77 protein-coding genes and 1 pseudogene (1 of these 78 running past the window's edge) are annotated in these 87,455 nt (G+C 47.5%); 52 read left to right on the forward strand and 26 right to left on the reverse strand.

All coding sequences use genetic code 11. The features are described from left to right. The 5 genes in view from bioA to MKZ04_RS21055 are tightly spaced (at most 17 nt apart) and all read left to right on the forward strand, a layout consistent with a single transcriptional unit that may run on beyond the window. On the forward strand, window positions 1–675 hold the 3' portion of the coding sequence (gene bioA / locus MKZ04_RS21035) for an adenosylmethionine--8-amino-7-oxononanoate transaminase (RefSeq protein ID WP_341046966.1). Its footprint begins 672 nt before the window's first position; the window shows 675 of its 1,347 coding nt (coding positions 673–1,347); its start codon lies off the left edge, out of view; it ends in the stop codon at window positions 673–675. Then, on the forward strand, window positions 665–1,816 hold the full coding sequence (gene bioF, locus MKZ04_RS21040; RefSeq protein ID WP_341046967.1) for an 8-amino-7-oxononanoate synthase: 1,152 nt from the start codon (window positions 665–667) through the stop codon (window positions 1,814–1,816). Before bioA ends, bioF begins: the two co-directional genes overlap by 11 nt. Then, window positions 1,813–2,520 (forward strand): dethiobiotin synthase, encoded by a 708-nt coding sequence (gene bioD / locus MKZ04_RS21045; protein ID WP_039073287.1) that lies wholly within the window; start codon window positions 1,813–1,815, stop codon window positions 2,518–2,520. The genes bioF and bioD overlap by 4 nt, the downstream gene beginning before the upstream one ends. Further along, window positions 2,517–3,518, forward strand: coding sequence for a biotin synthase BioB (gene bioB, locus MKZ04_RS21050; RefSeq protein ID WP_039073286.1), 1,002 nt, complete (start codon window positions 2,517–2,519; stop codon window positions 3,516–3,518). Before bioD ends, bioB begins: the two co-directional genes overlap by 4 nt. A 17-nt stretch (window positions 3,519–3,535) precedes the next feature. Beyond that, window positions 3,536–4,732 carry a cytochrome P450 gene (locus tag MKZ04_RS21055; RefSeq protein WP_341046969.1) on the forward strand — a complete coding sequence of 399 codons (1,197 nt, stop codon included), beginning with the start codon at window positions 3,536–3,538 and terminating at the stop codon, window positions 4,730–4,732. Window positions 4,733–4,769: 37 nt separating this feature from the next. On the opposite strand, the gene MKZ04_RS21060 is transcribed toward MKZ04_RS21055, so the two are convergent. Beyond that, window positions 4,770–5,600: an ion transporter gene (locus MKZ04_RS21060; protein ID WP_035336980.1), complete on the reverse strand. Its 831-nt coding sequence runs from the start codon at window positions 5,598–5,600 to the stop codon at window positions 4,770–4,772. A 164-nt stretch (window positions 5,601–5,764) separates the two neighbouring features. On the opposite strand from MKZ04_RS21060, the gene MKZ04_RS21065 reads away from it, so the two are divergent. Continuing rightward, window positions 5,765–6,187, forward strand: a complete 423-nt coding sequence (locus tag MKZ04_RS21065; protein ID WP_003179703.1) for a MerR family transcriptional regulator — start codon at window positions 5,765–5,767, stop codon at window positions 6,185–6,187. A 59-nt stretch (window positions 6,188–6,246) separates the two neighbouring features. Continuing rightward, window positions 6,247–7,431: an MFS transporter gene (locus MKZ04_RS21070; protein ID WP_145929718.1), complete on the forward strand. Its 1,185-nt coding sequence runs from the start codon at window positions 6,247–6,249 to the stop codon at window positions 7,429–7,431. A 43-nt stretch (window positions 7,432–7,474) separates the two neighbouring features. Here MKZ04_RS21070 and MKZ04_RS21075 read toward each other — a convergent pair whose 3' ends face one another. Next, window positions 7,475–9,031, reverse strand: coding sequence for an ABC-F family ATP-binding cassette domain-containing protein (locus tag MKZ04_RS21075; RefSeq protein WP_161513118.1), 1,557 nt, complete (start codon window positions 9,029–9,031; stop codon window positions 7,475–7,477). A 137-nt stretch (window positions 9,032–9,168) separates the two neighbouring features. Between MKZ04_RS21075 and MKZ04_RS21080 the strand changes: the two genes are divergently transcribed. Then, the gene (locus MKZ04_RS21080; protein WP_023855766.1) at window positions 9,169–10,299 is read left to right on the forward strand and encodes a DEAD/DEAH box helicase; all 1,131 of its coding nucleotides are present in this window, start codon (window positions 9,169–9,171) and stop codon (window positions 10,297–10,299) included. 43 nt (window positions 10,300–10,342) lie between these two features. Here MKZ04_RS21080 and MKZ04_RS21085 read toward each other — a convergent pair whose 3' ends face one another. Continuing rightward, window positions 10,343–11,371, reverse strand: a complete 1,029-nt coding sequence (locus MKZ04_RS21085) for an NADP-dependent oxidoreductase (protein WP_105980804.1) — start codon at window positions 11,369–11,371, stop codon at window positions 10,343–10,345. A gap of 50 nt (window positions 11,372–11,421) precedes the next feature. Next, on the reverse strand, window positions 11,422–11,805 hold the full coding sequence (locus MKZ04_RS21090) for a YfmB family protein (protein WP_020450523.1): 384 nt from the start codon (window positions 11,803–11,805) through the stop codon (window positions 11,422–11,424). A gap of 195 nt (window positions 11,806–12,000) precedes the next feature. Between MKZ04_RS21090 and MKZ04_RS21095 the strand changes: the two genes are divergently transcribed. From MKZ04_RS21095 to MKZ04_RS21120, 6 genes are all read left to right on the forward strand, one after another. Then, window positions 12,001–12,348: a general stress protein gene (locus MKZ04_RS21095; protein WP_026578903.1), complete on the forward strand. Its 348-nt coding sequence runs from the start codon at window positions 12,001–12,003 to the stop codon at window positions 12,346–12,348. 110 nt (window positions 12,349–12,458) lie between these two features. Then, window positions 12,459–13,895: an anion permease gene (locus MKZ04_RS21100; protein ID WP_039073282.1), complete on the forward strand. Its 1,437-nt coding sequence runs from the start codon at window positions 12,459–12,461 to the stop codon at window positions 13,893–13,895. A 288-nt stretch (window positions 13,896–14,183) separates the two neighbouring features. Continuing rightward, the gene (locus MKZ04_RS21105; protein ID WP_026578901.1) at window positions 14,184–14,603 is read left to right on the forward strand and encodes a hypothetical protein; all 420 of its coding nucleotides are present in this window, start codon (window positions 14,184–14,186) and stop codon (window positions 14,601–14,603) included. After that, complete coding sequence (locus MKZ04_RS21110; RefSeq protein ID WP_341046976.1) at window positions 14,581–15,294, forward strand: ABC transporter ATP-binding protein; 714 nt, start codon at window positions 14,581–14,583, stop codon at window positions 15,292–15,294. The genes MKZ04_RS21105 and MKZ04_RS21110 overlap by 23 nt, the downstream gene beginning before the upstream one ends. A gap of 12 nt (window positions 15,295–15,306) precedes the next feature. Beyond that, on the forward strand, window positions 15,307–17,865 hold the full coding sequence (locus MKZ04_RS21115; protein WP_026578899.1) for an ABC transporter permease: 2,559 nt from the start codon (window positions 15,307–15,309) through the stop codon (window positions 17,863–17,865). Between the two features lie 83 nt (window positions 17,866–17,948). Then, a complete protein-coding gene (locus MKZ04_RS21120; protein ID WP_341046979.1) occupies window positions 17,949–18,527 on the forward strand; it encodes a VanZ family protein in 579 nt (192 codons plus the stop codon). 46 nt (window positions 18,528–18,573) lie between these two features. Here MKZ04_RS21120 and MKZ04_RS21125 read toward each other — a convergent pair whose 3' ends face one another. Continuing rightward, complete coding sequence (locus MKZ04_RS21125; RefSeq protein ID WP_050820891.1) at window positions 18,574–19,356, reverse strand: MBL fold metallo-hydrolase; 783 nt, start codon at window positions 19,354–19,356, stop codon at window positions 18,574–18,576. Between the two features lie 104 nt (window positions 19,357–19,460). Here MKZ04_RS21125 and MKZ04_RS21130 point away from each other — a divergent pair, with 104 nt between their 5' ends. The 4 genes and pseudogenes from MKZ04_RS21130 (at window position 19,461) to MKZ04_RS21145 (ending at window position 24,380) form a co-directional block, all read left to right on the forward strand. Further along, window positions 19,461–20,255: an MBL fold metallo-hydrolase gene (locus MKZ04_RS21130; protein WP_050820890.1), complete on the forward strand. Its 795-nt coding sequence runs from the start codon at window positions 19,461–19,463 to the stop codon at window positions 20,253–20,255. Between the two features lie 207 nt (window positions 20,256–20,462). Then, a complete protein-coding gene (locus MKZ04_RS21135) occupies window positions 20,463–22,106 on the forward strand; it encodes a M14 family metallopeptidase (RefSeq protein ID WP_050820889.1) in 1,644 nt (547 codons plus the stop codon). Window positions 22,107–22,234: 128 nt separating this feature from the next. Further along, a complete protein-coding gene (locus MKZ04_RS21140) occupies window positions 22,235–23,332 on the forward strand; it encodes a nitric oxide synthase oxygenase (protein WP_341046984.1) in 1,098 nt (365 codons plus the stop codon). 15 nt (window positions 23,333–23,347) lie between these two features. Then, window positions 23,348–24,380 (forward strand): annotated as a pseudogene (locus MKZ04_RS21145) (glycosyl hydrolase family 18 protein). Between the two features lie 40 nt (window positions 24,381–24,420). Here MKZ04_RS21145 and MKZ04_RS21150 read toward each other — a convergent pair. The 3 genes from MKZ04_RS21150 to MKZ04_RS21160 form a co-directional block, all read right to left on the reverse strand. Continuing rightward, window positions 24,421–25,059: an SdpI family protein gene (locus MKZ04_RS21150; protein WP_020450535.1), complete on the reverse strand. Its 639-nt coding sequence runs from the start codon at window positions 25,057–25,059 to the stop codon at window positions 24,421–24,423. After that, window positions 25,056–25,340 (reverse strand): autorepressor SdpR family transcription factor, encoded by a 285-nt coding sequence (locus MKZ04_RS21155; RefSeq protein WP_020450536.1) that lies wholly within the window; start codon window positions 25,338–25,340, stop codon window positions 25,056–25,058. Before MKZ04_RS21155 ends, MKZ04_RS21150 begins: the two co-directional genes overlap by 4 nt. A 107-nt stretch (window positions 25,341–25,447) precedes the next feature. Beyond that, a complete protein-coding gene (locus MKZ04_RS21160; protein WP_020450537.1) occupies window positions 25,448–25,720 on the reverse strand; it encodes an acylphosphatase in 273 nt (90 codons plus the stop codon). A 111-nt stretch (window positions 25,721–25,831) separates the two neighbouring features. Between MKZ04_RS21160 and MKZ04_RS21165 the strand changes: the two genes are divergently transcribed. Further along, entirely contained in the window at window positions 25,832–26,482 is a 651-nt protein-coding gene (locus MKZ04_RS21165; RefSeq protein WP_023855759.1) for an MOSC domain-containing protein, read from the forward strand. Window positions 26,483–26,522: 40 nt separating this feature from the next. Here MKZ04_RS21165 and MKZ04_RS21170 read toward each other — a convergent pair whose 3' ends face one another. From MKZ04_RS21170 to MKZ04_RS21185, 4 genes are all read right to left on the reverse strand, one after another. Continuing rightward, window positions 26,523–26,654 carry a DUF2639 domain-containing protein gene (locus tag MKZ04_RS21170; RefSeq protein ID WP_003179731.1) on the reverse strand — a complete coding sequence of 44 codons (132 nt, stop codon included), beginning with the start codon at window positions 26,652–26,654 and terminating at the stop codon, window positions 26,523–26,525. Between the two features lie 130 nt (window positions 26,655–26,784). Further along, complete coding sequence (locus MKZ04_RS21175; RefSeq protein ID WP_020450539.1) at window positions 26,785–26,940, reverse strand: hypothetical protein; 156 nt, start codon at window positions 26,938–26,940, stop codon at window positions 26,785–26,787. Between the two features lie 83 nt (window positions 26,941–27,023). Then, a complete protein-coding gene (gene map / locus MKZ04_RS21180; RefSeq protein WP_020450540.1) occupies window positions 27,024–27,776 on the reverse strand; it encodes a type I methionyl aminopeptidase in 753 nt (250 codons plus the stop codon). Between the two features lie 124 nt (window positions 27,777–27,900). Beyond that, window positions 27,901–29,862 (reverse strand): LTA synthase family protein, encoded by a 1,962-nt coding sequence (locus MKZ04_RS21185; RefSeq protein ID WP_050820887.1) that lies wholly within the window; start codon window positions 29,860–29,862, stop codon window positions 27,901–27,903. 262 nt (window positions 29,863–30,124) lie between these two features. Between MKZ04_RS21185 and MKZ04_RS21190 the strand changes: the two genes are divergently transcribed. The 9 genes from MKZ04_RS21190 (at window position 30,125) to MKZ04_RS21230 (ending at window position 47,084) form a co-directional block, all read left to right on the forward strand. Further along, on the forward strand, window positions 30,125–30,502 hold the full coding sequence (locus MKZ04_RS21190) for a DnaJ family domain-containing protein (protein ID WP_020450542.1): 378 nt from the start codon (window positions 30,125–30,127) through the stop codon (window positions 30,500–30,502). Between the two features lie 70 nt (window positions 30,503–30,572). Further along, complete coding sequence (locus MKZ04_RS21195; protein ID WP_020450543.1) at window positions 30,573–31,985, forward strand: alanine/glycine:cation symporter family protein; 1,413 nt, start codon at window positions 30,573–30,575, stop codon at window positions 31,983–31,985. A gap of 188 nt (window positions 31,986–32,173) precedes the next feature. Continuing rightward, a complete protein-coding gene (gene treP / locus MKZ04_RS21200; RefSeq protein WP_341046991.1) occupies window positions 32,174–33,586 on the forward strand; it encodes a PTS system trehalose-specific EIIBC component in 1,413 nt (470 codons plus the stop codon). A gap of 72 nt (window positions 33,587–33,658) precedes the next feature. Beyond that, window positions 33,659–35,347, forward strand: coding sequence for an alpha,alpha-phosphotrehalase (treC, locus tag MKZ04_RS21205; RefSeq protein ID WP_145645321.1), 1,689 nt, complete (start codon window positions 33,659–33,661; stop codon window positions 35,345–35,347). A gap of 21 nt (window positions 35,348–35,368) precedes the next feature. Next, window positions 35,369–36,085, forward strand: coding sequence for a trehalose operon repressor (gene treR / locus MKZ04_RS21210; RefSeq protein WP_020450546.1), 717 nt, complete (start codon window positions 35,369–35,371; stop codon window positions 36,083–36,085). Between the two features lie 106 nt (window positions 36,086–36,191). Beyond that, window positions 36,192–36,884, forward strand: a complete 693-nt coding sequence (locus MKZ04_RS21215; RefSeq protein WP_025810396.1) for an N-acetyltransferase — start codon at window positions 36,192–36,194, stop codon at window positions 36,882–36,884. Window positions 36,885–37,010: 126 nt separating this feature from the next. Then, complete coding sequence (locus MKZ04_RS21220) at window positions 37,011–38,831, forward strand: NTTRR-F1 domain (RefSeq protein ID WP_341046994.1); 1,821 nt, start codon at window positions 37,011–37,013, stop codon at window positions 38,829–38,831. A gap of 219 nt (window positions 38,832–39,050) precedes the next feature. After that, window positions 39,051–44,447, forward strand: coding sequence for an NTTRR-F1 domain (locus tag MKZ04_RS21225; RefSeq protein ID WP_341046995.1), 5,397 nt, complete (start codon window positions 39,051–39,053; stop codon window positions 44,445–44,447). A 234-nt stretch (window positions 44,448–44,681) separates the two neighbouring features. Continuing rightward, a complete protein-coding gene (locus tag MKZ04_RS21230; protein WP_341046998.1) occupies window positions 44,682–47,084 on the forward strand; it encodes an NTTRR-F1 domain in 2,403 nt (800 codons plus the stop codon). Between the two features lie 177 nt (window positions 47,085–47,261). On the opposite strand, the gene MKZ04_RS21235 is transcribed toward MKZ04_RS21230, so the two are convergent. The 5 genes from MKZ04_RS21235 to MKZ04_RS21255 all read right to left on the reverse strand — a co-directional run bounded on the left by MKZ04_RS21235 (window position 47,262) and on the right by MKZ04_RS21255 (window position 53,721). After that, entirely contained in the window at window positions 47,262–48,353 is a 1,092-nt protein-coding gene (locus MKZ04_RS21235) for a DegT/DnrJ/EryC1/StrS family aminotransferase (RefSeq protein ID WP_075212799.1), read from the reverse strand. Next, window positions 48,350–48,892, reverse strand: coding sequence for an acyltransferase (locus tag MKZ04_RS21240; RefSeq protein WP_023855855.1), 543 nt, complete (start codon window positions 48,890–48,892; stop codon window positions 48,350–48,352). The genes MKZ04_RS21235 and MKZ04_RS21240 overlap by 4 nt, the downstream gene beginning before the upstream one ends. Window positions 48,893–48,909: 17 nt before the next feature. Next, window positions 48,910–49,884: an NAD-dependent epimerase/dehydratase family protein gene (locus MKZ04_RS21245; RefSeq protein WP_144497554.1), complete on the reverse strand. Its 975-nt coding sequence runs from the start codon at window positions 49,882–49,884 to the stop codon at window positions 48,910–48,912. A 66-nt stretch (window positions 49,885–49,950) separates the two neighbouring features. Further along, window positions 49,951–51,324 carry a glycosyltransferase gene (locus tag MKZ04_RS21250; protein ID WP_341047006.1) on the reverse strand — a complete coding sequence of 458 codons (1,374 nt, stop codon included), beginning with the start codon at window positions 51,322–51,324 and terminating at the stop codon, window positions 49,951–49,953. Between the two features lie 153 nt (window positions 51,325–51,477). After that, a complete protein-coding gene (locus tag MKZ04_RS21255; protein WP_341047007.1) occupies window positions 51,478–53,721 on the reverse strand; it encodes a glycosyltransferase in 2,244 nt (747 codons plus the stop codon). A gap of 193 nt (window positions 53,722–53,914) precedes the next feature. Between MKZ04_RS21255 and MKZ04_RS21260 the strand changes: the two genes are divergently transcribed. The 5 genes from MKZ04_RS21260 (at window position 53,915) to MKZ04_RS21280 (ending at window position 59,661) form a co-directional block, all read left to right on the forward strand. Next, window positions 53,915–54,997 carry a glycosyltransferase gene (locus tag MKZ04_RS21260; RefSeq protein ID WP_214485189.1) on the forward strand — a complete coding sequence of 361 codons (1,083 nt, stop codon included), beginning with the start codon at window positions 53,915–53,917 and terminating at the stop codon, window positions 54,995–54,997. 120 nt (window positions 54,998–55,117) lie between these two features. Then, a complete protein-coding gene (locus tag MKZ04_RS21265) occupies window positions 55,118–56,227 on the forward strand; it encodes a DegT/DnrJ/EryC1/StrS family aminotransferase (protein WP_026580660.1) in 1,110 nt (369 codons plus the stop codon). Beyond that, entirely contained in the window at window positions 56,224–57,288 is a 1,065-nt protein-coding gene (locus MKZ04_RS21270; protein WP_023855861.1) for a Gfo/Idh/MocA family protein, read from the forward strand. The genes MKZ04_RS21265 and MKZ04_RS21270 overlap by 4 nt, the downstream gene beginning before the upstream one ends. 85 nt (window positions 57,289–57,373) lie before the next feature. Continuing rightward, on the forward strand, window positions 57,374–58,669 hold the full coding sequence (locus MKZ04_RS21275; protein WP_341047014.1) for a nucleotide sugar dehydrogenase: 1,296 nt from the start codon (window positions 57,374–57,376) through the stop codon (window positions 58,667–58,669). 80 nt (window positions 58,670–58,749) lie between these two features. Then, on the forward strand, window positions 58,750–59,661 hold the full coding sequence (locus tag MKZ04_RS21280) for an alpha/beta hydrolase (RefSeq protein WP_075755089.1): 912 nt from the start codon (window positions 58,750–58,752) through the stop codon (window positions 59,659–59,661). On the opposite strand, the gene MKZ04_RS21285 is transcribed toward MKZ04_RS21280, so the two are convergent. Next, window positions 59,658–60,050 (reverse strand): winged helix-turn-helix transcriptional regulator, encoded by a 393-nt coding sequence (locus MKZ04_RS21285; protein ID WP_341047018.1) that lies wholly within the window; start codon window positions 60,048–60,050, stop codon window positions 59,658–59,660. The genes MKZ04_RS21280 and MKZ04_RS21285 overlap by 4 nt on opposite strands. A gap of 130 nt (window positions 60,051–60,180) precedes the next feature. On the opposite strand from MKZ04_RS21285, the gene MKZ04_RS21290 reads away from it, so the two are divergent. After that, a complete protein-coding gene (locus MKZ04_RS21290) occupies window positions 60,181–60,864 on the forward strand; it encodes an NAD(P)H-dependent oxidoreductase (protein ID WP_020450562.1) in 684 nt (227 codons plus the stop codon). 42 nt (window positions 60,865–60,906) lie between these two features. Here the strand turns inward: MKZ04_RS21290 and MKZ04_RS21295 are convergent, their stop codons facing one another. Beyond that, window positions 60,907–65,244, reverse strand: coding sequence for a multifunctional 2',3'-cyclic-nucleotide 2'-phosphodiesterase/3'-nucleotidase/5'-nucleotidase (locus MKZ04_RS21295; protein WP_341047020.1), 4,338 nt, complete (start codon window positions 65,242–65,244; stop codon window positions 60,907–60,909). A gap of 229 nt (window positions 65,245–65,473) precedes the next feature. Between MKZ04_RS21295 and MKZ04_RS21300 the strand changes: the two genes are divergently transcribed. Then, on the forward strand, window positions 65,474–65,989 hold the full coding sequence (locus MKZ04_RS21300; protein ID WP_328067067.1) for a type 1 glutamine amidotransferase domain-containing protein: 516 nt from the start codon (window positions 65,474–65,476) through the stop codon (window positions 65,987–65,989). A 38-nt stretch (window positions 65,990–66,027) separates the two neighbouring features. Here MKZ04_RS21300 and MKZ04_RS21305 read toward each other — a convergent pair whose 3' ends face one another. Beyond that, the gene (locus tag MKZ04_RS21305) at window positions 66,028–66,243 is read right to left on the reverse strand and encodes a DUF1128 domain-containing protein (RefSeq protein WP_020450565.1); all 216 of its coding nucleotides are present in this window, start codon (window positions 66,241–66,243) and stop codon (window positions 66,028–66,030) included. Window positions 66,244–66,334: 91 nt separating this feature from the next. Next, entirely contained in the window at window positions 66,335–67,693 is a 1,359-nt protein-coding gene (locus MKZ04_RS21310; protein WP_020450566.1) for an alanine/glycine:cation symporter family protein, read from the reverse strand. Window positions 67,694–67,876: 183 nt separating this feature from the next. Between MKZ04_RS21310 and MKZ04_RS21315 the strand changes: the two genes are divergently transcribed. The 3 genes from MKZ04_RS21315 to MKZ04_RS21325 are packed head-to-tail and all read left to right on the forward strand — an operon-like array spanning window position 67,877 to window position 69,532. After that, a complete protein-coding gene (locus MKZ04_RS21315; protein ID WP_341047024.1) occupies window positions 67,877–68,347 on the forward strand; it encodes a low molecular weight protein-tyrosine-phosphatase in 471 nt (156 codons plus the stop codon). A gap of 22 nt (window positions 68,348–68,369) precedes the next feature. After that, window positions 68,370–68,720 carry a hypothetical protein gene (locus MKZ04_RS21320; RefSeq protein WP_020450568.1) on the forward strand — a complete coding sequence of 117 codons (351 nt, stop codon included), beginning with the start codon at window positions 68,370–68,372 and terminating at the stop codon, window positions 68,718–68,720. After that, the gene (locus MKZ04_RS21325; RefSeq protein ID WP_020450569.1) at window positions 68,717–69,532 is read left to right on the forward strand and encodes a YihY/virulence factor BrkB family protein; all 816 of its coding nucleotides are present in this window, start codon (window positions 68,717–68,719) and stop codon (window positions 69,530–69,532) included. Before MKZ04_RS21320 ends, MKZ04_RS21325 begins: the two co-directional genes overlap by 4 nt. A 211-nt stretch (window positions 69,533–69,743) precedes the next feature. Here MKZ04_RS21325 and MKZ04_RS21330 read toward each other — a convergent pair whose 3' ends face one another. Next, window positions 69,744–70,922: an MFS transporter gene (locus MKZ04_RS21330; protein ID WP_023855869.1), complete on the reverse strand. Its 1,179-nt coding sequence runs from the start codon at window positions 70,920–70,922 to the stop codon at window positions 69,744–69,746. Window positions 70,923–71,022: 100 nt separating this feature from the next. Here MKZ04_RS21330 and MKZ04_RS21335 point away from each other — a divergent pair, with 100 nt between their 5' ends. The 4 genes from MKZ04_RS21335 to MKZ04_RS21350 all read left to right on the forward strand — a co-directional run bounded on the left by MKZ04_RS21335 (window position 71,023) and on the right by MKZ04_RS21350 (window position 75,151). After that, window positions 71,023–71,403 carry an OsmC family protein gene (locus tag MKZ04_RS21335; RefSeq protein ID WP_341047027.1) on the forward strand — a complete coding sequence of 127 codons (381 nt, stop codon included), beginning with the start codon at window positions 71,023–71,025 and terminating at the stop codon, window positions 71,401–71,403. Between the two features lie 104 nt (window positions 71,404–71,507). Continuing rightward, window positions 71,508–72,563 (forward strand): calcium/proton exchanger, encoded by a 1,056-nt coding sequence (gene cax / locus MKZ04_RS21340; protein ID WP_020450572.1) that lies wholly within the window; start codon window positions 71,508–71,510, stop codon window positions 72,561–72,563. Between the two features lie 66 nt (window positions 72,564–72,629). After that, window positions 72,630–73,421: a YfkD famly protein gene (locus MKZ04_RS21345; protein ID WP_020450573.1), complete on the forward strand. Its 792-nt coding sequence runs from the start codon at window positions 72,630–72,632 to the stop codon at window positions 73,419–73,421. 299 nt (window positions 73,422–73,720) lie between these two features. Beyond that, window positions 73,721–75,151 carry an IS1182 family transposase gene (locus MKZ04_RS21350; RefSeq protein ID WP_149208594.1) on the forward strand — a complete coding sequence of 477 codons (1,431 nt, stop codon included), beginning with the start codon at window positions 73,721–73,723 and terminating at the stop codon, window positions 75,149–75,151. 26 nt (window positions 75,152–75,177) lie between these two features. Here the strand turns inward: MKZ04_RS21350 and yfkAB are convergent, their stop codons facing one another. Next, on the reverse strand, window positions 75,178–76,299 hold the full coding sequence (gene yfkAB, locus MKZ04_RS21355; protein ID WP_020450574.1) for a radical SAM/CxCxxxxC motif protein YfkAB: 1,122 nt from the start codon (window positions 76,297–76,299) through the stop codon (window positions 75,178–75,180). A gap of 143 nt (window positions 76,300–76,442) precedes the next feature. On the opposite strand from yfkAB, the gene MKZ04_RS21360 reads away from it, so the two are divergent. From MKZ04_RS21360 to MKZ04_RS21370, 3 genes are all read left to right on the forward strand, one after another. Continuing rightward, complete coding sequence (locus tag MKZ04_RS21360; RefSeq protein WP_003179806.1) at window positions 76,443–76,628, forward strand: SE1561 family protein; 186 nt, start codon at window positions 76,443–76,445, stop codon at window positions 76,626–76,628. 109 nt (window positions 76,629–76,737) lie between these two features. Then, window positions 76,738–77,529, forward strand: coding sequence for a delta-lactam-biosynthetic de-N-acetylase (pdaA, locus tag MKZ04_RS21365; protein ID WP_145646145.1), 792 nt, complete (start codon window positions 76,738–76,740; stop codon window positions 77,527–77,529). Window positions 77,530–77,703: 174 nt separating this feature from the next. After that, on the forward strand, window positions 77,704–78,807 hold the full coding sequence (locus MKZ04_RS21370) for a glycerol dehydrogenase (RefSeq protein ID WP_341047033.1): 1,104 nt from the start codon (window positions 77,704–77,706) through the stop codon (window positions 78,805–78,807). 177 nt (window positions 78,808–78,984) lie between these two features. Here the strand turns inward: MKZ04_RS21370 and MKZ04_RS21375 are convergent, their stop codons facing one another. Together MKZ04_RS21375 and corA are read right to left on the reverse strand one after the other, a co-directional pair. Continuing rightward, the gene (locus tag MKZ04_RS21375) at window positions 78,985–79,581 is read right to left on the reverse strand and encodes a hypothetical protein (protein ID WP_149169176.1); all 597 of its coding nucleotides are present in this window, start codon (window positions 79,579–79,581) and stop codon (window positions 78,985–78,987) included. Between the two features lie 57 nt (window positions 79,582–79,638). Further along, window positions 79,639–80,601 (reverse strand): magnesium/cobalt transporter CorA, encoded by a 963-nt coding sequence (corA, locus tag MKZ04_RS21380; RefSeq protein WP_341047035.1) that lies wholly within the window; start codon window positions 80,599–80,601, stop codon window positions 79,639–79,641. A 134-nt stretch (window positions 80,602–80,735) separates the two neighbouring features. Here corA and MKZ04_RS21385 point away from each other — a divergent pair, with 134 nt between their 5' ends. The 6 genes from MKZ04_RS21385 to MKZ04_RS21410 all read left to right on the forward strand — a co-directional run bounded on the left by MKZ04_RS21385 (window position 80,736) and on the right by MKZ04_RS21410 (window position 85,520). After that, window positions 80,736–81,599: a DNA-3-methyladenine glycosylase family protein gene (locus tag MKZ04_RS21385; RefSeq protein ID WP_026580648.1), complete on the forward strand. Its 864-nt coding sequence runs from the start codon at window positions 80,736–80,738 to the stop codon at window positions 81,597–81,599. Between the two features lie 2 nt (window positions 81,600–81,601). After that, window positions 81,602–83,008, forward strand: coding sequence for a 23S rRNA (uracil(1939)-C(5))-methyltransferase RlmD (gene rlmD, locus MKZ04_RS21390; protein WP_445662246.1), 1,407 nt, complete (start codon window positions 81,602–81,604; stop codon window positions 83,006–83,008). 50 nt (window positions 83,009–83,058) lie between these two features. Next, window positions 83,059–83,529, forward strand: a complete 471-nt coding sequence (locus tag MKZ04_RS21395; protein WP_230368346.1) for a DUF6884 domain-containing protein — start codon at window positions 83,059–83,061, stop codon at window positions 83,527–83,529. A 216-nt stretch (window positions 83,530–83,745) separates the two neighbouring features. Next, on the forward strand, window positions 83,746–84,240 hold the full coding sequence (locus MKZ04_RS21400; protein WP_035339189.1) for an RNA polymerase sigma factor: 495 nt from the start codon (window positions 83,746–83,748) through the stop codon (window positions 84,238–84,240). Further along, entirely contained in the window at window positions 84,230–84,793 is a 564-nt protein-coding gene (locus MKZ04_RS21405; protein ID WP_023855880.1) for a hypothetical protein, read from the forward strand. Before MKZ04_RS21400 ends, MKZ04_RS21405 begins: the two co-directional genes overlap by 11 nt. Window position 84,794: 1 nt before the next feature. Beyond that, window positions 84,795–85,520 (forward strand): YfjL-like protein, encoded by a 726-nt coding sequence (locus MKZ04_RS21410; protein WP_025810228.1) that lies wholly within the window; start codon window positions 84,795–84,797, stop codon window positions 85,518–85,520. 29 nt (window positions 85,521–85,549) lie between these two features. Here the strand turns inward: MKZ04_RS21410 and MKZ04_RS21415 are convergent, their stop codons facing one another. After that, on the reverse strand, window positions 85,550–86,125 hold the full coding sequence (locus MKZ04_RS21415) for a TetR/AcrR family transcriptional regulator (protein ID WP_025810226.1): 576 nt from the start codon (window positions 86,123–86,125) through the stop codon (window positions 85,550–85,552). A 107-nt stretch (window positions 86,126–86,232) separates the two neighbouring features. Between MKZ04_RS21415 and MKZ04_RS21420 the strand changes: the two genes are divergently transcribed. Next, window positions 86,233–87,426: a macrolide family glycosyltransferase gene (locus tag MKZ04_RS21420; RefSeq protein ID WP_341047041.1), complete on the forward strand. Its 1,194-nt coding sequence runs from the start codon at window positions 86,233–86,235 to the stop codon at window positions 87,424–87,426. Window positions 87,427–87,455: the final 29 nt, after the last annotated feature.

Consider the following 87,455-nt stretch of genomic DNA (forward strand, 5'->3'; position numbering starts at 1 on the left):
GGGATGATCGTGATGCCTGAAGGATATTTGGCAGGGGTCCGGGAGCTTTGTACGAAATATGACGTTTTAATGATTGTCGATGAAGTGGCAACAGGATTTGGCCGAACCGGGAAAATGTTTGCCTGTGAGCATGAACGTGTTCAGCCTGACTTGATGGCGGCTGGAAAGGCCATTACCGGAGGCTATTTGCCGATCGCCGTAACGTTTGCGACAGAGGAAATTTATCAGGCATTTTATGATGACTATGACAAACTGAAAACGTTTTTCCACGGCCATTCGTACACGGGGAACCAGCTTGGATGTGCCGTTGCTCTGGAAAATTTGCGCCTGTTCGAATCGGAAAAAATCGTCGCTCAAGTTGCGGAAAAGTCGAAAATAGTGGAATCGCTTTTTCATGATCTGGCAGCGCTCCCTCATGTCGGCGACATCCGCCAGCTCGGTTTAATGAGCGGGATCGAACTCGTTCAGTCGAAAGAAACGAGGCAGCCTTATCCGCCTGAAGAGCGAATCGGATACCGGGTGTCTTTGAAAATGAGGGAGCTTGGCATGCTGACGAGGCCGCTCGGGGATGTTATCGCATTTCTTCCTCCGCTCGCTAGCACCGCCGATGACCTGCGCGCCATGGTGTCCATTATGAAAGAAGCGATTCAAGAGGTTACAGGCTGTGCACATTGACGAATGGCTCAGCAGTCGGCTCGCTAGGACGAAGGCAGCCGGGCTTTACCGCTCGCTTAAACCGCCTCAAGCTGTCGCGGAAGCGAAACGTACGAATTGGGCGTCAAACGATTATTTGAGCCTGGCGAACGACAAACGGCTGGTTCACGCCGCAGAAACGGCGCTTCGCCGCTTTGGAGCCGGGAGCACAGGGTCAAGGCTGACGTCCGGCAATACCGAATGGCATGAAAAACTTGAGCGGAAAATCGCCGGTTTTAAGCAGACAGAAGCCGCTCTCTTGTTTTCAAGCGGATATTTGGCCAATATCGGCGTGCTTTCGTCTTTGCCTGAAAAAGGAGACGTCATATTGAGCGATCAATTGAACCATGCGAGCATCATCGACGGCTGCCGCCTTTCAAAAGCTGATACGGTTGTTTACCGCCACACGGATATGAATGATCTTGAAGAAAAACTCCGCGCCGCACAGAGCCGTGCTCGCCGCTTTATTGTGACAGACGGCGTGTTCAGCATGGACGGCACAATTGCGCCGCTTGACGAAATCATGCTCCTTGCCAAGCGGTACCGGGCCTGTGTTGTCGTTGATGATGCCCACGCAACAGGGGTTTTGGGAGATGCCGGCAGGGGAACGGGCGAGTATTTCGGCGTCTCCCCAGATGTTGTGATCGGCACGTTAAGTAAAGCTGTAGGCGCGGAAGGCGGCTTCGTCGCGGGCTCTAAAGCATTGATCGATTTTTTGCTGAATCATGCGAGAACGTTTATCTTTCAAACGGCTGTCCCGCCCGCAAGCTGTGCGGCGGCATGCAGAGCTTTAGACATCATTAAAGACAGCCGGGATAAACGCCGGCTTTTGCAATCATCGGTGACCACGATCAAACGGGGTCTCGAGGATATCGGGTTTACGGTCAAGGGAGAAGATACGCCGATCATACCCGTTATGATTGGAGACCCTCAAAAAGCCGTTCGATTTGCAAACGGCCTCAAGGAGAAAGGGATTGAGACCCCGGCCATCCGCCCGCCGACTGTTGCGGAAGGAGAGAGTCGGATCAGGCTGACCGTCACCGCAGACCGCAAGTTAAGAGATATTGAAGCTCTATTAGAGGGGTTTAAATTAGTGGGAAGAGAGTTGAACTTGGTGAAATGAAGGGTTTTTTTGTAACGGGAACTGATACGGGAGTAGGGAAGACGTTTATCGCTTGCGGCCTTGCCGCTTTGTTGAAAGAGCAGCATGTTGATGTCGGCGTGTTCAAGCCGTTTTTGAGCGGAGAGCTTAGCAGCGATCCGCAGAGTGATACAGCACTTTTGAAGAACAGCTCTGAAACATCTCTCGCTGATGAGGAGATCACGCCTTTCGTGTTTAAAGAGCCGCTTGCACCTTACACAGCAGGGAAGCTCGAAGGGAGGACCGTCGGGCTGGAAGATGCCGTGAACCATTGGAAAAAGATTAAGGATCGGCACGATTGCTACATCGTCGAAGGGGCAGGCGGGATTGCGGTGCCGCTCGGAGAGGATTATTTCGTCAGCGACTTGATCAAAGCGCTCGATTTGCCGGCTGTCATTGTGGCCCGTCCCAATCTTGGAACGATCAACCATACGTATTTAACCGTCCAATACGCGAAACAAATGGGGATACGCGTGATCGGCATCGTGATCAACGGCATCAGCAGCCGGCCCGGACTTGACGAACAGACGAATCCGGACATGATTGAAAGATTTTGCGGTGTGCCGCTCCTCGGCGTTACGCCGAAGCTTGAAGACGTTTCACCAACACAAATTCACCACATGATCAAGGAGCATGTCGATGTTTCCTTGATTATGAATCAAATGCAAATGGGGGCAGAAATATGAATCAGTGGATGGAACTTGCAGAACGGGTCCTGGATGGCGGAGAAGTAACTGAAAAAGAGGCGCTTTCCATCTTGGAATGTCCGGATGACGACGTTCTCCTGCTTATGCATGCTGCATTTCAAATCAGAAAACGCTACTTTGGAAAAAAAGTAAAGCTCAATATGATTATGAATGCAAAATCCGGACTTTGTCCGGAAAACTGCGGCTACTGCTCGCAGTCTTCGATATCAAAAGCGCCGATCGACAGCTACAGGATGGTCGACAAAACGACCCTGCTTGAAGGTGCAAAGCGTGCGCACGATTTAAATATCGGAACGTACTGCATCGTGGCGAGCGGCAGAGGCCCGTCCAACAGAGATGTCGATCAAGTGGTCGGCGCCGTTAAAGAAATTAAAGAAACGTACGGCTTAAAAGTCTGTGCATGCCTCGGACTGCTAAAGCCCGAACAGGCCGAGCGGCTGAAGGAAGCCGGAGTAGACCGGTACAATCACAACATCAATACATCAAAAAGCAACCATTCAAACATTACAACGTCCCACACGTATGATGACAGAGTAAACACTGTGGAAACAGCCAAAAAATCCGGCATGTCCCCATGCTCGGGCGTCATTGTCGGGATGAAAGAGACGAAGCAGGATGTCGTCGATATGGCGAATAGCTTAAAGGCGCTTGATGCAGACTCAATTCCGGTTAATTTTTTACATGCGATCGACGGAACTCCGCTGGAAGGGGTCAATGAATTAAATCCGCTTTATTGTTTAAAGGTTTTGGCTTTGTTCCGCTTTATCAACCCGACAAAGGAAATCCGTATTTCAGGGGGGCGCGAAGTCAACCTCCGCTCCTTGCAGCCGCTGGGGCTGTATGCCGCCAATTCGATCTTCGTCGGAGACTATTTAACAACGGCAGGGCAGAATGAAACAGAGGACCATAAGATGCTCCATGATTTAGGATTTGAAGTCGAATCGGTGGAAGAAATGAAAGCCAGTTTACAGCAGTAACACGGGGGAGATATAACATGACGACAGAACTGCACGAGGCAGGGCCGCGTCTGAAATCGGACTCGGATTTTTGGAGAGATCCATATCTGTTTTACGATAAACTGCGGTCCGTTCATCCTGTATATAAAGGAACCGTTTTAAAGCATCCGGGATGGTATGTCACCGGATATGAAGAAGCGGCGGCGATTTTGAGAGACGCGGTATTTAAAAACCGCGTTCCTCTCCCTGAAGCCTCTACAAAATATGAACAACTTCACGAATTGCAGCGGAATATGATGCTGTTTCAAAATGAGTCCGGCCATAAGCGGATGCGGACGATTGTCGGCAAAGAATTCATGCCGCAGAAGACGGCATCTTTCCGTCCTGTTATAGAAGAAATCGTCCATGAATTGCTCGATCAGCTTGAAAACAAGAAGATGGCTGACATGGTATCCGAATTCGCCTTTCCTTTGGCAAGCCTTATCATTGCCGACATGCTCGGCGTCCCCGCAGAGGAGAGATATCAATTCAGGCAATGGACGGCGGATCTCATTCAAACGATCGATTTGACCCGCACACGAAAGGTGCTGGCAAAAGGCGGGGATACCGTTGCCAAGCTGACGGCGTATTTTAAAGATTTGATTGAAAAGCGAAAAGCTCATCCTTCTCAAGACCTGATCAGCACATTCGCCGGTCATGAGCAGCTCGCCGAAGATGAAGTGCTTGCGACGTGCATTCTGCTTGTGATTGCCGGGCACGAGACGACGGTCAACCTTTTGACGAACGGATTGTTTTTGCTCATGAACCATCCCGGCCAGCTCAGCGCACTGAAAGAAAATCCGCTGCTGATTGAGTCAGCCGTTGAAGAATGCCTGCGCTATGAAAGTCCGACACAGCTGACAGCGCGCACCGCGTCAGAGGACTGTGAAATCAACGGGAAGATCATCGAAAAAGGAGAGCGCATATACATCCTTTTAGGCGCCGCCAACCGCGATCCGAAGATATTTCAAAATCCGCATGTATTTGACATCACGAGAAAACCGAATCCGCACCTTGCCTTTGGAGCCGGTGCACACGTATGTTTAGGCTCGGCATTGGCGCGGCTCGAAGCGCAAATTGCCATTCCCGCATTGTTGGAGCGGCTGCCTAAGTTGAAGCTTGCTTCAACAGACATTCCATTTCGCAGGTTAATCGGCTTTAGATCGCTGGCCGAGCTGCCTGTCATCCTCAATTAAAGACAAAAAAGGGCTGGCTTACAGGTGCCGGCCCTTTTTAATCTTTCTTTTCATTTTGCGTGATATAGGTTTCCAGAAGCGTTTTTAATTCTTTAACCTCCGCGCGCAGTTCTTTGATTTCTTTTGTATCCTCTTTCAGCTCGCCTGTCTCATCTTCTATTTCCTGAGAAATTTTTTGTGCATTATTCACGATTTCCCCGACGATCAAGTTGATCATAATGAAAGTCGCAATGATGATAAATGAAACGAAATAGAGCCATGACCAGCCGCTCTCGGCAAAAATCGGCCTGAATATGCCGCTTGCCCACGATTCGAGCGTAAAGGTTTGGAACAGTGTCAGAAGGCTGAGCTGCAGGTTGCCGAAGTATTCCGGCGCGATAGCAGAAAAGAACATCGTACCGATGACGGCGTACACATAAAAAATGATGCTCATCAGAATAATGACGCTGCTGATAGTCGGAATCGCCATAAACAGCGCATTGACGATCCTTCTTAATGAGGGAACGGAAGTGATCGTCCGCAGCACCCGCAGCACCCGGAAGATACGGAGAACGCTGACGAAATTCGTATTGTAAAGAATCAAACTGCCGGCGACGATTACGAAGTCAAAAACGTTCCAGTTGTTTTTAAAAAAGTGCTGTTTTTGAACGAATAGTTTAAGAGATAGTTCGATGACAAATATCGTTAAAAACAAACAATCCACAATAAAAAATACTTTTTGATAAGGTTTAAAGAAAGCGTAAGTTTCCAAACCGATCGAGATGGCATTCAACACAATGACCGTCGTTATGAATGACTGAAACAGCCGGCTTTCAATCAATGCCGAAACTTTACTTTGAACTGAAAATCGATTTTGATGAGTGTTCACTCTGATTATTTGTCCTCCTGTTTATTTGTCCATTTCTATGATACGTTACAGCAGCAGGATGATGTCAAGTCAGTTCTTTTTTTTGTATCGAAAAACTTAACGTTTACGTAAAAGTATAATAGTAGTATAATAGAAAAGAAGAAAAATCTCGGGGGGATATGGACGTGGAGTGGATGAAGATTGATCAAATGGCCAAGCGAAGCGGCCTGACGAAAAGAACGATCCGCTTTTACGAAGAAATCGGTCTGCTTTCTTCACCGAAGCGGACGGAAGGCGGTGTCCGTCTTTACTCTGAAGACGATCTTGAAGAGCTTGAAAGAGTGATCAGCGCGAAGGAAGTGCTGGGATTCTCGCTGCAGGAGCTCCAGCAGTTCATGGAAACGGGCAAGCACTTGGAGATGAATAAAGAAGGATACCTTTTATCGCTGGACAAACGGGAACGAAAAGAAAAGCTCGAAGACATTCAGAGGATGCTGAATGAACAGATGAGAATGATTGATGAAAAAATTGAGAAATTTCAATCATTCAAGAAGCGCTTGGAGGGTATGCAGGCAAAAGCTGAGAATGCGCTTCAATCAATTGATTAAACAAGAAAAACGCTATTTTTATAGCGTTTCTTTATTTGCAAAGAAAGGTTTGATAGATCATGAATGAACAACCACCTGAGAACTCAAGTATGTTTAAACAGCCAAAAGCGGTCTGGGCCGTGGCCTTTGCCTGCGTGATCTCGTTTATGGGGATCGGGCTTGTCGATCCGATTCTGCCGGCGATTGCGCGGCAGCTGCATGCTTCCCCCAGCCAAGTTTCGCTTTTATTTACAAGCTATCTGCTAGTCACAGGTTTCGCCATGCTTTTATCAGGCGCCGTATCGAGCCGGATTGGGGCAAAGCTGACGTTAATCAGCGGCTTGATCCTGATCATCGTTTTTGCAGGCTTGGGCGGGCTTTCGCATTCCATTTCTCAGCTCGTCGGCTTTCGCGGCGGCTGGGGACTCGGAAACGCCATGTTTATCTCAACTGCGCTTGCCGTCATTGTCAGCGTGGCATCTGGCGGAAGCGCAAAAGCCATTATTTTGTATGAGGCGGCTTTGGGATTGGGCATTTCGGTTGGACCGCTTGCCGGTGGAGAGCTTGGCACAATATCGTGGAGAGCGCCGTTTTTCGGCGTATCGGTTTTAATGGCGGCTGCTCTTTTGGCCATCTTTTTTCTTTTGCCGCCTGTCCAAAAGCCGCGGAAGAAAATTTCCGTCAGCGCGCCGATCAAAGCGCTTCGTTATAAAGGTCTATTGACGCTTTCAGGGGCCGCATTCTTATATAACTTCGGTTTCTTCACCCTGCTTGCATATTCGCCGTTTGTTCTTGACTTAAATGAACGGGGCCTCGGCTACGTCTTTTTCGGCTGGGGGCTGTTTCTTGCGATCACTTCCGTTTTCATCGCTCCGGCCGTACAGCGGATCTTTGGAACCGTCCGCTCGCTGATCTTTCTGTTTATGCTGTTTGCAGCTGATTTGCTCGCGATCGGGATTTGGACGGAGCACATGGCGCTCGTCATCGGGGCGATCATCATAGCCGGAGGGATTCTGGGCATGATCAATACGATTTTGACAACAGCGGTGATGGAAGCTGCGCCTGTCGAACGGTCTGTCGCTTCATCTGCCTACAGCTCCATCCGGTTCATCGGCGGGGCCATTGCGCCTTGGATCGCCGGTGTGTTAGCCGATCATTTTAATGCGCATACTCCCTATTTTGCAGGATGCATCGCCGTGCTTGCCGGCATGGCTGTTTTGACTGGAGGCCGCCGTTATTTGGCAGGCATCAAAGCCGGTCATTAATGAAAAAAGCTTGTTTCCCTAAAAGGAAACAAGCTTTTTTTGTTTATAAAACTTTCGTTGTCCATGACTCGCAATTCCATGTTTCTGTCGCGATGTCCATATAGAATTCAGGTTCGTGAGAGATGAGCAGGACGGAGCCTTTATATTCTTTCAAAGCTCTTTTTAATTCTTCTTTTGCTTCAACATCAAGGTGGTTTGTCGGTTCATCGAGTACAAGCAGGTTCGTTTCCGAATTGATAAGCTTGCATAGTCTGACTTTTGCTTTTTCCCCGCCGCTTAATACGGATACCCTGCTTTCGATATGCTTTGTCGTCAGTCCGCACTTCGCCAGAGCCGCGCGGATTTCGTACTGTGTAAAGGACGGAAAGTCGTTCCACACTTCTTCTATGCATGTGTTGTTGTTGGTCTCTTTGACTTCCTGCTCGAAATAGCCGATATGAAGGTGTTCGCCGCGTTCGACTTCTCCCGACAGCGGTGAAATTTCACCCAGAAGGCTTTTCAGCAATGTCGTTTTTCCGATGCCGTTGGCTCCGTACAGAGCGATCTTTTGGCCCCGCTCCATTCTCAAGTTCAGCGGACGGGACAGCGGCTCATCATAGCCGATGACGAGCTCTTTCGTTTCAAAAATCAGCTTTCCGGATGTTCTTGCTTGTTTAAAATGAAATTCAGGCTTCGGTTTTTCCGAAGGGAGCTCGATCATATCCATTTTATCGAGCTTTTTTTGCCGGGACATCGCCATATTTCTTGTGCTGACGCGCGCTTTGTTGCGGGCGACGAAATCTTTCAGCTCCGAAATCTCCAGCTGCTGTTTCTTGTAGGCTGCTTCAAGCTGCTGTTTTTTCACTTCGTATACTTCGCGGAATTGGTTGTAGTCGCCGACATAGCGGGTCAGCTCCTGGTTTTCCACATGGTAGATCAAATTAATGACGCTGTTTAAAAACGGAATGTCGTGAGAAATCAAAATAAAGGCGTTCTCGTACTCCTGCAAATAGCGTTTCAGCCATTCGATATGCTGTTCGTCCAGATAGTTTGTCGGCTCATCGAGCAGCAGGATGTCGGGCTTTTCCAAGAGTAGTTTGGCAAGCAGCACCTTTGTCCGCTGGCCGCCGCTCAAATCCGCGACATCCCTGTCAAGGCCGAGATCGTTAAGCCCGAGGCCGCGGGCGATTTCTTCGACTTTTGCGTCAATCGCGTAAAAGTCGTTGTTGGTCAGGGCGTCCTGGATCGTTCCGACTTCTTCGAGAAGCTTTTCAAGCTCATCGGGGTCAGCCTCGCCCATTTTTGTGTAGATGGCATTCATTTCTTCTTCCATCGCAAATAAATAATGGAAAGCGTTTCTGAGCACGTCGCGGATTGTTTGTCCGCGCTCAAGTGATGTATGCTGGTCAAGATAGCCGACCCGGACCTTTTTGGACCATTCGACTTTTCCTTCGTCAGGCTCAAGTTTGCCTGTAATGATATTCATGAAGGTCGATTTTCCCTCGCCGTTTGCTCCGATGAGACCGACATGTTCGCCTTTCAGCAATCGAAAGGATATATCATGAAAGATCGCCCGGTCGCCAAAACCGTGGCTCAGCTTTGTGACTGTAAGTAAACTCATGTTTTGCACCTCAAAAAATATAATCTGTATTCTATAAGATTATATCGAACTCAGAGGGAACAATAAAAGAAAAATTGCGCAGCCGCTTTTGTTTTGAGATACTAGGAGCAGAATCAACCTGATAAAAGGAGAAAAACATGACAGAAAGATGGCCATTTTTAAATAAAGCAAAACCGTTTATTCAAGAAAACTGGAAGGCATCGGGCTTTCAAGAGCCGACGAGTGTCCAAAAAAATGCAGTCGATCTGATTTTGGACGGGCGTGACGTGATCGCCGAGTCGCCGACTGGAACGGGCAAAACGCTCGCTTACGTCCTGCCGATTCTGGAAAAGCTGGAGGCGGATCAAAAGAACGTGCAAGCTGTGATTTTGGCTCCGTCCCGCGAGCTTGTCATGCAGATTTTTGATGTGATCGTCGAATGGAAAAAAGGCTCGGATATCAGAGCCGCTTCCCTGATCGGCGGCGCCAATGTCAAAAAGCAGCAGGAAAAGCTGAAAAAACACCCGCACATCATTGCGGGCACACCTGGACGCGTATTTGAGCTGATTAAAATGAAAAAACTGAAAATGCATGAAGTGAAAACGATCGTCCTTGACGAAACCGATCATCTGCTTACACCGGAGCATCGCGGGACGATACAAAGCATCATCAAATCGACGCTCCGCGACAGGCAGCTCCTCTGTTTTTCGGCGACTTTAAAAGACGACGCCGAACGCGAGCTCCGCGACATGACGACAGAAGCGGAAGTTCTCAGGATCAAGAGGTCGAAAGAAGAATCTGCAAAAATCAAACACCAATTTCTCGTATGCGACCAGCGGGATAAGGTGAAGATCCTGCAAAAATTCTCGCGGCTTCCAGGCATGCAGGCGCTCGTCTTTGTCAAAGACATCGGCAACTTAAACGTGTATGCCGAAAAGCTCAAATTTCATCATGTCGACATCGGCGTCCTTCACAGCGAGGCAAAAAAAATCGAGCGCGCCAAAATATTGCAGGCATTTGAAGCAGGCGAATTCACGCTGCTTCTCGCGACCGATATCGCAGCGCGCGGAATCGACATCGAAGATCTCCCTTATGTCATCCACGCCGATTTGCCAAACATTGAAGGCTATATCCACCGGTCGGGAAGGACGGGAAGAGCGGGGAATGAAGGAACCGTGATCAGCCTTGTCAACCGCATTGAAGAGGAAAGGCTGAAAAAGCTGGCGAAGAAGCTTGAAATCCCGCTTCAGCGGATCGTGTATGAAAGAGGACGGATTATTGAAAGATAAAAAAGAGGCCTGCTGCCGGCAGGCCTCTTTTTTATATGAATGCTCAGGCATTGTCGGAATCGGCGACTTTGATCAGCTGTTTGCCGAGGTTTTTTCCTTCAAACAAGCCTAAAAATGCCTCAGGTATCCGCTCGAAACCTTCTGTTATCGTTTCCTCATATTGAAGCTGCCCGCTTTTGACCCATTCGGCGAGCTGTTTGGTTCCTTCAGGAAAGCGGTCCCTGTAATCGTTGACGACAAATCCTTTCATCAGGGCGCTTGTTTTAATTAAGGCCGTTTGTACACGCGGCCCCATATCATCTTCTGCGCTTTTGACGTTATAAGAAGAAATCGCCCCGCAAACCGGAATTCGTGCAAACTTATTGAGCAGGGGGAAGACAGCATCTGAAATCGTGCCTCCGACGTTGTCAAAGTAAACATCGACACCGTCCGGACAAGCTTGTTCAAGCGCGGAGGCCATATTTTCCGTTGTTTTATAATTGATTGCTTCATCAAAACCGAGCTTTTCTTTTAAGTATGCCGTTTTTTCGTCAGAGCCTGCAATACCGACGACTCTCGCCCCTTTGATTTTGGCAATTTGTCCGACGGCGGAGCCGACTGCTCCGGCGGCACCGGAGACAACAACCGTTTCACCGGCTTTTGGCTGTCCGATGTCCAAAAGTCCGAAATAAGCCGTCAAACCGGTCATGCCGAGAATCCCAAGAAAAGCGGTAACAGGCGCGAGGGACGGATCGATTTTCTGCAGATTGTCTTCGCGAACCGCTGAATACTCCTGCCAGCCCAAGCGGCCCAAAACAATGTCCCCTTTTTTGAGCTTGTCTCCTTTTGCAGATATCACTTCGCCGATCACGCCTCCGGTGATTACTTTATCAAGCGGAAATGGCTCGACATAGGATTTCGTGTCCTGCATTCTTCCCCTCATATAAGGGTCCACTGAGACATAAAGCGTTTTTACAAGCACTTCACCGTTTTTTGCTTCCGGAATTTCCGTTTCTTTTATGCGAAAATCGCCCATAACAGGTATGCCCTGCGGACGTCTTGCGAGTTCAATTTGTTTTTGCGACATAATGATTCCTCCTTTTACTTATAACTTACCACGTAAAAAAGAGGTTTAGCAAAAGATCAGCGGGTTGCATGAAAGGTTTTTTTCAGCACAGAATCGGGCAGAAAAAGATGAAAAACATCAGCATTTCTTTCATTTAAAAGATATTGATTGGCATTTTCTCTCGAAAATTGAAACATGTCTTTTGTGATAAAAGGAAGCAATGACAGGAGATATGAAGAGAGGAGGTCTTCGGTGCTGCTTGCCGTTCTCCTTTCTTCCGGATCGCCGATGTTCATGATGATTGAAAAGACGTAATCGATATTGATGCCGAATCGTCTGGCGGCAAAAGATTCAAATCGATGAGTATCAACTTCTTGATGACCTTCCCTTGAAAAAATCTGCTTGACCAAATCGCTAATGATCCATGCGTTATATTGCTGTTCCGGTGAAAAATAATACACGCTTCAATCACCCCATCTCAAAGCCTTGTCTATTTGTAATGTACCTGAATTGGCAATCCTTTCAAACGTTTTGTCTGAAAATTTATAACAATTGTAACATTGAAATGAAAATGTCATGACAGAGCATTCATCCGTTTAGCCGCGTAAACAAAGGGTAAGTGTTAAATACAACATGAAAAAAGGGAGGAGATTCATATGAAACCAGTAGTAAGACAATATACTAATGATGAAAAACTGATGAAGGATGTTGAGGAACTCAGGGAAATCGGAGTTGCAAGAGAAGATATTTACGTTCTGTCACATGATGACGACCGTACTGAAAGACTTGCGGACAACGCGGATGCCAATACGATCGGAGCCGAAGAGACAGGCCTTAAAAATGCCGTGGGTAATATCTTCAACAAAAAAGGGGACGAACTCCGCAATAAAATTCATGAGATCGGCTTTTCAAAACAGGAAGCAGAACAATTCGAGAAGCAGCTTGATGAAGGAAAAGTCCTCCTCTTTGTCACGGATCATGAAAAAGTGAAATCTTGGGTATAAATTGAGACTGCCGACAAGGTCGGCAGTTTTTTTAATAAAATAAAATTTGAATGATAGCAGGAAAGGAGTAGAATAATAAACGAAAACGATATGAATAGGAGGAAAAGGTTTTGGCTAAAGAAAAAGATGCAGAACAAAAATCGGCATTGAACATCATTCCTCTTGCGGTCACGATTTTAGTCGGAGCGGTGATTTGGTTTATTCCGTCGCCCGCCGGATTGGACCCGAAAGCATGGCACTTATTTGCAATCTTTGTGGCAACGATTATCGGCTTTATTTCAAAACCGCTGCCGATGGGGGCAATCGCCGTATTCGCATTGGCGGTCACGGCGCTGACCGGAACGCTGTCGATTGAAGAAACGCTCAGCGGTTTTGGAAACAAGACGATTTGGCTGATCGTCATTGCCTTTTTTATTTCACGGGGATTCATTAAAACCGGTTTAGGTGCGCGAATCGCCTATTTATTTGTGCGGATGTTTGGCAAAAAAACACTCGGACTCTCGTATTCACTTCTTGTCAGCGATTTGATTTTGTCGCCGGCGATCCCGAGTAATACCGCACGGGCCGGGGGAATTATTTTTCCGATTATCCGTTCGTTATCCGAAACTTTTCAGTCAACGCCCAAGGACGGCACGGAACGGCGCATTGGCGCTTTCTTGCTGAAGGTGGGCTTTCAGGGGAACTTGATCACTTCAGCGATGTTCTTAACGGCTATGGCGGCAAACCCGCTGATTGCCAAACTTGCCCATGATGTGGCAGGTGTGAATCTGACCTGGACAAGCTGGGCTGTGGCGGCCATCGTCCCGGGACTTGTCAGCTTGATCATCACCCCGCTTGTCATTTATAAACTGTATCCGCCTGAGGTGAAAGAAACACCTGATGCGGCGAAAATCGCAACAGAGAAGCTGAAAGAAATGGGCCCGTTCAAAAAATCGGAACTCTCGATGGTCGCGGTCTTTTTGCTCGTCCTTTTTTTATGGATTTTCGGCGGAAACCTGAAAATTGACGCAACGACAACGGCATTGATCGGTTTAGCCGTCCTGCTTTTGACACAGGTTCTGACGTGGGACGATATTAAGAAAGAGCAAGGCGCATGGGATACGCTGACATGGTTTGCCGCGCTCGTCATGCTGGCGAGCTTTTTGAATGAACTCGGCATGGTCGGCTGGTTCAGCGATGCGATGAAATCGTATGTTTCAGGATTCTCCTGGGTCAGCGCATTTCTCATTTTAATTGCGGTTTACTATTATTCGCATTATTTCTTTGCGAGTGCAACCGCTCATATCAGCGCGATGTATTCGGCCTTTCTCGCCGTGATTATCGCTGCAGGCGCTCCGCCGCTCCTCGCAGCATTAAGCCTTGCGTTTTTCAGCAACCTTTTTGCTTCGACGACACACTACGGAGCTGGAGCGGCACCCGTCTTTTTCGGGGCCGGCTATATTCCACAAAGCAAATGGTGGTCAATCGGCTTTATCCTGTCGATTGTTCATATTGTGACATGGCTTGTTGTCGGAGGGCTATGGTGGAAATTGTTGGGTATATGGTAAAATGAGGGGCAGGAGAGATCCTGTCCTTTCTTTTATGTCCATTTCGATGCTGTTGATTTGAAATTCCACACTTGCGGTTAAAAGTCGTAATAAATTAAAAGCTTTGGAATTAGCCTATCTATCATCATATATCCGTTTTATATTAGTTATTTCTTTGAAACAAATGATGGATATAGAAATCTAATTTATGCATTGACTTACATTATTTTTCATATTAACCTAATATATGACAGATCTGTTTCTGATTGGACAATCAAAAAGAAGATAAAAAGGAAGAGGGGATTATTTATGAAAAGATTATTAAAGAGAAAGAAAATATTTGGTACTTTCTCTGTGGTAGCTTTGGTCTTTATTTTCGGCTTTAGTACGGTGAGTTTAGCTTATAATGAGCCATATTCTTTCAATATCCGATCAGCAGTAACTGGAGAAGCTAAACATAAACTAAGCAATAAATCTACCACTATAACTGCTAGTGCAAGAACTATTAAGGCTGAAACTGGTGAAACTCTGTCACAAACTCATAAATATACTGTCACAATTAGCAAAGGAGTATTTACTAGCTACAGTACCGGTAGATTAACCACCGGAAAAAGTTATAGCAAAAATGTAGGAAAAGTGGCTAAAGGAACTTACAGAGTTAATGTTACGAAACACACATATTCAGATTACGGAATTAATATAAAAGGTGGAGGAAGGATTAAACAATAAGAATATTATGAGACAAGATAATAAAATTATAATATCGACAAATCAAGTAACAAAAACATATGGGGAGGGTGCTTCATTATTTAATGCGTTGCACCCTACTACTCTTTCTATAAGCAAGGGTTCAATTAATGTAATCTTAGGGAAAAGTGGATCAGGTAAAACAACTTTGCTGAGTCTTCTTGGTGGCATGGAGGAACCTACCAACGGCCATGTGTGGTTTGAACAGCAAAATTTTTACAAATTAAAGGATCCTGAACAAGCTAATATTAGAGGCAATAATTTCGGTTTCATTTTTCAAAATTATCATTTAATACCTGAAATTTCAGTGTTTGATAATATTATCCTACCACTAATGATTAATAAAAAGGAAAAAGACATTTCGGACATTAAGAAACTGACAAATATTTTAGGGATTGGGCACAAGTTGAAATCTTTTCCTTTCCAACTGTCAGGTGGTCAGCAACAAAGAGTTGCTATTGCAAGAGCAATGGCAAATGATCCAGAAATCATTTTTGCGGACGAGCCTACTGGTAATTTAGATCAAAAAAATGCGGAAAAAGTTATTGAACTTTTAGTTTCTTTATGCAAAGAATTTGATAAAACATTAGTGATTGTTACACACGAAGAGAACTTGATAGAGAGGCCAGATCAGCTTTTTTTAATTGAAGATGGACGAGTCAAAACTTTATAAAGGTGTTGAAATATGTTTTGGGTTAAATTAGCTTTTAAGTCGTTGTTCCAAAGAAGAAAAATATCTTATTTAATGGTTTTAATAATCTCTATCTCAATGGTCTTTCTTATTATGGTGAACAGCGCTACAGAAGAAATTCTGAAATACACAAAAGAAAAGGCCTATGAAAAATATGGTGAGCATCATGCTATAATTAACAATCTTAGTGAAAAGGAGTTCAAAGAGTTAAAAGGAATACATAGTGTAAAAAAAGGAGGAGGAATTTTTTTAGTTGGTTACACTGAAGATTTTAATGAATCTTCAGTCGGAGCTTCTATTGGATGGTTTGACAAAAGTGCTTTAGAATTAGGGCATATACATATTTTACATGGGAGGATGCCTGTACACAAAAATGAGATTGCCATTGAATCATTTTTAACTGACTCTTTTAAAACAAATGACGTTATTGGAGCGGATGTTAAATTAAAAATAGGTGCTGTTGAGGAAGTTTATCAAATAGTAGGTATTGTGAATAACTATTCCTCAAATTGGTCTACTCCAATAAATATAGAAAAAGGAAAGAATACATATCCAAATGTTTTTATAAGTCCGACAAAATTTAATGCAGATAAGCACATTGATATACAAAAAAGTTTTATCTTTTCACTTCAAAATGAAAATGTAGAAAAGATCGAACAAGAAATAAATGAAAATTTTGAGCAACATTTGTCTAGCCCTGAACAATTATATGAAAATGAGAATCTTTTTAATGAAGGATATAAAAACTATAATAGGATTTTCTATATATGTTTATTTTTTTCGATCATTCTAATATTTGGTTCGTTGTGTTGCTGTTTTCGAATATTTGAGGTGTTCTATCAGAATTACCGGCAAAAAATTGCGATACTGAGATCCCACGGAGCAAAAAAAAATCATATAAGGCTTCTTGTTTTTTTTCAGAGTACCATTATTGTTTTAGTGAGTTTCTTAATATCTTTTCCTGTTGGGGTGTACTTGAAAAAGATATTAAATCATCAAACATATCGTACTGAAAACTACAGTTCTTCACCTCTGTTGGAATCTACTCTGTTCGTCACGATTTGGCTCACCTTATTATTTTTTTCATTATGTATAACAGCACTAATTGTAACGGAAAAAATAAGCAAAGAAACAATTCATACTAATTTAAAAGGGAATCCGCTTATAGCAAAAGGATACCGTGTTTATCAATTTATAGAAAAGTTTCCTTTTAAATTGAAGTCTTTGGTGATTCAACTTACGTTTCGATGGAAATCTTCTATATTATTTATTGTTATACTGTCTTTCTCGATCATGATTTTTTTCTTCACCCAGTTAATAGCCGATGAAACAATTGAAAAATCCGAAGAAACAACACCGGATTTTATACTTTCATCTAAGCAACTGACTGCTGAGGAACATGTAAATGGCTATATTATCGAAACCAATCAATCTGTTTCTTTTGATTATAAAAGTGTAGAAGATCTTCAACGCTTGCCAGGAGTTGTTTATATTGATAAAGTTCCAAACTCCCTAGGGAGCACCTTGCTCCTAACCAAACAACAACTTTCACCCAATATTAAATCTTGGATAAATACCTATAAGCTGGAGAATATAAATGTTGAAATATCTGAGGACACAATAGATAATTTAGTACCAAATAATCTTATACCTATTCCTAACGTGAATTTTGTATTAGTGAATGACAGTGAACTTAAACATCTCCAACGCATGTATAGTTTTGATGAAAGTTCCGTAAGGAAAGTGAAAAAATCAAGATCAGCCTTTATTTTCTTTCCTGAAATAAATCAAAAAGAAATGAATAATAAAATTATAAATGGAGACGAAGTGAAAATCGGCAGGATTGCATATTCTGATGAAAAAAAACCAAAATTTGAAAATTGGGATTTGAAGGTAGAACGGATTATCTTGTCTCCTTACTTGATGAAACAAAATCAGATTTCTCAAGAACGTGAGGGAATTACAGTTTTAATTTATGAAGAAGTGGCTAAAAAAATTGGGGTTTTTGATGGCTATAAAGAATTGACAATATATACTGACCATTCAATTTCTAAACAAAAAAAGAAGGGGATTATTAATAAGACGAAACAAATGGTTTCATCAATTCCTGGAAGTCTGTATTATTCAGAAACAGAAGATAATAAGAGACTTGAGTCAATTTCTAATTATCTATCCATACTTGGGACTGTGTTATTTGCGGTTACTGCATTTTACTCTGTTTTAACATTAGCTGCAACAATGTATTCTAGAATCATTCAAAGAAAAGCTGAAATTGCAATTAATCGAGCTTTTGGAAAAAGCGTCACAGCCGTCTTGAAAGACCTGATAATTGAAATGACTATTTATTTAATATTAGCTTTTCTTTTAAGCGGAACGATCATTCTTTTTCTTACATTATCAATGCCTGAAAACTATAATAATTATAATTATTTCAAATATTATTTTTATTCAGTTGCTTTCACAAGTACTTTATCTTTGATTTCACTGTCTATCTTATTTTTTGTATTGAAAAAAATAAGTATTTCTGACGCTTTAAAAACTAAGGAAGAATAGTTTGGTAATTAGTGTTTATGAGCTATGGTGAAAATCCACAAAACTTGTTAGTATAGTGACTAAAAATAAAGGTGTGAATTTTAATGTTTTGGTCAGTTGATTTAATGCTGCTCGGTTTCATGTGCGCAATCGTCTACTTTTTGTACGACATTGTGAAAAACCGAAAAAAAACAAGTTTTTTTAGAAAAATGGTGTTTGCCAGTTTTATTGTTTATTTGAGCGTCGTTTATCACTATACGATAGGCGGAATCAACATTCCGCCGCAGCCGGCATACGCTCAAATGAACATTCAGCTCATTCCGTTTTATTTTGTTGCTGAATGGGTGCAAATGCATCAGCAGAGCGGGTTTGATTGGTTTTTTTGGAATTCTGTCAAGCTTACATTTTTTAATGTTTTATTGCTCATTCCTTTAGGTGTGTATCTTTCCATTCTATGGAGGAAAATTCCGCTGAAAAAAGCGGCGGTTTTTGTTTTTTTGACAAGCTTTTTGATTGAGAGTCTCCAGCTTGTGCTATCTGTGACTGGATTCATAATGGCGAGAACCTTTAATGTGGATGATTTAATTTTAAATACGGCCGGCGGTGTAATGGGTTTCTGCCTGACGTCTTTCATGTTCGGAGCTAAAGGATCAGGTTACCGCAGGAAAGGTCTGCATTTTTGAGGAAAGCGCGAAAGATGATTCCCGGCTGGGCAATCATCTTTTTTAGTTAAAACTGAAAACTAAGGCTATTGAATCGGTGCGTGCCTGTGCCGTGTTTTGCCAGCCCGTGTTTCTTTAAGTGCAGTGCCGCATGCCCGGCTTCCTGCAAAATGTCAGGAGCAAGACCGAGCTGATGATGCCCGCCGAAAACTTTTTTCACGCGCCCGATAGCCGAGATTTTTTCAAGTGACTGAATCAATTGGACCGGATCAGTCGTCGGGTAGAATGCATAGATGGGGGCTCCGGTATACAGCAGGTCGCCGGTAAACAAGTAGCCTGACGCCGGATCAAAGATACAGATATGCCCCGGGGAGTGTCCGGGCGTATGATAAATAACGAGCGGCCTTGAATCGCAGCCGACTGTGTCGCCGTCTTGCAGCGTTCCCGACGGTTCACCTCTGAACGGGGTGTATGTTTCAGCGGAAAAGCCGGCCGGTACAGGTTTAGTGATATCTCGAGAGACATCGCGGCGAATGTGCTCGATCGGAAGCCCTTTGATTCCGTCCGTCAGCCAGTCTTTCTCGGCTTCATGAACGTAAATGCGCTGATATTCACCGTGGCTTCCGATGTGATCCCAATGGACATGGGTTGTGATGACGCTGACCGGCAGATCGGTCAGACTATCCGTTACCGTCTTCATGCTGCCGATACCAAGACCTGTATCAATTAAAACGGCTTCCTTCGCCCCAATCAGCAAGTAAGAGTGCACATTTTCCCAATGCCCGTATTCGCTGATCGCATATGTGGATTCATCAAGCTCTGTTACAGTAAACCATTGACCATCTCCCATTGGTTTGTCCCTCCTTCATTTTTTCAAAGGTGCTTATCCATGCATATCCTCAAGTCAAATGTGCAAAGTAATAAAATATATGATAAGTGAGTGTGGTGAACATAATGAGTGATCCTTACATGCCTTTGACATCCATCAACAGCGGGGTCCTGGAAGAGTATGCCGAAGGTGTATTCGGTTTGACGGTGCAAATCGTCAATGTGTATTTTATTTTCGATCCCGATTCGCGGGAAGCCGTTTTAATCGATGCCGGAATGCCCAAGTCCGCTCCATTTATTTTAAGAGAGGCAAAGGAGCGGTTCGGCGATTTTAGCCTAAAAGCAATCGTTTTGACGCACGGACATTTCGACCATGTCGGCGCTTTGGAAGGTCTTCTCGAAACATGGCCGGTTCCGATTTACGCCCATGAGAAAGAAATGCCTTATTTAACGGGAAAAGCCGATTATCCGCCTGCCAAACCGCAAGTGAAAAGCGGGCTGGTTGCAAAGATGTCTCCGTTGTTTCCGAGGCACTCAATCAACATTTCGTCCCATGTAAAGCAGCTTTCTGAAGATGGTTCGCTTCCGTTTCTTAAAGGGTGGAAATGGATTGAGACGCCGGGACATACACCGGGTCATGTTTCGCTTTTCCGGCAGTCGGACAGAACCTTGATCGCAGGCGACGCCGTTACAACTGTAGAGCAGGAATCTCTGTTTGAAGTGGCGATTCAAAAGCAGGAGCTGAACGGACCCCCGGCTTATTTCACAATGGACTGGACAAAAGCGGCGGACTCAGTTCGGAAGCTGTCAGAATTAAAACCGGCTGCATTGTTGACGGGACACGGTGTACCGATGAAAGGAAGCGATTTTTCCAAAGAGCTCCTTGATCTGTCAGGCCGCCTTCCCGCTTCTGATTCGTAAAATGCCATATGCTGCCCTTAAAACATTCAGCCAGGCTGAATGTTTTTTTATAGGGAAAAACTAACCATTTACATGTGATGATGGCCATCCATCGTTCTATATTTCGGATGTTGTTGTATACCAAAGGAATCATTTTCTGAAATTTTAGATAAAATAAGCTGATATTTCATTTATAATGCAGGTATGCCTGAAAGGAGCTGAGAAAAGATGAACATTCAAAAAAGGGTCCAAGCTTTGCTGGCAGCTGCGGCAATGTTTGCAGGACTGATGGTGTCTGATGCGGTTCACGCTGCGGAAACCCCTTACTATGGAAAGAACTATACTCAGCCAGAGCAAGTGTCATCATTATATCCGGAGCCGGAAGAAACTTTCTCGACCCCTGCTTTTGTGAAAGAAGGGGAAGCCTTTACGACACAAGAAGAAATGATGAAGTTTATAACCAGTCTGACAAAGAAAAGCCCGAATGTCAAAATCGGGAATATCGGTTTTTCAATTGAAAAAAGAAATATTCCCGTGCTTTATTTCACAAAGGATAAGCAAATACGTTCCATATCAAAAAAACCGACCGTCTGGCTGCAAGGACAGATACACGGAAATGAGCCGGCAGCGGGAGAATCGGTCCTGGCGATGGCTGAAAAACTGGCCGGGCCGTACGGCGACAAAGTGTTGGACAAGATCAATGTCATCGTCGTTCCGCGGGTCAATCCTGACGGCTCGTATCAGTTTAACAGACGGCTGGCGAGCGGAATCGACGGAAACAGGGATCATGTTAAGCTTGAATCTCCGGAAGTCCGCGCCATTCACCAGGAGTTCATTCAATATTCGCCTGAAGTCGTTATTGATGCCCATGAATACGGTGTCGGCCAAAACGAATTTCAAAGCGTAGGCGAAAAAGGGTCATTAAAATACCATGATATTTTAATTTTATCAGGAAAAAACTTAAACATTCCCGAATCGATCAGGTATGCGTCTGACAGCCTTTATGTGAACGGCGTCAGAGCTAAACTTGATGAAAAAGGTTTTTCTAATGATGCATATTATACGACAGGAAAAAGCAAGGACGGAAAAATCGAAATCTATGAAGGCGGTACTGAAGCGAGAATCGGACGTAATGCATTCGGCCTCCAGCCTGCTCTTTCCTTCCTAGTGGAAAGCAGGGGAATAGACATCGGACGCGAAAATTTTGCAAGAAGAGTCGCGGCTCAGGTTGCTACGCATGAGACGATCATCGACACGACAGTGAAGCATGCAGCCGAGATCAAGCGCCTTGTCGCCAAAGAAAAATTAAAGCTGATAAAAAATGGTGCAAAAGTGAGCGATAAAGACCAAGTGATCATCAACAGTGAGTTTGCAGGGCCGTATAAAGAAACGCTGAAAGTCGCTGATATCGCTTCAGGACAAGCAGTTGACGTTCCTGTCCAATATTACAGCGCTTCGGAAGCCGTCCCTGTGCTGTCAAGAACACGTCCGACCGCTTACCTTGTCCTTCCGGGCCATCAAGATATTGAGCAGAAGCTGAAGGATCAGGGATTAAAAAGCGTGACACTTCCTTTCAAACAAAAGCTCACCGCTGAAGCGTATGAGGTTTTATCGAAAGAAACATCGGGAGAATCTGAGGGCCGGCCTGTGATCAAGGTGGAAACGAAGCTTAAAAAACAGAAAAAAGAGTTTCCAAAAGGAACAAAAATCTATTTTACAGCACAGCCGCAAAGCAATCTGCTGTCGATTGCGCTTGAGCCGGAATCGGTTGACAGTTATGTAAGCACGGGTTACATCCCTTCTCAAACAGGCAAACAGCTGCCGGTTTACCGCTTCATGCTGAACACCAAAACGCTTAACATTAAGGAATAATCATCAGGCATCCGTCTTTGACGGATGCTTTTTAGCGGTTTTTTGTCTTTTCATACATAATGGTTTTAAACTAAGATTGAAACCTATACAATAAATATCAGTCTGAAATCTGGAAGGAGAGAATCCGGTTGGAATCATATGAAGAATTATGGAGGGAAGCCAAGACCTTCATCGAGCTCTGCTACGGGGAACTGTCGAAGTCCGAAGAAGAAACAAGGATGCGCTTACATAAAATAGACGAAGAAATCAGAGAAACCGGAAGCTATAAACATACATTAGAAGAAATCGAACATGGCGCGAAAATGGCGTGGAGAAACAGCAGCCGCTGCATCGGCCGGCTGTTTTGGCACTCTCTTACTGTCATCGATCAAAGAGGCGTTCAAACCGAGGCAGAGGTGCGGGATGCGCTTTTTCACCATATAGAGCTTGCGACAAACGGAGGGAAAATCAGACCGTTCATTACGATTTTTCCCCCGGAACAAAGCGGGCAAAAAAAAGTGTCCATTTGGAACCATCAGCTGATCAGGTATGCGGGGTATGAAACGGAGCAAGGTGTCATCGGCGATCCGGCATCATTGGAACTGACAAAAGCGTGTGAAGCGCTCGGCTGGAAAGGCGAAGGTACGCCTTTTGACGTTTTGCCGCTTGTTTTTCAAATAGATGGCCATCCCCCTGTGTGGTATGAGCTGCCTCGTGAAATCGTCAAAGAGGTCAGGATTGAACATCCGGAGATTGAAGCCTTTAAAAGTCTGGGGCTGAAGTGGTACGGTGTGCCGATTATAGCCGATATGAAGCTGGAGGTCGGAGGAATTCATTATAATGCCGCCCCGTTTAACGGCTGGTATATGGGAACGGAAATCGGAGCGCGCAACCTCGCGGATACAGACCGCTATAATGTACTCGAAAAAGTGGCAGCCATTATGGGACTTGATACGGAACGGAATACTTCGCTGTGGAAAGACAAGGCGCTTGTTGAATTAAATACGGCGGTGCTTCACTCTTATAAAAATGCCGGCGTCAGCATTGTTGACCACCATACCGCGGCAAGCCAATTCAAGCGGTTCGAGGAGCAGGAAGCTGAAGCGGGAAGGGAGCTTTCAGCAAGCTGGACATGGCTGATTCCGCCGTTATCTCCGGCAGCGACCCATATCTTTCACAGCTATTATGAAAATAAAACGCTTAAACCGAATTACTTTTATCAGGAAAAGCCTTATTCGAACGATTGAGAGGACGAATAGACAATGAGAAAAATCTACTTGCTATGCAGCGTATTCGCTGTATGTTTAACGATGCTTACATATACAGAAACAGAAGCAAAAGCGGCCAAAATCGTACTCGGCTATACAACAGGGGAAGCAGCTTCCTATCAATCGCTGACGGCATACCATCACTATATCAATGCCGCAGCTCTCGACACCTACGCGTTTAATCAAAAAGGAGATATCATCGGAGACACTCCGAAAAAACAATTATCGTTTGCAAAGAAGAAACGCCTCAAGACGTGGGCGGTCATTTCAAACTACAACGAATCCATTCACGATTTTGACGGGAATCTGGCATCAACGGTCATGTCCGACAAAACGGCGCGGCAGCACTTTACAGAACAGCTTATTACGCTTGCGAAGAAGCAGTCGTTTACCGGAATTAATATTGATTTTGAAGCTGTAAAGCCGAACGAGAGCTAAATACTCAAGCTTCATCCGTCATGTCGCAGCCGCTTTGAAAAAACACAAGATCAAAACGATGGTTTCGGTACCGGCGAAGAGTGCAGATGACCGAAAAGATGGATGGAGCTGGCCGTATGATTATGCGGAAATCGGAAAATCAGCTGACTATGTTCAAGTCATGACTTACGATGAACACGGGATCTGGAGCGAGCCGGGCTCTGTTGCCGGAATGAACTGGGTCAAAAGCTCATTAGCATATGCGGTGAAAACGATCAAAGCCGAAAAAGTCATTATGGGCATCCCCTCATACGGGAATGATTGGGATTTAACATCCCGAAAGAACAGCAAATTGAAGCAGTGGAACGACGTGAAGGCGCTTAAGAAAAAAGTGAAGGCTAAGCCTGTATATGATAAAAGATCGGGGTCGATGAGATTTTCTTATACAGATCAACACAAACACCGCCATGTCGTTTGGTATGAAGATGAAAAAACGATTGCGGCGAAAAGCCGCCTGGCCATGCGATATAAAATCGCAGGAGTTTCCGTCTACTCGATGGGACATGAATCGGCCTCTTTTTGGCAGGCGGTGCGGAAGGGAATAAAATAAAGGCTCCAATTCGGAGCCTTCTTTTTCATTTATTCTCATGTCAGCTTTTCATATTGATTTCTTTCCGATACAAAACATAGGAATAAATATAGGGCGCGAAAACCGTTGCTAAAATAACCGGAAGCATGATTTCTGGGCTGATAGATAACAATCCGTCCGCAATGATCAGCAGTCCTGCTAAAGTAAATACTTTCGCCGCAAATCTGTGGGTTTTTTTCCAGATTGAATCGCTGCTCAATGTCCAAGGGTTTTTGATCCCGAAAAAAAAGTTTGAGCGGATTCTCGGGAGGTAATTGCCTATGACAATGAGTAGAGCGCCTACTAGAACCGGTACAATGCTGCCAGCGGGCAGATCATACCCGAGCCCTGTCATGATTACAAGCACGTTGATCAGGGAAAATAGAATCAGCATGGCATTGATGAGAAGGTAATAAGTCTTTGAAAAAAGCTGATAGTTTTTTCTGCGCGGATCGATTTTTGGCGTTAAGAACATCAACACATACACAAAAACGAGCAGCCCGGTCATGATAAGCATTGCTTCCATTTTTGAAGCATAACTGTCGACTTCTCCCGAAAATGACCAATGAATTGGAACTTGATCGGAAATGTGCGGATAAGCGATGGCCCACATGATTAGATTTATGGCGATTATGGCGAGTGAAAAGATGTGTTTTCTCATTTGGCATCCCCTTTATCTTTGCCGGCTTGCTCAGTAAAACTGAAAGCCCAGCCGATGATTTCTTGAAATATTGTGGTGTTCAGCGAGTAAATGATGTATTGGCCTTTTTTTTCATCTTGAATTAATTCAGCCTGTTTTAAAATTTTTAAATGCTGAGATATACTTGGTTTAGACATTTGAAACTGGTCAGATATTTCACCGGCGGTCATATCCCGATCCTTCAGCAGATTTAAAATTTTTCTTCTCGTCGGGTCAGCTAGAGCCTTAAAGGTTTGGTTCATATTCAGCATCCTTGGAATTAAGTATTTAGCTATTTAACTAAATACTAAAATAAAAGAGGAATTTAGTCAAGATTCGTTTGAAAAATCCGCCATCTCCGGCGGATTTTTCAATAGCTGATATTAAACTTGTGGAATCCGTCAATCTCTTTTGTTTCTTCGACATTCACGTCCGTTACTTTTGAGAAGGGACTTCCTTTTTGAATCGCTTTTAAAAATGGCTTCAGGCTTTCCTCGGGTCCTTCGGCGCGGATTTCAACTGTGCCGTTGTCGCGGTTCCGGACCCAGCCGGTCAATTTGTGCTTATCTGCTTCCATTTGAACAAAATAGCGAAATCCCACGCCCTGAACGCGTCCGTCTACAATGATTCTGTATTGAAGCATCGAGAACACTCCTTTTCTTTTATGCTACCATATTTCTCATTTTGAGATCATGGGATAGACATGTTTCGGATAAATCGTTAAAATATGAAAATAAAGGAAGGGCGTGAGGTTTTGGAGCATCAGGAGTATGAAATTTTATCTATTCATGTAGGCCGTCCGCACACATACGAATTCGACGGAAAACAGGTGGAAACGGCAATCGTGAAGGAGCCTGTCGGCGGACCCGTATATTTGAGCCGTACGAATTTTGAAGGGGACGGGCAGGCGGATCTGATTCACCACGGAGGAGTGGATAAAGCGGTTTGCGTCTATCCGGCGGACCACTACATGTATTGGGAAAGCGTCTTGAAGCGGAAGCTGCCGGAGGCGGCATTTGGAGAAAACGTGACGGTTAAAGGGCTCACCGAAAAAGATGTGTGCATCGGTGATATCTTCAAGCTGGGGGAGGCTCTTGTTCAAGTCAGCCAGCCGCGCCAGCCTTGTTTCAAGCTTGCCAAACGGCTGAATCAAAAAGATATGGTGTTACTGGTGAGGGACACCGGGTTCAGCGGATTTTATTTCAGGGTTCTCGAAGAAGGAATCGTTGCGCCCGATTCCGGGCTGCAGCTCGTTTCAAGAGATGCTCATGAAGCCACAGTTTCGTACGCCAACCATTTGATGTACCATGACAGGGGCAATCACCCCGCCATTCGGAAGATCCTTGAGGTTGAAGCGCTGTCGGAAAGCTGGAGAAGCTCATTTTTAAAGGAGCTGAGCGCATAAAAACAAGCCGTGTCCGAAAAGGAGCACGGCTTTAACATGTTTATTTTTTGACGCTTTCAAGCAGGTTGGCCAAAAAGTGTTTTTTATAGCTTTGAAGCTTTCTTCCTTCATACTTTGTCATTCCCAGCTTTTTCAGTTCTTCTACATACCAGCCTTTGCTTCCGTAATGCATGGCAGAAAACTCCCTTCTATAATTCGATGCAATTGGCATTCTAACATCTATAGAAAAACACTGAAAAGGGATAGGCGGCAATTTTTAAAAACTGAGTCTTTCGTCGTAGTTTGGAAGTTTGAGGAAGGCTTCAGCCGTGTGTCAAACTGGTGACGATCATCACAATGATCGAGATGCTGAGGACGATTCCGATATATTTTAAGAAGCCGTTCTTTTTTTTATGAGCATATACGATTAACAGGATGCTCTCGATGAAAAAGATCAGCCCGATGATAGCAAACAGCATGCGGTAAAGCTCCTTTCGGCACAGTTTGTCTTTTATTTTAGCATAAAAACCCGGACTTCTATGAGCCGGGCTTTTTCACGTAATCAGTCAAGCTGTGTTAAAATGATCGGTTCGTTTTTCGTAATGACGATTGTATGCTCGATCTGTGCCACAAAGCTGCCGTCAGGCGTTTTGAATGTCCAGCCGTCTCCGGCTTCGATGGTATGCTCGGCTTTTGTGGAAACAAACGGCTCAAGGGCGATGACGGTTCCGTTTTTAAAGAGCGCATTATCAAACGGGTCATAGTAATTTAAGATATGGTTGGGCGCTTCATGGAGGTTCTTTCCAATCCCGTGTCCCGTCAGGTTTTTAATGACGGTAAATCCGTTTGCTTTTGCTTCATTGTATACGGCTCTGCCGATTTGGTTTTGTTTCTTGCCGGCGCGCGCCTGCAAAAGTCCCTTTTGAAATGCGCTTTCCGCGCTTTGGCAAAGCTTGTGCAGCGTTTCATCGCCTTTTCCGAGTACAAATGAAATGCCAGTATCAGAATAGTAGCCGCCAAATTCAGCGGAGATGTCGATGTTGATCAAATCCCCTTCTTTTAAAATCGTGGATTCGCTTGGGATGCCGTGGGCGACTTCATCGTTCACACTGATGCACGTCGTTCCTGGGAAATCGTATTCTTTTTCCGGAGCCGATGCGGCGCCATGAGCCTCAAGCACTTCTTTACCGATGAGGTCCAGCTCTTTTGTGCTCATGCCGGGTGCTGCTTTTGCCTTCATTTCCTCCCTGGCTAAAGCGACGATTCTGCCTATTTTCTTGAGCCCTTCCAGCTCTTGGTCATTTGTTACAATCACAATTCATTCCCGCTTTCTTTTTTTATATTCTATTTCAAGCTTACCATATCTGCTTGCGAAAAAGGAACAGAGCGGCTTCAAGACAAAAAAAGCACCCGCTTATAAATAAGCGGGTGCTGTCTGTTTATTGTCCGGAATCTGATTTCGTAGTTTGCGCCGCATCAGATTCTGATGTTTTCGGATTGTGGTTGGTGTAGTCGTAGTCGCTCGGGTTGATCGCTTTAAAGCCTTTCGGTTTATAAAAGCGCAGCAAATCTCCGTCGACGATTTTATCCGACATTTCGAGTTCTTTTTTCACGGACTCATCGATGTTCGGATCGATGTCTTTTTCGTTCAGAAGCTCTCCTGTTTTCGTGTTGTAGTAGTTTCCGTTCGTTTTCGTATATTCCGGAGAAACGAAATCGCCGTTGCGGAACGGAATAATTTCACGGTGTTCCGGTGACAGAAGGTCTGAACCGCTCATCAGGTAATCTTTCGTATTCACGCCCATCAAATGAAGCAGGGTAGGGGCTACATCGACTTCGCCGCCGTATTTATTGGATTTGATTCCCTTGACCCCAGGCGCGTGGATGAACAGCGGAACCCTTTGCAATTGGGCATTTTCATATGGTGTGATGTCTTTGCCCAATACTTTGGCCATCGCTTTGTTGTGATTTTCCGAAATACCGTAGTGGTCTCCGTACATGACGACAATCGTATTATCATACAGTCCGGATTTTTTCAGATCGTTGAAAAATTGTTCAATGGCCTGATCCATGTAGTTGGCCGACTGGAAATAATGGTCAACGACGCTGTCGCCGGTATCGCCGGCAGGGAAGTCTGTATCGCCTTCATCCATCTCGAACGGAAAATGGTTCGAAAGGGTGATAAACTTCGTATAGAACGGCTGTTTCAGGCTTTTCAACAGCGGCATTGATTCTTCAAAGAACGGTTTATCTTTCAATCCGTAGTTTTTCGTTTTATCTTCGCTCATATCGTAATACGTAGCGTCAAAGAATTTGTCATAACCGATGGCTTTATACATTTCATTGCGGTTCCAGAACGTTTTGTAGTTGCCGTGGAATGCCGCTGATGTATAGCCTTGAGACTTCAAAATGGCCGGAGCCGACTGCAGTGTGTTTTGCGCTTTATTAATGAACACTGACCCTTGTGATAAAGGATACAGCGAGTTGTCCATCATAAATTCCGCGTCAGACGTTTTACCTTGTCCTGTTTGGTGGAAAAAGTTATCAAAATAAAACGTTTCATTGTCATGCGCCAGTGAATTTAAGAACGGCGTGACTTCCTTGCCGTCGATCTTATAGTCGATTGCGAACGTCTGAAGTGATTCCAGTGAAATGTAAACCACGTTCATGCCTTTCGCTTTTCCGAAGTATTCGGCATTCGGCTTATCATGATTGGCTTTAATATAGTTCTCTACTTCCGTCACGTCGCTGGAGCTTGCCAGTGCGCGCTGGCTGTTTGACTTGATATTCTGCACCGCATCATAGATTGTGAAGTTGTAGGTTCCCAAATATTTCACAAGGTAGTTGCGGTCAAAAGAACGGGTCAGAAGCTCCGGACGATCAATCTCGGCAACGGCCAGGTTGACGAGGAAGACAAGGATGCTTGTTCCCATCACAATTTTAAACGGGCGCTTCGTTGTTGTTTCAGAAGGTCTGTTATAGAATACAGCCAGCCCGATTAAAATAAAGGTATCGATGAAATACAAAACATCAAGCGGGTGCATGAGCGAGAAGATGCTGTCCCCGAGCTGCCCCCCGTTTGTTTTTGCCTGCATGATCGTAGGCAGCGTGATAAAGTCGCTGAAAAATCTGTAGTATACGACGTTTGCATATAGCAAAAAAGACATTAAAAAATGAATCACTATAATCGCTGTCTGCTGTATTTTTTTCTTGAACAAGAGTCCTAATCCAAGAAAGAACAAGCTTGAGCTAATCGGATTCACAAAAAGCAAAATCTGTTGTACTGTGTTGGTTATTCCTAAATTAAATTCAATTACATACGCAGCATAAGTTTTCAGCCATAGCAATATGGCGGCTATCAGGAAGAAGGCAAGACCTCTTTCCTTAATAAATCTTTTCAATTGTTACACTCCTTTTTTCCGGATCAGTAAAAAACCATCGGAACGAAAGAAAAAAACGAATGTATAAAATATACCATGAAATACCGATTTAGAAAAGCGGAAATCAACCTTGTGAAAAGAAGCGCAAAACCCCTGGTAAATCAGGGTTTTACAGTTTTCTGAAAAACATTTGGGAATATTTTACGCTTGTCTTGCATTGGCGGGAACGCATCTTTATGGCAGACTGTTGTTAGTATATGAACAAAAGGGGAGGATGTAGACCATGGATTTTTCGAGCATCGTTTCTGAAGATAAGATTAAGCGGGCCATTAAGGACGGCGAATTCGAAGGGCTTCCGGGAATGGGGAAACCCTTGAAAAAAGACGATGCCGCCCATGTTCCAGAGCATCTCCGCATGGCTTACCGGGTGATGAAAAACGCCGGAATGACGGGGGACGAAGGGGCTTTGAAGAAAGAGCTGATGACAATTGACGACTTAATCGCAAAGTGCGCGGATGAAGACGAGCGCGATCGTTTAATTGAGAGAAAAACAGAAACGCGGCTCAGGCTCGATAGGCTCGCCGATAAAAAAGGCATGTTTTCTAAACCTGCCTCAGCGTTTTATAAAGAAAAAGTGTACCGAAGGCTCAGCGGGAAATAAAAAAGCGCTGAGCAGGTTTATTTCTGTCCTATAGTGGTATTGACCCATAAACGAATAAAAGGGTGATAGGATGGAACGATTGTTGAACTGGGTTGAATACATATCAGATTGGCTTTGGGGGCCGCCGCTCATCATACTGCTGACAGGAACGGGAGTCTATTTAACGATCCTGCTGAAATTTTTTCAATTTCGCTATCCTCTCTATATCTTTAAGCAGACGATCGGAAGCGTCGGCAAAAAGCCGAAAGGAGAAGGGACGGTTACACCGTTGCAAGCTTTGACATCGGCTCTCAGCTCAACAGTCGGCGCCGCCAATATCGTCGGTGTGCCTGCGGCGATCATGTTCGGCGGTCCGGGAGCCGTGTTTTGGATGTGGCTGGTCGCACTGTTTGCCATGGCGATCAAGTTTTCGGAAAGCGTCCTCGCTGTCCACTACAGAGAAAAAAACGAAGAAGGCGAATATGTCGGGGGGCCGATGTATTACATTACAAAAGGGCTCTCTATGAAATGGCTCGGCGTCTTTTTTTCGGTTGCGCTGATGATTGAGCTCGTTCCGAGCATCATGGTGCAGGGAAATTCGGTTTCCGCATCATTAGCTGAGTCGTTTTCATTCAATCGTTTATACACCGGAATCGGGATTGCTTTTTTGATCGGTTTAGTGGTGATCGGAGGGATTAAACGGATTGGAAAAGTGACAGAGCTTGCGGTTCCGCTTATGGCAGGGGCGTACATCGGGGCCGGTTTCTTGATTGTCGTCATGAACCTTTCTTCTGTACCCGCATTTTTCTCTCTCATCTTTTCGAATGCGTTTACATCTTCTTCGGCATTCGGCGGCTTTGCAGGTGCGGCGGTTGCTGAAACCGTTCGTTGGGGGTTTGCACGTGGACTTTATTCCAACGAAGCCGGGATGGGGACGGCCCCGATTGCCCACGCGGCGGCGATGACCGACCACCCTGTGAGACAGGGATTCTGGGCGGTGATCGGCATTGTGGTCGATACGCTGCTGATATGCACGACCACAGCCTTCGTCGTGCTCGCATCAGGCGTTTGGACCGCTGAAAATGCTGCGAGCAATCCAGGGGCACTGGCGGCAGCCGCATTCCGCAGCTATTTCGGCCCTGTGGGCGGATACTTCGTCTCCGTCTCGCTCGTTTTCTTTGTCTTATCAACGATCACAGTGGTCATTTTTTACGGAGTAAAACAAGCTGAATTTCTGTTCGGACGGCTCGCGGGGCATATGATTAAATTCGTCTATCTGGGCGCCGTCATCATCGGGGCTGCCGGAGGAGCAAAGGCAATATGGGGATTCCTTGATCTTGCGCTCGTTTTCATTCTTATTCCGAATATTTTGGCGGTGCTGCTCTTGAGCAAAAAAGTAAGGTCTTTATATGATGAGTTTTTTACATCAGAAAAGTATTATTTGAAAGACATCGGTCAGCAGGACTGCGCAGATGAACGTGATGAAAAAGTGAACAATTTATGATCTCAGCCGGTTGTTCCCGGCGTATAAATCGGAGGAAGCCTTGCTGTCCTTCGTTTTATGAAGGGAACGGCCGGGCTTTTTTTATTTTTGAAAGCGCTATAAAAATATGTTGACTACTTGTATATACAAGAATACAATATAGGTATAACATGTATATACAAGTTATAAGAGGAGAAGGAGGGATTGGAATGACTGATTTAAATCAATCAGCGCGACGGATTGTCGATGCTGTCGGCGGTGCGGACAACATTGCAGCGGTAACCCATTGTGTGACGCGTCTGCGATTTGCACTGCTCGATGAAAGCAAAGTCAATCAAGAGGTGTTGGAGCAAATAGATGTTGTCAAAGGATCGTTTTCAACGAACGGCCAATTCCAAGTGGTGATCGGCCAAGGAACGGTCAACAATGTATACGCGGAGCTGGTGAAGGCCACAGGAATCGGCGAATCGTCAAAAGATGACGTCAAGAAAGCCTCAGAGAAAAATATGAATCCTTTACAGCGTGCTGTGAAAACGCTTGCATATATTTTTATTCCAATTTTACCGGCGATTGTCACCGCCGGACTGTTGATGGGAATCAACAATATCCTGACGGCTCAAGACATTTTCTTCAGCGGAAAATCGATCGTTGAAGTCTATCCTGAATGGGCGGATCTCGCCAATATGATTAACTTGATTGCGGGAACGGCTTTCGCATTTCTCCCGGCATTAATCGGCTGGTCGGCCGTCAAGCGGTTTGGCGGAAATCCGCTGCTCGGCATCGTGCTGGGCGTCATGCTTGTGCATCCTGATTTGTTAAACGCTTGGGGATACGGGGCTGCCGAGCAAAGCGGAGAGATTCCTGTCTGGAATTTATTCGGTCTGGAAGTGCAGAAGGTCGGCTATCAGGGGCAGGTGCTTCCCATTTTGCTCGCATCTTATTTGCTTGCAAAAATTGAGCGCTTTTTGACAAAGCGGACGCCTGAGAGCATTCAGCTCCTTGTCGTGGCGCCGATTACGCTGCTTGTCACAGGTTTTGCTTCATTTATTGTCATTGGACCGATTACATTTGCCATCGGAAATGTCTTAACATCAGGCCTTATTGCTGTCTTTGAACAATTTGCCGTACTGGGCGGACTGTTATACGGCGGACTTTACGCCGCTCTCGTCATTACCGGAATGCATCATACATTCCTTGCCGTTGACCTTCAACTGATCGGATCAAAGCTCGGCGGAACATTTTTATGGCCGATGCTGGCGCTGTCCAATATCGCACAAGGTTCAGCCGCGCTTGCGATGATGTTTATTGTCAAAGATGAGAAGCAGAAAGGTCTGTCCTTGACATCCGGCATTTCAGCTTATCTTGGAATTACCGAACCGGCGCTGTTCGGGGTGAATCTCAGATACAGATTTCCGTTCGTGATCGCAATGATCAGCTCGGGGATTGCCGGAATGTTCATTTCCTCGCAAGGGGTTTTGGCAAGCTCTGTCGGCGTCGGCGGTGTACCCGGAATTTTCTCTATCATGAGCCAATACTGGGGAGCGTTTGCAGTCGGGATGGCGATCGTGCTGATCGCGCCGTTCGCCGGAACATACCTCTATGCAAAATTAAAAATGAAATAAGAGAGGGAGAGGGGCGCGCATATTTGTCAGCCCTTTTCCCATTTCATAAAGAAGAAAACGGTGGTGTTGAAAATGGAAACGAAAGAAAATCCATGGTGGAAAAAAGCAGTCGTCTATCAGATTTATCCGAAAAGCTTTAAAGATACAACAGGTAACGGTGTCGGCGACATTCGCGGCATCATCGAAAAGCTCGACTACATCAAGGAGCTCGCCTGTGATGTCATTTGGCTGACGCCGATTTATCAATCGCCGCAAAACGACAACGGCTATGACATCAGCGACTATTACAACATTCATGAAGAATATGGAACAATGGCCGACTTTGAAGAGCTTCTAGAAGAGGCTCACAAGCGCGGCATAAAGGTGATCATGGATCTTGTCGTCAACCATACATCAACAGAGCACAAATGGTTTAAAGAAGCAGCTTCCGGAAAAGAAAACCAGTATCGCGACTTTTATATTTGGAAGGACATGAAGCCGGACGGCGCTCCGCCGACAAACTGGGAATCGAAGTTCGGCGGTTCGGCGTGGGAGTTTCATGAAGAGACCGGACAGTATTATCTCCATCTCTATGATGTCACACAGGCGGATTTGAATTGGGAGAACGATGAAGTCAGAAAAAAAGTGTACAAGATGATGCATTTCTGGTTTGAAAAAGGAATCGACGGCTTCAGACTTGATGTCATCAATGTCATCTCAAAAGACCAGCGTTTCCCTGATGATGACGAGGGGGACGGGCGCAGATTTTATACGGACGGGCCGAGGGTTCACGAGTTTTTGAATGAAATGAACAGGGAGGTCTTTTCAAAATACGACAGCATGACGGTCGGGGAAATGTCATCGACGACAATCGCAGATTGCATCCGGTATACAAACCCTGAAAGCCGGGAGCTCGATATGGTGTTTAACTTTCACCATTTAAAGGCCGACTATCCAAACGGGGAAAAATGGGCGCTGGCGGATTTTGATTTTCTAAAGCTGAAGAAGATTCTTTCTGAATGGCAGACTGAAATGCATAAAGGAGGCGGGTGGAACGCATTGTTCTGGTGCAACCACGACCAGCCGCGGATCGTCTCACGCTACGGAGACGACGGAAAATACCGCATAAAATCTGCGAAAATGCTGGCAACCGCGATTCATATGCTTCAGGGAACGCCATACATTTACCAGGGAGAAGAGCTCGGGATGACCAACCCGAAATTCGATGACATCTCTCTTTATCGGGATGTCGAATCTCTCAATATGTACCGTCTGCTGAAAGAAGCAGGAAAGCCGGAAGCCGAAATCATCGAAATCCTGAAAGCGAAGTCCCGTGATAATTCAAGGACGCCGGTGCAGTGGAACGGAGAAAAAAATGCCGGGTTTACGACGGGGACACCGTGGATTCCGGTGCCTGCCAACTACAAAGAAATCAACGCAGAAAAAGCGCTCAGCGATCCTGACTCGATTTTCTACCATTATAAAAAGCTGAATAAGCTCCGCAAGGAATTCGATATCATCACAACCGGCGATTATCAGCTGATTCTGGAAGACGATCAAGCACTTTATGCGTATTTGAGAAACGGAGCGGATGAAAAACTGCTGGTGATCAATAATTTTCACGGGAAAGAGACCGAGTTTCAGCTCCCTGATGATATTGATATTGACGGCTATGATGCCAAGGTTCTCATTTCCAATGACACCGATCTTCCCGAGTCATTTACACGCTTTAAAGTGAAACCGTATCAATCGATTGTTTATCATCTCGCCAAACCATGCTAAACTAAGCGTGGTGGTAAAAAAATGAAGATCAACAAGTATATGATGATTTACAAACAAATTGCAGAACAAATCGATCAAAGCATACTGAATGCCGGAGATATCCTGCCGTCTGAAAACGACCTTGCCGAACAGCACGACACCTCGAGGGAAACGGTTCGGAAAGCGCTGAATGTGCTTGCCCAGAACGGATATATTCAAAAGATCAAAGGAAAAGGGTCAGTCGTGCTGCACAGGGAGAAAATGCAGTTCCCGGTTTCCGGTTTGGTCAGCTTTAAGGAACTTTCAGAAACGCTTGGCAAAGAGACAAGCACGACGGTCCACGAGTTCGGCTTGACGCATCCGGATGCATATATTCAAAAGCAGCTTCGCACTTCTGGAGATGAAGAGGTATGGCGGGTCGTCAGATCGCGGAATATTAACGGAGAGCGCATCATCCTGGATAAAGACTATTTTATCCGCAAGCATGTGCCGCTCTTGACGAAAGAAATATGCGAGGACTCGATCTACCAATACCTTGAAGGTGAATGCGGGCTCGTCATCAGCTATGCCCATAAGGAAATTGTGGTCGAGCCATGTACGGCTGAGGATCAAGAATATTTGGATTTGAACGGATACGAACACATTGTGGTTGTGAAGAATTTTGTTTTCCTTGATGATACAACCTTGTTTCAATATACGGAAAGCAGACACCGCTTGGATAAATTCCGTTTTGTCGATTTTGCAAGAAGAGAAAAGTAGCACGGTGCGCCTGACGGCGGCCGTGTTTTTTTATGCAGCCGTTTCTCATCACGTCCGCATTGAATATGCTACAGCAGGTGTAAATGAGAAATGGAGGATGTAATCAATGATTCATGAAACCGTAAAGATCGGAAAGAACGTAGTATTGGGAGAGCACGCTGTCATTGAAGAAAATGTGGTCATCGGGGACAACGTAACAATCGGTCATCATGCCATTATTAAAAAGGATACTCAGATCGGCAGCGGGGTGAAAATCGGCGATTTGGCCGTCCTTGGCAAAGCGGCTTCTTCAAATAAAAAAATGGCACGCCAGCCGAAGCAGGCGGGAGCGCCTTTGCGGATAGAAGATGATGCCGTAGTCGGTGCGAGTGCTGTTATATACCGGGACGTGCTGTTGGAAAAAGGCGTTTTTGTGGGAGACATGGCGAGCATTCGCGAAAATGTTGCGATCGGAAGAGAAAGCATTATAGGACGCAACGCGATGGTTGAAAACAATACTAAAATTGGAAAGAGAGTGACGATTCAAACGGGCTGTTATATCACCGCTGATATGACGATCGAAGATGAAGTGTTTATCGGTCCTTGCTGTTCCACATCAAATGATAAATATATGGGAATGGGAAACTACCCGTATCAAGGTCCAACTATTAAAAGAGGAGCGAAAATTGGAAACAACGCAACATTGCTGCCAGCGGTCGTCATCGGGGAGCATGCGGTCATCGGAGCGGGCGCCGTCATCACAAAAGATGTTCCCGCAGGCAAAACGGCTGTGGGCAATCCAGGCCGGTTGCTGAAATAACGGTTTTTCAATCTTAGCCGTGTTATATAACGTGTCTGCAAAAAAAGAGAGATCATAGGATATAGAGCTTTAATATCTTTTAAAGATCATTGCAGCCAGAAAATGAAAAGAATTGGGGGTGGAAAAATGTCCATTCAAAACGCGGTGATGAACGGTGGTTTTGAGACAGGTGCTTTCTCGCCTTGGGTAGGTATAAACGCATCTGTTACAAGCCAGTTTTCGCATTCAGGGTTTTTCTCTGCGAGATTTTTGGGCGGAACAGCCACATCATATATTGCCCAATTTGTTCCGGCCAGGGCTGGGGAAGGAAGCGAATTTCTTGTTTCTCTTGCGAAAGCGGGATTTCTCCCAGCACCTTCTATAACGATACAAGTTACTTATTTTGACAGTCAATTTAATTTTCTCGAATACGGGCTGTTTGCCACTGTGCCGTCAAGCAGAATACCGGCAGCCGAAAATGGGACATGGCTTGAAGTCTATCAAACAACTTCACCGGCTCCCCCCGGCACCACCCAGGCATTCATTTTGATCAACAACATTCCGCAGGCGGGAACTGCAAGTGTGCTTGTGGATGATGTTGCTCTATTGAGTGTTGAGGGTGGAGGAGGTCCAACCGGAGCGACAGGTCCGACGGGAGCAACAGGTCCGACAGGAGCAACAGGAGCAACGGGAGCGACCGGTCCGACGGGAGCAACAGGTCCGACAGGAGCAACAGGCGCAACGGGAGCGACCGGTCCGACGGGAGCAACAGGTCCGACAGGAGCAACAGGCGCAACGGGAGCGACCGGTCCGACGGGAGCAACAGGTCCGACAGGAGCAACAGGCGCAACGGGAGCCACCGGTCCGACGGGAGCAACAGGTCCGACAGGAGCGACAGGTCCAATAGGAGTGACAGGTCCGACGGGAGCAACAGGCACAACAGGAGCGACAGGTCCGACAGGAACGACCGGTCCAACGGGAGCGACAGGTCCAACAGGAGTAACTGGTCCGACGGGAGCAACAGGCACAACAGGAGCGACAGGTCCGACAGGAACGACCGGTCCAACGGGAGCCACCGGCCCGACCGGAGCGACAGGTCCAACAGGAGTGACAGGTCCGACGGGAGCAACAGGGGCGACGGGAGTGACAGGTCCGACGGGAGCAACAGGCACAACAGGAGCGACAGGTCCGACAGGAACGACCGGTCCAACGGGAGCCACCGGCCCGACCGGAGCGACAGGTCCAACAGGAGTGACAGGTCCGACGGGAGCAACAGGTCCGACAGGAGCAACAGGTTCGACAGGAGCGACGGGTCCGACAGGAGTGACAGGTCCGACGGGAGCAACAGGCACAACAGGAGCGACAGGTCCGACAGGAACGACCGGTCCAACGGGAGCCACCGGTCCGACGGGAGCAACAGGCCCGACCGGAGCGACAGGTCCAACAGGAGTGACAGGTCCGACGGGAGCCACCGGCCCGACCGGAGCGACAGGTCCGACAGGAACGACCGGTCCAACGGGAGCCACCGGAGCAACAGGCCCGACAGGCGCAACGGGTCCGGGAAGTCTGTTGGGAACACCGGCGCAGTCAACTGACCCTGTTTCACTCACAGTTGGCAGCGAAACACCAATTCTAACGACAACTGTTACCTCTTCAGCTGGACAGAATATAAAAGTCGATTCTATGGCTGAAGTTGATATTATCATAGGGCCAGCTACTACTTTTGAATACAGTATAATTTTTACATTGTATAGAAATAACGGCGCTATCGCACAAGTGTCTGTTGATTCTCAGGATGAAAAATCGGCAGGTTCGGTTCGTGTATATGGTGATATTCCTAACCTTACATGGGTTGATACACCAGGGGCAGGAACACAAACTTATGAGGTTAGAATTAATGTAACAGGGACTAACCTTTTGGCAGCCAATGTTAATACAAGAGCGCTAAATGCTGTAATCTTTGATTGATTGTAAAATGGAAGAGTCCCCTTTAGGTTTTCATAAAGCTTAAAGGGGTTTTTGTTTAAAAGATTCTAATGATAAATTATAAAATTTATCATTTATAGTGATTGGCGTTATAAAAATTCAAAGAAATAGAGTTTTATCCAAACGGTATACATAGATATTTCATATTTTGTTTGAGGGATATTATTATCTCAATTTTTGAGAAAGGGTGGTGAAACTTGATTGACCATTGAGAATCGAATAATAAATGGAGGGTTTGAAACCGGTTCTCTGCCGCCTTGGACAGGATTTAATGCCGTAGTTACTTCTAATTTCAGCCATTCAGGGATTTATAGTGTTAACTTGGTAACTTCGTCGATTGGAATCTTAGCTCAGAGCTTTCTGGTTAACCCGGGAGAGAATTTTGAATTTGTTATATCTATTTCAAAAGCTAGCAGCGCTCCTAATCCTGCGATTGTAATAACAGTAGATTATTACAACTCCTCTTTTGACTTTTTGTCGCAGGGATTAAGCTTAACAATTCCAGTAAACCGTCTATCTGCAGTAAATGTGTGGAATGAAATTTATGCTACAACGAATAGTGCTCCTCCTGGAACCGTTATAGGAGTGGTAACTATTCAAAAACTCCCTCTTAGTGGGGGGGCACCGATACTAATTGATGATGTTTCAATGATAACAATTGATCAACCAGGAGCGACGGGAGCAACCGGCCCAACCGGAGCAACCGGCCCAACCGGAGCAACTGGTCCGACGGGAGCAACAGGCGCAACCGGGGCAACGGGTCCAACCGGAGTCACAGGTCCGAGGGGAGCGACAGGTCCAACAGGCCCGACGGGAGCAACGGGTTCAACCGGAGCAACTGGCCCGACAGGAGCGACAGGCCCAACAGGTCCAACGGGAGCGACAGGAGCAACCGGAGCCACCGGCCCGACAGGAGCGACAGGCGCAACAGGCCCAACGGGAGCGACAGGCCCAACAGGGGCAACAGGCCCAACAGGAGCAACGGGTCCAACAGGACCAACGGGTCCGACGGGAGCAACAGGCTCAACAGGATCAACAGGCCCGACAGGCGCAACGGGAGCCACAGGTCCAACAGGAGTAACCGGGGCAACCGGAGCAACGGGTCCAACAGGAGTAACCGGGGCAACGGGAGCCACAGGAGCAACGGGAGCGACGGGTCCAACGGGTCCAACAGGAGCAACGGGTCCAACAGGAGCGACAGGTCCGACGGGAGCAACCGGCCCAACAGGAGCAACGGGTCCAACAGGAGCGACAGGCGCAACAGGTCCGCCAGGAGCAACCGGCCCGACGGGAGCAACCGGAGCCACAGGCTCAACCGGTCCAACAGGAGTAACAGGAGTAACAGGTCCGACAGGATCAACAGGCCCAACGGGTCCAACAGGTCCAACAGGAGTAACCGGGGCAACGGGAGCAACGGGAGCGACGGGTCCAACAGGGGCAACAGGAGCAACGGGAGCGACAGGCCCAACAGGTCCAACGGGAGCGACAGGAGCAACCGGAGCAACCGGGACGACAGGCCCAACGGGTCCAACCGGAGCGACAGGTCCAACAGGAGTAACCGGGGCAACGGGAGCGACAGGCGCAACCGGTCCAACAGGAGCAACGGGTCCAACAGGACCAACGGGTTCAACCGGAGCAACCGGCCCAACAGGATCAACAGGCCCGACAGGAGCAACGGGAGCGACAGGAGCAACCGGAGCCACAGGCCCAACCGGTCCAACGGGAGCGACAGGCGCAACGGGAGCGACAGGCCCAACCGGAGCGACAGGCGCAACCGGAGCAACCGGAGCAACCGGAGCAACCGGTCCAACAGGCGCAACGGGAGCAACAGGAGCAACCGGCCCGACAGGCGCAACCGGAGCAACGGGTCCAACAGGAGCAACGGGTCCAACAGGAGCGACAGGTCCGACGGGAGCAACCGGCCCAACAGGAGCAACGGGTCCAACAGGAGCAACGGGTCCAACAGGAGCGACAGGCGCAACAGGTCCGCCAGGAGCCACCGGCCCGACGGGAGCAACCGGGGCAACAGGAGCGACGGGTCCAACAGGAGCGACGGGTCCAACCGGAGCAACCGGTCCGACGGGAGCAACCGGCCCAACAGGAGCAACGGGTCCAACAGGAGCGACAGGTCCGACGGGAGCAACCGGCCCAACAGGAGCAACGGGTCCAACAGGAGCAACGGGTCCAACAGGAGCGACAGGCGCAACAGGTCCGCCAGGAGCCACCGGCCCGACGGGAGCAACCGGGGCAACAGGAGCGACGGGTCCAACAGGAGCGACGGGTCCAACCGGAGCAACCGGTCCGACGGGAGCAACCGGCCCAACAGGCCCGACAGGAGCAACAGGTCCGACAGGAGCAACCGGCCCAACAGGAGCAACCGGTCCGACGGGAGCAACGGGTCCAACCGGAGTGACAGGTCCGACGGGAGCAACGGGTCCAACAGGGGCAACAGGACCAACGGGTCCAACCGGAGCGACAGGTCCAACAGGAGTAACAGGGGCAACAGGAGCAACAGGCCCAACAGGAGTAACAGGTCCGACAGGAGCGACAGGAGCCACAGGACCAACGGGTCCAACAGGAGTAACCGGGGCAACGGGAGGCACAGGCGCAACGGGAGCGACGGGTCCAACAGGGGCGACAGGACCAACGGGTCCAACCGGAGCGACAGGTCCAACCGGCGCAACGGGAGCGACGGGCCCAACAGGGGCGACAGGACCAACGGGTCCAACAGGGGCGACAGGATCAACGGGTCCAACAGGAGCGACAGGCCCAACAGGAGTAACCGGGGCAACGGGAGCCACCGGCGCAACAGGAGCGACGGGTCCAACAGGAGCCACCGGCCCGACAGGAGCGACAGGCGCAACAGGCCCAACGGGTTCAACAGGAGTAACCGGGGCAACGGGAGCCACAGGCGCAACGGGAGCGACGGGTCCAACAGGGGCAACAGGTCCAACGGGAGCGACAGGCGCAACCGGAGCAACCGGGGCGACAGGTCCAACAGGAGCAACAGGGCCAACAGGCCCGACAGGAGCAACAGGGCCAACAGGTCCAACGGGAGCCACCGGCGCAACAGGAGCGACGGGTCCAACAGGGGCAACAGGACCAACGGGTCCAACTGGAGCGACAGGCGCAACAGGTCCGCCAGGAGCCACCGGCCCGACGGGAGCAACCGGGGCAACAGGAGCGACGGGTCCAACAGGAGCGACGGGTCCAACCGGAGCAACCGGTCCAACGGGAGCGACAGGAGCAACCGGAGCCACAGGCCCAACAGGTCAAACGGGAGCGACAGGCTCAACCGGTCCAACAGGAGTAACCGGGGCAACGGGAGCCACAGGAGCAACGGGAGCGACGGGTCCAACAGGAGTAATCGGGGCAACAGGAGCAACAGGCCCAACAGGACCAACGGGAGCCACAGGAGCAACAGGAGCGACGGGTCCAACAGGGGCAACAGGACCAACGGGTCCAACCGGAGCCACAGGTCCAACAGGAGTAACCGGGGCAACAGGAGCGACGGGTCCAACAGGAGTAACCGGGGCAACGGGAGCCACAGGAGCAACGGGAGCGACGGGTCCAACAGGTCCAACAGGAGCAACGGGTCCAACAGGAGCGACAGGTCCGACGGGAGCAACCGGCCCAACAGGAGCAACGGGTCCAACAGGAGCGACAGGCGCAACAGGTCCGCCAGGAGCCACCGGCCCGACGGGAGCAACCGGAGCCACAGGCTCAACCGGTCCAACAGGAGCAACGGGTCCAACAGGACCAACGGGTTCAACCGGAGCAACCGGCCCAACAGGATCAACAGGCCCGACAGGAGCAACGGGAGCGACAGGCGCAACCGGAGCCACAGGCCCAACCGGTCCAACGGGAGCGACAGGCGCAACGGGAGCGACAGGCCCAACGGGAGCGACAGGCGCAACCGGAGCAACCGGAGCAACCGGTCCAACAGGAGCAACGGGAGCAACAGGAGCAACCGGCCCGACAGGCGCAACCGGAGCAACGGGTCCAACAGGAGCAACGGGTCCAACAGGAGCGACAGGTCCGACGGGAGCAACCGGCCCAACAGGAGCAACGGGTCCAACAGGAGCAACGGGTCCAACAGGAGCGACAGGTCCGACGGGAGCAACCGGCCCAACAGGAGCAACGGGTCCAACAGGAGCAACGGGTCCAACAGGAGCGACAGGCGCAACAGGTCCGCCAGGAGCCACCGGCCCGACGGGAGCAACCGGGGCAACAGGAGCGACGGGTCCAACAGGAGCGACGGGTCCAACCGGGGCAACAGGAGCGACGGGTCCAACAGGAGCGACGGGTCCAACCGGGGCAACAGGAGCGACGGGTCCAACAGGAGCGACGGGTCCAACAGGAGCGACAGGTCCAACAGGGGCAACAGGAGCGACAGGTCCAACAGGGGCAACAGGTCCAACGGGAGCAACAGGACCAACAGGAGCAACCGGCCCGACAGGCGCAACCGGAGCAACGGGTCCAACCGGAGCAACGGGTCCAACCGGAGCAACCGGTCCGACGGGAGCAACCGGCCCAACAGGCCCGACAGGAGCAACAGGTCCGACAGGAGCAACCGGCCCAACAGGAGCAACCGGTCCGACGGGAGCAACGGGTCCAACCGGAGTGACAGGTCCGACGGGAGCAACGGGTCCAACAGGGGCAACAGGACCAACGGGTCCAACCGGAGCGACAGGTCCAACAGGAGTAACAGGGGCAACAGGAGCAACAGGCCCAACAGGAGTAACAGGTCCGACAGGAGCGACAGGAGCCACAGGACCAACGGGTCCAACAGGAGTAACCGGGGCAACGGGAGGCACAGGCGCAACGGGAGCGACGGGTCCAACAGGAGCAACGGGAGCAACAGGACCAACAGGGGCAACGGGTCCAACAGGAGCAACTGGTGCAACCGGAGCGACAGGTCCAACAGGAGCAACGGGAGCCACCGGAGCGACGGGTCCAACAGGGGCGACAGGTCCAACCGGAGCGACAGGTCCAACAGGAGTGACAGGCGCAACAGGCCCAACAGGAGCAACAGGCGCAACCGGCCCGACCGGCCCAACGGGAGCGACCGGAACCACAGGAGCAACAGGCCCAACAGGTCCACAGGGTCCAACGGGTCCGCCGGGTGAAGCAGGAACAATGGGAGCAGCTGGTCCAACAGGACCAACAGGACCAGCCAGTCCACAAACTGCTATATTCTTTAACAATCTATTTGGGTCTACTACTGTTTACAATCCGCCAACGGTTCCTTTAAATACAGAAGTAACTGTTGTATCGGTTCCTAATGTATCGGTCACTAGTGGGCAAAATATTAAGGTGGATTATGCATTGGCTATAGAAGCTGTAAATACTGCAAACAGTAATATAATTTTTGAAATAAGGCTATATAGAGGCGGAACTTTAGTTCAAACAAGAATATTTAATAGGAGTCTCGCGGCTGCCGGCACTCAAAGGTTTCCATTAGCCAGCACAATTGTTGATACAGTTCCTGCCACCGCAACAGTTGATTATTCAGTTAGGGTAGCGGTAACAACGGCTTCAAATGTTACTTCCGCTGCAGCATTTAATAGAGATTTAAATCTCATTCGGTTCCCTTAAAGGGAGGGGGGGAAAGCTAAATGGAGCTTTCCCCTTTTGAAGTTTCATATTAAGTGAAAGAACGTTGCTTTAAAGTTAATATAGTTTGATTCACTCGGATTTAACTTCTATAAATGTGTTTTAATCGTATGGAAAATAACGTGACCGAGCTTAGCAAGGAGACATAGTATATGTTAGCTTCATTCTCGAAAAGGGAATTGAAGCTAATCTAGTGAAAGGGAGGTAAAATCCTAGATGTCGATCCAAAATTTGGTTGTAAACGGCAGCTTTGAAAACGGGGCACTTCCACCCTGGGTAGGCCAAAATGCAACCGTCACAACTCAATTTTCTCATTCAGGTTTTTGGTCGGCAAGATTACTGGGCGGGGCTGTTACTTCTTTTATTGCACAATTTGTTCCAGTAGATGCAGGAGAAGGATTGGAATTTTTAGTTTCTCTAGCTAAAGAAGGTTTTCCTGCTCCATCGCCTCAGGTGCAAATTCAAGTGTCTTATTTTGATAGTTCATTTAACTTTTTAGGCCAAGGTCTCTTTTTAAATATCCCGTTCAACAGACTACCGATTGTTCAAAATAATACATGGCTTGAAGTCTATCAAACGACGACCCCAGCTCCAGCTGGCTCTACTATGGCTTTCATTTTGATTAATACTTTGCCGCAGGCAGGTACAGCGAATGTCATTGTAGATGATGTAGCACTATTAGATGTAGAAGGCGGAGGAACAGGTCCAACCGGCCCGACAGGTCCAACCGGTCCAACAGGAGCGACAGGCCCAACAGGTCCGACGGGAGCAACCGGCCCGACAGGAGCGACAGGCCCAACAGGTCCGACGGGAGCAACGGGAGCAACCGGCCCGACAGGAGCAACCGGTCCAACAGGAGCAACGGGAGCAACCGGCCCGACAGGAGCAACGGGAGCAACCGGCCCAACAGGTCCGACGGGAGCAACAGGAGCAACCGGCCCGACAGGAGCAACCGGCCCGACAGGAGCAACGGGAGCAACCGGAGCAACCGGAGCGACAGGAGCAACGGGAGCAACCGGTCCAACAGGAGCAACCGGAGCAACGGGAGCAACCGGTCCAACAGGAGCAACCGGAGCAACGGGAGCAACCGGCCCGACAGGAGCAACCGGAGCGACAGGAGCCACGGGAGCGACAGGAGCAACCGGAGCGACAGGAGCAACAGGTCCGACGGGAGCAACCGGCGTAACGGGAGCAACCGGCCCGACAGGCGCAACGGGAGCAACAGGTCCGACGGGAGCAACCGGAGCAACGGGAGCAACCGGCCCGACAGGTCCAACGGGAGCAACAGGTCCAACCGGCGCAACGGGAGCAACCGGAGCGACAGGCGCAACAGGTCCAACGGGAGCAACCGGCCCGACGGGAGCAACCGGAGCGACAGGCGCAACAGGTCCGACGGGAGCAACGGGAGCGACAGGAGCAACCGGAGCGACAGGAGCAACAGGTCCGACGGGAGCCACGGGAGCCACGGGAGCAACGGGAGCCACGGGAGCGACAGGAGCAACAGGTCCGACGGGAGCAACCGGTCCGACGGGAGCAACGGGAGCGACAGGCGCAACCGGAGCAACCGGCCCGACAGGCGCAACCGGCCCGACGGGAGCAACTGGTCCGACAGGAGCAACAGGTCCGACGGGAGCCACGGGAGCGACAGGAGCAACCGGTCCGACAGGAGCAACCGGAGCAACCGGCCCAACAGGCGCAACCGGAGCAACCGGCCCAACAGGTCCTACGGGAGCAACCGGAGCGACAGGCGCAACAGGTCCGACAGGAGCAACCGGAGCGACAGGCGCAACAGGTCCGACGGGAGCAACCGGAGCGACAGGCGCAACCGGAGCAACTGGAGCGACAGGAGCAACCGGAGCGACAGGCGCAACCGGAGCGACAGGTCCGACGGGAGCCACGGGAGCGACAGGAGCAACCGGCCCGACAGGAGCAACCGGCCCGACAGGTGCAACGGGAGCAACAGGTCCGACGGGAGCAACCGGCGTAACGGGAGCAACCGGCCCGACAGGTCCAACGGGAGCGACAGGAGCAACCGGTCCGACGGGAGCGACAGGTGCAACGGGAGCAACGGGAGCGACAGGCCCAACAGGTCCAACCGGAGCCACGGGAGCGACAGGAGCCACGGGAGCGACAGGAGCAACCGGCCCGACAGGAGCAACCGGGGCAACCGGAGCCACGGGAGCGACAGGAGCAACCGGCCCGACAGGCCCAACCGGAGCAACGGGAGCAACCGGCCCGACGGGAGCAACCGGCCCGACAGGAGCAACCGGGGCAACCGGAGCAACGGGAGCAACCGGCCCGACGGGAGCAACCGGTCCAACCGGAGCAACTGGAGCGACGGGAGCAACCGGTCCAACCGGAGCAACTGGAGCGACAGGAGCAACCGGTCCAACAGGTCCAACCGGAGCGACAGGTCCAACAGGCCCAACAGGTCCGACGGGAGCAACCGGTCCAACCGGAGCAACTGGAGCGACAGGAGCAACCGGTCCAACAGGTCCAACCGGAGCGACAGGTCCAACCGGAGCGACAGGTCCAACTGGCCCGACAGGTCCAACTGGCCCGACAGGTCCAACCGGCCCGACAGGTCCAACTGGCCCAACAGGTCCAACCGGCGCTTAATATTTAACGACTATTAGCAAATATTTTCCGTTTGTTTTTCCGGAACTTCGCTGGAATGCTATGCGAATGATTCAGGGGGCAGTAAACCTATGGTTTACTGCCTTTTTTATATTGCTTATTTCTAAGAATAAAAAAACATCCCTGTCACTATTTTGTGAAAGGGATGTTTTTGATTGATTAGCCTTTACGTTGGCTAAATGATTGAATGGCTGAGACTACTTGATCCACATTGACTTGATCATGGCAGGGAAGGGTGATCGTATTTTGTTCAAGAAAAATGGAATTGGGTTTAATCTGTCTGTATTTGCGGCGGTAATAGGTAGTGCCGCTTAAGCAATAGGTGCCGAAAGTCGACTCTATATGGCAGTCGCTCAAATATTGAATCAATTCGTCGCGAACGATGTTTTTTGGAACTTTGAAAACGGCGGATTGTGTATTGTGTACAACGTCAGGTCCGATTTGTTGACTTTGGAATCCGAGGGGTTCAAGCTGTTCACTATATGCTTTCTGCTGAAGATTTCGGCGATGAATGATGTCATCAAGTTTTTGGAGCTGTTTGATTCCAAGAGCGGCTTGGATATCAGATAATCTGTAGTTGTAGCCGAAATCCATAAAATCCAATTGGCCGTCAGAGATAGCGGCGCCATGGTTTAACTTGACTGAAAACCAATCTTTCAACTCTTCCCGGTCGGTTGTAATTGCTCCGCCTTCGCCTGTCGTAAGCAGCTTTCTTGGGTGAAAGCTGAAACAGGTGAGATCGGCAATTTTTCCAGATTTACAACCGTATTCACTGCTGCCGATCGCACACGCGGCATCATCCACGAGTGGTAAGCTATACTCTTTACATATGTGTTTAATGTTGGTGATGCCTGTCGGGTTTCCAAGAGCATCTACAAAAAGAACGGCTTTTGTCCGGGACGTGATTTGACTTTCCAGCTCTTCTGGAAGCATGTTAAATGTTTCAAGATCAACATCGGCAAAAATCGGCTTGGCACCTAAATCTTCTATTACATTGACAGTGGCGGGAAACGAAAAGTCTGAGACGATCACTTCGTCTCCGGGTTGGACGTTAAGGCTTTTAAGGCACATCGATAAAGCCGTTGTAGCCGATGTTGTTAAAAAAGCATGCTTTGCACTTACATACTGTTTAATATGATCAGCAAATGTTCTGACATAAGGGCCTTTTGTCAGCATGCCGGAGGAAAATATTTCTTTTAATTCTGCTTCCACTTCTTCAAACGTAATATACGGCTCAATCAACCTGATCATGAGCGCTCCTCATCTTTCATCCTTCGGTTTTTAATCACCTTTGCCGGCACGCCTACCGCTATGCTGTACGGGGGAATATGACGATTGACGACGGCGTTTGCTCCGATTTTGGAGTGGGCGCCTATCGTAACGCCTGCTAAAATAGACGCACCGATCCCGATGTTGCAGTTTTCTTCAATATGAATGGGAGCGAATGTAAGCGGTGAAAACAAAATGGTACTGTCAGGTATATCAGGATCGGTATGGTAAGCGGCGTGTATCCGGACATTCGGACCAATTCCCGCAAATTCTCCGATTGTAACCCCGCCGGCACCGTGTATAAAACATTGCTGACCGATCCAGCTGTTTGAGCCGATGATCAGGTCATGCTTATAATAGCCTTTTAAAATCGTGTCATGGCCGATATAAACGTTATCTCCGATATAGATATTTTCCGGATGAAAAATGCGGACTCCGTCTTCAATAACGACATTTTCGCCGCACCCTCCAAGCTGGGAAAGGGTAAATTCACCTTTTCCTTCGCTTTTCCATTGTTTCAACAAAAGCGCCTCCTTTCTTATTGATCCAAATTTTTTCGAATGCTTTCAGCTGTTCTTGTGATCCCTTCTTCCAGATCTACTTTTGCGCTGAAACCGAGCATTTCTTTTGCTTTATTGACCTGAGGGATGCGAAGTTCAATATCGGCTTCTTTTTTCTCTCTAAAGAAGATTTGCGATTTTGATCCAAGAACTCTGATAATCGTGCTTGCCAATCCGTATACAGTGATCACAGTGCGTTCATTGCCGATGTTGAAAGACTCCCCAATGGCTTCTTTCATCGTCAAACAGCGCAATATTCCGTCGATCATGTCATCTACGTAACACCAGGCCCGGATTTGCGTTCCGTCGCCGTGAATATAAATCGGCTCATCTAACAGAGCTCTGTGAACCATCGTTTTGATGGCGCCTTCCCCGACTTGTTCCGGTCCATAAACATTAAAAGGGCGGACGGTGACGGTCGGGAGCCCCAATTCTTTAAAATAGGCATATGCCATATGTTCCTCGGCGAGTTTGCTGACAGCATATGTCCAGCGAGCTTCTCCCACCGCTCCTAAAACAGTATGACTGGTCTCTCGCGCCCTGAAAGCGATTTGGCCGAACACTTCACTCGTACTGAAACAAACGACCCTTTTGCATTCGGTTAAACCTGCAGCCGCTTCTAGCAGATTGGCTGAACCGATCATGTTGACCTGCATCGTTTTAACGGGATTTTGAATGACCGTGTCAATCCCTGCGATGCCGGCGGCGTGGACAATGTGGCTGGCTCCCTGGATCGCCTTTTTAAGCGTGTTCACATCTAAAATGTCTCCCTGCACCACTTTCAAGTGAGGATGGTCCCGGTAAGGTTTATACCGGAGGGAGTCTCTTGAAAAATTGTCGTATACGGTGACGCTGTTGCGCTCTATCAGTTTTCCTATTAAAGAGGATCCGATAAAGCCTGCTCCGCCAGTTATGAAAATATGCTGGCCGGATAACTCTGTCATATCGCTCATCAATTGTTCACCTGCTTGTTTCGTTTTTTTGAATTACAAATCCCGCGACGCGAAAGGTGTTCAATATCATCCCGAAAGTAGCGTCTGATAAACAGCCAGCATTTTTTTGCTGTTTTTCACCATATCATGATGAACTTCTGCATACTTTCTTCCTTTCTGGCCGATTTCCGGCAGCATATCCCGGTTTTTCAGCACATTTTCAATCACTTCTGTAATGTTGTCAGGATTTGCTCTTATGAGAGGCAGTTCGGAAGGATAGTGCTCCTTCATAAAATCACTGACCCAACAGATAACGGGTTTCCCCATTGCCATCGATTCGACGGCAAATAATCCATAGCTGCCGATATGAAGCTGATCAATGATCAAATCCGCCTTTTGATAGATTTTCTTTGCCTGTTCATGAGAAACCCCTCGTACTAGGTGAAAATGAAAATCGTATTTTTCTTTTAAAGACTCCACCGCCTTAAGGATATGGCGGGTTCCTTTTATTCCTGGAGAGGTGGGGGCATGAACGATGAGCGGTTTTTCATTTGACCTGTAGTCGGGAATATAGCGGTCAAGCTGGATCATGGTTGGAATCATGTGGATATGCTCATAATAGTCTTTTACATACTCGTAAAGTTCCATATCGGCGACGATGCAGTGCTGGACATATTGTGAAATTCGTTTGAGGTGATATCGAATTCGCGCTTCGTTTTTCGTTTTGACAACGGCGTATGGATTTGTTTTAGCCAATGTTGAATAAAGCCTCACATCGCTGCCCCAATGATGCATGATCATTGGTTTACCTGCCTGTTTTAAAATGGGATAATCCGACATGTCCAGCGTAAAGCTTGTGCCAAAATGAAAATGGAACAAATCATAGGATGGCAAGAGATCACTGGCAAGCCTTCTCAGCTTCGCATTCATGGCGGGCGTATTGCGTTCTTTCAGCAATGACCAGGTGTAGTCGGCAGCGTAATTTAAATAATAAGGATAGTAATTTAAAGTGTGGGCAAGCGCGCCATGCTGTGAGAGCCCTTTAGCCAAGGTGTTCATTTGGTTGGCGATTTCCATTGTGCCTTGCAAAACGCGGATTTGCCCGGCCGGAGGCTCGGTTGTTTCATGAACAGGAAGATCAAGCTTTGGCCCGCTTTCGGTTTCTGCTCCATCTCCTTTTTGAAGATAGGCCGCGCTCTCTTGTTCCCTTCCGGTGCGCAGGCACACTTTTCCCATCAGCAGATTTAAAGATCTGTTATCAGGAAAAAGGTCAAGCCCCCTCCAGAGCCATAGCCAGGCGTTATGGTCATGGCCGAGATAGACAGAAAGAGAGGCTTGAAAAAAATAAAAATCGGGCTCGTTATGCGAGCCGTCGGCTTCCCACTCTTTTAAGCGCTTCATGGCTTTGTTCCAATCTTTTTGTTCCAGACAATGAATGATGTCTGACTTGAAATCTTTCATGATGACCTCCCATCGATCACGCTGCTTTCAATTTCTCCTTTTAATGGCAGAATAAAAACGCTTTGTGCGCTCTATCATACGTATAAATGAATCTATATGACTGTGTATTTGTGCGAGAGTATAAGAGAAAAACCTTCCACAGAGCGGAAGGCTTTATATCAGCTGGATTTTTTTAATATTTTTCATATATCGTTCATACTGATTGTCTGAAGAGAGGCTTAATTGGAAGTATTCATCCATTTTATCCAGGAGCGGCTGAATGCATTCTTTTTTGGCGTCTTGATCTAAATGCCGGGTATATCCGTTTTGTGCGTATCTCCGGGCCATTCTCCAAAAGGTTTTTCCGATGCTGAAATATTTCAAGGACTGTCTTTGATTTTCCTCAAGCTCCTTCCATTTGATATGGGGAAAATAGACGCTTTCGTCAAATTCTTTCACAATATAGTCGATGACGTACACAAGCGATTGAATCCTTTTATGCAATTGGTAGGAAATATTGTTTTGATGGCGGCGGTAGCACAATACAGGTTTTCTTAAATAGCGGCGCTTCCAGCCGCGCTTCGTGTTGGCCAAACAATTCAGCACATCCCCTGCAAGCGGCTTTTGCGGATCAACCAGCCAAGTAAAGCCTTTTTGCTGATAATAAGATGCTTTAAACATGCCCACCATCGGGACAATGCCTGAGCCGCCCCTTTGAAAAATAGTCCTCACCAGCTCCTCATCGCCATACTCTTGATACGTCCACAGCCCCGCATTTTTTCCGTGTTGATCAACAAGCAAAAGGTCCCCGTACACATAATCTAATCCCTCTTCTCCAAAAAAGCACTGCATAAAGTCATGGAGCACCAAATTGTGCGGAAGGAAATCATCTGCGCTTAAAAGCAAAACATATTCGCCTTTTGCCTCTTGGAAGATTTCCTTAAAAGCGAGATCAGGAAGTTTTGTATTTTCGCTGTGGCATATCGTTCGAATGTGCGGATGCGTTTTTTGATAGCTGCTGATTTTTTGCATCGAGTCGTCAGTTGAGTGGTCGTCAACGATCAGAATGTCGATATTAGGGTAGAGTTGATTTAAAACGGATTGAAGGCATTCATCAATAAAATTACTGTAATTATAGTTGATGATGCCTACCGTAATCAGCGGCGGATTTGGCATAACCGTCAACTCTGACTGCTTTGCAAAGCCTGAAATCATCTCTTCAATTTTGCGCATGCTCAGGTCATATGAATAATGCTCTTCAATAAACGACCGATAATGGAGAGATGTATAATCACCGCTTGTGATCATGGCCACGAATTCATCTATTGTATTCCAAACAACTGATTCATCGTATATCGTCTTTGCGCCGTAAAAGTTGTGGATCAGCGGTTTAATGCCTTTAGCCATCGCTTCCATGGCCGACATATGCTGACTTTCAAGAAGGCTCGTGCAAATCAGGTAATGCTTATCTTCCAAGTATTGATTCATATCATCCTGCCATCCGTCAAATTGGACGTTGTCAGTCAGCCGGAGTTCATCAATCATTTGCTTGAAGTACAACTGATAGCGGGCGTCCTGAAACGTCCCGGCGATGAACAGTTTGTATCTTGGGTCTTTGTCAATCAGTGCCTTGAAAGCCTGCAGCAAAAGCATCGGACCTTTTTTATAGTTGATATAGCCGACATATGCGATATGAAAGCCTTTTTGCCTTTGCTGAAAGGTGTATTCGTCTAACTTGATTCCATTTGGAACGACGGCCGTTTTCTCTTTTTTCAACGATTTAACTTGATCTAATACATATTCCCGCATGTGTTCCCCGTCAAAGATCACTTGATCCACCGCTTGCCAATATACCTTTTTAATATAAAAAGTAAATGCTTCATAGCTGTGGAGCCTGCATATTAATGTTTTGGCCGCTGCAGAAGGGACTTTGCTCCCGTGGATCAATAAATCATCGCACCATTCAAACCAGCAAATATCCGCCCATTGCATACCAGTGTCGATTTGATTCAAATCATGAACCGCGATTTTTTTGGTCCGGTAAGTTCTGGAAAGGCGCTCAACGACAGCATTCAAAAACCGGTCTAAATCCGGTTTAACGAAAAAAATGATCTTTGGACGCCTGACCATTTTTTTGAAAAGGTCCGCTTTCTCCTTCATGAGGCGATGTTGATGTTCGCGCCTGACAAACAGGAGGGCATCATCATATAATTCAGACGCTCTCTGAACCTGCTGCTTTTTTTCATAAACAAAAGCAGCGCTTATCAGTAAGCCGGGATCGAAGGGAGCGGCTTCCAGCCTCTCTTCCAGCTTCTGCGCAGCATCGTGCCATTTGTGTTGAAATATCAGTTGGGATATTTCGGTTTCTCTCCAGCTAAGCCCAACAGAGTCTAGCAAATATTCCAATTCATTATCCATCTGAAACCTCCTGGTTAAACACATTTTCGCTAGTAGTATCTATATTCAAGCGAGAAAAGAAAGTTCTATGAAAAATACTTCGGAAATGGCACAGCCTGAAAAGCTAAAACAGTGACAGCGGCACAAACGCGATCAGCTGCTGGTTCATATTTTATGGGTAGATTTTAAAAAAGAGTCTCAGGGAGTGAAGGCTTTGGTTACAATCAGTCTATGTATGATTGTCAAAAATGAAGAAGAAGTATTGGCGAGATGCCTTGATACAGTGAAAGACATTGTAGATGAAATTAACATTGTGGATACGGGATCGACAGATCAAACCGTAGAGATTGCGAAGCGCTACACAGACCGCGTCTTTTTCTTTGAATGGATCGGCGATTTTGCGGCTGCCCGCAATGAATCGTTCAAGCACGCCACTAAGGATTATATTCTCTATCTGGATGCGGATGATGTGTTGCTTGAGAAAGATCAGAAAAAATTAAAAGAGTTGAAGGAAACGCTTGATCCTTCCGTTGATTCCGTGTCCATGTACTATGATGCGGGAACTGACGAATTCGGAAATGTGACCTTAAGGTACCGCCGCAACCGCCTGGTGAAAAGGGAGAAAAACTTTAAATGGAAAGGCGACTGCCATCAATATTTGGAGGTATTCGGGAACATCATCAATGCCGATATCTCTGTGACGCATAAAAAAATCCGCCACTCTGTCGGACGAAACCTCAATATTTACCAAAAGAAGATCGATCGCGGCGACACGTTTACCCCGCGCGACTATTTTTACTACGGAAATGAATTAAGAGAAAACAGGCACTACGAAAAAGCAATTGAAAGCTACAATAAAAACATTGAAATGAAAGAAGGATGGATTGAAGACAAAGTATACGCCTGCATCAACAAAGCCGACTGCCACCGCTTTCTCGGCGACTTGGATAATGAGCTGAGATCGCTCTTCCAGTCATTTGAATTTTCCAAAACGCCTCGTGCCGAAACATGCTCAAGAATCGGCTATAACTTTCAGCGGCGGCGGGAATACAATGCCGCTATCTACTGGTATGAGCTGGCGACAACACTGGTGCCTGATTCGAATAAATGGAGCTTCACCTATCCGGCATATTACACTTGGTACCCTCACTTGCAAATGTGTGTGTGCTACTACAATTTAGGAGACTTTGAAAAGTCGTATCAGCACAATGAAGAGGCGAGAAAATACCGTCCCGATGACAAATCCGTCCTTCATAACAAACAGCTGCTGGAAGGGAAATTAAGCATTAACAAATAGCATGGTCAAGACTTACTGAACAAGTAGGTCTTTTTTTATGAAAAAAATCAAGCCGTGCCAAATTACCGGCAGGCATCATAACTTATTTTGGAACTTTTTGATTTTAGAGGAGGAATAGAGATGATCCCGTTAATCAATTTAAAACGCCAGTTTCAAACGGTAAAACAAGATATTTTACAAGAGTTTGAGCATGTGTTGGACAGCGGCCAATATATATTGGGGCCCAAGGTTGAAGAGCTGGAGAAAAGAATAGCCGAAAAGCTTGGTGTAAAAGAAGCGGTCGCGGTCGCCAACGGAACGGATGCATTAGTGCTGACGCTCGAAGCTTTCGGTATCGGCAAAGGGGATGAGGTCATTACGACGCCGTTCACTTTTTTTGCGACTGCCGAAGCTGTCTCAAGGGTGGGGGCTAAGCCGGTGTTTGCTGATGTTGATCGTGAAACCTGCAACCTTGATCCGGAAAAAATAGAAGAAAAGATCACCCCTGCTACTAAAGCGATCATTCCCGTCCACATTTTCGGACAGCCGGCTGATATGGACGAGATCATGGCGATTGCCAAAAAACATGGACTGCTTGTGATTGAGGATGCCTGCCAAGCGTTCGGCGCATCGTATAAAGGGCGGCCTGTCGGCGGCATCGGGGATGCCGCCTGTTTTTCATTTTTCCCGACAAAAAACTTAGGAACGTTGGGAGACGGGGGAATGGTGACGGTTTCAGACCCGGATGCGGCCCGGCAATTAAGAACACTCAGAACCCATGGCACAAGCAAAAAATACTTCCATGACAAAATCGGTTTCAACAGCCGTCTTGATGAATTACATGCCGCTGCTTTGCTCATTCTTCTTGAGAAAATCGACGGCTGGAATGAACAAAGAAGAAAAGTGGCCAGCCGCTACAGGGAAGGTTTGAAAACGGCGGAGCATCTCACACTGCCGGCTGAGAAAGAAGACCGCACACATATCTATCATCTCTATTGTATCGGCGCGAAAGACCGCGACGAATTCATTCAATCGCTGAAAGAGCAGAACATTCATTCTGGCGTGTATTATCCTTGCTGCCTTCATTTGCAAACGGTCTATTCTTCATTGCAGTACAAAAAAGGCAATTTCCCTATAGCCGAGTCCTTGTCCGAAACCCTTTTCGCGATTCCTATGGATCCTTTTCTAGCCGCTGAGGAACAAGAGCAAATTATTTCCGCGCTGCTGAAAAAAGGAGGAGGGGGAAAGTGACGGTTCATTTCGGTTTAATCGGCTGCGGCTATATGTCAAGAAAACATCTTCAAGCACTGGCCGGGTGCGGTGATGCAAAGTTGTCGGCCGTCAGTGATTTGCAGGAAGAACGGATGAAGGAGGCGGAACAATACTATGCTTCCTTCGCCGGAGATGAAAGCCGAATGACCCGTTATCAGCAGTATCAAGCGCTGCTTTCAGATTCTAAAATAGAAGCGGTCATTATTGCGGCGGTTTCGGGACTGCACGCCGAAATGGCCAAAGCTGCGCTACAGGCAGGCAAGCACGTCATCGTCGAAAAACCGATGACCTTGTCATTACAGGATGCCGATGAGCTGATAGAACTGGCGGAACAGAACGGGCTGAAGCTCATGGTCTGCCACCAGATGCGCCACCGGCCGATCATGAAAAAACTGAAGGAAACGATTGAGAGAGGAAAACTGGGAAGGATCTACTTAGGCACAGTATCGCTTCGCTTAAACAGGTCACCCGCTTATTATGAAGCGGCAACCTGGCGGGGAAGCTGGGAAAAAGACGGCGGGATGCTGGTCAATCAAGGGATACATCTGATCGATCTGCTGCAATGGTTTTTAGGTGATGTAAAAGGCGTTTACGGAGATATACTGGGCGGTTCCGGAGCAAAAGAAACGGAAGATGTTGCTGTCGGTGTTCTGACGTTTGCCAGTCAGGCGAAAGGAGTAGTAGAAGCGAATATCGTCACACAGCCAAACAATATCGGAAGCTCTCTCTCGATTTTTGGAGAACATGGAACGATTTCATTGGAAGGCCCGGCATTAAACCGGATCAGCCGCTGGTATATCCACGGGGAGAAGGATGCTGCTGAAGAAGCGGCGCAGCTGATTGATCTCAGCGGCGAACAAACCGCTATGTATCAAAACTTTATAAGCGCCGTCAAGCGCCAAGACACACTATTGGTTGACGGCTATGAAGGGAAAAAGGCGATTGAAACGATTTTTGGAATCTACCAGTCTGTGCTGCAGAAGCAGCCGGTGCAGCTGCCTCTTTCTTCGTTTCAAACATCTGATATGAAAAATAAATAGGTTTTGATTTGGTAGATCGTCCCTTTCAAAAAAAGATTTAAAACATAGTTTATTAAAGGAATGTACAGAAGGGGCGATTTGATAAATGAGCAAACAGGAAATGCATAACGAAACGATAGCGGTCATCGGCTTGGGGTTTGTCGGTCTGCCCTTGGCCATGTTGTTGATATCAAAAGGAATTCGGGTTATCGGTGTTGATTTGGATAAAAAGAAAGTCGAGGCATTACGGAAAGGGAACAGCTATATTTCAGATATCAACGATCAAGCGGTGCAGGACGGAATAGGCACCGGTTTCTTTCGTCCTGTTTCGGACTACGGTTTAATCGGCGAAGCGGATGCCGTCATCATCTGCGTACCGACGCCGCTGAATGATGATGCGGGTCCTGATTTGACTTATGTGAAAAGAGCGGCGCAATCGATTGGAGGGCACTTGAAAAAAGGGCAGCTCGTTGTGTTGGAAAGCTCGACATATCCGGGTACGACAAGGGACATCGTCAAACCGATCCTCGAAGAAAGCGGCCTTGTATGCGGAAAGGATTTTTATTTGGCTTATTCTCCAGAACGCGTTGATCCGGGCAATCAATTCCCGATTGAAGTCGTGCCGAAGGTAGTGGGAGGCGCGACGGAGGCATGCCTTGAAAAGGTGCATCAATTATACAGCGGCATTTATGAAGAGGTTGTGCCTGTCACATCGCCTGAAACAGCGGAGCTGACAAAGCTGCTGGAAAATACGTACCGGTTTATTAATATTTCATTCATTAATGAATTCGCGATGATATGCGACAAGCTCGGGGTGAATGTATGGGAAGTTATCGAGGCGGCAAGCACGAAGCCGTACGGCTTTGCGGCGTTTTATCCAGGTCCCGGCATCGGCGGCCATTGCATCCCCGTCGATCCGCTGTATTTGCAGTTTGTCATGAAACAAAGCGGTTTATCGAGCGACTTTATCGAGCTGTCGGAAGCGACAAATGATAGAATCGTCCGCTATATCGCAGATCGTTCCTTGCAACTGGCAGGGAAAGATAAGGCGACGGACGTCCGCATTTTAATCTATGGCGTCACCTATAAACGTAATATAGCGGATGTCCGCGAATCAAAATCGCTTGATATTATAGAGAAGCTGATCGGCATGGGGGCTGATGTTTCCTACCATGATCCGCACGTTCCGGAACTCGACCTCAGCGGCAAAAAACTGGCAAGCATGCCGATAGATTCAGAGATGCTGAAAGCGTACGACTGTGTTGTCGTTTTGACCGATCATGACGCACTTCCGAAAGAGCTGTTACTAAACCATGCAACCGTGATATTTGATACAAGAGGCGTATTGAGAGAAGCAGCAGGAAAAGCGAAAGTCATCCAGCTCGGAAACGGGTGCTCTTGACGCCAATTTTTTTCCGCGACTCACGCCCAGACCCGTTCGGAATACAATAAGTTAAAACAAGAACGTAAAGGGTGAGGGCCGTGTGGATCGGAATTTTGTTGATGGTCTTTGGAATTGGGATCAGTATTTTTGCCGTCAGTCTGATTGTCAGCTATTTGTTTGTTATGCCGAACAGGAGCACATATGAAGAAACCTTTTTCAGCGGACTCAAACACGGCGAGATCATCGATGATGTGTTTGAGTCACACGACAAAGAAGAGCTGTTTTTGACGGCGGGGGATGGATGCCGGCTGCATGCGCTGCTTTTTCCCGTTCAAAAGAGCAGGAAAGCCGTCATCGTTTCCCACGGCATCAAGTGGTCGCTGTTTGGAGGGTATAAATACGTCGAGCTGTTCCAGTCCATCGGCTACAATGTTCTGCTTTGCGACAGCAGGTGCCACGGATTGAGCGGCGGTTCACACGTTTCTTACGGATTTTACGAAAAGGACGATTTGGCGAGGTGGGCTGACGAGCTTGAGAACAGGTTCGGCAAAGACCTTTGGATCGGAGTGCTTGGCGAATCGCTAGGAGCCGCGGCTGCCATCGAGCTGATGAAACAGGACAGGAGAATCAAGTTTTGTATTGCCGATTCCTGCTTCAGCGATTTAACAGAGCTATGCCGCTTTCAGCTGAAAGCCGCCGTCAAATTGTCCGTGCCGTTTCTCATCCCGTTGGCAAGCGGGCTGATCAAACGGCGCCATGGCTGGAGCCTTGCCGACATATCGCCGGTCAGCAATCTTGAGCAGTCAGACACGCCGCTGTTTATCATCCACGGCACAAATGATCAGCTTGTTCCGCCGGAAATGGCCAAAAGCCTGTATGACCGGAAAAAAGGGATAAAGAAACTGTATTTGATTGAAGGCGCGGGACATGTCGGCGGATTTCGCCACGATCCTGAAGAATACTTAAGCAGAATCAAAGACTTTCTCTTGAAAATCGAGCCGGCCAATTAGCCTTGCGATTCCAGCATTTCAGCGGCAGCCGATCGTTGGCGAGCTTCCTTGATTTTGCCGGCATAGGAAGCTCCCCAATTCATCATTTGACTGATGATCGGGATCAGCGTCTTGCCGAATTCAGTTAAACTGTACTCGACTTTCGGGGGAACCTGCTTATAAATCGTGCGGCTGACGATGCCGTCGCGCTCAAGTTCGCGAAGCTGGAGGGTCAGCATCCGCTGTGTCACGGCGGGAATTAAACGACGCAGCTCATTAAAGCGTTTTTTATCATCGATCAAATGATACAGAATGACGCTTTTCCATTTGCCGCCGATGATATCGATCGTTGCTTCCACCGGGCATGAATAACCGTCCGGTGTTTCGCATGCCTTTGGATTCTTGTTCATTTTCCTCTCTCCTTAGTATAAAAAATGATACTATGCCACAAAAATGTGCGTACTTTCTTATTGCTATTATAATGATTAGAATGAAATTAAGAAAGGAATATAAACTATAGACAAAAGGAGAGAACAGAACATGACACAGCAATCCAAGAAGCAGGAGATTCTTGACGCATTCCAATTTAGACACGCGACAAAAGAGTTTGATCCGGACAGAAAGATATCAGACGAGGATTTTCAGTTCATTTTAGAAGCGGGCAGACTGTCGCCAAGCTCTGTCGGCCTCGAGCCGTGGAAGTTCGTCGTCGTCCAAAATAAAGAGCTGCGTGAAAAACTGCGCCAGGTCTCATGGGGCGCACAGGGACAGCTGCCGACAGCCAGCCATTTCGTTTTGCTGCTCGGACGCACGGCTAAGGAAATGCGGCATGATTCCGGGTATGTTGCAGATCAGTTAAAGCATGTGAAAAAAATGCCGGAGGACATCATTGAAAATATGCTGAAAGAAGACGGCGTTCTGAAAAGTTTCCAAGACGGCGATTTTCATTTGTACGAAAGCGACAGAGCGATGTTTGACTGGGTATCAAAGCAAACGTACATCGCGCTTGCCAACATGATGACGGCGGCCGCCTTGATCGGTATTGACTCCTGCCCGATTGAAGGCTTTAATTACGACAAAGTCCACGACATCCTTGAAAAAGAAGGATTGTTGGAGGACGGCCGCTTTGACATCTCGGTCATGGCCGCTTTCGGTTACCGCGTGAAAGAACCGCGTCCGAAGACGAGACGGGCGCTTGATCAAATCGTGAAATGGGTTGAATAAAAAAAAGTGCGGTTCTGCCTTTAGCAGACCGCACTTTTTTATTTAGATTTGGAGTTTGCGCCGCTTCCTTTGGTAAAGGTACAGACCGCTTCCGGATATAAGCAGCAGCAGGCCGAGCATCAGCCAATGATAGGCGTTTGAAGCGGTGTCAGGCAAAAACCCGCCGTTTGAACCATCTGAAGGTTCATTTCCGTCATCTGACCCGCCGCTGCCATGACCGCCTGATCCGTCTCCGTCGCTTCCGGCGCCGGGCGAAGCAGGGGGTTGACCGCCGCTGCCGCCATCCGGACCGTCATCATCGCCTGAACCCGGCGGAAGTGAAGGAGACCCGGCATCTTTGTCATTCATCACGGTATACTCGCTGAAATGGTCGACATAGCCTGCAACGGTACGGCCTTTCGTATAGCCGTTTGTCACTTTTGTGAAGCTGTTGTTTTTGCGGTCGACATAATAGACGCTCAAATGTTTGTCAGGAGCCTCGACTTGGAAAAACAGTCCGACAGGTTCTTTAAATGTGCTGACCGTTTTTCCACTCTGCTGAATGTTGAAATCATATACCTTTGTGACCGCCTGTTTGATATTCTTGGCGATTTTGATGCTGATTTTAGTCTTTTCGCTTGCCAGATTAACGGCTGGAAGCTGCATCGCAATGCGATCGTTTTTCAGGGTGATACTTGGATCATCAGTTCTTTCTTTGACAAGGTCAGTCTGTGCTTTTGTCATATTCAGCTTGATGTGGTCTTTTTCTGTGTCGGGGAAATAAGCAATCACCTGATTTGCGTTTTTCGCGTATGTTTCGAACGGTTTTTCCGCAAGCGTCCAAGTGCCGTCTGTCTGACGGTCAGGAAGGAACACTTCTGTGATTCTGTTTTCGATGTTCGGTGAAACAGAATCGTACAAGGCAAGCTGCTCTGTAAAAATGTCGTAATCGGTAAAACCGAGATCGACACCGTTTTTCGCTTCTTTAAAAACGGAATAGCCGTCTCCGCCGCCGCCCATGAAGTTATTTGTAGCCACACGATAGGTTTTGTCCAAATCGAGCGGAACAGCATCCCCTTTGTCATTGACAAGGTTCACATCAAGGATGCGCTCACCTTTTGGCTTGCTCAGTGTAAATGTGAAGGATAAACCCGCGACATGCGGAAACGCGCCTCCGCCTTCTTCGACTTGGCTCACCCCGTGCTCAAGCGCTTCTTTGATTTGCGCACCCGTCAAATCAGCGGCATAAAGGGTGTTGCCGAACGGCATAACCGTCAGCACATCGCCGAGTGTGATGTCGCCTTTGGCAATACCGCTTCTGATTCCGCCGCCGTTTGTGATGGCGATGTCAGCCCCGCCAGCTTGTTTTGCTTTCTTCAGCATGCCGTCCGCGATAAAATTGCCGAGGTTGGTTTCTTTTGAGCGGACATGCTCGCGTTTTCCGTCAAGCGGGACATCGGCATAGCCTACTTTTTTCTTCTTCAGTTCGTCAATATCTTCTTTAAAGCCGTCAAGCACTTCTTTCGCTGGAGGATCTTCGTCCACTTTGCCGTCAATCGCGATCAAATTGAACCTTGATTGATCCGTTTGAACGACGCCTTTCTCATCAAACACAACATCGACCCGTCCTAAAAACTGCCCGTAGTCTTTCACTTGGGCGACGATTGTCGGTTCTTCGCTCTCCACCACTTTTAAATGATCGACGAGTGTATGCGTATGCCCGCCGATAATCAAATCGATGCCCTTCACTTTTTTTGCCAGCTCCAGATCCCGGTTGTAGCCGAGGTGGGTGAGGGCGATGATTTTGTTGACCTTTTCTTTTTCTTTCAGTTCCTTGACCGTTTTCTCCGCTGACAGATAAGCGTCATGGAACGCAATGTTCGGTCCGGGGCTTGACGTATATGACGTATCTTCCGTCGTCAGGCCGAATACGCCGACTTGCTCGCCATTTACATCAAGCAGAATATAAGGATAGATGCCGCTTTCTTTCTTTTCTCCCGCTGTTAAGAGTGCAGGCTCTTTTTGAAAGCTTCGCAGCTGAGGCTCCTTTGATACATCGACATTGGAGCTGACGATTGGAAAATCGGGCTTTTCCAGCTGGTGTCTGTTTAACGGATCGACGGCCGCATTGTTTCCGCTCAGAAAGTCTGCGAGCACTTTCGGCCCTTTATCAAATTCATGGTTGCCGAAGGTCATGGCGTCATAGCCCATCATGTTCATCAGCTTCAAATCGGCGAGTCCGTTCCATTTTGTAAAATACAAGTCACCGGAAAAGACATCGCCGGCATCGAGCAGCACATTGTTTTCTGCTTCACTGCGGATTTCTTTCACTTTGGCAGCGCGCCTTGCCGCTTCATCAAGGTGGGCGTGCGTGTCGTTCGTGTGCATGACTGTTAACGTCCAGTTTCCATTATCAACCTGAGGCTCTGTACCTTCAAAGTTCAGCTTATAGACGCCATATCCGCTGTTTTCGGATTCTCTGACAAAATCGATGTCCTTCGCTTTTTCAGCAAACGGTTTGGCGAGGAGAGAAGATTCGAATGTCACATCGGCTCCTTTAATCGGAGCGATCGACCAGTTGTTATCGGCGGCAGGATTGACCGTTTTCTTTTCCATGATGTAGTTCATGAGCACCTGCCTGTTTTCATCAGCCGCCGCATAAACGACTTTGTCCTGCGTCAGATGCGGGAATCCGCCGCCCCCGGACGCGCGGTAATTATTTGTGACCACAAGGAATTCCTGATCGTCGCGGACGGCTTTTCCGTTGTAAGACAACTGTTTGACGCGGTTGGCCTGCGGATTTTTCACCCCGCCTGACGCATTGTATTTTGCCGGTTGTGTGACATCGATCTGGTAGGTCACACCGTCAATGACATCGAAATTATACGACCTGAAATCGGGGTTGAGGAGCGCCTGTTCACCCGATTTTGAAGGGTCGATCTGGTTGAACTGCCCGGCCGACATTTCGATCCAGTCCTTCACTTCGCTTCCCGTCAGCTTGACGATATAGAGCGTATTGTCGTACAAATACAAATCGCCGATGTTTTTGATCGCAAGGTTTCCTGCTTTAATGTTTGTATAATAATCAGCACCGTTACGCCCTCCTGCTTTAAATGGCGCGCCCGCTGATAAAATCGGCAGGTTTTCGTATTCCGTTCCCTTCATGGCATCTTCCGCATACCATTTTTGTGCGTCTGTGACAATCTGAATCGAAGGATCGTCTTTTACTTGTGCGAAAAAGCTGTTAATATCAGCTTCCGTTTGGCCAACCGGCGCGCGGACGTATTCAAGCGTTTTTTCGTGTGTGTCTTTAATCGTGGAAACGACGGTTTCGTGTCGTGACGTCACATTTCCGGCAATCGCTTCCGTTTTTGCGCTGGCATCTTTCACTGTCCATTTGCTGCCGTCCTGTTCAAGCTGCATATCGATGATTCCTAAATGGCTGCCCCAGTTTTTCGGCATGACGACAGGGATGCCGTTGATCGTTCCTTTTTGATTGTCGATCACGCCATTTCCTGGATAGTCGGTACCGGGGAACAGACCGTGCTGGTGTCCGGAGATGATCGCATCTATTCCTTCCGTCTTGAGAGCCAAGTCATATACGGCGTTTTCTGCTCCCGCCGCCTGTTCGCCATTTTCAATTCCGGAGTGGGCGATCGCAATGATCACGTCGGCGCCTTCCTGCTTCATTTTCGGAATCGTTTGTTTCGCTGATTCGGTGATGTCCTGCACCGTAATTTTGCCGTCCAGATGCTTTTTATCCCATGTTAAAATCTGCGGCGGAACGAAGCCGATGTAGCCGACTTTAAGCTGGTGCTTTTGGCCGCTTTCATCCGTCAGCGTCCGCTCTTCAATATGATATGGCGTATATTTGTTCTTTCCGTCCGATGTTTTTATATTGGCATTGACGATGGGAAATTCGGCGCCTTTTATCGTGCCGTCAAGGAATTCAAGGCCATAGTTGAATTCGTGGTTTCCGAGCGTGCCGGCGTCATAGTGCAGTTTGTTCATGACATCAATGATCGGGTGTGTTTTCGTTCCGGAGATAATTGCTTCACGTTCATGTTTGAAGATATATTCCCCTAGAGGGTTCCCTTGAATTAAGTCGCCGTTGTCGACAAGAATCGTGTTCGGATTCCGGCTCCGGTGCTTTTCGATCAGCTGAGCCGTGCGGGCCAGTCCGAATTCTGCCGTTTCTTTGTCGGCATAGTAGTCATAGTCCATGATATGGGCGTGGATATCTGTCGTACCCAGGATGCTGAGGTTGATCAGCGGGTGTTCATTTGGTTCTTCTGCATATGTCTGGGTGTTTGGAATGAGTAAACTGAGTATCATCACTGAGGTTAGCAGAATACGGAGAATGTTTTTCCTTGAAAACCGTCTTTTCTGTATTCCCACCATTTCTCCACCTTTCAGATTAGAGTAACAATTTCTATTGTAAGAACTTTTTGTAAAGTTTTGTAGAACTTTCGTTGCGAATATTGTAAACACTCAGAAAATGATTCCAAAGTCTGTCCCTGTCTGCCGGGTGACTTAGGTACTTTGTCGCGAGGAACGTGCGGATGTTTTATTTAGTGTGGCAGGGGGAAATGGATTTATGTAGACAGAAGCTTTTGGGAGGGTGATCAATATGAGCAAAAACATTGCAGTTGTTCTGACAGATTACTTTGAGGATTCGGAGTATAGCGAGCCTGCGAAAGCGTTCAAAGACGCCGGGCACCAGCTTACGGTTATTGAAAAAGAGAAAGGAAAAACGCTGAAAGGCAAGCAAGGCGAGGCGCAAGTGGAAACAGATGCGTCCATTGATGAAGTCAGCCCGGCCGATTTTGACGCGCTGTTGATTCCAGGCGGATTTTCGCCGGATATTCTCAGAGCCGACCAGCGTTTCGTATCGTTTGCGAAATCCTTTATGGATGACAAAAAACCGGTGTTTGCGATCTGCCACGGCCCGCAGCTTTTAATCACCGCCAAGGCTCTGGACGGACGCAGTGCAACAGGCTACACATCGATTCAAGTCGATTTGGAAAACGCCGGGGTTCAATTTAAGGACGAGGAAGTTGTCGTCTGCCAGAACCAGCTTGTTACAAGCCGGACGCCTGACGACATCCCTGCGTTTACACGCGAATCTTTGAAGCTGCTCGGCTAATGAAAAAGACCGGAATAGATTTCCGGTCTTTTTTATGTTTATTTTCGGAGTGCAGCCAGTTCCTCTGCGATTGCCTGCATTTCGCTCGGACTGAAAGATTTCTTTTTCATCACCATTTTGTGCAGGTATTCAAGATCTTCAAGCTTTTCATTGCTGAAGGCTTCAGCTTTGATGACGCCGATGTTCAGCATGTTTAGTTTTTGCGAGATCTCTTCGATCATTTTGTTAAGCTCGGCTGTTTTCTGCTCTGACAAGAAGGCACATCCTTTCTCACTGATTTTGTAGTCTTTATTGTAACAGAATTAAGCGAGAAGAAAAGGACGGCTGTCAAAAAGCATCTCCGGTTTAAACGGATACGCTGTTTTGCTTTTCCGCTTTTTCGGCTTTGATTTTGGCAAGGATCTGTTTGGACTCATAGATGACAATCCCTGTCAAACCGAGCAGGCCGATCAGGTTCGGTATCGCCATCAGACCGTTCAGCATATCGGCGAGCGCCCAGACAAAGTCATTTTTAAAGACCGCTCCGAAAAAGACGGCGATCACAAAGATGACACGGTAGACGATCGCATATTTTTCATTCAGCAGGTAGGTGAAGCATTTCTCTCCGTAGTACGACCAGCCCAAAATCGTCGAATAAGCGAACAGCAGCAGTCCGATCGCAACGATTGTCGATCCCGCAGGGCCGAGAAAATGTGCGAATGTCATCGATGTCAGCGCATCGTTTTTTTCTGTCAGATACATGTTTCCCATGACAATCGATATCCCCGTAATCGAGCAGACAATCAATGTGTCGATGAAAACCTGGGTCATAGAGACAAGTGCTTGGCGAGCCGGCATATCAGTTTTTGCCGCGGCTGCCGCGATCGGCGCCGAGCCGAGCCCTGCTTCATTTGAAAATACGCCCCGCGCCACGCCCCAGCGGATCACGGTTCCGATCGCGCCTCCTGCCACGGCCTGGCCGGTAAACGCGTCAGAGAAAATTAAACCGACCGCGCCTGGGACAAGTTCAAAGTTTGTGACAAGAATGATCAACCCGGCGATGACATAAAATAAAGCCATGATCGGCACGAACAGCGAGGTGACTTTGCCGATACTTTTAATCCCTCCGAGAATGACAAGTGCTGTAAAAATCGTGACAATGATGCCGGTTACCCAGGCAGGCACGGAAAATGTGGAGCTCATGACTCCGGATACAGAATTTGACTGAACCATATTGCCTATTCCGAAAGCGGCAAGCGCCCCGAATATGGCAAATAACACACCAAGCCACTTTTGCTTGAGGCCGTGTTCCAAATAATACATCGGGCCGCCTGACATTTCGCCGTTTTTGTCTTTCACGCGGAATCTGACGGCAAGCACCGCTTCGGCATATTTCGTGGCCATTCCGAAAAAGGCGGCGAGCCACATCCAAAACACGGCGCCAGGCCCTCCGGCAATGACAGCTGAGGCGACACCGACGATATTCCCGGTACCGACCGTAGCGGCAAGGGCAGTCATCAACGCCTGAAAGTGGGAAATATCGCCTTCGGAGGATTTATCCTGATGTCTTGAAAAGGCAAGCTTTAATGAGTAAGGCAAAAGTCTGATCTGCAAAAAAGCCAGCCTGAAAGTCAAATAAATACCTGTTCCAACAATGAGGATCAAAAGCGGAGGTCCCCATAAAAAACCGTTCATTGTATCTACAATATGTGAAATAAAATCCATAGGCGAAATATCCCCCTTTAATTTTGTGTCTAACTAGAATATTCTGAAAGTTTGTTAGATTTGTCAATAGCATTGTCATCTTTTCTTCCCAAAGTTGAAAAAAACAAAAAAATCTTTAGTATAAAAGCAAAAGTGTTTTTTCTTTCTGAAATGTGGGGAAAGAATAGAGGAGGCTCTTGTTTGATGACCAAAGTGCTATTTGTCTGCCTCGGCAATATTTGCCGCTCTCCGATGGCAGAAGCTGTATTTAACGACATGCTCAAAAAAAGCGGACTGGAGGACCGAATTGAAGCCGATTCGGCGGGGACGGGGAACTGGCATGTCGGAAAACCGCCTCATGAAGGCACACGGTCGCTGCTATCTGCAAAAAAGATAAGCTGCGAAGGCCTTTACGCGAGGCAGATTACCGACAAAGACCCGGAAGCGTTCGATTATATCATCGCGATGGATGCCGAAAACGCTGGCCATGTGAGAAGCCTTGCCGGCTACGGGAGCAAAGCCGTCATCCGGAGGCTGCTCGACTATGTCGAGGATTGTGAGACGGCAGATGTTCCTGATCCATACTACACCGGGAACTTTGATGAGGTGTACGAACTCGTCGCGAAAGGATGCAGCGAATTGCTAAAGGACATTCGAAAAGAACACAAATTATAAAAAACGAAGGGAGAGATTTTTTATGAAAAACGACCGCGTTTTCATCAGAAATATCCTCCTCGGCGCTTCGGTCGGGGCGGTTATGTCACTGCTGCACAAACCGACCAGAGAAGCGTGCGGCGCAAAGCTTGACGCGTGCAAAAACAAAGTCCGCCTTTACCGCGCAAATCCCGGAATGTTCACCGAATGCGTGAAAGAAAAAATGGACGAAGCCAAAAAACTGACCGCTTCCATATCGGACGATTTAAGCTTCTTAAATCAACAGATGAAAGAACTGAAAGAGACGACGCCAAAAGTGATCGGTCTGATCGAGGAAACGAGGGATCACTTCACAGCTAAATCCAAAGGGCGTACGGAGCCGGAAAAAGAATGAGCTTTTTGAAAGAGCTGGCTTGGCGTTTTTTCCTTCATGAAGGGCCGAGCAAATCGGCGGAACTTGCCTACTTTTTCCTGCTGTCCCTGTTTCCGTTTATGATTTTCCTATTGACTTTGATCGGCTACCTGCCTGTCAAAACGGGCGATGTCATTGGGCTGATTGAACAGTATGCTCCAGAAGACACGATGTCCGTTATTGAAGAGACGCTCAATACAGGAAACAGGGGCCTGCTTTCTTTCGGGATCATCGCGGCGCTCTGGTCTGCGTCAAACGGATTGAACGCGATTGTCAGGGCCTTTAATCATGCTTATGAAGTGGAGGAAAACCGCTCATTCATCATGGTTCGGCTGACATCACTCCTCCTGACCGCCGCGATGGTTTTCACCATATTGGTCGCGCTTCTTCTTCCGGTATTCGGGAGGGCCATCGGCCATTTCATCGCCAATCTGGACGGTACGCCGGAAATGTTTCTAGCGGCATGGTCAGCGCTCCGCTGGGGAATCAGCCCGCTTGTGCTGCTGATCGTCTTTACGGCTTTATACTTTTTTGCCCCGAATAAGCGGCTGTCATTTAAATTCGTGCTTCCGGGAGCCGTTGCAGCGACAGCCGGCTGGATCCTCGTCAGCATGCTGTTTTCATACTACGTCAGTGAATTTGCAAACTACAGCGCAACATACGGAAGCCTCGGCGGCATCATCGTCCTGATGATCTGGTTTTATTTAAGCGGAATGATGATTATTCTTGGAGGGGAGATCAATGCCCTTTTACATAAACGTAAAATCATTCCTGAAGAAAATCCGCGGAAATGAGCAATCTATAAAAGAACGTTTCATGAGTTCAAAAGCGGAGGGATCATCATGACAAAACACACGAAAAAAGGCGGCAGCCATAATAAACAAAATTCAAAGCAAAGTTCGAAAAACAAAACGAGCGGAAGCGCCAACGGACAAAACGGATATCATTAAAACTGCCTGACGTTTTCGAAAAGGCCGGCTGCCTATAGTAAGCAGCCGGCCTTTTTTACATTGGCGCCGCCTCAGATTGTTCGAGAGCGCCGTTTTTCTTCGTTCTGCCAAAGAGCACCCCGATCCAGATCAACACCATCACGATTGTAATCAAATAAAACAGATTGCTGTTATGAAATGTCTGCATATACCAGCCGCCGGCAACCGGGCCGAAAATGCTTCCGAAGCTGAAGGTGATTCCGCACATCAAGTTTCCGGCCGGGAGAAGGCGTTTTGGAAGCAGGTCGGCCATAAAGCTGATGCCGAGTGAAAAAGTTGATCCAACAGCCATTCCGGCTATGAAAAAACATGCCGCAAGCAAGGGGACGGAATCGGAAAAGCCCGCCGCAAAGAAGCAGCCTGCCCCGACAGCCAATATAACAAGGAGCACATTTCGTCTTCCATACTTGTCGCTCAACACGCCGAGCGGATACTGAAAGACGATGCTTCCGATCGCAAAAGCCGGAAGAATAATTGATAGGCCTTCGACGGAAATGCCCGAGCGGAGCGCGTAGACGGGAAAATTGCCGTTCAGGGCGGTTTCCAAAAAGCCGTAGCCGAATGTCGGCAAAAACGCGACCCATCCTAGCAGAAAGGCTTGGACGAAGCGCTTCAAGCTGTTATCGCTGCGGCTTTCAGAGCCGCTTTTCTCAGGAAAATCGTTTTGAAGGCAAAAAATAAACAGCCACGCCAGCAGGCTGAATGCACCTGAGACGATAAACGGCAATGACGGGGCAATGTTGACAAGCGGCGTTAAAAAAGGACCGGCAGCAAATCCCAAACCAAACGAAAGGCCGTACAAAGAGATATTGCGGCCGCGGTTTTTTTCAGACGATAATGTGGTCACCCAAGTTTGCGTTGAAAAGTGCAGCATATGATCCCCGATTCCAATCAAGAGCCGTAAAAAGAACCAGACGATAAACGACTGAATAAAAACAAAGGCGAACAAACTCGCGCACACCATCACCCCGCCGATGACGATCAGCGGTTTAAAACCGAGCCTGCGAAGCGGTGCTTCCATAAACGGCGAAGCGATCAGGACGCCGATGTAGAGGCCTGTCGCATGTAGACCGTTCAGCGCAGCCGAATGGCCTTCCTGTTCGAAAATAACAGAGATGACAGGAAGGAGCATCCCTTGCGAAAAACCTGATATACTGACAATCAAAACGAGAATGAAAAAGTGAAATCTAGTCATCGGCCGATTCTCCTTATCCGTAATCCTTCTTTGATCGTACAACTTTCACAAGTTTTTAGGCAAGGCGATTTTTCTTTTTCTGTCAAAAGAGGTGTGAATCATGAAAATCGTGTGGAATCAGAACGGCTTTGAGGCTGATCTGGAATATGGAAAGCTTAAGATATCAGGCAATGAAGAAGCAGGATTCAGGCCTTATCAATTGCTGGCCGCTTCGATTGCGGCATGCAGCGGAACCGTTCTTCATAACATATTGGAAAAGAAAAGGATACAGCTGAAAGATATGACCATCGAGACAAAAGAAGAACGCATTTCCGAAGAGGCGGGCCGCATCAAAAGCATCCATCTTCACTTCATATTGAAGGGAGAAAACCTCGGTGCAGAACAAATTCAAAAGGCGCTGAAAGTAGCGATGAAAAATTGTGCCATGGTGAGATCTGTTGAAAACAGCATCAAGATCATCGAAACATTTCAGATTCGCTGATGTTTAAAAACCTGCGTCAATGCGGAATAGATCAGTATGCTGTATATAAACTGAAAAGTTCGCACAAAAATAACCTACACCAAAAAAGAAAAGAGGAATGAAAAATGGGCCGTTTTTTCTTTTGGATGATGGCTGCGGGAGTTCCCCTTTCTGTCGCAGGGAGCATGTTGCATTGGCCGCAGGTTTTATTGTTCATCATATACTGCCTGACGATTATCGCGCTTGCAAGCTATATGGGAAGAGCCACCGAAAGCCTTGCGATTATTGCGGGTCCGAGGATCGGGGGCCTTTTAAATGCGACGTTCGGAAACGCCGTTGAGCTGATCATTTCGATCTTCGCGTTGCGGGAAGGACTGACCGGCATTGTGCTCGCATCGCTGACAGGATCTGTCCTCGGCAACCTTCTCCTGGTCGCCGGCCTGTCGTTTTTCATCGGGGGCCTGAAATATAAGCGCCAGGAATTCAACGTGTATGATGCGAGACACAATTCAGGTTTGCTCATGTTCGCGGTGATTGTCGCTTTCGTCATCCCTGAAGTATTTTCAGCCGAAATGACAGAGCCGAGGAAGCTGTCGATGAGCGTCGGCATCAGCATCATCATGATTTTGCTTTACCTGGCAGCGCTTTATTTCAAGCTTGTCAGCCACCGCGGGGTTTACCAGACGAATCAAAATGAGCGGGAAGAATCGCATGAAGAGCCGGAATGGTCGGGAAAGAGGGCAACATTGATTTTATTTTTGGCGACCGTTGCCGTTGCCTACATTTCCGAGCACCTCGTTCACACATTTGATACGGTGGCCGAACAATTCGGCTGGTCGGAGCTTTTCATCGGGGTCATCATTGTCGCGATCGTCGGAAACGCGGCAGAGCATGCTTCCGCCGTCATTATGGCCTATAAGGACAAAATGGATGTCGCAGTTGAAATTGCGATCGGATCAACGCTGCAGATCGCGATGTTTGTCGCACCCGTTCTTGTGATCAGCTCTTTGTTTTTTCCAGTGAGCATGCCGCTCGTCTTTACCTTGCCGGAACTCGTCGCCATGGCTTCCGCCGTCCTTTTGATGATCGTCATTTCAAACGACGGGGATACGAACTGGTTTGAGGGCGCGACATTGCTGGCTGCTTATATCATCATGGGAATCGGTTTTTTCCTTCTTTAAAAAAATGGGGATAAACGGAGAGCATCCGGAAAACAATAAGGGAAAAGAAACAGAAAGAGTGATAGTATGAAAAAGCTTTTGTGTTTTACGCTAACTGCGTTTTTATCCTTTAGTTTTTTCGCTGTACAGGAAGCTGATGCAGCCAAGCCGATCAAGATTCCAAGCTCTGTCACGAATATTTCCAAAGAGAACACATACCCTAACGCCTCCCAGGATCAGCCGAGGCTGCAGCCGAGCGAACTGGCTGAAGAGCTGCTGAAAACAACCGATATCGCGATTGAAAATCCGCATCTCATCAAAATGCTGAATGAGTCAAGCATTTCCGGCACACCGCTGGCAATCGGCTACAGAGCGACGATCTATTTGGGCAGATGGGCGCTCGGGTATACCTCGAATGAAACCGTTGCGAACTGGGAATACCGCAAAATCAACACAAACCGCTTTGACAACCGGGGCGGGAAAGCACCTGCCGAACTCACGTATTCCCAGGAACAGACGAGCAAAATCAAAGGCGGCTTAACAGCGAAAGTCCCGAAAGCGGACGATGTCAAAAACATGATGATGCTTGAAGCCATGGAAAAAACAAAGCTGCCGCTCGCCTTTGAAACAGTCGTCGGCGCCGGCACAAAACGCGATCAGATTTATAAAGTGCAGCCGAAAAAGCTGGGGAATTTACACGCCTATGCACCTGCCGTCAATGAAAAAGGGAAGGTCACCTACGGTGAAGTGTACATTGTATTAAAAGGCAACAAAAGAAAGCTGGTCGTCAAAAATATCACCTCGCAAGGAATCGGCGCCTGGATTCCTGTACAGGATCACCTCACATTCGGCTTTCAGCTCAGCCATCAGCCGAAATAAAAAAGCAAGCCTTTTGCGGCTTGCTTTCAGCGTGTCGAGAAACCCTCGCATTCGTTGTCAGGCCTGCGCGTCGGTGCTCACGAATAGGAGAAGGATCGGCGGCTAACCGTCCAGGCGTCCTGCCTGAACGCCGCCGTCATCACCTCCTGTGAAAGTCAGCTCCGATGCTCGGCCTTCCTAGACTGCAAGGGTTTTCAATCACGCTGAAAGGATGACAAAATCCCAAAACAAAAAGTGGCTTGATCGACAAGCTTTTTTTGTTAAAATGTGAGTGAAATCTAGTTTTTGGAGGTTTTTCCATGTTGTCTAAGCACTCTAAAGATCAGCGCGAACAGCTTGAAGTCTTTGCCTTAAGTGAACTTGTCCCGGAAGACCATCTGGTCAGGAAAATAGAAGAAGCCATGGACTTTTCTTTTATTTATGAAAAAGTTGCTCCCCTTTATTCTTCAAAAGGGCGCCCAAGCATTGATCCCGTTGTATTGATCAAAATGGTTCTGATTCAGTACGTGTTTGGCCACCGCTCGATGCGCGAAACCATTAAACGGATCGAAACCGATGTCGCTTATCGCTGGTTTATTGGATATGGATTTTCTGAAAAAATCCCTCATTTTTCAACCTTCAGTAAAAACTATGAGCGCCGTTTTCATGATACGGACCTATTTGAAACAATCTTCTATAAAATCTTGCGTCAGGCCATGGATCTCGGTCTTGTCGACCCGTCGGTCGCCTTTATCGATGGAACCCATGTCAAAGCCAATGCGAATAAGAAAAAGTTTGTGAAGAAGATTGTGAGAAAAGAAACAAGAGCTTATCAGGAACAATTAGATCGAGAAATTAATGCCGATCGCGAAGCCAACGGCAAAAAGCCCTTAAAGCCCAGGCAATGCTTAGAAGAACGAGAAATAAAAGAAAGTACGACAGATCCTGAGAGCGGTTATTTTGTAAAAGGTGAACGGGAACGTCTTTTTGCTTATGGTTTTCATACAGCTTGTGACCGGAATGGATTTGTGCTGGGGGCGGTTGTTGAGCCTGCCAATATTCATGACAGCCAAGTGTTCACGACCCTGTTTCAACAGGTGAAAGAGCACGTCGCCAAGCCTCATACGGTCGCAGTTGATGCCGGATATAAAACGCCGTTTATCGCAAAATTTCTAAGTGATCAAAATGTCCATCCCGTCATGCCCTACACCCGACCACAAACTAAAAAAGGGTTCATGAGAAAACATGAATATGTATACGATGAATATTACGATGCTTATATTTGCCCTGACGATCATGTTCTGACATATCGCACAACCAACCGTGAAGGCTATCGGATTTATGCATCAGATCCAAACCGATGTGAACACTGTTCTTTTTTGAAGCAATGTACGGAAAGTCGAAATCATCGAAAGATGATTCACAGGCATCTCTGGCAGGATCATTTGGATGAAGCCGACCATCTTCGCCACACGGATGAGAATAGGCGAATCTACGCCAAACGCAAAGAAACGATCGAACGGGTTTTTGCGGATTTAAAACACAAGCATGGCCTGCGCTGGACAACCCTACGGGGTAAGAAAAAATTGTCCATGCAGGCGATGCTTGTTTTCGCTGCCATGAATCTCAAAAAGCTGGCGAATTGGACTTGGAAAAGTCCAATTCGCCAGCATTCTCATCGAAAAAACAGAATAAATTGGACAAAAATAGGTCGGATTATAAAAATCCGACCTATTTTGTCAACGGTCTGAAAGCAAGCCTTTTGCGGCTTGCTTTTTCATACTCTTGCTGTTCTGGAAGTAAAATCAACATCTTGATAATAGCTGTTTTTGACGAGCACATTCGGCCCGAGGCATCGGACGTGCGGGCAGTGGCAGTTGAGCTCCTTGGCAAGCTCTGTTTTTCTCCACTTCGCATAGGCGCTTGGCAGGCTGTCGGTTTGAATGTTGCCGAGCGGCGGAGTATCTCCGAAATCGGTCACGATGATATTGCCGTCAAAAATATTGACGTTCAGGCGCGATCTGCCGTCAGGGTCGTTTCTGACCGTGACATTTTTCGCTTCGCGCAGCCGCTGTAAAAGAGCGTGGTCTTCAGGATCAGGGCTGCACGCGTAAAACGGCAGGGTGCCGAACAGCATCCACGTATTTTCGTCGCGAATGTCAAGAAGGCGGTGGATCGCTTTCCTCATGTCTTGTAAGCTTAAAGATTCAAGCGCGCTTGCAAAATCGCTCGGATACATCGGGTGAACCTCATGGCGCTGGCATTTCATGTCTTCGACAATTTGCCGGTGAATATGCTCGATGTGAGGAAGCGTCCGTTTGTTGAGCATCGTCTCGGCGGATACCATAACCCCTTCATCAACAAGCGTCCGGCTGTTTTCGATCATTTTTTCGAAATAGCGCGCCCGCTGGGCAAACGTCGGCTTTTTATCCATCATGGCGAAGCCGATTTCTGCAAAGTCTTCGACTGTTCCCCAGTTGTGGGAAATATGAAGCACATCAAGGTAGGGGATGATCAGCTCGTAGCGCCCGATATCGAGCGTCAAGTTTGAGTTGATCTGCGTCCGCACGCCGCGTTCATGAGCGTATTTTAATAAAGGAACGACATATTCCTTTACGGATTTTAATGAAAGCATCGGCTCGCCGCCAGTAATGCTTAAAGAACGAAGGCGGGGAATCTCATCAAGCCGTTTCAACAGAAGGCTGACGGGCAGCGCGTCCGGGTCCTTCGTCTGGAGCGTATACCCGACGGCGCAGTGCTCGCAGCGCATATTGCAAAGAGTCGTCGTCGTAAATTCAACGTTCGTCAGCTGTATATCTCCATATTGGTCAACGTCCATGTAGGCTTCCCAAGGATCATATTCCGGGGTAATCGGACGAACCTGCGTTTTTTCTGTCATGACATATCTAACTCCTTTATGATAGGACATACTAATATAGCCCAACTATTCATTTTAGACCTGATCCTTGAGGCGTGCAAGTCATGGATGATTGAAAAAAGGCCGTTTATAGGCTACGATAAAGGAACAAAAGGAGGAGAATCATGGGTAACGCAGTACATGACAAAGAACAGCAAGTCAATTATTTAAAAAACAGATTGGATATGTTTATGTCAGTCATCGATTCTTTAGACCCGGAATCGACCGACCTTGAAGATATTGACAGACTGATCAGCATGCTCGACGACTTGGAAGCCAAATACGAGCGCTTTAAAAAAGACTGGAAATAAAACCGTCGCATTCTTTGCCGCGGTTTTTTTGTTTTCCAAGTGTTGCTTGGTATGAAAAGCTCAGCCCTTCTGCACAATAAGAAAAAATAAAACTGGGAGCGAGAAGATGATGAAACGATTCTATGCCTTATGCTGCGGATTCCTGCTGATGCTGGCCTTCAGCGGCAATGCTGAAGCGATTTCCAACAAGGCGATCCATTGGGGCTTTTCAAAAAGCAAAAACCATCGGCCGGCAGATGCGGGACAAGAGCTGAACAGCCTTTTGCAGCAGTACGACGCCTTTTATTTGGGCAACACAAAGGAAAAAACGATCTATTTGACCTTTGATAACGGCTATGAAAACGGCTACACCCCTAAGGTGCTTGATGTTCTGAAAAAACAAAACGTCAAAGCTGCCTTTTTTGTAACGGGCCATTTTGTCAAAGATCAGCCGGAGCTGATCAAGCGAATGGCCGAGGAAGGACATATCATCGGGAATCATTCCTATCACCATCCGGATCTCACGACGAAAACAAGCCGCGTGATACAAGAGGAATTGGAATCGGTCGATGAGGAGGTTTACAAAATCACAGGCGAAAAAAACAACCTCTACCTGAGGCCGCCTCGGGGCGTTTTCAGCGAGCGGGTGCTTGAAGAAACGAAAAAGCTCGGTTATCAAACGGTATTCTGGTCTGTTGCTTTTGTCGATTGGAAAATCAATGCCCAAAAAGGGTGGCGCTATGCGTACGACAATATGATGAAACAGGCCCATCCCGGCGCCGTCTATTTGCTTCACACCGTCTCGAAAGACAATGCCGAAGCGCTTGATCAGGCGATCACCGACTTAAAAAAAGAAGGCTATACATTTAAAAGCCTTGATGACCTGATGTTTGAAAAATCTATGATGCTAAAGCCCTTTTGAAAGAAATGCCCCGGACGCTGAGACGGGGTTTTTGCTTTGAGCGGAAAAGTTGATGGTTCAGGCTCTTTTATTTCCCCTAGTCAATTCCATAGAATAAAAATCCATTCTATATACATATATTACTAGATTTAAAAAGAAAATAGGTATATCATTGATAGTGAAGGGGGAATTACCATGTCAAAATTAGTAAAATCAGTCACATCGCCTAAAAAATTTATTACAGGAAAACGACTCCTTGAGAACTTGAACGATTACATTGAAGATTATGGTGATCACGCATATATCATTTGCGATGAATTCATTTTGGAACGCGCCCAAAAAGAAGCGGGGAATTCGATTCAGAAAGCCGGCAATCAAGCTGTTTTTGAAAAATTCAATTACGAATGCACACAGGAAGAAATCGATCGTAACCGGGAGCTTGCACGCAATGCAGGCGCTAATATCATCGTTGGGATCGGCGGGGGAAAAACGCTTGATACAGCAAAGGCCACCGCTTATTACGAGAAGCTGCCGGTTGTGATTTTCCCGACAATTGCTTCAACAGATGCTCCATGTACGGCCCTTGCTGTCATTTATAAACATGACGGATCGTTTGATCGATATCTGTTTTTGCCGACGAACCCAGATGTCGTTCTCGCGGATTCTGACATTTTGGCATCCGCGCCGCCGCGCTTTTTCGCAGCCGGTATCGGAGATGCCTTGGCGACGTATTTTGAAGCGCGCGCCTGCTTTAAAGCAAACGGCGACAACCTCGTGCTGATGAAGCCTTCAACAACTGGATTGGGACTTGCCCACCTTTGCTATGATACGCTATTGGAAAACGGCGTAAAAGCGATGCAGGCGATCAAGCATGGCGTTTCTACACGTGCCGTTGAAGACACAATAGAAGCGACCATCTATTTAAGCGGCGTCGGCGCCGAATCAGGCGGTCTTGCCGCCGCACATGCGATCCACAATGGAATGACAGCCGTTCCTTCTCTGCACAGAGCTCAGCACGGCGAAAAAGTCACGTTCGGCCTTTTGGCACAGCTCGTTCTTGAAAACGCGCCGGCCGAAGAGCTGGAGACCGTCATTGACTTTATTAAAGGTGTCGGTCTGCCGTTGACATTAAAAGACCTCGGAGTCGACGAATTTGTCGAAGAAGAATGGCGCCAAGTCGCTCAAAGCGCTTGCTCAGAAGGCGACACAATGGGCAACATGCCGTTCCCAGTCACTCCTGATGATGTCTACAATGCGATCGTCGCCGCCAACGCGATTGCAGAATCTTATCGCGATTAATAGACGAAAAGCCGCTTCCGGGAAGGAGCGGCTTTTTTCTTTGAGGTTTGTCTATTAGTTTGTGAAGCGGCTGTTTGCAGTTCGTTTTTTCTGTAACCTTTTACTTCTAAACCTTCTCTTCATTGTAATATTTTTAAAAGTTTCCAAAAGCGTGCTGCTTGACTGGAGTGAAGCATCTCATTTCACCACTTCAACCTTCATCCTCGGCTCTTCTTCTATCCCTGATTCATACACATCCTCATTTCCCGGAGCCTTAAAGGTGACGCTGTACGTCTCTTGTGAATGCGGAGACAGTTCCAGTTCTTCCGGCTGAAAGTCAAATTCGCTCGTTATATCAGGGATGAGCTGGATGCGTTCGGTCTTTTTTCCGTAATTGTTCACTTTCACCTCACAGTCCATGTTTCCTTCCTCCATATCGCTCTGATAGCTGCAAGTGCTTCTCTTTTTCATATATTCCACGGCATCATCGCCTTGTGCATTCCATTTTTGAAAGAGCATCAGCTGTTCTGTGACCAGCGGGTAAAATACTGAAATGCCGATAATAAACAAAAACAGCTTAAAGCGGATCCACGGTACTTCATAATAATGGCGCCACGCCATAATGAAGCCGATGATGAGCATCAACATGCAGATCAGAACCACTAAATTGCGGACAGGCAGTCTGAAAAAGTCCGAAAGCGCGTCTGCAGCAGACACGCTTTGATGATTTTCGGCGCTAATCAACAAGCCGAGAACGATCAAGAAGATGCCAACAAGCCCTGTATGTACCTTCATTTCTTTCCCCCCTCAGTTATAGAAATAGTCGAACAGAGAGGAAAAAGGTTTCCGGTTTTACTTGAAAATGTCAAACCATCCTTTATGCCGGAACCAGAAGATCATGCCGGCGACAACGGCTCCCATCATGACGAGGATGAAAAAATAGCCGTAGCGCCAATGCAGTTCAGGCATGTTGTCAAAGTTCATGCCGTACACACCGGCAATGAAGGTGAGCGGAATAAAAATCGTTGAAACGATCGTCAGCGTCATCATAATGGCGTTCATCCGGTTGGAGTTGAGCGTCTGGTAGCTGTCCCTTAAATCGGCGGTCATGTCACGGTTGTTTTCGACGATTTCGGTCAGCTTCAAGAGGTGGTCGTAAATGTCGCTGTAATACGCTTTTCGTTCGCGGTTTTCTTTTGAAATTTCAATGTTTAAAATCCGGTAAAGCAAATCCCGCATCGGAATGATTGTTTTCCTAAGCTTTAGAAGGTCGCTCCGGATATCAAACACTTCATTCATCAGTGTTCCATACGTTTTTCTGCTGTCGCTTTCAGCAATTTCATTGAGGCGGTCTTCTATTTTGTAAAGAATCGGGAAATATTCGTCAACAAGCTGATCCATGACCATATAGGCGATATGGCTCGGTCCTTTTTTCCACAACTCGCTGTTTTCCGAAAGCTGTCTTCTTACTTTTTCAATACCGTCTGAACGATGAAAGTGAAATGTGACGATAAAATCTTTTCCAACGAATAAGTCAACTTCTTCAGACGCCAGCGTCCTTTGATTCAACGCGTGTATGACGAAAAAAAGATATTCTTCGTATTGATCAAGCTTCGGACGCTGCAAATGATGAACGCAGTCCTCAACTGCTAAAGGGTGAAAGTGAAAATGGCTTTTGAGTAAAGAGACTTCTTCATCCGAAGGCTGATCGAAGTCCGTCCAGTACCACTCAATATCTTGATCTGTCAGCCTTTTTGCTTTGATGTCGGTAGATAAAAGTTTTCCGTCCTTTGTCATCGCAAAATGTTTAATCATCGGCACCCCTCCGCTTCCATAGGATGCTGCGATGCCCTGTGATTCATTCGGTGAAAAAATAAAATGTTGTTCTTTTTTAAGAGAATTTGAAACATGGTATACTGTGGACAAAGAAGAAAAAGGGATGGGAAGCGATGTGGAAGGAAACTGTAAGCGTATCACCGCCGTATCATTTTGACCGCGTCTTGGACAGGCTTTCGCTTGATCCGCTCAATGCGGTCAACCTCGACAAAAGGGAGGTCAAGCTGCCGCTCCGCAATCAAAACAAAGAGCCCCGGATTGTCGCTGTGCAGGCGACGGGAACTGTCGAAGCCCCGGCGTTTGCCGTCAGCGGTACAGACGATCGAGACGCCATGATGAAAGAAGTGAAACGGATCTTCAGATGGGAGGAAAGTCTTCAGCCTGTACTGGATCACTTTTCACAATCAAGCTTGTCATCAATTTTCGCAGAGCATGCCGGAACGCCGCTGGTGCTCGATTTTCATTTGTATCATTGCTTGATGAAATGCATGATCCACCAGCAGCTTAATCTGTCTTTTGCTTATACGCTCACAGAGCGGTTCGTTCACACTTTTGGAGAGCAAAAGGACGGGGTCTGGTTTTATCCGCTTCCCGAAACGATTGCACAGCTCGACTATAACGACTTGCGCGAACTTCAGTTCAGCATGCGGAAGGCTGAATACGTCATCGATACATCAAGAATGATCGCAGACGGCCGTTTAAATCTTGATGAGCTTGATCAATTATCAGATGAAGATATTATGGAAAAGCTGGTGAAAATAAGAGGCATCGGCCCGTGGACCGTCCAAAACGTTCTGCTGTTCGGACTCGGCCGTCCCAATCTGTTTCCGGCCGCCGATATCGGCATCCAAAATGCCATCAAACGCCATTTTGGCTTAAACGATAAACCGACAAAAGAACAAATGCTTGAAATGAGCAAAGAATGGCACCCTTATTTAAGCTATGCTTCCTTGTATTTATGGAGGAGCATTGAGTAGAAATGGAGAGAACATCAGTGAAACGTGACAAAAAAGGATCATCAGCAGAATTAAAAGTCGGACAGCAATTTCCGCTGACGATCAAGCGCCTCGGCATCAATGGCGAAGGCGTCGGCTACTTCAAGAAAAAAGTCGTCTTCGTCCCCGGCGCACTGCCGGGTGAAGAAGTCGTCGTCGAGGCGACAAAGGTTCATCCGAAATTTTCCGAAGGGCGGGTCAAAAAGGTGCGCAAGCGTTCAGAGCACCGCGTCAAGCCGCCCTGCATCATCTATGAGCAATGCGGGGGCTGCCAGCTCCAGCATCTGGCTTATGAAGAGCAGCTGAAAGGAAAACGGGACATCGTCATTCAATCGCTCAAACGGCACACCCGTTTTGACATCGGCAAAATGGACATCAGGCCGACGATCGGCATGGAAAACCCGTGGCACTACCGGAATAAAAGCCAGTTTCAACTCGGGCTTTCGAAAAATGGAAAGATGGTAGCAGGGCTGTACGGCCTTGACTCACACCGGCTTGTCCCGATTACGGAATGCATCGTTCAGCATCCGGCGACGAACAAAACGACACAAACCGTCAAGCAGATTCTTGAAGATTTCGGCATTTCCGTCTACAACGAACGGAAGCGAACGGGCGACGTCCGCACGATCGTGACGAGGGTCGGCTTTGAGACGGGGGAAGTGCAGGTTGTCATTGTCACGTCAAAAGAAGACCTGCCGCGCAAGGAGCTCATTGCAGAAGAAATCAAAAAGCGTCTGCCTGAAGTGACATCCGTAATTCAAAACGTCAACAAAGCCAAGACATCGGTTATCTTCGGCGATGATACAAGGCTCCTAGCCGGCAATATGGTCATTCAGGAATTTCTCGGCGAGGTTACGTTTGAGCTGAGCGCCCGCGCTTTTTTTCAGCTTAATCCGATCCAGACGGTCAAGCTGTATGACGAAGTGAAAAAAGCGACGAAACTGAGCGGGCGCGAAAAAGTCGTCGATGCCTACTGCGGCGTCGGCACAATCGGAATGTGGATCGCCGACGGAGCAAAAGAAATCCGCGGCATGGACGTTATCAAAGAATCGATCGATGACGCCAACCAAAATGCCAAAAAGCACGGAATTGATAATGCGCGTTATGTCACAGGAACGGCGGAGCACTGGCTGCCGAAATGGACTAAAGAAGGCTTCAGGCCTGATGTCGTCATCGTCGATCCGCCAAGAACTGGCTGTGACCGCACCTTCCTTGATACGATCAGGCAGGTTAAGCCGAAGCGGTTCGTTTATGTCTCATGCAATCCGTCAACACTTGCGAAAGATTTGCAGTACTTAGCGAAGGATTACCATGTCGAATACATTCAGCCTGTCGATATGTTTCCGCAGACGGCGCACGTCGAATCGGTCGTATCGCTGAAGCTGAAATAAAACGCCTTTTTAAAGGCGTTTTTTAGCGGAACCAAAAGGGGGGACATATGATGAAAAGACTCTGCATCATCCCGTGCGGGGCGAAGAAAATCTGGGATGTCGATCCGGGCATCGGCCCGTCCGCCGCAAAGGATGTCTATCTGAGTCCGTTTCATCGGGCGTGCGGCGCATATGCGCAGACGTTTTTTGCGGATTGGGTGATTCTTTCAGCAAAACACGGTTTTTTAAAACCGGAAGATATCGTTTCTGAAAACTATGATGTCACATTCGGGATGGACCACCCGGAGATTATGGCGGATGATGAGCTGAAGGCGCAAGGTGAACGGAAAAACTTGATGGATTATGACGAAATCGTTATGCTCGGCGGGAAAAAATACAGGCCTGTTTTGAGGAACGTGTTTGGCAGCCGCCAGCAGATCACTTACCCGCTGGCGGGCTATCGGGGAATCGGCTATATGCTGCAGGCGCTGAAGCGGGCTGTCGATGAAGGCCGGGAGCTTAGTGAACCTGAAAACAACTGAAGAGAAAGTGAGTTTTTTAAAATCGCTGGCGGGTTTGCCTAAATAAGGGCAGGGCATGATCTGGAAGGCATTTGTTTGGCGGCTGGGATATCCGGAGGCAAAATGAAATATTCATTTTTGCCTCTTTTTTTATGCAATTTTTTGTAACAAAAAGAGGTTCAGCGGTACTAATAAGTGAATGGAAAAATAGCGGCAGCCCAGCCGGGGAGGGGCTTTATGAAGCTTGAGGAAGTCTACAAGAGTATTCAGCCTTCCGTTTATGCCTTTTTCTACGTTAAGACATTTCATAAAGAAACAGCGGAAGATTTAACACAGGAAGTATTTTATCAGGCTGTGAAAGGCTATCATACATTTTCGGGAAAGTCGACAATCAAAACATGGGTGTTTGCGATTGCTAAAAATGTGTTGAAAAAACACTTTCGTTCAGGAGCGTCAAAAGCCGGGACAAACATGATATTTCAGCATGAGGAAGCGGCTTGCTTATCTCCTGAAGAACACCTTCTGAAAACCGAGAAAGAGCGGCGGCTTCTCGAGGAAATCAACCGGCTTGATGAGGCTTCAAAGGAAATTGTCACCCTCCGTATCTACGGAGAATTATCATTTAAAGAAATCGGCATGCTCACAGGCAAAACCGAAAACTATGCCAGGGTCGGGTTTCACAGAGCAAAGCTCAAGCTACAGCAAGAAATGGAGGGCTATGATGAAGGATAAGGAACGCAGTGTATTCAAAGATTTGCTTCCTTTATACCATGAGGGGCTGTTAAGCAAAGAGTCGGCTGAATGGATTGAGGAAGCGGCCGAAAACGATGAAGAGCTTCAAAAGCTTTTGAAGATGACGGAGGCCGAGCTTCCGAAGGAACATATCGAATCGACTGTTCATGAAAGTCAAATGTTTAAAAAAATCAATCGGAAGCTCTCCTTGTACCAATTGATGTTTACAGCCATTTCGTTTTTTCTCGCGATTCACACATCCCTGTTAAATGAGAGCTTCGGCTTTATTTTGTGGTACGCCGTGCTTGGGCTTGCGGTGTACTTGTTTTACCGGGATATGAAACTTGTGATTCTCCTCTCCTTTGCGCCGATTTTCATTTGGGGGATGGGGGATATTCTGGCCGGCTGGGATGCAGCCGACGGTACAGGGGTTGTGGAGCACCTGCTGTATTCTGTCTTTGGCGCTTTCATGCTTGCTGTTATTCACTGTTTTTTCGCCGCGGCCGGGATGATGATCGGATGGCTGTTCTTAAAGCTGAAAGAAAGTAGTTGATATGATGAAAAAGAAAATCTTGTATAGCGTATTGATCGTGCTGCTCGTTTCTTTTGTGCTTGCCGCATATAACGCCTTCAACGGAAATCCCGTAAGCAAGAAGCTGTCTCAAACGGCGCTTGAGCATTATTTGACTGACCGCTATCCTGAAAAAGACTTGCGGATCGACAGCGGGCTTTATAATTTCAAGTTCTCCGAATATGTATTTGAAGTCACGGATACCGGCGATCAAAAGCGCAAAGATCCCTATCTGTTTTCTTTGAGAGGGTTTGTTCAACCAGAAGTACACACGGACGGTATCTATGAAGAGAACCTCAACGAACCGCTGATGGAGCGGCTTGGAGAAGAAGCCGGAAAAGAAATCAAAACGTTTTTATCGAAAAACATAAACCATCTGAAAGACGTTGACGTGCATGTGGAAGTATTAAAAGGAAAGCTGAAAGAGGACGCAAAATGGGAGAAAAGCCTCCGCTTAGAGCGGCCGATGGAGATTCATATTTTACTTGATGCCGCAAATGCCGACCGAAAAGACGTATACAAAACGGCGCAAAAGATTCAGCGCCTGTTGAATGAAGAAAGGTACGACTATGAAAGCGTGACGATTAATGCCAACATTTTTGAGGGGGAAGATATCAAAGACGACGAGACCGGCTATGTCAAATACAGCACCTTCTTTGAAAAAAATACGGATACCAGGCTGAAGGATGTTGAGGAGCTAAATGAGTAGCGGTCCATCCTTCAGTCTGAAAGGTTAGATCAGATGTGCAAACCGCCGCAGAAAGCGGCGGTTATCTGTTTAATATAAGTGTCTTTAGCGACTTTTTGAAACCGGCCGTCAGCCAATGCGCCAGAAGAGAAGTATCCGTATAAAGATGACAGAAAAGCGAAGGCCTGTGAATCCGCATCTCCCTTTTTCATCAGGCTTTTGTCCTGCATCGTTTGAAAGTAGTCTGTTAAATAACGAAGGAGTTCTTCCATATGCTTTAACAGAGAACCGAAAAGATCAGTCATCCTTCCGCCGTCTTGAACAGCGATAAGGTAGAGGGGCTTGTTTTTTTCCATATGAAGCAAATACGATTCTGCAATCAATGTTAAGTCATTCTCCAGGTTCCAAGTGATATCATTTTCAAATACGCGCTGAAAGGCTGGTATATAAGAAAATTGCTGAACGGCCGCTTCCAAAAGTCCGAGCTTTGTGTTGAAGTGGCGATAGACCGTCATCTCGCTGACGCCTGAATGGAGCGCGATATCCTTTACCGTCACCGACTTGAAACCGTATTTTTGCATTAAGTCTAAAGCAGCAGATATGATCCGTTCGTTCGTCTCTTGCAAAGGTGTTTACCCCCATTTTATGATAGTTAGTAGTAACTAACACCAGTCTAATCAGGCGCTGAATTGATGTCAACCCGTTTCAAAAAGGATAAAAAGGAGTTTTAATCATGAAAAATATTTTAATCGTCAATTTTCCGGCGGAAGGGCATGTCAATCCTACATTAGGGATCACCAAAGCATTTGCTGACAGAGGCGACAATGTGCACTATCTTTCAACAGAAAAGTATAAAGACAGGCTGGAGGGCGTCGGGGCTACCGTCCATTTATACGAAGATCTGGTGAGAAACGCGCATATTGATCCGAATTCACCGTCCGGCCTTCTTGAATTTTTAAAAATTCATCTCAAAACCTCGCTGTATATTTTAGACATTGTAAAAGAGCTGTCCAAAAGCATTTCGTTCGATGCCGTGTATTATGACACATTCGGTGCGGGTGAATTGGTCAGGGATTATTTGAACATTCCGGGAATCGCTTCGTCGGCTTCATTTCTCTTCGGACAAGAACATATGAAGATTCTGCCGCTGCATCCGGATTCAGGCGCGGAGCTGCAATTGGATAAAGAATGTGAAGACATGCTTAGTGAACTGAAAGAAAAGTACGGCGTCTCACCTAGGCATACAGGACAGTTTATGAGCAATCAGGCGGAGTTGACGGTTGTGTATACAAGCCGGTATTTTCAGCCTGAAAGCGACCGTTTTGGGGATGATGTGCTGTTTATCGGTCCGCGTTTTCCGAAGCGCCTGGACAAGACCGATTTTCCGATAGAATCGTTAAAGAATGAGAAAGTCATTTATATTTCAATGGGAACCGTACTTGGTAAAACTGAGGATTTTTTCAATATGTGCATCGATGCATTCCGTGATTTCGACGGCAAGGTTGTCATCGCCGCCGGCGAAAAGTCGAACTACGCGGATATAAAAGAAGTGCCGGAGCATTTTATCATTGCACCGTATGTGCCGCAATTAGAGGTGCTTAAAGAAGCCGATGTGTTCATCACCCACGGCGGCATGAACAGCGTCAATGAAGGCATTCATTACCGTGTCCCGATGGTCGTGCTTCCGCATGATAAAGATCAGCCGATGATCGCCCAGCGCCTGAAAGAACTGAATGCTGGATATCCGCTGTTTACAGAAGAGGTCAATGCTGAAAGATTAAGAGATGCAGCAGAACAAGTACTCACTGACGGAAAGTATCAGGAAGGTATTCAAAAAATTGATGAAAGCTTCAGCAACTGCATGGACATGAAAGACGCATTAGCGCGCATTGATGAATATACTGCGCGGAAATCGCTGCAGGCTTGATAGGAAGCCCAGCCGCTTTACCAAGCGGC

The organism is Bacillus sp. FSL W7-1354 (assembly GCF_038002405.1).
Classification (GTDB): domain Bacteria; phylum Bacillota; class Bacilli; order Bacillales; family Bacillaceae; genus Bacillus; species Bacillus paralicheniformis.

Excerpts from the sequence above, each read along its gene's own strand:
- bioD (WP_039073287.1), top strand. The coding sequence starts at position 1,813 with ATGAAGGGTTTTTTTGTAACGGGAACTGATACGGGAGTAGGGAAGACG.
- bioB (WP_039073286.1), top strand. The coding sequence starts at position 2,517 with ATGAATCAGTGGATGGAACTTGCAGAACGGGTCCTGGATGGCGGAGAA.
- MKZ04_RS21055 (WP_341046969.1), top strand. The coding sequence starts at position 3,536 with ATGACGACAGAACTGCACGAGGCAGGGCCGCGTCTGAAATCGGACTCG.
- MKZ04_RS21070 (WP_145929718.1), top strand. The coding sequence starts at position 6,247 with ATGAATGAACAACCACCTGAGAACTCAAGTATGTTTAAACAGCCAAAA.
- MKZ04_RS21075 (WP_161513118.1), bottom strand. The coding sequence starts at position 9,031 with ATGAGTTTACTTACAGTCACAAAGCTGAGCCACGGTTTTGGCGACCGG.
- MKZ04_RS21080 (WP_023855766.1), top strand. The coding sequence starts at position 9,169 with ATGACAGAAAGATGGCCATTTTTAAATAAAGCAAAACCGTTTATTCAA.
- MKZ04_RS21095 (WP_026578903.1), top strand. The coding sequence starts at position 12,001 with ATGAAACCAGTAGTAAGACAATATACTAATGATGAAAAACTGATGAAG.
- MKZ04_RS21105 (WP_026578901.1), top strand. The coding sequence starts at position 14,184 with ATGAAAAGATTATTAAAGAGAAAGAAAATATTTGGTACTTTCTCTGTG.
- MKZ04_RS21115 (WP_026578899.1), top strand. The coding sequence starts at position 15,307 with ATGTTTTGGGTTAAATTAGCTTTTAAGTCGTTGTTCCAAAGAAGAAAA.
- MKZ04_RS21120 (WP_341046979.1), top strand. The coding sequence starts at position 17,949 with ATGTTTTGGTCAGTTGATTTAATGCTGCTCGGTTTCATGTGCGCAATC.
- MKZ04_RS21125 (WP_050820891.1), bottom strand. The coding sequence starts at position 19,356 with ATGGGAGATGGTCAATGGTTTACTGTAACAGAGCTTGATGAATCCACA.
- MKZ04_RS21130 (WP_050820890.1), top strand. The coding sequence starts at position 19,461 with ATGAGTGATCCTTACATGCCTTTGACATCCATCAACAGCGGGGTCCTG.
- MKZ04_RS21135 (WP_050820889.1), top strand. The coding sequence starts at position 20,463 with ATGAACATTCAAAAAAGGGTCCAAGCTTTGCTGGCAGCTGCGGCAATG.
- MKZ04_RS21150 (WP_020450535.1), bottom strand. The coding sequence starts at position 25,059 with ATGAGAAAACACATCTTTTCACTCGCCATAATCGCCATAAATCTAATC.
- MKZ04_RS21155 (WP_020450536.1), bottom strand. The coding sequence starts at position 25,340 with ATGAACCAAACCTTTAAGGCTCTAGCTGACCCGACGAGAAGAAAAATT.
- MKZ04_RS21160 (WP_020450537.1), bottom strand. The coding sequence starts at position 25,720 with ATGCTTCAATACAGAATCATTGTAGACGGACGCGTTCAGGGCGTGGGA.
- MKZ04_RS21170 (WP_003179731.1), bottom strand. The coding sequence starts at position 26,654 with ATGCATTACGGAAGCAAAGGCTGGTATGTAGAAGAACTGAAAAAGCTG.
- MKZ04_RS21175 (WP_020450539.1), bottom strand. The coding sequence starts at position 26,940 with ATGCTGTTTGCTATCATCGGGCTGATCTTTTTCATCGAGAGCATCCTG.
- MKZ04_RS21190 (WP_020450542.1), top strand. The coding sequence starts at position 30,125 with ATGGATTTTTCGAGCATCGTTTCTGAAGATAAGATTAAGCGGGCCATT.
- MKZ04_RS21195 (WP_020450543.1), top strand. The coding sequence starts at position 30,573 with ATGGAACGATTGTTGAACTGGGTTGAATACATATCAGATTGGCTTTGG.
- treP (WP_341046991.1), top strand. The coding sequence starts at position 32,174 with ATGACTGATTTAAATCAATCAGCGCGACGGATTGTCGATGCTGTCGGC.
- treC (WP_145645321.1), top strand. The coding sequence starts at position 33,659 with ATGGAAACGAAAGAAAATCCATGGTGGAAAAAAGCAGTCGTCTATCAG.
- treR (WP_020450546.1), top strand. The coding sequence starts at position 35,369 with ATGAAGATCAACAAGTATATGATGATTTACAAACAAATTGCAGAACAA.
- MKZ04_RS21215 (WP_025810396.1), top strand. The coding sequence starts at position 36,192 with ATGATTCATGAAACCGTAAAGATCGGAAAGAACGTAGTATTGGGAGAG.
- MKZ04_RS21220 (WP_341046994.1), top strand. The coding sequence starts at position 37,011 with ATGTCCATTCAAAACGCGGTGATGAACGGTGGTTTTGAGACAGGTGCT.
- MKZ04_RS21230 (WP_341046998.1), top strand. The coding sequence starts at position 44,682 with ATGTCGATCCAAAATTTGGTTGTAAACGGCAGCTTTGAAAACGGGGCA.
- MKZ04_RS21235 (WP_075212799.1), bottom strand. The coding sequence starts at position 48,353 with ATGATCAGGTTGATTGAGCCGTATATTACGTTTGAAGAAGTGGAAGCA.
- MKZ04_RS21245 (WP_144497554.1), bottom strand. The coding sequence starts at position 49,884 with ATGAGCGATATGACAGAGTTATCCGGCCAGCATATTTTCATAACTGGC.
- MKZ04_RS21250 (WP_341047006.1), bottom strand. The coding sequence starts at position 51,324 with ATGAAAGATTTCAAGTCAGACATCATTCATTGTCTGGAACAAAAAGAT.
- MKZ04_RS21255 (WP_341047007.1), bottom strand. The coding sequence starts at position 53,721 with ATGGATAATGAATTGGAATATTTGCTAGACTCTGTTGGGCTTAGCTGG.
- MKZ04_RS21265 (WP_026580660.1), top strand. The coding sequence starts at position 55,118 with ATGATCCCGTTAATCAATTTAAAACGCCAGTTTCAAACGGTAAAACAA.
- MKZ04_RS21275 (WP_341047014.1), top strand. The coding sequence starts at position 57,374 with ATGAGCAAACAGGAAATGCATAACGAAACGATAGCGGTCATCGGCTTG.
- MKZ04_RS21285 (WP_341047018.1), bottom strand. The coding sequence starts at position 60,050 with ATGAACAAGAATCCAAAGGCATGCGAAACACCGGACGGTTATTCATGC.
- MKZ04_RS21290 (WP_020450562.1), top strand. The coding sequence starts at position 60,181 with ATGACACAGCAATCCAAGAAGCAGGAGATTCTTGACGCATTCCAATTT.
- MKZ04_RS21295 (WP_341047020.1), bottom strand. The coding sequence starts at position 65,244 with ATGGTGGGAATACAGAAAAGACGGTTTTCAAGGAAAAACATTCTCCGT.
- MKZ04_RS21300 (WP_328067067.1), top strand. The coding sequence starts at position 65,474 with ATGAGCAAAAACATTGCAGTTGTTCTGACAGATTACTTTGAGGATTCG.
- MKZ04_RS21310 (WP_020450566.1), bottom strand. The coding sequence starts at position 67,693 with ATGGATTTTATTTCACATATTGTAGATACAATGAACGGTTTTTTATGG.
- MKZ04_RS21315 (WP_341047024.1), top strand. The coding sequence starts at position 67,877 with ATGACCAAAGTGCTATTTGTCTGCCTCGGCAATATTTGCCGCTCTCCG.
- MKZ04_RS21320 (WP_020450568.1), top strand. The coding sequence starts at position 68,370 with ATGAAAAACGACCGCGTTTTCATCAGAAATATCCTCCTCGGCGCTTCG.
- MKZ04_RS21325 (WP_020450569.1), top strand. The coding sequence starts at position 68,717 with ATGAGCTTTTTGAAAGAGCTGGCTTGGCGTTTTTTCCTTCATGAAGGG.
- MKZ04_RS21330 (WP_023855869.1), bottom strand. The coding sequence starts at position 70,922 with ATGACTAGATTTCACTTTTTCATTCTCGTTTTGATTGTCAGTATATCA.
- MKZ04_RS21335 (WP_341047027.1), top strand. The coding sequence starts at position 71,023 with ATGAAAATCGTGTGGAATCAGAACGGCTTTGAGGCTGATCTGGAATAT.
- cax (WP_020450572.1), top strand. The coding sequence starts at position 71,508 with ATGGGCCGTTTTTTCTTTTGGATGATGGCTGCGGGAGTTCCCCTTTCT.
- MKZ04_RS21345 (WP_020450573.1), top strand. The coding sequence starts at position 72,630 with ATGAAAAAGCTTTTGTGTTTTACGCTAACTGCGTTTTTATCCTTTAGT.
- MKZ04_RS21350 (WP_149208594.1), top strand. The coding sequence starts at position 73,721 with ATGTTGTCTAAGCACTCTAAAGATCAGCGCGAACAGCTTGAAGTCTTT.
- yfkAB (WP_020450574.1), bottom strand. The coding sequence starts at position 76,299 with ATGACAGAAAAAACGCAGGTTCGTCCGATTACCCCGGAATATGATCCT.
- MKZ04_RS21360 (WP_003179806.1), top strand. The coding sequence starts at position 76,443 with ATGGGTAACGCAGTACATGACAAAGAACAGCAAGTCAATTATTTAAAA.
- pdaA (WP_145646145.1), top strand. The coding sequence starts at position 76,738 with ATGAAACGATTCTATGCCTTATGCTGCGGATTCCTGCTGATGCTGGCC.
- MKZ04_RS21370 (WP_341047033.1), top strand. The coding sequence starts at position 77,704 with ATGTCAAAATTAGTAAAATCAGTCACATCGCCTAAAAAATTTATTACA.
- MKZ04_RS21375 (WP_149169176.1), bottom strand. The coding sequence starts at position 79,581 with ATGAAGGTACATACAGGGCTTGTTGGCATCTTCTTGATCGTTCTCGGC.
- corA (WP_341047035.1), bottom strand. The coding sequence starts at position 80,601 with ATGATTAAACATTTTGCGATGACAAAGGACGGAAAACTTTTATCTACC.
- MKZ04_RS21385 (WP_026580648.1), top strand. The coding sequence starts at position 80,736 with ATGTGGAAGGAAACTGTAAGCGTATCACCGCCGTATCATTTTGACCGC.
- rlmD (WP_445662246.1), top strand. The coding sequence starts at position 81,602 with ATGGAGAGAACATCAGTGAAACGTGACAAAAAAGGATCATCAGCAGAA.
- MKZ04_RS21395 (WP_230368346.1), top strand. The coding sequence starts at position 83,059 with ATGAAAAGACTCTGCATCATCCCGTGCGGGGCGAAGAAAATCTGGGAT.
- MKZ04_RS21400 (WP_035339189.1), top strand. The coding sequence starts at position 83,746 with ATGAAGCTTGAGGAAGTCTACAAGAGTATTCAGCCTTCCGTTTATGCC.
- MKZ04_RS21405 (WP_023855880.1), top strand. The coding sequence starts at position 84,230 with ATGAAGGATAAGGAACGCAGTGTATTCAAAGATTTGCTTCCTTTATAC.
- MKZ04_RS21410 (WP_025810228.1), top strand. The coding sequence starts at position 84,795 with ATGATGAAAAAGAAAATCTTGTATAGCGTATTGATCGTGCTGCTCGTT.
- MKZ04_RS21420 (WP_341047041.1), top strand. The coding sequence starts at position 86,233 with ATGAAAAATATTTTAATCGTCAATTTTCCGGCGGAAGGGCATGTCAAT.